The organism is Nonomuraea sp. NPDC049309 (assembly GCF_043196965.1).
Taxonomy (GTDB): Bacteria; Actinomycetota; Actinomycetes; order Streptosporangiales; family Streptosporangiaceae; genus Nonomuraea; species Nonomuraea fastidiosa.
Genome location: NZ_JBICSH010000001.1, coordinates 674,131 through 786,905 on the forward strand (window position 1 = coordinate 674,131; position 112,775 = coordinate 786,905).

Here is a 112,775-nt window from a genome sequence, read left to right on the forward strand (position 1 = left end):
ATATGGTCTGCTGTTGTGGCAGATGATTACCTTGTGCGGATCGGCCGGCTGATCCGGGACGCTCGCCAGCATCGCGGTTGGACGCAGCTGCAGCTGGCCGATGCGCTGGCGACGAGCCAGAGCGCGGTGAACCGGATCGAGCGTGGAAATCAGAACATCAGTCTTGAGATGATCGCCCGGATCGGTGAGGCGCTCGACAGCGAGATCGTCTCGCTCGGCTATGCCGGGCCGATGCATCTGCGGGTGGTGGGCGGCCGCCGGTTGTCGGGCAGCATCGACGTCAAGACGTCGAAGAACGCGTGCGTGGCGCTGCTGTGCGCGTCGCTGCTCAACTCCGGCCGGACGATCCTGCGGAAGGTGGCGCGGATCGAGGAGGTGTACCGCATCCTGGAGGTGCTGGCCTCGATCGGGGTGCGGGCGCGCTGGATCAACGAGGGCAGCGACCTGGAGATCGTGCCGCCGTCCCGGCTGGAGCTGGAGTCGATGGACACCGAGGCGGCGCGCCGCACCCGCAGCGTGATCATGTTCCTGGGTCCGCTGATGCATCGCACGGATCAGTTCCAGATCCCGTACGCCGGCGGCTGTGACCTGGGCACCCGTACGGTGCAGCCGCACATGTCGGCGCTGAAGCACTTCGGGCTGGACATCACCGCCACCGGGGGGTTCTACCACGCCAGGGTGGATCGCGGCGTGTCGCCGTCGCGGCCGATCGTGCTGACCGAGCGGGGCGACACGGTGACGGAGAACGCGCTGCTGGCCGCGGCCCGCCATGACGGGGTGACGGTGATCCGCAACGCCTCCTCCAACTACATGGTCCAGGATCTGTGCTTCTTCCTGGAGCAGCTGGGCGTGCGGGTGGAGGGCATCGGCACCACGACGCTGACGGTGCACGGCGTGCCCGACATCGAGCGGGACGTCGACTACTCGCCGTCGGAGGATCCGGTGGAGGCGATGAGCCTGCTGGCGGCGGCGGTGGTGACATCGTCGGAGCTGACGATCTGCCGGGTGCCGGTGGAGTTCCTGGAGATCGAGCTGGCGGTGCTGGAGGAGATGGGGCTGGATCACGACCGGGGCGGCGAGTACGCGGCCGCCAACGGCCGGACCCGGCTGGTGGATCTGACGGTGCGGCCGTCGAAGCTGGTCTCCCCCATCGACAAGATCCATCCGATGCCGTTCCCGGGGCTGAACATCGACAACGTGCCGTTCTTCGCGGCGATCGCGGCCTCGGCGCAGGGGCAGACGCTCATCCACGACTGGGTCTACGACAACCGGGCGATCTATCTGACGGAGCTGACCCGGCTGGGGGCGTCGGTGAAGCTGCTGGATCCGCACCGGGTGCTGGTGGAGGGTCCGACGCGCTGGCGCAGCGCGGAGATGATGTGCCCGCCTGCTTTGCGGCCGGCGGTGGTGGTGCTGCTGGCGATGATGGCGGCCGAGGGCACGTCGGTGCTGCGGAACGTGTATGTGATCAACCGGGGGTATGAGGATCTGGCCGAGCGGCTGAACGCGCTGGGCGCGCGGATCGAGACTTTCCGCGACATCTGACCCCTGTTCACGTCGGCGCCGGTTCCCTGTCGTGGGGGGGCCGGCGCTCGCTTGTGTCGCGGGGGTGCGGGTTTGTCGGTGGCGGCCGCTACCGTCGTTGCGTGGATCTTGCCCGATGCGCGTGATGGGAGGGGTGCCGGTGCGGCCTGCGGAGCTGGATCGGGTGACGGTGGCCGAGGCGGCGGACCGTTATGTGGAGCTGGTGCGCGCCAGGACGCTGACGGGGGCGCTGTCGCCGTCCACGGCCGAGGTCTATGCCCGTGACGTGGCCACGCTGGTGGAGCTGGCCGGTCCTGATGTGGTGCTGGACGATCTGACGGGTGAGGACGTCGATGCGATCCTGCTGGCCTTCGCGCGCCGCCCCGACGGGCGCAGGAGCGGCGACCGGCAGCGCCCGTCGGGGCAGTCGCCGTCGTCGCAGGCGCGTTTCCGCCGGTCGATCTCGGCGTTGTTCAAGCATGCGGCGCTGGCCGGGTGGGTGCAGATCAACCCGATGACGCGTTCCAGCGTGACGGCCAGGGAGCGGGGCGGGCTGCCGCCGCAGCGGCGGGCGCTGACCCGCGAGCAGGCGCAGGGCCTGATCAAGGCGGCGCGGGCGCTGACCGAGGCCGCGCCGGAGCGGGGCAGGCGGCGCGATCAGCGCACCGAGCTGCGGGACGCGGTGATCGTGCTGCTGCTGGCGACGGTGGGGCCGCGGGTGTCGGAGCTGGTGCGGGCGAACGTCGAGGACTTCTACACCAACGACGGGGTGCGCTATTGGCGGATCTTCGGCAAGGGCGGCCGCACGCGTGATGTGCCGCTGCCCGATGATGTGGCGGCGGTGCTGCAGGCGTATCTGGAGCGGGGCCGTCCCGCCGATGCCGAGGACGACAAGGCGTTGCTGCTGTCGTGGCGGGGGCGGCGGCTGGCGCGGGGTGATGTGCAGGCGGTGATCGACCGGGTGCAGGCGCGGGTGCCGGCCGATCAGCGGCGCTCGGTCACCCCGCACGGGCTGCGGCACACGACGGCGACGCATCTGCTGGCGGACGCGGTGGACATGGACGCGGTGCGGCGGGTGCTGGGGCACGGCGACCTGTCCACGCTGGGGCGTTACCGCGATGACCTGCCCGGGGAGCTGGAGGTGGCGATGCGTGCCCATCCCCTGCTGCGGGAGCGTTCGGGCTGATGCGGCGGGGCGTCAGGCGGGCTGGAGCTCGTCGAACAGGGCGATGGCCTGGGCGGGGTCGGGGCTGACCAGGCGCTGCAGCCCGGCCATCGTCATCGCGGCGAATCTCCGGGCCCGCTGCCACATCGTCTGCTCGAAGGCGCGGACGGCCTCGTCGAGGTGGTCGCCGGCGGCGGCGAGGGCTTCGGCGAGTTCGGCGCCTTCGAGCATGGCGAGGTTGGCGCCGACGCCGAGGGGCGGCATGAGGTGGGCGGCGTCGCCGATGAGGGTCAGGCCGGGCGTGTGGGTCCAGGTGTGGTCGGGGGGCAGCACGTACAGGGGGCGGTGGTGGAAGGCGGTGCCCTGGCGCGGCAGGTCGAGCAGGAAAGGCGCCCAGCCGTCGAACAGGGCCTCGAGGAAGGCCTGGACGGCGTGCGGGTCGTCGAGGTCGACGCCGGGATGTCCGGTGAGGCCGAGGTGGCGTTCGGGGTCGGTGTGCCAGTCGAGGGGTGCGCGGAACTGGGCGTAGACCTTGACGTGGCCGCCGCTGTTGCGCTGGGCGACCAGGGCGCGGTTGGGGCCGTAGACGGCCAGGGAGCCGTCGCCGATGAGGCTGGCCAGCTCGGGGTGGCGGGTGTCGATGTCGTCGATGCCGGTCTCCAGGCAGGTGATGCCGGTGTAGTGCGGGGTGGCCTTCGACAGGGCGGGGCGGATGCGGGACCAGGCGCCGTCGGCGCCGATGACGAGGTCGAAGGTGGCGGTGCGGCCGTCGGCGTAGCGGACCTCTACGCCGTCCGCGGTGGGCTCTGCCGCAGTGACGGTGGTGCCCCAGTGGACGTCGAGGGGGCCGAGGAGCAGGTCGCGGAGCCGGCCGCGGTCGATCTCGGGGTTGGCGCGTTCGCCGGGGCGGGGCCTCCAGTCGCGCAGGACGGTGCCGTCGGTGCCGAGGATGCGCATGGCCTGTCCTTCGGGGCGGGACAGGCGGGTGAACGCGGCGAGCAGGCCGGCCTTGGCGAGGGCGGCCTGGCCGAGGTTGTCGTGGAGGTCGAGGGTGCCGCCTTGGGGGCGGGCGTGGGGTGCGGTGTCGCGTTCGAGGACGGTGACGGGGTGGCCGTGGCGGTGCAGGACGCGGGCGAAGGTGAGGCCGGCGGGGCCGGCGCCCACCACGGCGATACGCTGTCTCATGCCGATACACCGTATCGAGCCGATACGGTGTATCGCAACTGTACGATGTCGGGCATGACTGTGTGGGACCGGCCAGAACCGCCCGCCCGCCCCGCGCCGCTGGACCGGGAGCGCATCGTCGCCGCCGCGATCGAGCTGGCCGACGAGGGCGGGCTGGAGGCGGTGTCGCTGCGCAAGGTGGCCGCCCGGCTCCAGGCCGGCCCCATGCGCCTGTACGGCTTCATCGCCACCAAGGAAGAGCTGTTCGACCTCATGGCCGACGAGGTCAAGGCCGAGCTGCTGCCCGCCGGCCCGGCGGACGGCTGGCGCGAGGCGCTGCGCGGGCACGCCCACCGCACCCGCGCGTGCGCACTGCGGCACCAGTGGCTCGCCGACCTGCTCGGCGGCCGCACCGCGCTGGGGCCGAACGCGTTGGCGGTGATGGAGGCGCTGCTGTCGGCGCTGGACGGCGCGGCCGACCTGGAGACCGTGGTACGGGCGGTGGAGGTGGTCAACGACTACTGCACCGGCGCGATCCGGCGGGAGGTCGCGCACCTGCGGGCCGAGCGCGCCACCGGCCTGTCCGAGCGCGACTGGCAGCACGCCCACGGCCCGTACCTCACCTCGATGCTGGCCACGGGCCGCTTCCCGGCGCTGTCGCGGTTCGTCGGCGAGGGGCCGGACGTCGATGCCGAGACGGCGTTCACCGCGGGCCTGGAGTGGGTGCTGGACGGCGTGGCCGCCCACCTGGACCCACCGGCCTGACCGTGCCGGCCTGACCGTGCCGGCCCGACCACGGCGACCTGGCCGTGGCGGCCGTCAGGCGGCGGGGCAATCGCCGATGCGAGCGCGGCGGCGCGGGTCTCGAAGGCCCGCCGCTGCCGGGTGACGTCGCTGCCGGTGAGCCGATCCCGGAGGTTCATCCGCGGCCTGCCCTGAGCATGCCGAGGCGTTCGGAGACGTAGTCCCATGTCGCCCGGAAGGCGGCGAGCCCGCGGCGGCCTGCGTCGTGGAGTGCGCGCCACCACCCCGCTTCCTGCTCCTCGGTGCCACCGGAGCAGGGACACGCCGGCGCCGACCGGCACCTTTTGGGGCGGGGTGTCAGGGTGCGGGAGCCGGGGTGGAGCGGGTGGCGAGCTGGTCGAGCGAGATGCCGAGCACGTCGGCCAGGGCCGCGATGGTGAAGAACGCGGGCGTGGCGATGCGGCCGGTCTCGATCTTGCGCAGGGTCTCGGCTGACATGCCCGCGGCGGCGGCGACCTCGACGATGCTGCGGTCGCCGCGCGCCTGGCGCAGCACATGACCGAGTTGCTCGCCGCGCAGCCGCTCTTCGGGGGTCAGCGGAGGTCGCACCATGACCTCCACTCTATACCCCCTGGGATACAAATACCGGTCCGGTGCCCGGGCGTGACGGCGCATGCGGGACGAATCGGCACCGTCACCGTTCCCCGGCATCTCGCCCATGGGGAAGGCGAGACGCCCGGCGGCCCTGAGGTGACGGAGACCTGGCCGAGACGGTCGGCCTGGGCGGTCGAACGGTTGCCGTCCACGGCGCCGCCGGCGTCCGCCGCGTGCCCGACAGGCGGCTCTCACAGCGGCACCCGCTGCCGGCCTGCACCGGATGGCAGGCGATCGGCACGAATCGGTCCACCGGCTGACAGGCGCTCGGCCCGGCGCGTCGCCCCTTGCTTCTCGTCGTCCGGCGTCAGAAGCGTTGGTGTGCCACTGCGGAACCGGCGCTGTGGCTGGAGGCGGCGGTCCGGGGCGCCGGGTAATAACCCGTGCTCGAAGATCGCGGCCGCCTGGTGACCGCGCTCGGCCCGGCCCGTGGCGTGGCCGGTGCGGGCGGCGGCGAGGTCCGGGCGGCGTGCGGGATCGCAGGCGCGGTGGGCGGGGGCCGGTGCGACGGCTCCCGCTCCCGGGCGGGCGGTCGCGCCTGGGCCGCCGGCGTGCGGCGATAAGGTCTGCGCCGCTCGCGCGGCGGCGCATCCGATCCGGCGCAGGATGACGGGCCGCGCGAGTGCGGGGCGCGGGCGTGCATGGACCTGTGCTCGGACCTGGGCTGTGGTGCGGCCTCCGCCCGGTCCGCGCATGTCGGCGCGTACCTGCCCGGCGGGGCGACGCAGGGCGGGGCGGCGCCGGGCGTCGGCCGCCTGCCGTGCGCGGCCTGGACGTCTGGGATCGGCCGTCCGCAAGGCGCGGCCCGGGCGCGTGGCGGCGGCCACGGGGCGTGTGCTCGGCATAGGGCGTAACTCCCGTCGTTCGGCGCCCGTCCGGCCCGGCTGCGGGCCTTGGGCGGGCGGGTACGGTCGCATGGCCGGCCCGGCGGTGCGGAATCCGGCCGGTGAGCGAAGCGGTGCTCGCCTGCGCCACACCGCCGGGGCGGGCCGCACGGCTCCGGAGTACGGCCCCGGTGAGGCGGGCCGCGTGCGGCCCGCCCGGCCTCTCCGGCCTCCGCCGGCGTGCGCCTTCGGGCCTTGGCGGCCTTTGCCGATGCGCGCCTCCGGCGTCGCGGCGGCGCGGCCGCTCCGGACGGCACCGGGCGTCGTCACGACGCCGGGCGCCCCCAGGACGGCGGGCACCTCCAAGGCGGCACCTGCCCTCAAAGCGGCACCTGCTCTCAAGGCGGTGGGTGCCCGCATGGCGGCGGGCGCGGCCGGCTGGGGGGATGTGGCTCGCATTGTAGGCATGTACGCGTATGGCCGGATCGGGGCGGGCGCGCGGCGGGTGGCGGCGGGCGCCTGGGGCGCGCCGCCGGGGCGTCGGCTGAAGGTGTGCGTCGTCGCCGCTGTCATGGTGCCTCGAAAAGTCGCAGGAGGGCGCCTGCTCGCCGTCGCCTTCAGGCTAAGTCCCGCCAGGTGGGCCGGGCGAGCGGGCGGCGGGCGCGCGGGAAGGATTTGACCATGTCATGGCGGCCGCGCGGCCCGTGCTTGACGCGGGGCCGCCGGGTGGTCAGCCGGGCTCCACGGGCATGTCGAACCAGACGACCTTGCCGCTGCGGGTACGGGCGCAGCCCCAGGCGCGCGACAGCCCGGCCACCAGGGCCAGGCCGCGCCCGCCTTCGTCTTCGATGCCGGCGGGCCGCAGCTGGGGCATGCCGCTGCCGCGGTCGCCGACCTCGCAACGCAGCAGCAGCCGTTCGCCGGAGCGGCGCAGGCGGATCTGCAGGCGTACGGGGCCGCGGCCGTGCCGCACGGCGTTGGTCACCAGTTCGTCGGCCAGCAGCTCGGCTTCGGCGCTGGGGCGCATGCCCCAGCCGGTGAGCGCGTTGCGCAGCAGGTGGCGTGCCTGCGGCACCGAGGCCGGCAGCGCCGGCAGCGTCCACACGGCCGACAGGGCGCCGCCCGCGCCGGCGGGGCCGTCGGGGCTCGGGCCGCCCCGCGTCCGCCGGCCGCCGCTGGTGGCCGCGCCGACCGGGGTCTGCGGGGCCACCAGGAACGCGGCCTGGGCCGGCGGGCGGGGCGGCCGATGATGAGTCATGATCACCGTCCCTCGCTTTTCCCTTCCCGCTTGTCGCGGGGGCGTTCCCCCACCTCCCTGAGCCTGCCCAAAAAGCGCCCATAAGCATCCATACGGGCATCTATTACCTGGTGGGGGTGCCGTCCTCCAGCGGCACCAGCACCTCGGTCACCAGCTCCCCCGGAGCCGTCACCGCCGGGTCCGACACATACACCTCCCGCACCGGCCCGCGCACCTCCTTCCCCCGCTCGGCGCACCAGGCCAGCAACCCGTGCACGGTCAGCGACATCTGCTCATACGCCCCCACATGGGTGGCGCAGGCGAACCGCCCGCCCGGCAGCACCACCGACCCGGCCCGCCCCTCCTCCACGGCCAGCCCGACCTCCACCTGCATCGCCTCGGCCACATCCAGCGGGAACAACCCGACCAGCCGCACCGGCCCGCCCGCCGCATGCCCGGCCAGCAGCCGCGCCACCGCCGCCGAGGTGGCCCGGCCCACGTCCTCCATGCCCGCCGCCGGCTCGCGCTCCAGCACCACGCGCAGCGGCTCCTCCTCCACCACGCGCACGGCGATCTCCGGCAGGCCCTCGGCCATCACCCGTTCCAAGACCCCGAGGGTCCGGCGCCGCCGCGCCAGCTCCTCCTCCAGCTGCCGGCGCACCCCCTCCAGCGCCTGCGCCGACCCGGCCAGCACCTGCCCGACCACCGCCAGCGGCACATCCAGCGACCGCAGCAGCCCGATCGACAGCGCCTGGCGCGCCTGCGAGGCCCGGTAGTAGCGGTAGCCGGTCTCCTGATCCACATACGCCGGCCGCAGCAGCCCCAGCTCGTCGTAGCGCCGCAGCTGCTTGACGCTCAACCGGCCCAGCCGGGCGAACCGCCCGATCGGCAGCAACTCCTCATCCACGCCCACCAGCATGGCCCGGTTCGACCACATCCGCTCCCAGGCGGCAAGGTGGAGGGCATGAGCTTCACCGTGGGCCAGGTCGCCCGGCTGGCCGGCGTCACCGTACGGACCCTGCACCACTACGACGAGATCGGCCTGCTGTCGCCCCGCGAGCGCACCCCCGCCGGATACCGCCGCTACAGCGACGACGACATCACCCGCCTGCAGCAGATCCTGCTGTATCGCGAGCTCGGCTTCCCGCTGGAGGAGATCGCCGCCATCCTCGACCGTCCCGGCGCCGACCACCTCGACCACCTGCGCCGCCAGCACGAGCTGCTCACCCGCAAGGCCGAGCGGCTCGGCCAGGTCATCGCCGCCGTCGAGCGCGCCATCAACGCCCGCGCCACCGGCATCTCCCTGACGGCCGAGGAACGCCTGGAGGTCTTCGGGTCGCTGCGGCCCGAAGACCACGACGCCGAGGTCGAGCGCCGCTGGGGCCACACGCCCCAGTACGCCGAGAGCCGGCGGCGCATCGCCTCCTACACCAAGCAGGACTGGCTGCTGCTGGGCAAGGAGGCCCAGGCCATCAACGACGAGCTGGCCGCCGCCTGCACCTCAGGCCTGCCCGCCGACTCGCCGCCGGTGACGGACATCGCCGAGCGGCACCGCGCGCACATCGACCGCTGGTTCTACCCCTGCGATCACCAGATGCACCGCTGCCTGGGCGACCTGTACGCCTGCGACCCCCGCTTCGTGGCCGTCTTCGACGCCCTCGCCCCCGGCCTTGCCGCCTACTTCCGGACCGCGATCCACGCGAACGCCCGCCGCCACCCCTGAACATGCCCTTGCGGGCATATAACCGGCTCGGTATATTCGCGGGCATGCCGTTCGACGTCGTCGCCGAACCCACCCGCCGGCGCATCCTCGACCTCCTGCTGCAGCGCCCCCACCAGGTCGGCGAGCTCACCCGCCTGCTCGGCCTCACCCAGCCCGCCACCAGCAAGCACCTGGCCGCCCTGCGCCGCGCCGGCCTGGTCACCGTCCGCAAGGACGCCCAGCGCCGCTGGTACGAGCTCGACCCCCGCCCCCTGGCCGAGATCGACGCCTGGATCACCCCCTACCGCCGCCGGTGGAACGACACCCTCGACCGCCTCGGACACCACCTGGACACCATGGAGGACGACACTCCGTGAACGAGAGGGTCACCCTGCACGCCGACGGCCGCACCACCTTGCGCCTGCAGCGCCGCCTGCCCCACCCGATCGAGAAGGTCTGGCGGGCCATCACCAGCCCCGAGCACATGGCGGCCCGGTTCCCCGCCGAGGCCGGCATCGACGGCGACCGCACCACCTACGGCTTCGGCGCCGACGGCCGCATCACCGAGAACGACCCGCCGCACGTCTTCGCCCACACCTGGGACACCGGCCTGCTGCGCTGGGAGCTCACCCCCGACGGCGAGGGCGGCACCCTGCCGACCTTCACCCACACCTTCACCGACCGCCACGGCGCCGCCGGCTTCGCCGCCGGCTGGCACACCTGCCTGGCCGCCCTGCTCGCCCACCTCGACGAACGCCCGTTCACCGGCACCGGCGACACCGCCCGCCTGCACGAGGACCACATGGCCGTCCTCGGCCTGCCCTCGGCCACCGTCACCGGCACCGGTGTGCGCGTCGAACGCCGGCTCACCCGCCCCGCCGCCGACGTCTGGCGGCTGCTCGGCGGCCCTGACGCCGTCGTCGGCGCGGCGCCGCCGGCCCCGTTCACCGGGCCCGCCGCACCCGCCGGCACCGTCAGCCGCGTCGAGGCCGGCACGCTGCTGGAGTACGACGCCGGCGGCACCACGGTGCGCTGGGAGCTCGGCCCGGGCACCGGGCACGGCGCGCGGCTGATCCTCACCCACGACGGGCAGACCGCCACCCTGGACGCCTGGCGCGTCCACGTGGAGGAGCTGGCCGCCTCCCTCCTCTAGCTGCGGTTCTTCTTTGTGGGTTCAGGGGACGGCGCATCGACCCGCGCCCTTTACAAAGTAGATTTCATGAAATTTCGGACACGTCGGATATCGCGGTGGGCGGGTCAGCCCACCGAACCGTCCCGCTCCGGCCCGTCCTCCACCGCCCACCGCACCCCGTACGCGCCCAGGAAACCCAGGAACGCCGCCGGCTCGAACGCCTGCGCGGGCGCCAGCACCCCCGCCCCCGGCGGCTCGGCCACCAGCCGGCGGGCGCTCTCCACCGCGATCACCGCCGTCAACCCGTAGGTGTCGCTCCCCTCGGCGATGCCGCGCACCCGGCGCCCGCCCGCACCGGCGGCCTCGGCCAGGTAGGTGAAACGCTGGGCGCGCCGCTCCCGCTCGGCCGGCCCCTCGGGCAGGCTCGCGATGACCTCGGGCGAAGGCGCCGACGACAGCCGCTCCCCCAGCCCGGCCTCGGCCAGCCCCTCCAGACGCCGCAACCGGACATGCCGGGGGATGGTGACCACCTCCGGCACCGCCGCACGCCGTCCCGGCAATAGCACCTCACCACGGCGGCCGGGCGTTCCCGCACGCCAATCGCCGCCGTCGTAGACCAGGCCGCCCGAGCGGACGTCGCCGATCGTGGCGGCCAGCGAGCGCAGCGACCCGCGCGAGACGCCGCCCGCGCCGACCAGGTGCACCGTGCGCATCTCCTCGACGCGACCCAGGCGGGCGGCCACCAGGCTCGCCAGCAGGTCCAGCGGGACGCACCCGTCGGTGGCGGCGGGCACCACGCTCACCCCGGCGCCGTGCGCCGGAGCGGTGAGGGTGTCGAAGAGGTCCTTGACGGCGAGCTGTTCGCCGGAGGTGTCGACGTAGTGGCAGCCGGCGTCGATCGCGGCCGCCGCGACGGCGCGCGCGGTGAAGGTGAAGGGGCCGGCGCAGTTGATGACGGCCTCGCCGCCGGCGAACGCGGCCGTCAGGGCCTCATGGTCGCCGGCCGGGGCCTGCCGCCGCTGCGCGCCGTGCAGGCCGCAGGCCGCCGCCCCCTTCGCCGAGCATCTCCCGGCGGCGCCGGCGGCCGGGTTCCACGTCGTGCTGCACGGCACGTGCCTGCTGACACCCTGCGAAGGCGAGCCGATCACGCTCGGGCCCGGGGACGTGGCGTTCCTGCCCCGCGGATCCGCCCACTCCCTGTCCCACGCCCCCCTGTCCCACGCCCCCCTGTCCCACGCCCCCCTGCCCGGCGGCCCCGCGACCGCATCACCAGCCGCGCCCGCCGAGGGGCCGGTGAGCGTGGACCTGCTGTGCGGCGCCTACCTGCTGGACGGCGCCTACCTGCTGGACGGCGCGGCCCGCCACCCGCTGCTGGACGACCTGCCCGACGTCGTCCACCTGCCCGCCCGCGTCGGGCGGCACGGCCCGCTGCGCGCCGCCGTCGACCTGCTCGGCGCCGAACTGGACACCCCGCCGCGCCCCGGCTCGGACGGCATCCTGCTCACCCTGCTGGACCTGCTGCTGCTCTACATGCTGCGCGCCTGGTTCGAACAGCAGCACACCACCGGCCACTCCCCCACCGGATGGGCCGCCGCCCTGCACGACCCCGCCGTGGCGGCCGCGCTGCGCGCCGTCCACGCCGACCCGGCCCACCCCTGGACGGTCGGAGAACTCGGCGCCCAGGCGGGGCTGTCCCGGGCCGCCTTCGCCCGCCGCTTCACCGCCCTGACCGGGCGGCCCCCGCTCGCGTATGTGACCTGGTGGCGGCTGACCACCGCCGCCCGGCTGCTGCGCAGCGGCGACGCCCCCGTCCACACCGTCGCCCGCCAGGTCGGCTACAGCTCCGCCTACACCTTCACCCACGCCTTCAAACGCCAGTACGGCACGCCGCCGGCCGCCTACCGCGCCCTGCACCGCACCGGCTGACCCTGCCCGCGGCACCGGTCACCACGGCACGGCCGCCGGTGGTGCCGCCGGTGCTTCCGCCCGCCCGGTCCGCCATGACCGGCGCGCGGCTCCGGCCGCCCCGGCGGCGCCGCGTTGCGCACACCGCACGCCTCAAGCGGTCAGACCCAAAGCGGCCGCGGTCACCGCGCGGGCGCGCTCCGGCCGCGTGAGCACGTCCACCGCATCACACACCTGATCGACACACCCGGCCACCGGCAGATCCCGCACGGCCGGATCCGAAATCCGCGCCATGAGCGCATCGGCGAACCGGTCACCGCCGATCACCCGGAACGGCCGGTCATGGAAGCGCCGCACCCGCTCATCGAGCCGCTCGGCCAGCGCGGTGCGGTTCTGCAAGGCGGCCAGCCGGCCGTAGGCGGCGGCCAGGCCGTCCTCGCGCCCCCGCCACGACCGCGCCGCCACCGCGGCGCCGAGCGATTCGCCCAGCTCCGCCGAGCCGGGCAGCCGGGCCAGCGCACTGCCCAGCCACTTGGCGTACGGCGGGTAGCGGCGGCGCAGCAGCAACGCCAGCCGCATCACCTCCCGCGCCAGCCGCGCCCCCACCACGGCCGAGCCCAGCTCGTCGCCCACCTCGCCGCACCGCCCGGGGAACGGCTCCTCCTGCGCGATACGCCGCCACTGACAAGCCAGCACATACCGCCACACATCCTCCGGATACCAGCGCAGCAGCCGCCGCACCGTCTCCAGGCCCGGCTCGCCCAGCCCGTCGTGGAACACCTCGCCCCCGGTCACCTCGGCCAGGCTCTGCCACGGCGAGGACAGCCAGTCCAGCAGCGACATCCCGCCCCGCGGATCGAACCCCAGCCGCTCCACCAGCCACGACCCCAGCTCCGTCACCCTCACCCCGGGCTGCACCCGCCCGTGGTAGCCGAACACGGTCGGATATCCCCGGAAACGCTCCGGCAGCCCACCGGCCACCCGCTGCTCGATCTCGGCCACGCGATCGGCCGCCACGAACACCAGCACCCGCGGCCCCCAGTCGTGATCGGCGGAGCGGGCGGTGTCGAACGCCAGCACCTCCGAGCCGGGCCCGATCAGCGCCGCCGCGTGCGGCACGCCGTCCACCAGCGGAGCCACGACCTCGCCGTAGAAGGAGCGCGACAATTCGATACCAGGTACGAAATCCGTCATCACGCCGTCAACTGTGCACCAGCGCCCGCCGAAACCTCACCCGGTTTTCCCCCCGGGACGCCGGAGCGGACGGCGGCGGGCGGCCCACCACGGCCGCGCCCGCCAGGCCCGATCAGGCCGTCACCTGGCAGGCCATGACCCGCATCCGCCGGTAGCCGAGACGCTCGTACACGGTGATCGCGGCCGGGTTGTCGTCGTCCACCATGAGCGCCGCACGCCCGTAGCAGGCCACCAGCTGCCGCGTCAGCCACCCGCACACCAGCCGGGCCAGCCCGCGCCCGCGATGGCGCGCCCGCGTCGCCACCCCGGCCAGCAGCCCCACGGTCGGCGCCGACCACGCATCGGCCGCCACCGCCGCCAGCTCGCCGTCCAGGCGGATGCCCGCCCAGCGCCGCACCCCCGCCGCGCCCGGCACCGCATACGAGTGAGGGGCGTCAGCGGCCAGCAGCGCCGCCACCTCCGCCTCCTCCCCGGCCAGCAGCCACCCCACCTGCGGCCCGCCGTCCACCACGGCCGGCGGCAGGCTCCCGGCGGCCCCCACCGGCAGGCTCATCCACGAAAACCGGCCCCGCTCGGCCAGCCCGTCCACACGGGCGGCCACGGCCGCCAGCAGCCGAGCCTCGCCCCAGGGCCGGTAGCCGGGACCCAGCTCGGCCAGGGCGTGCCGGACCAGCCGCACCGCCTCCGGCACCGGGCCGTGAACCGCCAACCGATCGCCGCGCGCGATACCGGGGCAGGCGGCCACCACCGCATCGCCCAGCGCCCACGCCCGCGCCGGGCCGCGCAAACCCTGGCCGGTCCACATCACCAGGTCGGCATCACCGCACGCCGAGCGCAGCTCCGCCTCCGTGCGCAACGGCCAGATCACAAAATCGCCCCTGGCCGGTAGGCGGCCGCCTCCGGGTGCTCGGCCACGATCGCCTCGATGGCCCGGGTGACGGCCCGCACCTGGTCGGCCGCCGCGCCCGTGAACGACACCCGGTCGGCCAGCAGGCCCTCCAGCTCCTCACGGCCCAAGGGGAAACGGTCGTCGCCGGCCAGCCGGTCCAGCAGCTCGTTGGCCGCGCCGCGCGAGCGCATCGCCAGCGCCGACGCGACCGCGTGCTCCTTGATCAGCTCATGGGCCTGCTCGCGGCCCACCCCGGCCCGCACCGCCGCCATGAGCATCTTCGTCGTGGCCAAGAACGGCAGGTAGCGGTCCAGCTCGGCGGAGATCACCGCGGGGAAGGCGCCGAACTCCTCCAGCACCGTCAGCATCGTCTCCACCAGCCCGTCGAAGGCGAAGAACGCATCCGGCAGCGCCACCCTGCGCACCACCGAACACGACACATCCCCCTCGTTCCACTGATCGCCGGACAGCTCGCCCACCATCGAGGCGTAGCCGCGCAACACCACCGCCAGGCCGTTGACGCGCTCACAGGAGCGGGTGTTCATCTTGTGCGGCATCGCCGAGGAGCCGACCTGCCCCTCCTTGAACCCCTCGGTGACCAGCTCGTGCCCGGCCATCAGCCGGATCGTCTTGGCCAGCGACGACGGCGCCGCCGCCAGCTGCACCAACGCGGTGACCACCTCGAAATCGAGCGAACGCGGATACACCTGCCCGACGCTGGTGAAACGATGCTCGAACCCCAGATGAGCGGCCACCCGCTCCTCCAGCACCGCCAGCTTGCCCCGGTCACCGCCCAGAAGGTCGAGCATGTCCTGCGCGGTGCCCACCGGCCCCTTGATGCCGCGCAGCGGATAACGGGCGATCAGCTCCTCCAGCCGCCGGTAGGCCACCAGCAGCTCATCGGCCGCCGTGGCGAACCGCTTGCCGAGCGTCGTGGCCTGCGCCGCCACGTTGTGCGAGCGGCCGGCGATCACCGTCGCCTCGTGCTCGTGCGCCAGCCGCGCCAGACGCGCCAGCAACGCCACCACCCGGTCGCGCACCAGCAGCAGACTGTCGCGCACCTGCAGCTGCTCGACGTTCTCCGTCAGATCGCGCGAGGTCATGCCCTTATGGACCTGCTCGTGCCCGGCCAGCGCGTTGAACTCCTCGATCCGCGCCTTCACATCGTGCCGCGTCACCCGCTCACGCGCCGCGATCGACTCCAGGTCGACCTGCTCGACCACCTTCTCATAATCGGCGATCGCACCCTCGGGCACCGCCACACCCAGCTCGGCCTGCGCCCGCAGCACCGCCAGCCACAACCGCCGCTCAGCGATGATCTTGTACTCGGGCGACCACAGGCGGGCCAGCTCCGCCGAGGCGTAGCGGCCGGCCAGGACATTCGGGATACGCGGCTTGGAAGTCACGTCGGACAAGTCTATTCACACCCCCGCCGCCCACCTCGCCACGGGCGTACACCAAGACTTGAACCGCCCGCCGGTTACCCGCACACCTGCCCGGACAGAGGATGCGCCGAGCGACACCCCAGCAGAACGGGAGCAGCCTCATGACCCGACCACGCCCGGACCGCGCCCTGCTGGCGGGCGCGACCATGACCTGCCTGCTCGCCACCGCCGGATGCGCCGCCGCGCCCCGCCACGCCAGCGCCCCCGCCGGACCCGTACCCGCCCCCACCACGGCCCCGGCCCCGCCCGCCGAGACGCTCACCATCCTGCTCCAGCAACAGCTGCCCAACGTCGAAGGCAAGACGTTCACCTCGGCCCTGATCACCTTCCCGCCCGGCGGCCGCGCCGGCCCCCACAAGCACGGCAACGCCTTCGTCTACGCCTTCGTCCTCAACGGAACCTTCCGCAGCCGCCTGGCCGGCGAAGACCCGCGCATCTACCGGCAGGGCGAGAACTGGACCGAACCGCCCGGCGCCCACCACCTGCTCACCGAGAACATCAGCCGCACCCAGCCGGCCCGCCTGCTGGTCGTCTTCGTCACCGACACCGGCGCCCCGCTCCCAACCGACGACCCACCCGGCTGACCCGCCCCGGCCCGACCGCCCCGGCACCGGCCAGGCCACCCAGGCCCGCACGGCCGATCATCACCGCGCAACACAAGGCGTGCCCGGCGGGAGACCACCCGCCGGGCACGCCCGTCCACCAGCGCCTCAGGCCGGGGAACCGGCCAGATCCTTCACCTTCGGCTCACCCGCAGCCCGCGCGCCCTTGCCGCGATCCCGCGACACCACCACATACAACGTCGGCACCAGCACCAGCGTCAGCAGCGTCGACGACACCAGCCCACCGATCACCACGATCGCCAGCGGCTGCGAGATGAACCCGCCCGACCCCGTCACGCCCAGCGCCATCGGCGTCAACGCGCAGATCGTCGCCACCGCGGTCATCAGGATCGGACGCAACCGCCGCCGGCCGCCCTCGATCACCGCCTCCACGACGCCCATCCCCTGCTCCCGATACTGGTTGATCAGGTCGATCAGCACGATCGCGTTCGTCACCACGATGCCGACCAGCATCAGCATCCCGATCAACGCCGGCACGCCCAGCGCCGTGTCCGTCGCCACCAGCAACCCGATCGCACCCGTCGCCGCGAACGGAATCGACACCAGCAAGATCACCGGCTGCACGAAACTCCGGAACGTCGCCACCATGATCATGAACACGATCGCGATCGCCGCCAGAATCGCCAGCCCCAGATCCGCGAACGCATCCGCCTGATCCGCCGACACACCACCGATCTCGTACGACGCCCCGGCACCCAGATCAAGACCGTCCAGCTTCTCGGTCAGCTCCTGCGTCACCGCACCCAGGTTCCCCGCATCGGCCGCACGCGCCGACACCGTCGCAGAACGCTCACCATCGATCCGCGTCACCTGCGTCGGCCCGTCCACCTGACGCACCGACGCCACCGACGCCAGCTTCACCAGCCCCGAAGCCGCCGGCAACCGCAGATCCTTGATCGCCTGAATGTCGTCCGGCGCCTCGGCCCCCCGCAGCACCAGATCGCTCGACCGGCCGTCCAGCGTGATCTGCCCCAGCGGCGCACCACGGAACGCCTGCGCCACCGCCTGCCCCACCGCGGCCTCCGACAACCCGCGCGCGGCCGCCTTCTCCCGGTCCACCACGACCTCGACCCGCGGCGCGCTCGACTCCAGGTTCGACGACACATCCCGCAGACCCGGCACCTCGCCCATCGCCGACGTCACCTTCTCGGCCGCCGCGCGCAACGTCCCGGCATCCGACGCCCGCACGATCACCTCGATCGTGTCCACCGCGAACCCGCCGCCACCGGCCGCCCCGCCGACCGTCACCTCGCCCACACCCGACAAGGCGTCGATCTTCTCGCGCAGCTCGTTCTCCACCGCCGTGGCATCGGCGTCCTCGGCCAGCGTCACCGAGAACGACGCCCGGTCCGCGCCGCCGCCCAGACCGCCGGCCATCGCGCTGCCGCCGCCGACGTTCACCTGGTAGGTCTCCACACCCGCCTGACCGGCCAGCACCTCCTCGACCTTCCTGGCCGCCTTGTCGGTCGTCGCCAGATCCGTGCCCACCGGCATCCGCTGCGACAACGACAACGTGTTCTGCCCGGAGGAGTCCAGGAAGTTCGTCCGCAACGACCCCGCGATGCCCATCGTCGCCACGAACACCGCCACCCCGATGAGGATCGTCACCAGCTTGAACCGCGTCGCGAACCGCAGCACCGGCAGATACGCCCGCTGCAACGGCGAACGCAGCTCCTTGGCCTCGGCCTCCTCACGCCGCCTGCGCGCCTCCTCCGGCGACAGATCCGGCGCCTTCAAAAACCAGTACGCCAGCACCGGCACCACCGTCAGCGACACCACCAGCGACGCCAGCAACGCCACCGTCACCGTGATCGCAAACGGGCTGAACAGCTCGCCCACCATGCCGCCCACCAGCGCGATCGGCGCGAACACCGCCACCGTCGTCAGCGTCGATGCCGTCACCGCCCCCGCCACCTCGCGCACCGCGGTCAAGATGGCCTGCATCTTGGCCTCGCCGTAGCCCAGATGCCGCTTGATGTTCTCCAGCACCACGATCGAGTCGTCCACCACGCGGCCCACCGCGATCGTCAGCGCGCCCAGCGTCAGCAGGTTCAGCGAGTAATCACCCGCCCACAGCACCAGCAGCGCGATCACCACCGACAGCGGGATCGACACCGCCGTCACCAGCGTCGAGCGCACCGACAGCAGGAACACCAAGATCACCAAAACGGCGAACACCAGGCCCAGCAGACCCTCGGTCGTCAGGCTCTCGATCGACTGCTCCACATACGGCGCCTGGTCGAACACCACCGACACCGCCGTGTCCGACGAATCCCCCAGCGCCCGCGTCAGCTCCGGCAGCTTCTCCCGGATGCCCTCCGAGATCGCCACCGCGTTCCCGTCCGGCACCATCGTCACCGACAGGCCCAGGCTCGTCTTACCGTCCGTCCTGGTGATCGTCGTCGCCTCGGCCAGCCCCCGCTTGATCACCGCCACATCGCCCAGCTTCACCGGCTTCAGCGGCCTCGGCCGCGCCGCCTGCTGCTGCGCCTGCACAGACTGCGCGGACTGCGGGGACTGCGCCTGACCCGGACGGCCCTGAGCCGGCGACTGCTGCTGAGGCTGAGCCTGCTGCGGCTGCGGCTGGGACGGCGTCAGATACAGGTTCTTCAGCTTGGCCAGCGAATCGACCCGCGAACCCACCTGCACCGTCAGCGCCTTGCCGTCCGACGTCAGCGTGCCCGCCGGAATCGGCGTCCCGTTCGCCTTCAGCACCTCGGGGATCTGCGCCGCCGACACCCCCGCCAGCGCCATCTTCCCCGCATCCGGCTCGATCGTCACGACCTCGTCACGAGTGCCGGTCACCGACACCTCGCGCACGCCCTCCACGCTCTGCAGCTCCGGCACCGCGATCCGCCGCAGCTTGTCGGCCATCGCCCGCTCGTCACCGCCGTCGCCGACCGCCAGCACCATCACCGGAATGTCATCGGTGCTACCGGCCACCACCTGCGGCTCCACACCGTCCGGCAACGGCACCCGGTTGATCGCCTGCTGCATCTTGTTCAACGCCGCATCGATGTCCGTGCCGTACTCGAAGGCCACCTGGATCTGCGCCAGGCCCTCCTTCGACGTCGACGTCATCTGCTCCATCCCGGCCAGACCCTGGAAGGAGTCCTCGATCGGCGCCGTCACCTGATCCTCGACGATCTCCGGCGACGCCCCGGGATAGGACGCCACCACGAACGCCCCGGGAAACGACAACGACGGCAACAACTGCTGCTTCAGCTGCGGGATCGTGAACACGCCGAAGGCGCTGAGCACGACCGCCACCAAAATCACAAGAGTGCGGTTGACCAGACTCAACCGGGCGAATGCGGTCACAGAGCTCCCCCTCTAAGAGTTCGCCCAAGACTAACACTTCGCCTAGAACGAATATTTAGCCTCATCAAGCTTTCCTGATAACCTTCTCAGGAAGCGAGAGGTGAGCGTGAACAACGAACGCGAAGAGCTGATCAACCGGATCAACGACACCCAACGGGCCCTGGCACGGCTGTTCGCCCAGCACTACCGAAGCCCCCTCTTCACCTCCAACCTCACCCTCCGCCAGCTCAAAGTCATCATGCTCCTGTCCATCAACGGCTCCGCATCAGGACAGGACCTCGCCCACGACCTCGGCGTCGGACTCGGCACCGTCACCGGCATCGTCGACCGCCTCATCGCCCACGGCCTCGTCAGCCGCCACGAAGACCCCCACGACCGCCGCGTACGCCGCGTCGAACTCACCCCCGCAGGCACCCGCCTCATCGAAGACATCAACAACGCCGGCGTCGAAGAGTTCCGCCGCATCATGGACCACCTCGACACCGAGACCCTCCGCACCCTCGACGAGGTCACCCGCACCGTCCACAAAGTCGCCGACGACCTCGCCCGCCAAGACCGCGCACACGAAGCCCCCGCCCGCCGCTGAGCACACGGCACCCCTCACCCCCAACCCCGCCCGCGTACCGGCACAGACCGCGGCGTGAACACCGACGTGAAGCCGGCGAAGCCTTCGCAGCCCTGTTCGGCGCCTACGCCCGCCACGTCTCCGCACCCCGCGTCGCCACCGGCCCCGTCGCACCCTGCCAGGTCACCGGCAGCGGTCCCGAGCCGCGCCACGCACGCCAACGGCGGCCGACCGGAGGCCTGGCCGTGGGTGCCGGTTTCTCTGGAAGGAAAGGCAAGGGGCGATCACCGACCCGGCGCCTTTACATTGTAGATTCACAGCATCCACGGCGCAGGCCGTCTAGGCCAGGCGGGACAGGACGGCCGGCAGCCTGTCCTCGTACACGACCGTCAGCCGCCGCGTCGCCCGGGTCACCGCCACGTACAGGTCCTGGCCGCCCATCGGCGACTGCTCCAGGATCCCCGCGGGATCGACCACCACGACCGCGTCGAACTCCAGCCCCTTGGCCTGGCCCACCGTCAGCACCGCCACCGGCGCCTCCAGCCCGCTGCCGGGGAACAGCGCCGAGATCCGCTTGTGCCGCGCGTTGGGCGTCAGCACGCCCAGCCGGCCCTCCCCGATGGCCGCCAGCTCCTCCTCGACCACGCGCGGCAGCTCCTCCACCGGCAGCTTCAGCGCGCGCGGCTCGGCCTCGCCCTCGCGCACCGACTCCGGCGGCCGCTCATCGGGCGCGAACGAGCGCAGCACGTCGGCCGCCACCCGCATGATCTCCACCGGCGTCCGGTAGTTGACCTCCAGCCGCTGCACCCGCCAGCGGCCCTCCAGGTAAGGGTCGAGCACGTCGCCCCAGGACCGCGCGCCCGCCGCCGACCCCGTCTGCGCCAGATCGCCCACGATGGTCAGCGACTTGGCGGGAACCCGCCGCATCACCATCCGCCAGGCCATCGGCGACAGCTCCTGCGCCTCGTCGACGATCACATGACCGTAGGCCCAGGTACGGTCCGACGCCGCCCGGTCGGCCGTCGTCACCTCGATGCCGTCGTCGGCATGCCGCTCGGCCAGCACGTCGGCCCGCTCCAAAATGCCCTGCTCGGCCACGCCGGTGACCTGCAGCACCTCGGCCGCGTACCGCTCCTGCCCGGCCTGCTCCTCGCGCTCGCGCCGGGCCGCGACCCGCTGCGCTGAGTCGTCCTCGCCCAGCAGCTCGGCCGCCTCGCCCAGCAGCTCGGCCGCCTCGTCCAGCAGCGGCACATCGCCCACCGTCCACTTCGCCTCGAGCGGGCGCACCAGCTCGCGCCACGACAGCCCGGCCGGCGCCGCCGCCTCCAGCTCCTCCGGCGAGGACAGCAGCTCGGACACGAAACGCTGCGGCGTCAGCTCCGGCCACAGCTCCTCCACCGCCGCGCGCACCTGCGGCTCGCCCCACAGCCGCCGCGAGGCCAGCTCGATGTCGAGGTCATCCAGGTCGCCCTCCAGGTCCAGCGGCTCGCTCAGCTCCGGCTCGTCGGGGATGTCCAGCTCCTCGATGTGCAGCGACTCCTCAAGCGCCCGCGCCTCGGCCCTGGCCAGCTCCTTCAGCAGCTCGGTGACGTACAGCTTGCGCGCCATGTTGTGCGGCAGCCGCACCGCGCGGGCCCGGTCGCGTAGCCGCACGCAGGTCTCGTGCGGCACGCGCAGCATCAGCCCGTCCAGCTCGATCACCAGATCGCCGTCCGGCACCCGCTGGCGCCGCCGCAGCGCCTCGGCCAGCAGCTCGGCCATCCGCAGGTCGCCCTTGACCACCGCCTGCGCGGGCTTGTCGGGCCTGGACGTCCGCACGCCGGGGAACATCTCCCCGACCGTGGTCATCACGACCTGTGTCTCGCCCAGCGCGGGCAGCACCTGGCTGATGTAGCGCAGGAACATCGGGTTGGGGCCCACCACCAGCACGCCCCGCCGCTCCAGCGTGTCGCGGTGGGTGTAGAGCAGGTACGCCGCCCGGTGCAGCGCCGCGACCGTCTTGCCGGTGCCGGGGCCGCCCTGGACCACCAGCGCCCCCTGCAGATCGGACCTGATCACCCGGTCCTGCTCGGCCTGGATGGTGGCCACCACGTCGCTCATCCGCCCGGTGCGGCCCCGGCGCAGCGCGGCCAGCAGCGCCGCCTCGCCCACCAGCGTGCGGCGGTCGCCCTCGCTCATGCCCTCCAGATCGAACACCTCGTCGTCGATGCCGACCACCACGCGGTCCTTCAGGTGCAGGTGCCGGCGGCGCACCAGGCCGCCGGGATCGGTGGCGGTGGCCAGGTAGAACGGCCGCGCGGCCGGCGCCCGCCAGTCGATGAGCACCGACTCGTTCTGCTCGTCGCGCAGCCCGATCCTGCCGATGTAGGTGGTGTCGCCGCCGGCGTCGTCGATGCGGCCGAAGCACAGGCCGCGCTCGACCGCCTCCAGCTGCGCCAGCCGCCGCGCCTGCTCGGCGGCCAGCACCTCGCGCTCCACCCGCGCCTGGCGGGTGCCCACCGAGCCGCCCCTGGCGTACACCTCGCGCAGCGCCTCGCGGGCCCGCTCCCTGGCGGCGTCGAGCCTGCCGTAGAGCCACGAGACGGTGCGCTGCTCGGTCTCAAGGGCCTCGGCCAGACCATCTTGACGATTCGTCATTCCGTGATATACTCCCTCTGGAGACTTGTGGAGCTCGACTTTTGCGATGGGCATGCGAGCTTAGTTCCGCGCACGCCTGCGCGCAATCACCCTCCCCGCCTTTCCCCCGCACCGCGAGTGCTAGCTTGACCGTCCATGGCGGACTATCTGCGGCAGCTGTTCTCCCTCACCGGCCGGCGCGCCCTGATCACCGGCGGAAGCTCCGGCATCGGGTACGCCATGGCCGAGGCCATCGGCCGTGCGGGCGCCGAGGTCGTCATCGTCGCCCGCACGCCGAGCGCACTCGACGAGGCCGTCGCCCGCATGCGCGAGCACGGCGTCACCGCCTCCGCGATTCCCGCCGACCTCGGCGTGCGCGAAGACGTCGAACGCGTCATCGCCACCGCCGGCGACGACATCGACATCCTCGTCAACGACGCCGGCAACAACATCCGCAAGCCCATGGCCGAGCTCACCCAGGACGACTACGACCGCACCCTCGCCGTCAACTTCACCGCCCCCTACCTGCTCGGCCAGCACTACGGCCCGAAAATGGCCGCCCGCGGCTGGGGCCGCATCATCAACATAGGCTCCCAGCAGTCCATCAGCGCCTTCGGCGACAGCGGCATCTACGGCGCCTCCAAGGCCGCACTCGCCGGCCTCACCCGCTCCCAGGCCGAGGCATGGTCGGCGCAGGGCGTGTGCGTCAACACGATCATCCCCGGCTTCGTGCTCACCCCGCTCACCGCCGCGGTCCAGGCCGTCCCCGGCCGCACCGAAGCCCTCGCCGCCCGCCACATGGTCGGACGCAACGGCCTGCCCGAGGACTTCGCCGGCGCGGCGGTCTTCCTCGCCAGTGAGGCGTGCTCGTTCATCACCGGGCAGATGCTCTTCGTGGACGGCGGCTTCTCCGTCCACTGACCCGGCCCGCCGCCTTTACGTTGTAGATCACGGAGCGACGGCGCGGGCGACCGTCTCGCGCAGCAGCGCGCGGCGGCGCTCATGCACCTCCTCCGGCTCCCCGGCCCAGGCCGCGTGGTAGCTGCTCACCGGTGACCAGGCGAAGGCCAGCGAGATCACCAGCGCCATCAGCGCCGCGGGATCCCCCTGGCGCAGCCGCCCGGCCGCCTGCGCCGCCTCGATCGCCTTGATCTTCGGCTCGTCGTCGGGGGCGTCGTCCATCAGGCGGCCCGCCGGATGGCGCTCCAGGCGCAGCCAGGCCAGCAGCCGGGCCAGCTCGGGATGGCGCAGGTTCTCGTCGTAGATGCTGACCGCCCACCCCGGCAGGTCGTCGGCGTCCAGCGGGACCGCGTTGCGCAACCGGTCGGACAGATCGGCGATCACCGCGTCGAACAGGCCGTCCTTGCTGCCGAAATAGCCATAGAGCTGGGCCTTGTTCGTCCTGGCCGCCGCGATGATGCGGTCGATCCTGGCCCCGGCGATGCCGCGCTCGGCGAACTCCGCCGCGGCCGCGTCGAGGATGCGCCTGCGCGTCGCGGCACCGCGCGCGGTGGTGGGCAGTTCAGGCATGTAGACCACCTTAGCAAACAGACTAGTTGGTTTGCTTTTCTCCGGAGACGCGCTACGCTCCCCAAACAAACCGAATAGTCTGTTTGGAGGCATACGTGCGTACCACCACCGCATGGCGCAGCACCGGCGACGGCTCCGTGACCCTCGAGCGGGTCACCATCGAACGGCGCGACCTGCGCGACCACGACATCGCGCTGCGCGTCGACTACTGCGGCGTCTGCCACAGCGACCTGCACCGCATCCAGGGCATGCTCAAGGAGGGCGCGATCGTCCCCGGCCACGAGTTCACCGGCACGGTCACCGCCGTCGGCCCCGCCGTCACCCGCTTCGCCCCCGGCGACCGCGTCGCGGTCGGCACCATCGTCGACTCCTGCGGCACGTGCGCGATGTGCGAGATCGGCCAGGAGAACTACTGCCTGGAAGGCCCCACCAGCACCTACGGCGCCAAGGACCGCGTGGACGGCACCAAGAACCAGGGCGGCTACAGCCGCGAGTTCGTGGTCACCGAGAAGTTCGCCTACCACCTGCCCGACGGCCTCGACGCGGCCGGCGCCGCCCCGCTGCTGTGCGCCGGCATCACCACCTGGGAGCCGCTGCGCGCCGCCGGCGTCGGCAAGGGCACCAAGGTCGCCGTCGCCGGGCTCGGCGGCCTCGGCCACCTCGGCGTCAAGCTGGCCGTCGCCCTCGGCGCCGAGGTCACCGTGCTCAGCCGCACCCCCGGCAAGGCCGACGACGCCCGCGCGCTCGGCGCGGCCGACCTGCTGGTCACCACCGACGAGGCGCAGCTCGCGGCCGCCCGCTACCGCTTCGACGTCGTCCTCGACACCGTCCCGGTCGCGCACGACCTGGCCCCGTTCATCGACCTGGTGGCCCTGGACGGCACCCTGTCCATCCTCGGCTACCCCTTCCCGGCCACGGTGCCGATCATGGAGCTGATGCGCGGCCGCAGGAAGCTCACCGGCTCCGGCACCGGCGGCACCCGGCGGACCGCCGAACTGCTGGAGTTCGCCGCCCGGCACCAGGTGACCGCCGACATCGAGGTGCTGCCGTCCAGCCGCGTCGAGGAGGCGCTGAACCGGCTGGAGAAGAACGACGTGCGCTACCGCTTCGTCCTCGACCTGTCCGACCTCGACCGGCCCGCCGCCTGACCCCCGTCACCAGCGCGCCGCCGTGCCCGGCGTGACCAGGATGCCGGGCACGGCGGCGACCGCCCGGGTCAGGGGAGCAGGACCTGAGCCAGGGTGTGCTCGCCGATGGCCGCCATGGCGGGGTTGTCGGCCGAGTGGGCGGCCAGCGCCGTGCCCATCACCAGCGCCCAGCCGCGGGCCCGCTCCCACGTCACCTCGTCGGCGTCCACCTGCGCGCGGAAGACCTCCCGCGCCTCCGCGCCGAACACCAGCCACGCCGCGGCCAGATCGGTGGCCGGATCGCCGCTGGTGAGATCGCCGAAGTCCAGCACCGCCGCCAGCCCGCCACCGCGCGCCAGCAGGTTCGCCGGGTGCGGATCGCCGTGCAGCCACAGCGCCGGGCCCTGCCACGGCGGCAGCGCCACCAGCTTCTCCCACAGGGCCAGCAGCTCCTCCGAACGAGGGATCGACGGCAGGCGGCCGCGCACCGCCGCATCACGGGCGGCCAGCGGCACGCCGCGCACCGGATTGCGGGGCGCCTCCGGCGGCGCGGGGCGATGCAGGCCGTTCATGAACGCGGCCAGCGGAGCCGCCAGACCGGCGCGCTCGGCCGGCGCCATGGCGGCGACCGTACGGCCGTCGAACCAGGGCGCGATCGTCCACGGCCACGGATAGCCCTCACCCGGCATGCCCGCCCGCACCGGCACGGGCAGCGCCACCTCGACGTATCCGGCCAGGACCGGCAGCCAGCGCTGCTCGTTGACGAGGAGGTCGACCGCCACCTTTCGGCGCGGCAACCGCACCGAAAGCTCAGAGCCCAGGCGGTAGATCACGTTGTCCCAGCCGCTGGCGACCAGGGTGAGCGGGCCGTCGAGATCCGGATGCTGGGCGCGGACCAGACGCCCGACGAGATCGGCGTCGATGTCGACCTCGGCCTCGGGGGTGTTCATCCCGACACCCTAGCGCCCGGCCCGGCACCCCGGCCTCGCGGGCGGCCGCCTGCTGCCGTCCGCGCTCGACCGGAGCCTCATCGTCCGGCCGGGCGCGGACGGAGTCCTGTCGCCCGGCTGAGCACGGTCCAGACGCGGGGCGCCTTCGCTGAGGAGATCATCTGCGGCGGAACTCGCGATCCCCCTTCTCCGCGTGCCAGGCCCTGATGACCAGCTCGTCGCCCTCGACGCGGGTCCACACCACCTCGCTCAGCTCGACCCTGAACAGGTGGAAGCCGTCGCCGGGCCGCCCGGCCGCCGCCCGCTCCTCGGGATCGGTGACCTCGACGGCCCGGCCGGACAGCTTCACATCGCCCTCCCACGCGGCCGCATCGTCGTGGAACGCCGACGTCACGTGGATCGCCATCCGCGGATCCCGCCGCAGGTCCAGCGCCTTGACCGCGCCGGCCATCGAGCCCAGCCACAGCTCGCCGTTCCTGCGGTCGACCTCGGTGCCGCTCACCCGCGGCGAGCCGTCCTTGCGCAAGGTGGCGAGGACCTTGTGCTTGTACGCGTCCATCAGCCGCTGAACGGCCTCCGCCAGCTCGGGCGCCTGACGCTGGAACTCCTGCCATGAAGCCATGGCCACCATGATGACCTCCGCCACCGACACGATCGCCTATCGTTAGTAAACGAATATACGTTTATAAATTGAGGAGTCGCACCATGGATCGCGCGTTCACCGCGGCCGCGTTCGCCGGCGTCAGCCTCGACGGGTTCATCGCCCGCGACGACGGCGACCTCCACTGGCTCACCAGCAGGGGCGAAGCCGCCGGCGACTACGGCTATGACGCGTTCATCGAGGGCATCGACACCGTCGTCATGGGACGCGGCACGTACGAGCCGGCCCGTGCCTTCGACCCCTGGCCGCACGAGGGCCGGCACGTCGCCGTGCTCAGCACCACCCTCCCCCTCGACGCCGACCCGCGCATCAGCGTGCACCGCGACCTCGGCGACCTGCTGCGCGCGCTGCACGAGCGGGGCGCCAAGAGCGTCTACGTGGACGGCGGGCAGGTCATCCGCGCGTTCCTGCGGGCCGGGCTGCTCGACGAACTCACGATCACCACGGTGCCGGTGCTGATCGGCACCGGGGTGCCGCTGTTCGGGCCGCTCGGGCGGGACGTGCCACTGCGGCACGTGACGACCAAGGTCCTCGGGGCGGGGGTGGTGCAGTCCACGTACGCCGTCGAACCGGTCACCTGACGTCCCGCCCGCCCCGGCTACCGTGGGATGCCGAGCCGATCGAGGAGGGACCATGCCGCATACCTGGTTGACCGAGCGGTTCGGGCTGGCGGTGCCGCTGGTGGGCGCGCCCATGGCGGGCGTCAGCGACGGGCGGCTGGCGGCGGCGGTGTCGGCCGCGGGGGCGCTCGGCATGTTCGGGGTGCCGCCGTCGGCGAGCGCGTCGTGGATCGAGGAGCAGGCGGGGGTCGCCGCCGCGACCGGCAGGCCGTACGGCATCGGACTGCTGGCCTGGGCGCTCGGCGACCACCCCGGGCACCTGGAGGCGGTCCTGCGGGTGCGGCCGGCCCTGGTGTCGGTCAGCTTCGGCGACTACGCCCCGTACGTCGAGCCGCTGCGCGCGGCCGGGATCACCGTGGCCGTCCAGGCGGGCACCACCGAGGAGGCCGTGCAGGCCGAGCAGGCCGGCGTGGACGTGGTGGTGGCCAGGGGCGGCGAGGGCGGCGGGCACGGCCGCGACGAGGTCGCCACGCTGCCGCTGCTGCAGGGCGTGCTCGAGGCCGTCCGCACCCCGGTGCTCGCCGCAGGGGGCATCGCCACCGCGCGCGGGCTGGCCGCCGTGCTGGCCGCGGGCGCGGAGGGCGGCTGGGCGGGCACCGCGTTCCTCGCCTGCACCGAGACGACGCTCTCCCCCGAGGGACGCGAGCGGCTGCTCGCCACCGGGGAGACCGGCACCGCGTACGGGCGGGTGTTCGACGTCGCGCAGGGGCTGGCGTGGCCGCCCGAGTACGGCGGCCGGGCGCTGCGCAACGCCTTCTACGACCGGTGGAAGGGCCGCGAGGACGAGCTGGCCCGCGACGCGGGGGCACGGGACGAGCTGCGGGCGGCGCAGGCCGGGCGCGACTACGACACCGCCTACGTGTACGCGGGGCAGGCGGTGGGCACCGTACGGCGCGAGCGCCCGGCGGCCGACGTGGTCGCGGACTTCGCCGCCGTGGACGAGCTGCTGGGCCGCTTCACCGGCAGCCGCTGACCCCTTCACCGGCCCGGCCACCGTGCCGTCGGCTGCAGGACGACGCGACCGTGATGACCGTGGAGTGGAAGCCGTCCAGGAACCGCTACCGGCTGGTGCCGTGACACCGGGCCCGGCGCGGCGGCCTGACCGGCGCTCGAAGGGCCGCGCCGGCCTGCGCACCGGACACCGCGTGGCCGGGGCGGCCCGCTGACCGGTCGGCCGTTGGGGTGCGCCGGGCACGCCGCCGGTGTTACATGCTTGCGATGATCGACGATCCGCTGGACCGCCTTCGCGAGGCCGCCCGCCGTACCCGCGAGACCCACCGCACGAGCACCGGCCTGAGCCACGAGGACGCCGACGACGACATCGGCACGATCGGCACCGACGGGGCGCTCGGCTTCGACCCGTTCCCGCTGCTCCGGGCCCTGGACGCGCACGGGGTGAGGGCGGTGGTGATCGGGCAGGTCGCGGGCATCATGCACGGCTCGGCGGAGCTGACCGGCGACCTCGACCTGCTCTGGGACGGCTCACCGGCGGACGCCCCCGCCCTGGCCGCCGCCTTCGCCTCGGCCGGCGCGCATCTGGGCGGCGGGCTGCCGCTGGAGCCGGAGTCGTTCCTGCGGCCGAAGGTGGCCTTCACCGGGCCCGGGGCGGGCGGCGACTGCTGCACGCCGGCGCTGCCGTGGGGCGAGCTGTACGTGCCGGGCGTCCTCGACCGCGCGCTCACCGCGACCGGGCCGGACGGCCTCACCGTGCACTATGCCCGCCTCGACGACCTCATCGCGATGCGCCGCGCCCTGGGCCGCCCCAAGGACCTGCGCCGCGCGGCCGAGCTGGAACACCTGCGCTCGGGCGGGGCCGCCCGCTGACTCCGGAGCGGGCGCCGGTGGCCTGAGGCAGCGTCACCATGAGCGTCCCGATCTCCCCACCGGACGCCCGGACATCGGCAAAGCGGGTCCGGCTCGCGGGCCGGCGGTCTACGATCGGCGAATGGCCGCACCCGAGCTCATCCGCATCGCCACCCGCTCGTCACCCATGGCGCTCGCCCAGGTCGAGCGCGTACGCGCAGAGCTGGCCGCGCTGCATCCCGGCATCCGCACCGAGGTGGTACCGGTGACGACGTCCGGCGACAGGTGGCAGGGCGCGCTGTCGGAGCTGGGCGGCAAGGGCGCGTTCACCAAGGAGGTGGACGAGGCGCTGCTGACCGGCCGCGCCGACCTCGCGGTCCACTGCATGAAGGACATCCCGGCCGACCGGCCGCTGCCGGCCGGCACAGTGTTCGCCGCCCACCTCAAGCGCGACGACCTGCGCGACGCGCTCGTCCACCCCGGCGGCCGCACGCTGGACGAGCTGCCCGACGGCACCCGCATCGGCACCTCCTCCGTACGCCGGGTCGCCCAGCTCGCCGCCTCACACCCGCACCTGCGCTGCGTGCCCATCCGCGGCAACGCCAACAGCCGCCTGGCCAAGCTCGACGCGGGCGAGGTCGACGCGCTGCTGCTCGCCGTCTCCGGCCTGCACCGCATCGGGCTGAGCGGCCGCATCAGCGAGATCCTGTCGCTGGAGACGATGTGCCCGCCGATCGGCGCCGGCGTGCTCGCCCTGCAGTGCCGCGAAGACGACACCGCGACCATCGACGCCGTCGCCGGCCTCGGCCACCCGCCCACCTGGCGGGAGATCACCGCCGAACGCATGCTGCTCCACGTCCTGCAGGGCCACTGCAACAGCCCCATCGCCGGGTACGCCCGCGCCGAGCGCGACGGCCGGCTGTCGCTGCGCGCGCGGGTGTTCTCCCCCGACGGCAAGACGGTCCTCGACGCCCACGAGTGGGCCGGCCCCCTCGACCCGGCCACTCTCGGCACCTCGGTCGCCGTCGCCCTGCTGCGTCAAGGCGCCCGCGAGGTCATCGACGCGATCCCCCACTGACCGGTCCCGCGCCGATCGCGGGAACGGCGATCGGCCCGGCCGCAGCCGCCTCACCCGCTCAACCGCCTCACCCGCCGCGCAGCCGCGGGGCTCGGGGCCGGACGCCCGGAAGCCGAGCGGCTCCACCACCATGTCGCCGACGCCCGTCCTGCCGTCGTCAGGGCTCTTTCCGGGCCTCATCACCGTGAGGACGTCGCACGGCGGCGGGCCGATCCTCCCGCTGTGTCCCGCCGCCGATCTGGTCCAGGAACGCCTTGGCGGCCGGGGACGGCGGGTCGTGCCAGATGAGGTGCTCCACGCGGGTGGGGGCGTCGCGCAGGCGGATGACGCGCAGGTCGGGGAAGCGGGAGGCGTACGCGGCCGGCAGCATGCCCACACCGAGCCCCTGGCGTACCAGATCGACCATCAAGTCGGCGGACGACACCTCGAACGGCACCTCGCGCCGCACCCCGGCCGCCGCGAACGCCTCGTCCGACTGCGCCCGCCCGGCCGCACCCGCGCGGAAGTCGATGAACGGCTCGTCCGCCAGGCTCCGCAGATCCGTCTCCCGCTCCGTACGGGGATGATCGGGGGCGACCACGGCGACCAGGTCGCCGCCGCCCAGCCGGCGGCTGGAGACCCCCTTCGGCTCGGCGCGGGACGGCAGGCCGAGGAACGCGACGTCCACGGCGCCCTGCCGGACCCGCGCGATGAGCGGGTCGCTGCCCGCCGAGGTGAGCGTGATGTGGACGCGCGGATGGCGGCGGCGGAACTCGCGCAGCGCCACCGGCAGGTCGAGCGCGGTCACCGTGGGGATGGCGCCGACCGCCAGCCGGCCGCGGATCTCGCCGCCCGCCGCCGCCACCTCGGCCCGCGCGCGGTCGGCCGCCTCCAGGCATGCGCGGGCGGCGGGAAGGAACGCCTCACCGGCCGCCGTCAGCCGGACCCTGCGGCTGGTCCGCTCGAACAGCCGGGCGCCCAGCTCCCGTTCGAGCGCGGCGATCTGGTGGCTGAGCGCCGACTGCACGACGCGGCAGCGCTCGGCCGCACGGGTGAAGTTCATGGTCTCGGCGACCGCGACGACGTACCTCAACTGCTGCAGTTCCACCCAACCATCATGAACCACGATCGATCATCATGAAAAGTATGTGTTGGACTCATTGATCGGTGTTCCGTCACGCTGGAACGCATGACTGTGAAGCAAGTGAGTCCTGCCGTCCGGCAGAATCAGCCATCCATGCTCAGGCCATGGCTCGGCGTCACGGCGATCACCGCCAGCCTGTTCGTCTTCCTCACCACCGAGCTCATGCCGGTCGGCCTGCTCACCCCCATCAGCGCCGGCCTCGGCATCTCCGTGGGCACCGCCGGGCTGATGGTGACGTTGATGGGGGTTTCCGCAGGGTTGGGCGTGCCGTTCATCGTGGCGTGGACCAGGCGGGTCAACCGGCGGGCGCTGCTGGCCGCGCTGCTCGTGGTGCTGACGCTGGGGAACGTGATCACGTCCGTGTCGCCGAACTTCCCGCTGGTGCTGACCACGCGGCTGGTGATGGGGTTCGCCAGCGGCACGTTCTGGGGGATCGGCGTGGCCATGGCGATGCGGCTGGTGCCCGAACGGCACGCGAGCCGGGCCGCCGCCGTGGTGATGTCGGGCATCTCCATCGGCGCGGTGGCCGGCATCCCCTTGGGCACCACGCTGGAGAGCCTGACGGACTGGCGGACAACGTTCCTCATCTGGGGCGGGCTCAGCGCGCTGGTGCTCGTCGCGGTCGCCGTCCTCATCCCGTCGCTGCCGTCGGACAACGCCGTCTCGGCGCGCGAGGTGTTCCGCCTTCCGCTGCGGAACGGGCCGCTGCGGCTGGTGCTGACGGCCGTCGTGCTGTTCGTGCTCGGGCACTTCGGCGCGTACACCTTCGTCCGGCCCTACCTGGAAGAGCACGCCGCCGCCACGCCGCTGTTCGTGACGATCCTGCTCATGGCGTACGGCGTCGGCGGCGCGGCCGGCAACCTCGTCGCCGGGCCCATCGTGGCGCGGAACGCGCGGCGCGGCTTCATCGGCGGGTCGATCGGGCTCGTGACGTCCCTGGTGTTGCTGCTCACCCTCGGGCAGACGCAGGCGGGCGCCGTGGTCACGCTGATCCTGTGGGGCGTCACCTTCGGCATCGTGCAGCTCAGCCAGGTCACGATGACGCAGGCGGCCGCTCCTGAGACGTTCGAGGCCGCGATGTCCCTGAACACGATGGCGTACAACACCTCCATCGCGCTGGGGGCGCTCGCCGGCGGGCTCTTCGCCGACCGGCTCGGGGTGACCAGCGTCGTCTGGTTCGGCATCGCGCTGACCGCGGCCGCCCTGCTCCTCGTCCTCGCCTCCCGCCCGAAGACACGATCCTGAACGGTCCCCGTCCGGTGCCGGATCCCGGTCTCCTGGCCGCGGATCCGCCGTCACGCCGCCCGACCTGCGCGCCCCGGGCTCACCGAGCACGGCCGCATCGGCGGCTACGTCCATCCGCGCCGGGGTCGCGCGCGGCGGAGGCGGCGCAGGAGAGCCGGCCGTGAGAGCACCGCGAGCGGCCGGGGTCCGGATCAGGGCCGCGCGCGGCGGAGGCGGCGCAAGAGACGGTCGTACGGGACCGCGTGGCCGACGTGGCCCCGATATCCCCGGGTGGTCGTGGCCTTGCACAGGGCGTTGAGCAGGGCTTCCTCGACCGCGTCCATGACGGCGGCGAAGACCGGGGTGAGCGCCTCGTCGGGCAGGAGCGGAAGCCGGGGCGGCGCGGTGCTGAAGGCGATCGCGTAGTCGCCGCTGCCGTGCGAATACGAGGCTCCCACCCGCCCCATCGCGAAGATCGCCCGGCGGGCCAGGCGGCCCAGCCGGCGGGCATCGAGCGGGGCGTCGGTGGCGACCACGATCATGCAGGAGTTTCCCGGCGGCTCGGCGCCGTCAGCCCCGGCGACCAGCTCGGCGGCCGGCATCGGAACGCCCTGGACGGTCAGTACGCCGCCGAAGTTCGCCTGGACGAGCGCTCCCGCCGTGACCGGAACGCCCTCGACCTCCAGCCGCCGGGACGAGGTGCCGATGCCGGCCTTGAAGCCGAGCGCGGTGGTGCCGGTGCCCGCGCCCACGCAGCCCTCGCCGGGCAGGCCGCCGCTCGCGCCGTCGAGTGCGTCGAGCACGTGCCGCTCGGTGATGGGCCGCCGCCTGATGTCGGACAGGTGGCCGTCGTTGGTCTCCCCGACCACGCAATTGAACGACAGGCCGTCCGGGCGGAGCCGCATCACGTACGACAGCAGCGCGTCCGCCGCCCGGTAGACCGACAGCGTGCCGGTCAGCACGATGGGCGACTCCAGGACGCCCAGCTCGTCGATCTGGGTGGAGCCGACGAGCTTGCCGTAGCCGTTGCCGACGTGCACGGCCGCGGGTAGCCGCCAGGTGCTGAACAGCTGCTCGGGCACGATCGCGGTGACCCCGGTGTGGAGGTCCGCGCCGTCGTCGATCGTGGTGTGGCCGACCAGGACGCCTTCGACGTCGGTGATCGCGTTGAGCGGCCCCGTGGGCAGCCCGCCGACGACGATGCCCAGCTCCCGCGCCCGCACCCGCTCGTCCGGACCCGCAGCCGCTGCTGCGGAGGGTCCCGCAGCGGGATCCCAGGAGGGGGAAGGAGCCGAGGGCGGAGCGGCGCCCCCATGCGCGGGCGAACCCGAACCCACCGACCCGCCCGGAGCCGAACTCACGGGCGGCCCCGAGCCTGCGGACACGCCCCAAGCCGAGCTCACGGGCGGCCCCGAGCCTGCGGACACGCCCCAAGCCGAGCTCACGGGCGAGCCCGAGCCTGCGGACACGCCTCGAGCCGAAGTCGCGGGTGGGCTCGGGGGAACGACCGTAACCCGATGCTCAGGCGCGGCCAGATGCTCGCCCGGAGACGCGACCGCAGCCGAGCGCTCAGGCGTGGCCGGATCCCCGCCCGGGGGCACGACCGCCGCCGGGCGCTCGGGTGCGGCCGGGGGCACGATGGTCGCCGGGGGCTCGGGCGCGGCCGGGTGCTCGGGCGTGCCGGGGTGGTCGTCGTCGGGTTGTGTCACGTCGAGCAGTATCGCCGCCTCGCGCCGCCCCGGCTGCACCGGGTGCTCACGCTGATCCCGGCCGGCCGTCACCCCACCCGCCAACTGCCCGCCCGAGACAGCGGTGACGAAGAGGGGCGAGGCCGCCCGGCGTCAGCGAGAGCTCCCGAGCGAAACGCGGCCACACCGCAGCCGCACGTCACCGGCGCGCTGCCTGGTCAAAGCCCTGCGCGCCCGGTCGTGCCGGTCTGCGCGACGGGACAAGGCGCGGCAGGACGAGGCCGGCCTGTGTGCCGGTTGCGTCGATCGGCGTGACCCGCAGAGCCGACCCGCCCCCGGATCCACCCGCCCCATGGAGCCGACCTGCCCCATGGAGCCGGCCTTGCCCCACGGAGCCGACCTGCTCTGCGGCGCGCCAGAGGCAGCCCGGACGCGGAATCGCCGACCGGTCGGGGTCAGGCTGTTCGCCGGGTCAGGCGCGGCGGAGCAGCCGGTTCGCCGGGGCCGGCCGGTGATGCCGGGTCCGCAGATCGGGCGGCGTCAGGCGGCGCAGCGAGGGGCAGACGGTCCGCCGTGCCGGGCAGGGCGAGGTAGCCGGTTCGTCAAGGTCACGCGGGTCGCCGCGTCAGGCACGGCAGGACAGCCGGTTCGTCAAGGTCACGCGGGTCGCTGTGTCAGGCACGGCAGGGTAGGCGGTTCGTCAGGGTCAGGCGGTGATGCCGGGTCATGCGATCGGGCGACGTCAGGCGACGAGGATCAGGCGGCCCGGCGGAGGGCAGGCGACCCGCCCGGGCAGCCCGTTCGCCGGAATCAGCCGCCGATGCCGGGCCAAGCGGTGGGGCGGCAACAGGCGGTGGGGATCAGGCGGTTCGCCGGGGCAGCCCATTCGCCCAGATCAGCCGGTGATGCCGGGTCAGGCAGTGGGGGTCAGGTGGTGGGGCGGGTGGCTTTGCCGTCGAGCCACAGGGTGTCCGACTCGTCGCGGTGCGAGCCCGTGCTCCCCACGTGTTTGGCGTCGATCTTCGGCCCCTTCTTGATCACGTGGACGAGCGCCATCGCGTGGCCCCGGCCAAGCCCGTAGTCCTCCTTCAGCCAGTCGACGATGACACCCGCCTTCACGGACGGGTCGTCGTAGCCCCGCTCCTTGGCGAGCGCGATGAACTGCCGCGGCGTCAGGCCGGTCTTGTCCTCGATGTTGTCGAGGTACGCCTGGAACGACATGTCTTCCTCCACTGTCGAGCGGGACGATCGTGGCTCACTCTGCCAGACGCCACCGACAAAATCGCGGCCCCCGACTTCACACGACCCGAGGCCCGTGAAACCCGGCCCCAGGCCCGTGAAACCCGGCCGAGGGCGGCGTGAAACCCGGGCCCCCGACAGTGACGGACATGAGCATCACGAATCTGGACGATTCCCCAGGCGTGGCCGTCCGTGCGGAAGGGCTGGTGAAGGCGTTCGGCACACACCGCGCGGTGGACGGCATCGACCTCGACATTCGCACCGGCGAGATCTTCGGCGTGCTCGGCCCGAACGGCGCGGGCAAGACCACCACGCTGCGGATGCTGGCGACGCTGCTGGCGATCGACGAGGGCCGCGCCGAGATCTTCGGCGTGGACGTGGCCCGCGAGCCGCACGTCATCCGCCAGCTCGTCGGCGTCACCGGCCAGTACGCCTCCGTCGACGAGAACCTGACCGCCCGGGAGAACCTCTGGCTGTTCGCCCGCCTCCAGGGCATCGCGAGCCCGCGCGCCCGCGGCATCGGCGACGATCTGCTGGGCCGGTTCGGCCTGGAGGAGGCCGCGGACAAGCCGATCGCGCAGTTCTCCGGCGGCATGCGGCGCCGTCTCGACCTGGCGGCGAGCCTCATCACCAGGCCGCCGCTGATCTTCCTGGACGAGCCGACCACGGGGCTGGACCCGCGTACCCGCGGCCAGATGTGGGACACCATCCGCGAGCTGGTGGCCGACGGCTGCACGGTGCTGCTGACCACCCAGTACCTGGACGAGGCCGACCAGCTCTCCGACCGCATCGCGGTGATCGACCGCGGGCGCAAGGTCGCCGAGGGCACCCCCGACGAGCTGAAGACCGCCGTCGGCGATTCCACGCTGCAGGTGCACCTGGCCGACCCCGCCGACGTGCAGGACGCGGTCCAGGTGGTGCGGCGGGTGCTGGGCTGCGATCCGGTGCTCAGCCCGGAGCAGGCCCGGCTGAACGTCGCGCTGGAGCAGGCCGACATGGCGGCGGAGGTGCTGATCGCGCTGCGCACGGCCGGGCTGTCGATCGCGTCGGTGAGCGTGGCCAAGCCCAGCCTGGACGAGGTGTTCCTCGTGCTCACCGGCCACGGGACGGACGCCGGCACGACGAAGGAGGACGACCGATGACCAGCACCACGATCACTCCCGCGCGCGAGCGGATCGACGTCGCCGCCCGCGTGGCCGCCACCCGGCGGCGCGTCACCGTCGCGGAGACGGTGGGCCAGACGATGACGATGGCCTGGCGGGCGCTGAAGAAGATGCGCCGCAATCCTGAGCAGTTCTTCGACGTGGCGGTGCAGCCGATCCTGTTCACCGCGATGTTCGCCTACATCTTCGGCGGCGCGATCGCGGGCGACGTGCAGAGCTACCTGCCGCTGATGATTCCCGGCATCCTCGCCCAGACCGTGCTGACGACCTGCATGGCCACCGGTACGCAGCTGCGCGAGGACATGGAGAAGGGCGTCTTCGACCGGTTCAAGGCGTTGCCGATGGCCAGGATCGCGCCGCTGGCCGGTCCCATGGTGGCCGACCTGCTGCGGTACGCGATCGCGGCCGTGCTGACGTTCTCCATGGGTCTGCTCATGGGCTATCGGCCGGGCGGCGGCGCGGGCGGCGTGCTCGGCGCGATCGTGCTGTCGATTTTCACGGGCTGGTCGCTGGCGTGGATCTTCACGTGGGTCGGCACGATCGCGCGGAGCGCCCAGGCGGTGCAGGGCATCTCCATGATGATCCTGTTTCCGCTGACGTTCCTGTCGAACGCGTTCGTCCCCGTCGAGACGCTGCCCGACTGGCTGGCCGCGTTCGTGAAGATCAACCCGGTGTCACATCTGGTCACGGCGGCCCGCGACCTGGCCAACAGCGCCGCGGTCTCCGGGGAGGTGGCCTGGACGGTGCTCGCCGGCCTGGCCGTCATCGCGGTCTTCGCGCCCCTGTCGGTCCGCAGCTACAAGCGGCACCTGTGAGCCCGCCGCCTGCCGGACGAGGTGGCGCGCCTCGTCCAGCAGGTCGGGCCCGGTGCGGGTGCCGTACTCGGCTCGTATCGCGGCGAGCGTCCCCGGCGCGATGCGCTCCGCGTCCGGCTCGATGCGCTCCATGGACATGCTGGGCAGCAGGGCGACGTACGAGAACCGCTCGGCCAGCACCAGCATCCTGATCGCGGTCTCGGCGGGCATGGCCGACCGCAGCAGCCCCCAGACGCCCAGCGCGAACAGCATCGACCCGCAGATCGGGTAGTCGCGTATGGGGTTGTCGCCGAGGAGCAGGTCGTGGCCGAGCACGTCGGCGAACAGCCGCTCGCCGTAGCGGACGCCGTCCCCGCGCGCGTGGCGGGCGTGCGCGGTCAGGGCCACCGCCTCGGCCACCACCGTCCACGGGGCGACCTCGGTGGGTCCCATGCCGGTCAGCTGCAAGTCGCGCGCGCTGCGCACGGCCTGCCGGTACTCGGCGAGCGCGGCATCGATCTCGCCCCTGGCCAGGGCGATCTCGGCGGAGCACAGCGCCACGGTCGCCACGCCGCCCATCACCGGCTCGTTGTCGTTGATGTAGGCGATCGCGGCCAGCTCGGCCTCGGCGCGGCCGAGGTCGCCGTCCTCGATGGCGCAGGTCACCAGCACGGCCCGCAGCTGCGCCTCGTCGTCGGAGGCGCCGAGGCGCCGCAGCACCGGTACGGCGATCCTGGCGTGTTCGAGGGCCCGCTTGCGGTCGCCGAGCTGCAGGACGAGCTGGGCCAGCATGGCGTGCATGATCGCGCTCTGCCACTGCCCCTCGTCACCCTCCTCCAGCAGCGCCAGGGTGCGCTCGGCGGCCGCGATGGCCCCGGCGTGGTCGCCGGCGTTCTCCAGGACGTGGGCGAGCTGCCGGGCCGCCTCGATCGCCACGTCGCGGTCGGGGCTTCGCGCCATCTCCGACAGCCGGGCCAGCATGCCGGGGGCGTCGAGCCCGTGCCAGGCGTCCAGCACCTGGCACATCGCCAGGATCCTGCGCGGGGTCCGCTCGCTGACCGGCAGCGAGAGGAGCAGGTCGGGCAGCCCGCGCGCGTGCCGGTCGGTGAGGATCATGACGTTCTGGAGCGTGATCAGCATCGCCAACCTGGTCTCCTCGACCAGGTCGGGCGGCGGCCTCCAGCCCGTGAACGCCTCGGTGATCGCGTCGCGGTGCACGAGGATGCGCTGGTGGTCGCCGCGTATCGACCACATGCCGCCGAGCCCCGGCAGCAGCCGCACCAGCGTGGGCAGGTCGGGTTCGGCGAGCGCCTGCCGCAGCAGGTCGGCGAGGTTGCCCTCCTCGGCGCGCAGCGCGTCGGTCGCCTCGAACTCCTCCGGCCCGAAGAAGCGCGCGGCATGGAAGAGCGAGTAGGAGGCCGCCCACTCCCGCTGCGCCCGCTTCGCGGGCTCCTCCTCGCCCGCCTCCGCAAGGCGCATCCGCCCGAACTCCCTGACGGTCTCCAGCATGCGGTAGCGCAGGCCGTACGCGGTCTCGCGGACGCTCAGCATCGACTGCTCGGTGAGGGCGTCGACGGCGGGCAGGGCGTCGGGGCCGAGCACGGCCTCGGCGGCGGCGAGCGTGAAACCGTCGCCGAACAGCGACATCCAGCGCAGCGCCCGGCGTTCGGGCTCGTCCAGCAGGTTCCACGACCAGTCGATGACGGCGTGCAGGGTGCGGTGGCGGTCGGGGGCGCTACGGTTGCCGCCGCGCAGCAGCGCGAACCGGTCGGCGAGCCGGCGTGCGATCTCCGCCACCGACATCACCCGCACCTTGGCGGCGGCCAGCTCGATGGCCAGCGGCAGCCCGTCGAGGCGGGCCACGACCCGCTCGACGGTCTCGTCGTCCAGCCGCACGTCCGGCCGTGCGGCGACGGCGCGCTGGCGGAACAGCTCGATCGCGTCCGGCATGGACAGCTCGCCGAGCTGGTAGACGCGCTCGGCGGGGATCGACAGCGGCGCGCGCGAGGTGACGAGCACGCGCAGGTCGCGGGTGGTCACGGTGAGGAACGCCACCAGGTCGGCGACGGCCTCGATGACGTGCTCGCAGTTGTCGAGGATGAGCAGCGCGGGCGTCTGGGAGAGCTGCTGGGCGATCCTGGCCCGCACGTTGGAGCGCTGCTCGGGGGTCAGGATGCGCCGCCCGCTGACCGAGTCGCGCACGCCGAGCGCCGAGCCGATCTCGCCGACCACGCCCTCCGGTGAGGAGACGCCGACCAGCTCGACGAAGTGGGCGACGGGCTGCGGGGCGTTCCTGCCGACGGCGTGCGCCAGCCGGGTCTTGCCCAGCCCGCCGGGGCCGACGATGGAGACGACGCGGTGGGTGTGCAGCAGCGCGTGCACGGCGCGGATGTCGCCGTCGCGGCCGAGCAGGGTGGAGCCGTCGTACTGGATGCCCTGGCGGATCGGGCGGTCGGCGGCGAGCAGCTCGGCGTGGACGCGGGCCAGCTCGGGGCCGGGGCCGGTGCCGAGGCGGGCGGCCAGGGCGGCGCGGTGGCGCTCGTAGCGTTCGAGTGCGGCGGGCGCGCCGCGTACGGCGGCCTCGCTGCGCAGCAGGCAGGCGAGCAGCTCCTCGTCGTGCGGCCGGTCGGCGGCGGCCTGTTCGAGCAGGGGCAGGGCGGTGGCGTGGGCGCCGTCGCGCGAGTGGGCGATGGCCGCCACCCTGCGGGCCTCGGCGGCCCGGGCCGCGGCGGTCGCGCGCAGCTCGGCGAGCGCGCCGGAGGCGCCTTCGGCGTCGTCGAGCGTGGCGGTGATCGCCAGCGCCCGGCCCGCGTGGCGGTGGGCGAGCGCGGTGTCGCCCGCGGCGAGCGCGTCGCGGGCCCGCTCGGCGAGCTCGCCGAGCAGCAGCACGTCCACCTCGGATGCGGGCAGCCCGAGCCGGTAGCCGCGGGGCGTCCTGACCACGACGTCGGGGGCGGTCGCCGCCCTGGTGCGGGAGACGACCACCTGGAGCGCCTTGGTGGGGTTGGCCGGCGGCTCCTCCGGCCACAGCTCCTCGACCAGCCGTTCGTCGCCGGCCCCCGCCCGGCCGTGCAGGGCGAGCACGGCGAGCAGCGTGTGGGCGCGGTCGCCGGACACGGGGGCGCCGTGCCAGCGCACGCCGTCGAGGAGGACCAGTGCGGGGGACATACCGACAGCTTAGGGGGACGGGCGCGCTGGGGCCGATCACCGCGCGGCGCCCCCGCGCCGGGGCCGATCACCGCGCGGCGCCCCCGCAGTGGAGCCGATCACCGCGCGGCGCCTCTGTGGCGGGTCACCAGGTGCTGCTCTCCACGGTGACGGCGGGGACCAGATCCTCGCGCAGCGCCTCCAGGAACGCGACGATCTCGGCGGCGACCGAGCGATGCTGCAGGTCGTTGAGCACGTCGTGGTGGGCTCCGCGCACGCTGACCAGCCGCGCCCTCGGCAGCGTCTTGGCCGCCCGCGCGAGCGCGTCGGGGTCCGCGAGCGGGTCGGCCTGCCCGACGAGCAGCAGGTGGGGGATGCCGGTGTCGTCGGCGTAGGCGGCGTCCAGCAGGTCCTGCGGCAGGGCGGCGGCCAGCGCGCCGCGCCGCACGGACGCGTCGCCGGTCAGCACGCCGCGATGGGTGGGGCAGTGTGTACGGACGTCCAGCTCGTCCTCCCACGCGCCGCCGGCCCGCGCCCCGGCCCCTGGCAGGCCCGCGAGCACGACCGCGTCCGGCCACCATGCCGGGGTCCCTGTGGAGGTGACGAGGAGCGCGGACAGGGCGGCGGCGCCCAGGTCGGACCCGGCCAGCACCAGCGGGCGGGGCGGCCCTTCCGGCTGCCCGGCCGCGACGCCCTCGACGGCCCCGGCCAACCGGGCGGCCAGGTCGTCCAGGACGGTGGCCACGGTGGGACCGGTGGCGGGCGGGTCGATGACCCGCACCCGGTAGGCGTCGTAGGCGAGCCGCGAGCCGAGGCGGGCGTAGGTGGCGCGGGTCTCGCCGCGGCCGGGCACGACGATGACCGTGCCCCTGGTGCGCAGCCCTTCGGGGGCGTGGTGGTCGCCACTGTGGTCGCCACTGTGCGTCATGTTCATGCTCCAGACGTTCGGGAGAGGTCGGCGAGGGCGCGCACCTGCTCGCGCAGCGCGCGGCGGGCGGCGGGGTCGGGCGGACGCTCGTCCGTGATCGACGGCACGGACGTGACGAGCAGCCGCGTGTAGGGGTGGCGAGGGGCGAGAAGGATCTCCTCGGTGGTGCCGGTCTCCACCACCTGCCCGTGGTAGAGCACGACGACGCGGTCGGCGACGCCGCCGAGCGAGCCGAGATCGTGCGTGATCAGCAGGACGCCGAGGCCGCGGGTCTCGCGCAGCCGCAGCAGCAGCTCGAGGATGGTGATGCGGGTCGAGGCGTCGAGGGCGCTGACCGGCTCGTCGCAGATCAGCAGGCGGGGATCGACCGCGATGGCGCGCCCGATCGCGACCCGCTGCCGCTGCCCGCCCGACAGCTCACCGGGGTACCGGGGCAGCAGGTCGAGCGGGAGCGAGACGTGCCGCGCCACCTCCTCGGCGGCGGCGCGCAGCTCGGCACGGCTCCGCCCGCCGCGCACGGCCAGGCCCTCGACCAGGGTGTCGGCGACGGTGCGGTCGGGGTCGAGGCTGCGCAGCGGGTCCTGGAAGACGTACTGGACGGCGCCGCCGCGGCGGAAGGCGCGCAGCTCGCGGCCGCGCAGCCCGCTCACCTCGCGGCCGTCGATCGCGATGCGGCCCGCGCTCGGCGGCACCAGGCCGAGCACGGCCCTGGCGAGGGTGGTCTTGCCCGAGCCGGTCTCGCCGATCAGCCCGACGATCTCGCCGGGCGCCACGGTGAGGCCGGCGCCGTGCAGGATCTCGGTGCGGGCGCGGCCGCGTCCGAGCGAGACGCGCAGGTCGCGTACGTCGAGCAGCGCGGTCATCGGGACCTCCTTCGCGGTTCGCGCACCCGGTCGATGCCGAAGCGCTCGTGGGCGTCGACGAGCTGCCGCGTGTAGGGGTGGCGCGGGGCGCGCAGCACCCGCCGGGTCGGGCCGGACTCGACCACGGCGCCGTCGCGGAAGACGTGGACGGTGTCGCAGGTCTGCGCGATGACGGCCAGGTCGTGGGAGACGACGACGAGGGTGAGCCCCCGGTCGCGGCGCAGCTCCGACAGCAGCTCCAGCACCTCGGCCTGCACGGTCACGTCGAGCGCGGTGGTGGCCTCGTCGGCGATGAGCAGCTCGGGATCGGCGCTGATGGCCATGGCGATCAGCACGCGCTGGAGCATGCCGCCGGACAGCTCGAAGGGGTACTGGGTGCAGACGTGCTCGGGACGGCGCAGCCCCATGGCGTGCAGCAGCTCGACGGCGCGTTCGCGGGCGGCGCGGCGGCCGAGCCCGACCTTGACGCGCAGCACCTCGGCGAGCTGCCTGCCGACGGTGATCGACGGGTTGAGGTAGGAGGCGGGGTCCTGGAAGACGGCGGCGATGCCGGTGCCGCGCAGCCGGGCCCGCTCGGCGCCGGGCAGCGCGGTCAGCTCGGTGCCGTCGAAGGCGATCTCCCCGCCGGTGACCTGGACGCCGGCGGGCAGCAGGCCGAGCACGGCGCGGCAGGTCAGGGTCTTGCCGCTGCCGGACTCGCCGACCAGCCCGGCGGCCGAGCCGCGCGGCACGTCGAGGTTCACGCCGTGCACGACCTCGGTGCCGTCGGCGACGGCGACCCGCAGGCCGCGCACCGACAGCAGCGGCTCGCCACCCGCCCCGCCGCCGACCGATGGGCGGACGGCGGTCGCGAAGTCAGGTGAGGCGGACACGGCGTGCTCCTCTCATGAGAGTCCTGGCCCGGCCGCGGTCGCCGCCTGCGTCCCTGATGGCGTCGGCGAGCAGGTTGAGCGCGCCGACGGTCACCATGATGAACAGCGAGGGGAACAGCGGCCCGTACGGCCGCTGCGCCAGGTAGCCGAGGTCGCTGGCGACGATGCCGCCCCAGGTGGGCTCAGGCGGGGCGACGCCGATGCCGAGGAAGGTCAGCGACGAGACGATCAGCAGGGCGGATGCGGTGGCGTTCGCGGTGGTCACGACGAGCGTCGGCACGATCTTCGGCCACACGTGGGTGCGCAGCACCCGCCAGGTGGAGGCGCCGAAGAGCTGGGCGGCGGTGACGTACTGGGCGCCGGCGTGGGTGAGCGCGGCGGCTCTGGTGATGCGGTAGAACGACGGCGCGAGCAGGATGCCGACGGCGACCATCGCCTGGTGGACGGCGTTGCCGAGCAGCGCGGCGACCGCGATGGCGAAGATCAGGAAGGGCAGCGCGATGAGCCCGTCCATGATGCGCAGTGTGATCCACTCGTACGCGCGGCCGAAGTAGACCGAGGTGATGCCGGGCACGACGCCGATGACGAGGCCGATGGCGACGGCCTCGAAGGCGGTGAACACCGAGGCGGGCGCGCCCGCCAGCATCCGGCTGAGCACGTCGCGGCCGAGGTAGTCGGTGCCGAACCAGTGCTGCGCGCTGGGCGGGTGCAGGATGTCGGCGCTGTTCTTCAGTGCGTCGTACGGCGCGAGGAACGGCCCGGTCACGGCGAGGACGAGCACGGCCGCGAGCACGATCGCCGCGACGGCGCCCGCGCGGGTGCGCAGGGCGTCGGTGATGGCCTTCATATCTCCCTCCTGGCGGCCGGCCGCAGCTTGACCAGCAGGACGTTGACGATCGCGGACGAGACGAGCACGACGGCGATGGTGACGAGCAGCGTCCCCTGGACGACGGGCACGTCGCCGCTCAGCGCGGCGTTCTTGGTCAGCTCGCCGATGCCGGGCAGGGCGAACACGGTCTCGGTGATGACGGCCCCGCCGATGAGGCGGGGGACGTGCATGCCGAGCACGGCGACCGCGGGCCCGGCGCCGTTGCGCAGCGCGTGGACGAGCACGACCCGGCGGGCGGACAGCCCGCGCATGCGGGCGCCGGTGATGTAGTTCTCGTGCAGGGTGCCGGCCAGGCCGGTGCGCAGCTGGCGGGCGACGTCGGCGGCGGTGTCCAGGCTGAGCGCCAGGCTGGGCAGCAGCAGGAAGCCCGCCCAGGTGGCGAGGCCGGCGGACGGGGGTGCCCAGCCGCCCGCCGGCAGCACCGGCACGATCAGCGCGAACACCGTGATGAGCGCGACCGCGGCGACGAAGCCGGGGACGGTCGCCAGCACCGAGGTGACGACGGTGACCGTGCGGTCCAGCAGGCCGCCCTGGCGCACGGCGGCGAGCGTGCCGAAGACGCCGCCGAGCAGGACGGCGATGAGCAGCGCGCCCGCGGCCACCGACAGGCTGACGGGCAGCCGCTCGGCGATGCTCTGCGCCACCGGGATCTTGGTGAACCAGGAGGCGCCGAGGTCGCCGTGCAGGGCGTCCCACAGCCAGGTCACGTAGCGCGGCAGCAGCGGCCGGTCGAGCCCGAACGCCTCGCGCATGCGCTGCACGTCGGCGGGGGTGGCCGAGTCGCCGAGCACGACCGAGGCGGGGTCCTGCTCGGTGAGCCCGCCCAGCATGAACGTGATGAACGTGGAGACGAGCATGACGGGCACCGCGATGAACAGCCCCCTGCCCAGGGCGGCGGCCGCCCTGATCAGCAGCGCGGCCGGCCCCGGCCGGGAGGCCGCCGGGGCCGGGCTCGGAGGGGCCGCGCGGTCGCGCAGGTCGGCAGCGGTCACGTGGTCACCCGGACGCCTTCGAAGCGCTGGATGTCCACCCAGTTGCGCAGGCCCTGCACCTTGGGGTGGTGCGCGGTGAAGCGGGTCACCGTGAACAGGAAGACGTTGGGCATGTTCGTCACCGCGATCTCGGTGGCCTTCTGGATGGCGGGCGGGTATGCGGGGTCGTCGAGCGGGTATCCGCCGGCCTTGGCGACGGCGGCGGGCAGCTCCTTGGGCGTGGTCTTGCCGAGGTTCATCAGGCCTTCGGGGCCGAACAGCACCTGCAGCGCCTGCACGGGCGACTGGCGGGCGTTGAACTGGTCGAGCACGAACGGGTGCCTGCGGGTGATGTAGTTGTTGACGCCCGGCGTCATGACGACGAGTCTGGTCCGGATGCCGGCGGCGTTGAGCTGCTGCTGGATCAGCTCGCCCACGGGGTCGTCGGCGCTGTGCAGCGCGAGCTGGACGTCCACGCCGTTCGGGTAGCCCGCCTCGGCGAGCAGCCGTCTGGCCTTGGCCACGTCGTGCGGGTAGAGGTTCTCCAGCTTGGGGTTGTAGGCGACGTAGCCCTTGGGGAACGGCTGCCAGGCCGGTTCACCGTAGCCGAAGTTGGCGGTCTCGACGAGTGCCCGCCGGTCGATCGCGGTGTTGATGGCCTCGATGACCTTGGGGTTGTCGAACGGCTTGACCGTGTTGTTCACGTCGAGGACGCGGACCGGCAGCACGTCGGTGGTCAGCACGGGGAAGCCCGCGGCCTTGACGCCGGCGACCTGGGCGGCGGTGAGGTCGGCGATGTCGTACTGCCCCGACTGCAGGCCGGCGACCGCGACCGACGGGTCGGGGGCCGGTTTGAGCACGAAGTTGGCGATGTGGATCTGGTCGGCGTTCCAGAAGTCCGGGTTCTTCACCAGCGTCGCCTGCGAGCCGGGCACGTAGCTGGTGAGGATGAACGGCCCGGCGCCGACGGGCCGGGTGGCCAGCTTGGCCGGGTCCTTGGCCGCCGCGGGGCTGACGACCTGCCCGGTCTTGCCCGCCAGCAGCAGCGGGATCTGGTAGTCCACCTGGTTGAGGTGGAGAGTCACGTCGGTCTCGCTGTCGGCGGTGATGCGTTCGATGGTGGCGAGCTGCGGGGCGATCGTGGAGTCCTTGGCGGTCTTGCCGCGCTCCAGGCTGGCTTTGACGGCGGCGGCGTCCAGCTTGGTGCCGTCGGAGAAGGTCAGGCCGGGGCGCAGGTGGAAGGTGACCGAGCGGCCGTCGTCGGCGTACGTCCACGACCGTGCGAGTCCCGGTCTGGCCTCGCCGTTCTCGTCCACCTCGGTGATCCCCTCGTAGACGAGGGTGAGAGCGTGGACGTCGTTGCCGACGGCGGAGGTGACCGGGTCCCAGGTGGACGGCAGGGACCAGCCCCAGGTGAGGGTGTCGCCGGGTCGTGCGCCGGCGTCCTGGCGTATCGACGCCTGGGAGACGCAGCCGGTGAGCAGCAGCGCCACCGCGGCGGCGATGCCGGCGACCTTGAGTGCGGGGTTGCGCACGGAGCTCACCCTCGCCCCGCGGGAGCGAGCCGCCGCTCGCGGGCGGCGGCCCCGGCGCGCAGCAGCGGCACCAGTTCCTCGCCCCAGTCGCGCACGTCCTGCAGCGGGTCGAAGCCGCGGATGAGGAACGTGCGGATGCCGAGGTCGTAGTACTTCAGCAGGGCGTCGGCGACCTGCTGCGGGGTGCCGACCAGGGCGGTGGAGTTGCCGCCGCCGTCGGTGAGCCGGGTGACGCCGAACCAGAGCCGCTCGTCGTGGATCAGCTTCTCGTTGGCCTCGTCCTTCAGGCGCTTGGCGCCGACGGCGGTGTTCTCGCCGCGGCCGATGCGCCAGCCCGCGGCGCCGCCGTCCCTGCTCGCGAGGTTCTCCTCGAAGGCGCGGCGGATGGCCTCGGCCTTCTCCCAGGCGGCGTCCTCGGTGTCGGCGACGATCGGGCGTACGGACAGGGAGAAGCCGATGTCGCGGCCGTGGCGGGCGGCTTCGGCGCGGATGAGCTCGATGCGCTCGCGGGTCTGGGCCAGGGGCTCGCCCCACAGGGCGTAGACGTCGGCCCAGCGCCCGCCGACGCGGATGGCGTCGTCGGACTGGCCGCCGAAGAAGATCGGCACCTCGCCGTGCGGTTTGACGGAGCTGAAGGCGCCCTCGAAGCGGTAGAACTCGCCCTCGTAGTCGAAGGGCTCGCCGGAGGTGAGCGTGCGCCGCAGCACCTCGATGAACTCGGCGGTGCGGCGGTAGCGGGCCTCCTTGCCGTGGAAGTCGCCGTCGCGCCGCTGGTCGGTGTCGCTGCCGCCGGTGATGTGGTGGATCGCGACGCGGCCGGCGCCGGTGAGGTTGTCGAGGGTGGCGAGCTTGCGCGCGGTCAGCGTGGGCTGGATGAAGCCGGGCCGCTGGGCGATGAGCACGCCGAGGCGTTCGGTGTTGTAGAGCACGTGGGCGGCGGCGGCGAAGCCCTCGGGCGAGCTGGCGCTGTGGGCGATGAGCACGCGGTCGAAGCCGGACTGCTCGTGGGCTCGGGCGAAGTCGGTGAGGTAGCCGGGGTCGACGACCGGGCCCCGCCATCCGGCGCTTTCGGAGCCGTAGGTGGTCGAGACCATCCCCAAGATCTGGATCGACAAGTGTCTGCCTTTCGACGTTTCGGTGCCGCCGCGCCCTGCGGGCGCGCGAGGGCGCGCCGGGGCCGGCGCGTGAGCGGCATGGAGGTGCGGCGCGACGGTGCGGCCGAGGGGTGTGGGGCGCCGTCGTCGGCGCCGCCGGGCGACGTCTGGTCCCAGCCTGCGGTGCCGCAGGCCCGGCTGTCCAACGACGGTTCGTGATCGCGGTTCATCACGTCACGTGATAATTACCCTTACATCAGGTAGGAATAATGGGTATGCTGGCGTGCATGAACCGCACGCTGGACATCGCTCCGTTGCGCAGCTTCGTCGCCGTCGCCGACGCCGGTGGCTTCCAGCGCGCCGCCGACGCCCTCCACCTGAGCCAGGGGGCGGTGAGCCAGCACGTCCGCCGGCTGGAGTCGGCGATCGGGCGGCCGCTGGTGGAGCGGCGCGGGCGCGGATCCCGGTTCACCGCCGACGGCGAGAAGCTGCTCAACCTGGCGCGCGGCATCCTCGCACTGCACGACGAGGGGCTGCGCAGCTTCGGCGAGGAGCCGCACGGCACGCTCGTCATCGGCTCGACCGAGCACGCCGCCGCCCAGCTCCTGCCGCACCTGGCCACCGCGCTCGACGGGGCCGCGCCCCGCTACGGCGTGAAGTTCCGCATCGACCGCGGCACCAAGCTGCGCGAGAGCTTCGCCGCGGGCCGCATCGACCTGGCCCTGCTCATCGGCCCCGCCGACGACCCGCACGCCACTCCGGTCGGCGACCTGGCCCTGACCTGGTACTCCGCGCCCGGCTGGAGGCCGCCCCGGCGGGGCGAGCCGCTGCCGGTCGTCGCGTTCGACCATCCCTGCGCGCTGCGCGACCGCGCGCTGACCACGCTGGCGCACCACGCGGTGCCCGTCGCGATCGCCGCCGAGGCCAACCAGCTCGCCGGCGTGCAGGCCGCCGTGAGCGCGGGCGCGGGCGTGGCGCTGCTGGCGACGCTCGGGCAGACCCCCGACGGCCTGGTGCCCCGCGACGACCTGCCGCGGCCCAAGCCGCTGCCGCTCGCGCTGTGGACCCGCAGGGGCGTCAAGCCCGCGGTGTCCGAACGCCTCGCCCAGACGCTGCGCCGCCTCCTGACCACCCCGGTTCTCACCGAGGTGCCCCCGCACGACCTCGTCCTCGCCAAAGGAGCCTGATGCCCGACCGTGACCTCGTCCGCACGCCCAGCGGTGTGCTCGTGCCCGCCGGGATCGACCCGTTCCATCGCACCCTGCACCACGTGGCCCCGAGCGGGCTGCTCGGCCAGACCACGCAGACCTCCGGCATGACCCGCCTGGAGGCGATCAGCGGCAAGACGGTCGGCTCGGCCAACCTGTGGATGGGCCAGACGCACGTCGCCGCGTCCACGGCGTCGGGCAACCACCACCACGGGGCGTCCGAGACCGCCATCTACGTCGTCTCCGGCCATCCCGTCTTCGTCTTCCTCGACGTGGAGGGCGACCGGCCGGTGGAGCGCCGCGTCGAGACCGGTCCCGGCGACTACATCTTCGTGCCGCCGTACGTACCGCACCGGGAGGAGAACCCCGACCCGGAGACCGAGGCCGTCGTCGTCATCGCGCGGACGACCCAGGAGGCGATCGTGGTGAACCTCGATGGGCTCGACTGGTCCGAAGTCGAGATCCGCTGACCCCGCGCCCATGCACGCCGAGCAGGTGCGGGAGCTGCTGCTGCGCCGCAGCGAGGTCGTCATCGCCGACGTACGCGAAGAGGCCGTCCACGCGCGGGGCCACCCGCTGTGGGCGGCCAGTTTCCCGCTCTCCCGCCTGGAGCTGGACGCCTGGCGGCGCATCCCCCGCCACGACACCCCGATCGCCGTCTACGGCGACGCGGACTCCCCCGCCTCCCGGGCGGCCGGCGTGCTGCGGCGGCTCGGCTACACCCGCGTGCACGAGCTGGAGGGCGGTCTCGACGGCTGGATCGCCTCAGGCGGTGAGATCTTCCAGGACGTGAACGTGCCGAGCAAGGCGTTCGGCGAGCTGGTCGCGTCGGTCGCCGGCACCCCTTCGCTGCCTCCGCAGCGGGTGCGGGAGCTGATCGAGGCGGGCACGCCGCCGGTCATCGTGGACGCGCGCACGTTCGGCGAGTACGCCACCATGAGCATCCCGACCGCCACCAGCGTGCCCGGCGCGGAGCTGGTGCTGCGCATCCGCGAGCTGGCGCCCGACCCCGCCACCCCCATCGTGGTGAACTGCGCCGGCCGCACCCGCAGCATCATCGGCGCGCAGTCCCTCATCAACGCCGGCCTGCCCAACCCGGTCGCGGCGCTGCGCAACGGCACCATCGGCTGGACGCTCGCCGGGCAGCGCCTCGACCACGGCGCCGCCAGGACGGCACCGCCCGTCGTGACACCGGAGCACCACGCCCGGGCCGTGGCCGGGGCCCGCGCCGTCGCCGAGCGGGCCGGGGTCGCCTTCATCGGCGCCTGCGACCTGCCCGGCCTGCGCGAGCCCGGGCGCACCACGTACGTCTTCGACGTCCGCTCCGCCGCCGAGTACGCCTCCGGGCACCTCGACGGGGCCCGCCACGCGCCCGGCGGGCAGCTCGTGCAGGAGACCGACCACTACGCGCCGGTGCGCGGCGCGCGCATCGTGGTCGTGGACGACGACGGGGTCCGCGCCGCGATGACCGGGTCGTGGCTCGCCCAGATGGGCTGGGAGACGTACGCGATCAGCCCTGCCGCGCCTGAGGAGCTGGTGTGGAAGGGCGACGAGCCGCCCCTGCATCCCGAGCCGCCCCGGGTGGACACCGTGGACGCGGCGACCCTGCGCACCCGGCTGGACGCGGCGGCGGTCATCGACGTGGGACCGAGCCGCGAGTACGCCGCCGGGCACGTCCCCGGCGCCTGGTACGCCGCCAGGGCGCTGCTGCCGGCCGCGCTCGGGGTGATCGGGGCCGCCGAGCGGTACGTGGTCACCTCGCCGACCGGCGTGCTGGCCCGCTTCGCCGCGGCCGACCTGCGCCGCCTCACCTCCGCCCCGGTCTTCGCGCTCAGCGGCGGCACCGCGGCGTGGGAGGGCCTGGAGACCGATGCCGTGCGGTACGCGGTCGCGCCCAAGGACCGGTACCGGCGGCCGTACGAGGGCACGGACAACCCGCGGGAGGCCATGGAGGCGTACCTGGAGTGGGAGTACGGCCTGGTGAAGCAGCTCGAACGCGACGGAACCCACAACTTCCGGGTGTTACGCCCTATCCCCTGATACGCATCTCTTTGCCCCGATATAACCTACCTTTTTGATAGGCAATATTGCGGGAGAGAGGACGCCGCCGTGCCGCTGCCCACGCGCCCCCTGCGCAAGCTGGGTTTCCTGACCATCGGGCTGTTCGACGGGAACGACCCGCGCCCCGGACACGAGTCCACCCTGCGCATCATCGAGCTGGGCGAGCGGCTCGGCTTCGACAGCGCCTGGGTGCGCCACCGCCACCTGCAGTACGGCATCTCCTCCCCCATCGCCGTCCTGGCCGCCGCCACCCAGCGCACCACCCGCATCGAGCTCGGCACCGCCGTCATCCCCCTCGGCTGGGAGAACCCGCTGCGCCTGGCCGAGGACCTCGCCACCGTGGACATCCTGTCCGGCGGCCGGCTCAACCCCGGCGTCAGCGTCGGCCCGCCCATGCACTACGACCAGGTCAAGCACGCCCTCTACCCGGACACCGCCGACGCCGAGGACTTCAGCTACGAGCGGGTGCGGCGGCTGCTGAGCCACGTACGCGGCGAACCGGCCACCTCCTTCAGCGGCACCGAGGGCTTCGAGGTCTTCTCCGACCGCGTGCAGCCCCACTCCCCCGGCCTGATCTCCCGCATGTGGTACGGCGGCGCCGGCCTCCGCTCGGCCCGCTGGGCCGGCGAGCAGGGCATGAACTTCCTCACCAGCAGCGTCGTCAAGGCCGAGGAGTCGGAGGACTTCGCGCAGATCCAGCTCTCCCACATCCGGGAGTTCCGCGCCCGCCACCCGCACGGCGACAAGGCCCGCGTCTCCCAGGGCCTCGTCGTCATCCCCACCGACTCGGCCACCCCGGAGCAGAAGGCCAAGTACGCCGAGTACGCGGCCAAGCGCCTGCCCCGCACCACCGCGCCGCAGGGGCCCGCCCGCATGCTGTTCTCCCCCGACTACGTCGGCGAGTCCGCCGAGATCGCCGAGCGGCTGTACGCGCACGCGGCGTTCCGGGAGATCGCCGAGGTGGCGTTCGCGCTGCCGTTCACCTTCGAGCACGAGGACTACGTCCAGATCCTCACCGACATCGCCACGAAACTCGGCCCCGCCCTCGGCTGGCACCCCGCCAACTGACCCACCATCCCGGCCCGCCGGACCGCGGCGAACGGCGCGGACAGGCTCCGCCGGGGTGATGCCGGGCCCGGGGGCGATCACGGTCCGTCCCGGCCGGACCGCTCACCGCCGCGAACCGCGGCCGCGCCCTGTCCGGGCGCGGGCTGGAGGCTGGAGGTCATGCACGATCGCCGACGCGCGGGCTCCGGCGCCGGGAAGCACCGCCACCAGGGGTGGCGGATGGTCGCGGCGCTGGCCGTCACGCAGACCATCGGCTACGGGGTGCTCTACTACGCCTTCTCCGTCTTTCTCGGCCCCATGACCCGTGACCTGCGGGCGAGCGGGACGCAGGTCGCCGGTGCGCTCACGCTCGCCGTGCTGACCACCGCGCTGTGCGCCCCGGCCGTGGGGAGGTGGCTGGACGCGCGGGGCGGGCGGGGGTTGATGACGGCCGGTTCCGTGCTGGGGACGGCCGCCGTGCTGGGGTGGTCGCAGGTGCACGACCTGTTCCAGCTCTACGCCGTCTTCCTGGGTGTCGGGGTGGCGTCGGCCATGGTGCTGTACGAGCCGGCGTTCGCCGTCATCGTCACCTGGTTCGACGGTCCCGCGCAGGGGCGCGGGCGGGCGAACGCGCTGCTCGCGGTGACCATCGTGGCCGGGTTCGCGTCGGCGGTGTTCCTGCCGCTGTCGGGCCTGCTCGTCGAGCGGTACGGCTGGCGCCAGGCACTGGTGATCCTCGGCGCCGGGTACGGCGCGGCCGCGATTCCGCTGCACGCGCTCGTCCTGCGCAGGCCCGGACACCACGCCGCGCAGGCCGCCGCCACGGCCCGGGGCGATGTGCTGCGGGAGGCCGTGCGGGCGCGGCCGTTCCGGCTGCTGGCGACGGCCTTCACCGCGCACAGCGGCGCGGTCGCCACGTTCGCGGTGCTGCTGGTCACCTACCTGGTGCACGCCGGTCACTCCCCCGTCGTGGCCTCCACCGTGGCCGGGCTGCTCGGCGTGCTGTCGGTCACCGGCCGCGTGGTCACCACGGCTCTGCGGCGCCGCCGGTCCGCCGCCTCGGTCGCCGCGGCCGTGTTCGCCGTGCAGGGTGCAGGGGCGCTGCTGCTGCCCGTGGTGGCGGCGCACGCGGCGGGGGCGATCGCGTGCGTGCTGCTGTTCGGGATCGGGTTCGGGGTCGGCACGATCACGCTGCCGCACCTGCTCGCCGAGCGGTACGGCACCGCCGCCTACGCCGGCCTGTCGGGACGGATCGCGCTGTTCGCGGTCGCCGGCAAGGCGCTCGCGCCGCTCGCCGCCGTCGCCCTGGCCCAGGCGGCCGGGTACGGCCGGGTCATGGGGGCGGTGGCCGCCGCGTGCGGGGCCGCGGCCCTCGCCCTGCTGGCCTACCACCGTCATCGGCTGCCCTGACCTGGGCGCCCCTGCCCCGACTTCTCCGGCTTCGGCTGCTCCGGCCCCGGCGACCCGGCTGCGCCGCTGTCGTCCTAGGCGCTTGCGTCCTCGGTGCTCCCGTCCCTTCGTCCTTGGCACCCCCGTCCCTGACGGGTCCCCTCTCGCAGCCTCCGTCCCCCCTGATCGCCGTCCGGCCTGCGCCGCATCGGCTCCTGGCGCGAGGGGCGGCTCGACGTCTCCCTCCCTCCTCACCTTCGCCACGTCCTGGGGGCCGCGACCTCCCGATTTTCCCTTCAATACGATAATCATTATCATTCTCGGCCATGTCGTACTTGATACGTGGTGCCGCATGATCGAGCCCACTCCCGGAACACCCCTCCCCCGGCCGCGCGCCAGGACCGCCGCCACCCTCATGGGGCTGGCCGTGCTGCTCGTCGCGGCGGGCACGGCGGCGGTCTCGCTCGGCCCCGTCCCGATCGCGCCCGGCGACGTCGCCGGGATCCTGGCCGCCCACCTCGGGCTGCCGGCGGACGGGGTGACGGCGCAGGACGTCCTCGTGGTCGAGCAGCTGCGGCTGCCGAGAGTCCTCGTGGCGGTGCTGGCCGGCGCGGCGCTGGGCGTGGCGGGCGCGGTGATGCAGGCGTTGTTCGGCAACCCGCTGGCCGAGCCCGGCGTGACCGGCGTGTCGTCGGGCGCGGCCGTGGGCGCGGTGCTGGCGATCGTCTCGGGCGCGGCGGGCACGCTCGCGCTCCCCGCCGCCGCGTTCGCCGGGGCGCTGGTCATGGTGGCCGTGATCTACGCGATCGGCGCGTCAGGCCGCGACCGGGGCATGGCCACCGTGCTGCTGGCGGGGATCGCGCTCAACGCGCTGCTCGGCGCGGTCGTGTCCGTCCTGGTGGCCAACGCGCCGGACGAGCAGTCGCTGCGCGGCATCGTCTTCTGGTTGCAGGGCGACCTCGATGCCCGTACGTGGGAGCACGTCCGGCTGGTCGCGGTCCCGGTCCTCGCGGGCGTGGCGGCGACGCTCGCGTTCTCCCGCGATCTGAACGTGCTGCTGCTCGGCGACGACGCCGCGCGCACCGGCGGCGTGGACGTGACCCGCACCCGGCACGTCCTGCTGGTCCTGGCGTCCCTGCTGGCGGGGGCGGCGGTGTCGGTCAGCGGCGTGATCGGGTTCGTCGGCCTGGTGGCGCCGCACGTCGTCCGGCTGGCCGCGGGTCCCGACCACCGGCTGCTGCTCCCGGCGAGCGCGCTGCTGGGGGCGGCGTTCCTGGTGCTCGCGGACACGGCGGCGCGGATGTCGCCGGTGCAGGTGGCGCTGCAGACCGGCGTGGTGACCGCGTTCGCGGGCGCGCCGGTGTTCCTGCTGCTGGTGCTCTGGTCCCGCAGGAGCGCCCGGTGATCGCCGCCGACGGCCTGTGCGTGGAGCTGGACGGGAACGCGGTGCTCCACGACGTCGAGCTGGCCGTGCCGCCGGGGCGGATCGTGGGCCTCGTCGGCCCCAACGGTGCGGGCAAGTCCACGCTGCTGCGCACGATCGCCGGGCTGCACCGCCCGAGCCGGGGCAGGGTGCTGCTCGCGGGCCGGCCGGTGCACGGCCGCAGGCCCAGGGAGCTGGCCCGCGATGTGGCCTACCTGCCCCAGGACATCACACTGCCGTTCCCGTTCACCGCCTACCAGGTGACGCTCATGGGACGGCACCCGCACCTCGGCCGCTTCGCCCGGGAGAGCGCCGCCGACCACCGCACCGCGCAGCGCGCCATGGCCGCCACCGGCACCGCGCATCTGGCCGGGCGGAGCGTGGCCAGGCTCTCGGGCGGCGAGCGTCAGCTCGTGCTGCTGGCCAAGGCGCTCGCCCAGGACGCCCCCGTGCTGCTGGCCGACGAGCCGGTCTCCGCCCTCGACCTGCGCCACCAGCTCGAGGTCCTGCGGCTGCTGCGCGGCTGCGCCGGCGCCGGGCGCACGGTGCTCGTCGTGCTGCACGACCTCAACCTCGCCGCCCGCTACTGCACCGAGCTGGCGCTGCTGTCCGGCGGCCGGGTGATCGCCGCAGGGCCGCCCGCGGCCGTGCTCACCCCCGATCACCTGGCCACCGCCTACGGCGTCAGCGCCGTGGTCCGCCCCGACGACGTCATCGGCTCGCTCACCGTCACCGCCTTGGAGAACCCGTGAACCCCGCTTCGATCCGCCTCGCCGCCGCCGTGCTCGGCCTCGGCCTGCTCGCTTCCTGCGCGTCCCAGGTGCCCGCCGCCCCCGAGACGCGGCCCGCGGGCACCGCGCCCGAGACGCGGCCCGCGGACGCCGCCTTCCCGCGCTCCGTCCAGGTGCCCGGCGACCCCGCGCAGAAGATCACGATCCCCGCCCGCCCCCAGCGCATCGCCGCGCTCTCCCCCGACGCGGCCGAAGCCGCCATGGAGCTGGCCGGCCCCGACCGGCTCATCGCCGTCCCCGCCTCCAGCGCCGGCGCCTCGCTGTCCAGCCACGCCGCGCAGATGGCGAAGGTCCCCACCAAGCTGCCGCCCGGCAACGATCCCGACCCCGAACAGATCATCTCCCTCGCCCCTGACCTCATCCTCGTCACCACCAGGCACGGCGGCGAGCGTGACGCCCAGGCCGCGCTCGCCGAGGCGGGCATCCCGATGATCGCCATCGGCAACGGCTGGCGCACCCTGGAGGAGGTGAAGCAGAACCTCACCCTGCTCGGCAGCGCGCTCGGCGCCGAGTCCAAGGCCGCCGAGCTGACCGCCGAGATCGACCGGCGCGCCCGGGACGTGGCCGCGCGGCTCGGCGAGCCCGAGCGGCGGCCCGCCGTGGCCATCCTGTCCAACCAGGCGGGCAGGCCGTTCATCAACGCCGCCGACGTGCTCGCATCCGATCTCGTGAAGCGGGCCGGCGGGGACCTTGTGGCGGATAAGATCGGTTTGCGCGCGACCGCGCCGGTCACCGCCGAGCAGCTCATCGCCGCCGCCCCCGACGCCATCCTGCTGATCGACGTCACCGGCAAGGGCCGGGAGTCGTTCGCCGGCGTCCTGGACGACCCGGCCGTGGCGGAGCTGCCCGCCGTGCGCGACGGCCGTGTCACGCTCTTGCCGGCGCGGATCTCGTACGGCACCGGCGGCGTGCGCGTCGCCGACGGGCTGGAGGAGATCGCCCGCTGGCTGCACCCCGAGGAGATGCGATGAGCCCCACGTCACCATCCCGGCTCGACCTGCCGGTACGGCCCCACGTCCTGGCCTCCCTGGCCTGCGGCTGGCTGGTCGCGATCGGCCTGTGCGTGTGCTACCTCGGCATCGGCCGGCTCATCGACGACGTCATGGCCGGAGGCGAGCGGCCGTGGGCGGCGCTCGCGACGATGGCGGCCGGCATCGTGCTCGCCGCCGCCGGGGCCGTCGGCCAGGGCGTCGCGCGCGGTCGCGGCGAGGGCGCGGCGGAGGTCAGCGCGCGGGCGAGGATCCACCGCTTCGTCCTGTCAGGCGGGGCGCGGCGGGAGGGCCGCGCGGGCGGCGGCCCGGTGACGGGCTCGCTCGCCTCGCTGGCCACCGAGAGCGCCGCCAAGCTCGCCGCCTGGCGCGGCGGGTTCCTCGGCCCGCTGGTCGCGTCGGTCACCACTCCCCTGGTCGTGGTGGTGGTCGTCGCGCTCGTCATCGACGTCACATCGGCGCTGGTGCTGCTGGCGGTCGTGGTGGCGGTGCCGGTGGTGGTCGGCGGGTTCCAGCGGCTCTTCCGCGCGTCCTCCGCCGCGTACCAGACGCAGTCGAGGCGGCTGGCCGCGCAGTTCCTGGAGTCCATCCAGGGGCTGCGGCTGCTCACCCTGCTGGGCGCGGCGCGGCGCCGGTCCGAGCTGCTGGCCGAGGAGAGCGAGCGGCAGCGCCGCGCCACCATGCGGCTGCTGGCCGGCAACCAGCTCGTGCTGCTCATCACGGACGTGGTGTTCTACGGCGGGCTGATCGGCACCGGCACCGCGCTCGCCCTGTCGCGGTACGCCTCGGGCTCGATCTCCGCGGGCACGGCCGTGGCGCTGGTGCTGATCTCGTTGCTGCTGACCGAGCCGATCAGCGTCGTCGGCCAGTTCTTCTACATCGCCATGACGGGCCGGGCCGCGGGCCGCCAGATCCTCGCCGCCCTCGCCGGCGAGACCCCGGACGGCGCCGGCCCGGCGGCGGGCCCAGCGGCGGGCCCAGTGGCGGGCGCAGCGGCGGGCCCGGCGGCGGGCCCGGTGGCGGCCGCGCCCGCCGCCCGCCCCCGGGATGGTGACGCGGTCGAGCTGGTCGCGGTCACCGCGGGCCACGGCGACGGGCCCGACGTCGTCTCGGATGTGACGTTCAGCGTGCGCCGGGGCGAGATGGTGGCGCTCGTGGGCCCGTCGGGCGCGGGCAAGTCCACGCTGCTGTCGGTGATCGCCGGAGAGCTGGCGCCCCGCGGCGGCACCGTGCGCGTCGCCGACTCCGAGGGCGGCGGGCCGGGCCTGGCGCTGGTCCCCCAGCACAGCTGGCTGTTCAGCGGCACGATCGCGAGCAACCTGCGGCTCGCCGACCCTGCGGCGAGCGAAGAACGGATGTGGCAGGCGCTGCGGGACGCCCGGCTGGCCGCCGAGGTGGAGGCGATGCCGGGCGGTCTCGAGGCGCGCGTCGGCGATGAGGGCCTGACCCTGTCCGGCGGGCAGGCGCAGCGGCTGGCACTGGCCCGCGCGCTGCTCCTCGACGCCGCCGTGCTGCTGCTCGACGAGCCGACCAGCCACGTGGACGCGCGTTCCGAGCAGCTCATCATCGACTCGCTGCGCCGCCTGCGCGGCACCCGTACGATCATCGTCGCCACGCACTCGCCCGCGCTCAGCGGCGTCGCCGACCGCGTCATCGAGGTCGAGGCCGAGAAGGCGGTGGCGCGATGATCGCCCGGCTGGCCGCGTTCGCCCGGCCCTTCGCGATCCCGCTCGCGCTCTCCACGGCACTGCGCGTGGTGCAGCTGACCTGCGGCATCGCGGTCCTCGCCGTCGCCGTCGGCGCGGTGGTGAAGATCGAGGAGATCAGCGTCGCGGGTACGGCGGTGCTGATCGCCGTGCTCGCCCTCGCCAAGGGCGCCGCGCACTACGGCGAGCAGTACCTCGGGCACTGGGTGGCGTTCACGGTGCTCGCGAGGCTGCGCGTGACGTTCTTCGACGCGCTGACCCGGCTCTCGCGCGGCGTGCTGCACCAGCACCGCTCCGGCGACCTCACCGCGCGCGCCACCGCCGACGTCAACAGCGTCGAGGTCTTCTACGCCCACACGATCGCGCCCGCGATCGCCGCCGCCGTCGTCTCCATCGGCTCGGCCGCCTGCCTGGCCGTCGCCGCCGATCCGGCGCTCGGGGTGATCCTGCTGACCGGTGCGGCGCTGTCCGGCCTGGTGGTGCCGCTGCTCGGCCGGCGCGCGTCCGAACGGGCGGCCAGGCGCCGCCAGCACACCCGCGGGCAGATCGCCGCGCACGTCACCGACAGCATCGGCGGGCTGCGTGAGCTGACGCTGCTGCGGGCGCTCGGCCAGTGGCAGGACCGGCTCGACGCGCTCGACGCCCGCGCCACCGCCGACACCAGGACGCTGGCCGTCCGCACCGCCTCCCGGAGCGCCGCGAACACCGCCGTGCTCGCGGCGACCGTGTGCGCGATCGCGCTGGCCGGGGCGTACCTGTGGCAGAACGGCCGGATCACCATGCTCGCGTGGTGGGTGTCGGTCGCCGTGGCCCTCGCGCTGGGGCCCGCGCTGACGGCGGTCGAGGCGTTCGCCTCGGAGTTCGGCACCACGCTGGCCGCCGCCAGGAGGCTGTTCGCCATCATCGACGCCCCGGCCGAGTCCGGCGGGGACGAGTCGGCGCCGGGTACGGCGGCGGGCGCCGGTGCCGCGGCCGGTTCCGGTGCCGGGCAGGACGGAGCGGGGACGACGACCGGGCTCAGTGCGGTGCCCGGCGCGAGGCCGGCCGCCGGACCGGGTACGCGGCCCCGTACGGGTGTCGCCGTGTCCCTGCGCGGCGTCCGGTTCGCCTACCCCGGCGCGCCCGACGGCGTGCCGCCGGTGCTGGACGGCATCGACCTCGACCTGCCGCCCGGATCGGCCACCGCCGTGCTCGGCCCGACCGGCAGCGGCAAGTCGTCGCTCGGCTACCTGCTGGCGGCGGTGCTCACGCCTGCGGAGGGCACGATCACGCTCGACGGCACCGACCTGCGCGACATCCCCGACGACGAGTTGCGCCGCCGGGTGGCGCTGGCCGACCAGCGGCCGTTCGTCTTCTCCGGCACGGTGGCCGACAACGTCCGCATCGCGCGCCCCGAGGCCTCCGACGCCGACCTGTGGCACGTGCTGGAGGTGGTGGCGCTGGCCGACACCGTACGCGGGCTGCCCCAGCAGCTCGGCACCCCGCTGAGCGAGCGCGGCAGGAACCTGTCGGGCGGGGAGCTGCAGCGCCTCTCCCTCGCTCAGGCGCTGCTGCGCCGCCCCGCCCTGCTGATCTGCGACGAGGTCACCAGCCAGCTCGACGCCGCCACCGAGGCCCGGCTGCTGCGGCGGCTGCGCACCGAGCTGGCCGGCTGCACCACCGTGTGGATCACGCACCGGCGGGCGACGCTGGACCTCGTGGACCGGGTCGTCGTGCTCGACGGCGGCCGGATCACCACGCAGGACCTCCCCGCGTGAGGCTCGAAGACACGCCGTTCAGCGGCGCGGGCCGCCCCTCCTCCTGACGACCGGGAGCAGTGCGCCGGTGACGGCCCGGTAGTCCGCGTAGCCGGGGAGCCGCTGCTCCAGCAGCCGCTCCTCGGCGGCGATGCGCCGCCCGTACGCCCAGCCCAGAAGGGCGGCCACGGCCACGAGGGCGAGGGCGCTGGCCGAGGTGAGCGCGAACCCCGCCCAGATGAGCAGCGAGCCCGCGTAGCCGGGGTGGCGCACCAGCCGGTACGGCCCGCTCCGCACGAGCCGGTGCCCGTCGCCCTCGGTGCGCAGGGTCCGGGAGTAGAAGCGGCCCAGCGTCCGCATCGACCATCCGCGCAGCGCCAGTCCCGCCCCTTCGATCACCAGGCCGGCGGGGGCGACGGCCAGGGGCAGCGTTCCGGCCGGCAGGAGGCGGAGCAGCGGCGGCAGGCAGGCGGCGACGGCGAAGGCCAGGCCGATCGTGAGGGAGGTGCCGCGGTCGTCGGGCGAGGTGTCCATGCTCGCGGCAGGACCGTCGTGGCGGGCCAGCGCCTCCAGCAGCAGGAGCCCGGCGAGGCCGGCGTATCCGGCCAGGAGCCACCACGTCCCCGCGCTCACGTGCCCTCCTCTGCTCGCGTGCGCAGCTCGCGCAGCCACGCCTGTTCCGACTCGCCGCGGCGGATCATCTCGCGGGTGACCAGAGACCCCCATCGGTCGCCGCGCGCCCCTTCGTCCAGGGAGCGCAGGTGCGCCATCCTGGCCTCGACGGCCTTGTCCCGGGCGTCGAGCACGGCCAGCCGCTCCCCTGGCGTCAGCAGGTCGAAGTGGGCGACGCGGCACAGGAACTCCGCCTCGTCCGCCGCGCTCTCGGGCGGCAGCTCGGCCAGCAGGTCGTGCAGCAGGTCGCGCCCCGTCTCGGTGATCTCGTACACGTGGCGCGGCGGGCGCTTCTCCTGGGCCTGCGCGGTCTTGATCACCGCGCCGGCCTCCTCCATGCGGCGCAGCGCCGGGTAGAGGGAGTTGTTGTGCAGGACGTAACCGGTGCCGGCCTCCACCTGCTTGCGCAGCTCGTAGCCGTGGGCCGGTCCTCGGGCGAGCTGCCGCAGGATCAACACGTCGATGTACGACACATCGTCCAGTGTGACATAGGTAAAGCTGGACGAACAGGTCAGGGGCCGGTGAGGCCCTCGCGGAAGGCGATGGCGGTGGCCTCCGTGCGCGTCGACGCGCCCAGCTTCGTCAGGATGTGGGAGACGTGCACGCCCGCCGTGCTCGGCGAGATGTGCAGGCGGGCGGCGATCTGCCGGTTGGACAGGCCCTCGGCGATCAGCCTGAGCACGTCGCGCTCGCGCTCGGTCAGCCCTTCCCGAGCCGGGCGGGGCCGGCCGAGCAGGGCGATCTCCCGGGCCAGCGGCTTCGCGCCCAGGTCGTCGGCCAGCCTGGCCGCCTCGCGCAGCCGGGCCGTCGCGCCCTCGCGGTCGCCCGCCGCCAGCGCGACCCGCGCGCCGTGGTAGAGGCAGAGCGCCAGCTCGTACGGCTGCCGCAGCTCGCGCCACGCCTCGGCCGCCCGGTCGTAGCCGCCGTCCTCCAGCAGCGCGTGGAGCGTGACCTGCCAGGCCCGGTCGAGCCGCCCGTCCACGCCGAGCCGGGCGTCGGCGGCGGCGAGCTCGTCCTGGCGCGCGGCGACCCGCCGCCGCAGCGCCTCGCCCGTGCCGTGGGCGAGCCTGGCCCGCTGCACCAGCGCCCCCGCCACCAGCACGGGGCGGGCGTCGCTGCTGTAGACGCGGGTGAGGTCGGGGTCGGCGAGCGCCCGCTCCACCAGCAGGTCGGCCCGCTCGAAGGCGCCCTGGGCGGCGGCGACCAGGCAGAGGAGCCCGTGCCTGGCGTACGGGCTGCCGGAGCCCGCGTGCTCGACGGCGGATGCGGCCTCGGCCGCGGCGGCGAGGTCGCCGCGCAGCAGCGCGAGACGGCCGGAGTGGATGAGCAGGGACTGTCGCGACAGCGGCGGCGGATCCTCCTGGAGGCTGTCGCGCAGCAGCTCGGCCGCCTCGTCCCACTGTCCCGCCCAGATCAGGCCGCGCCCCGCGTAGTGGGCGAGCTCGGCGCCCCGGCTGCGGCCGAGGCCGTAGCGGCGGGCGTGGCGCAGGCCCTCGCGGGCGGCGGCGACGGCGCGCCGGTGGTCGCCCGCCACGGTGTGCAGCATCGCCTCGTACATCGGGACCGTCATGAGCAGGTCGTGGCCGTCGAGCCGGGCGGCCAGCGTGCGCGCCTCCTCCAGCATGCCGGGGTCGCGCCGCATGAAGCCCACGCCGAGCAGCCCGCGCACCGTGACCAGGGGGTCGCCGGTGCGGCGGCCGATCCGCAGCGCCTCCTCGAACGGCCCGCGCGCCCTGTCCACCTCCGGCAGCAGCCCCATGGCCAGCACGCCGAGCAGCCGTCCCCGCTGCAGCCCGTCCCCTGCGGGCAGCAGCTCCAGGGCGCGCTCCCAGTCGGCGACGCCGGTCATGCTGAGGCGGTGCCGCAGCCTGCCCCGGTGCTCCAGCAGCAGGGCGGCCCGCTCCGGCTCGCGGTGCTCGTCCACCTCGGCCAGCCCTTCGGCGGCGAGGTCCACGCCGCGCGCGTACTCGCCGCTGAGCATGCACGCCTCGGCGGCCTCGGTGAGCACGGCGACCCTGTCCACACCGAGGTCCGCGTCGACGTCCACGTCCGGGTCCCACAGGTCGAGCACCTGGCCGAGGAGGCGGGCCTGCTCCTCGTAGGCGTACGTGCGGCGCGCCTGCCCGGCCGCCCGGTACGCGGCCGTCAACGCCGACCTCCGGTCCCCGGCGGCTTGGGCGTGGGCGGCCAGCTCGGCGTGGGCATCGGAGCCGCGCAGGGCCTCGGCGTAGCGGGCGTGCAGGCGGGCCCGCTCGCCCGGCAGCAGGTCCTCGTACACCACGTCCCGGATCAGCGCGTGGCGGAAGTCGTAGCCGTCGCCCGACGTGACGAGCAGGCTGGCGTCGATCAGCTCGCGCAGCAGCGCGTCCAGCCCGGCGCCGTCCTGCCCGGCCACCCGTGCGAGCAGCCGGTGGCCGACCCTGCCGCCCGCCACGGAGGCGATGCGCAGCAGCTCGCGGGCCGGTTCCGGGAGCGCGCGCGGGCCGGACAGCAGCAGGCTGCGCAGGCTGTCGGGGGTGCGCTCGCCGGCGCGGGCCAGGGCCTCGACGAACAGCGGGTTGCCGTCGCTGCGCTCGTGCACCCGGCGTACGACGGCGGCGTCCGGCTCGGTGCCGAGGATCGCGGCGAGCTGGCGGGCCACGTCCTGCCGGTCGAGGCGGTGCAGGCGGAGCGTGGTGGTGCGCGGGCGGCGCGACAGCTCCGACAGCAGCGGCCCGAGCCGCCCGTCGCCGGTCTCGGGGGGCCGGTAGGTGATGGCGAGCAGCACGCCGGGCTGGGTGAGGTTCCTGGCGAGGAAGCCGAGCAGCTCGCGGGTGGCGGCGTCGGCCCAGTGGAGGTCCTCGACGGCGATGACCAGCGGGCGGTGCGCGGCGACGCGCTCGATCAGCGTCAGCGCCTCCTCGAACAGCCGGTGCCTGCCGCCCTCGGCCTCGCCCGCGTCGCCCAGCTCGGGGAACCAGCGGGCGAGCTGGCGGTACGGGCCGGGCAGCGCCCCCTCGACCCGGATCAGCCTGCGCAGCACGGTGACGAACGGCGCGTACGGCAGGCTGTCGCTGCCCAGCTCCGTGCACGCGCCCTCGGCCACCATCGCCCGGTCGCGCACCGAGGCGGCGAACTCGGCGAGCAGCCGCGACTTGCCGATGCCGGCCTCCCCGGCCACCAGCGCCACCGCGGGCCCCTGCTCGACGGCCGTGTCCAGGGCCGCGGCCAGCTCCGACAGCTCCTCCGCCCGGCCGACGAACACCGGGCTGACCACGCGCTCCGCCATCACCGCGCCAGCATATAAATACCGAGAAGACCCGATGCGCCGCGGATGTTTATCCGGCCAGGCTCGAAGCATGACGACCACCTATCCGCTGCGCACGATAGAAGCGGACGAGATCGACGCGTGGGCGCGCATGGTCACCACCACCTACGGTCAGGACTGGCGGCGCGAGGGCGGCCTGCGCAACGCGGCCCGCTCCCTCGACCCGGCACGCACGCTCGCCGCCTGTGAAGGCCCCGACATCGTCGGCGGGGTGTCCATCTACGGGCGCGTCATGACGGTCCCCGGCTGGACGGCGCCGGTGCCGGTGCCGGTCGCCGGCATCACGCTCGTCGCGGTCCTGCCCACTCACCGCCGGCGCGGGATCCTCACCGCGATGATGCGCAGGCAGCTCACCGATCTGTACGAGTCGGGCGGCGAGCCGTTCGCCGCGCTCAACGCCGCCGAGGCCACGATCTACGGCCGCTTCGGCTACGGCCTGGCCAGCCAGGTCGCGCTGATCAGGGGCGACAAGAGGTTCATGGGCCTGCGGCCCGGCACCGACGTCGGCGACGGCACGATCCGCCTGCTGGGCCGCGAGGAGGCCAGGCCGCTGCTGGAAAAGGTCTACGACACCGCGCGCATGAGCGGGGTCGGGTGGGTCGACCGTACCGACCGGTTCTGGGAGGCCCGGCTGGCCGAGGACGAGCGGGCCCGCGACGGCGGCACGGCGCTGCGCTTCGCCGTGCACGCCGAGCGGGACGGCGAGGTCACCGGCTACGCCCTCTACCGCTCCAAGCCGCCCGCGGTGCGGGTCGTCGAGGTCGCGGCGACGACCAGGCAGGCGTACGCCGCCTTGTGGCGCTTCCTCATCGACCTGGACACGCACAGCGAGCTCCACTACGACGGGGCCGTGGACGAGCCGCTGATCCACCTGATGGCCGATCCGCGCGCGGCCCGCGCCACCGTCATGGACAACCTGTGGGTGCGGCTGGCGGACGTGCCGCGGGCGCTGGCGGCGCGCAGGTACGCCGCGCCGCTGGACGTGGTGCTGGAGGTCCAGGACGCGTTCTGCCCGTGGAACGCGGGCCGCTACCGCCTGATGGCCGGCGGCGAGTCGGTGTCGTGCGAGCGTACGCGGGCCCGGCCCGACCTGCGGCTGACCTCCGCCGAGCTGGGCGCGGCCTACCTGGGCGGCACCACCCTGTCGTCGCTGGCCGCGGCGGGCCGCGTCGAGGAGCTGCGCCCCGGCGCGCTGGCCGCCGCCTCGCTCGCCTTCCGCGGCGAGCGCGCCCCCTTCCACCCTTCCGGCTGGGCCTTCCCGGCTTTCTGATCCTGCACCGACGGAAACGGAGCTCCATGCAGCACGCATCCACCGTCTCTGCGCCTGCCGACGGGCGCGCGGGCATCACCGCGGACCTGGTACGCCGGCTGATCGCCGCCCAGTTCCCCCAGTGGGCGGGCCTGCCGGTCGTCCCGGTGCCGGTGGACGGCCACGACAACCGTACGTACCGGCTGGGCGAGGACATGACGGTACGCCTGCCGACCGCCGCCGGTTACGCGCCCGCCGTGCGGAAGGAGAGCCTCTGGCTGCCGCAGCTGGCGCCGCACCTGCCCGTCGCGGTGCCGCCGATCCTGGCCACCGGCGAGCCCGGCGAGGGCTACCCGTATCCGTGGTCGGTGCGCGGCTGGCTGGCGGGCGAGACCGCGCATCCGTCGCGCATCGGCGACATGACGGCGTTCGCCGTGCAGGTGGCCGAGTTCCTGCTGGCGCTGCGGCGCTGCGACTCCACCGGCGGCCCGGTGGCGGGCGAGCACAGCTTCTACCGGGGCGCCTCGCCGCGCCACTACGACGAGGAGACCCGCCGCTGCCTGGCCGCGCTGGAGGGCCACATCGATACGGATCTGGCCGCCGAGGTGTGGGCGGCGGCACTGGCGGCGACCTGGACCGGGCGGCCGGTGTGGTTCCACGGCGACATCGCCGCGGGGAACCTGCTGGTCGCCGGCGGCGGGCTGGCGGCCGTGATCGACTTCGGCACCTCCGGGGTCGGCGACCCGGCCTGCGACCTGGTGATCGCCTGGACGATGTTCGAGGGCGCGTCCAGGGAGGCGTTCCGGGCGGCCGTGGGCGGCGACCCCGGCATGTGGGCGCGGGCGCGCGGCTGGGCGCTGTGGAAGGCCATGCTGGTGCTCTGCTCGGCCCTGGACACCGACCCGGTCATGGCCGCCGAACAGCGGCGCGTCATCGCGCACGTCCTGTCCGACCATCTCGCGACCGCATGACGGGGGAGACACACCTTATGCGCAGGAATCGGCTCGGCCGCACCACGGTCGCCGTCACCGAGCTCGGGTTCGGCGGCGGCCCGCTGGGCGGCCTGTTCGAACCGCTGGACGACGCCACCGCCGCCGGCGCGCTGAAGGCGGCCTGGGAGGCGGGCATCCGCTACTACGACACCGCGCCCCACTACGGCATCGGGCACTCCGAGCGCCGCATCGGCGAGCTGCTGCGTGACAGGCCGCGGGCGGAGTTCACGCTCTCGACGAAGGTCGGGCGGCTGCTGGTGCCGCAGGACCCGCAAGGCCGGATGGACGAGGGGTTCGCCGTGCCGGCCACGCACCGGCGCGTCTGGGACTTCTCCCGCGACGGCGTCCTGCGCAGCGTCGAGGACTCGCTGGCCCGCATGGGCGTCGACCGGATCGACGTGCTGTTCCTCCACGACGCCGAGCAGCACTTCGAGGCCGCGCTGCGCGACGGCTACCCGGCGCTGGCCGAGCTGCGCGCGCAGGGCGTGGTCGGCGCGATCGGGGCCGGCATGTACGACTCCGCCAAGCTCACCCGCCTGGTCCGCGAGACCGGCCCCGACGTGGTCATGCTGTCCGGCCGCTACACCCTGCTCAACCACAACGCGCTCGACGATCTCATGCCCGCCTGCGCCGAGCGCGGCGTGTCGGTGCTGGCCGCGTCCGTCTTCAACTCGGGCCTGCTGGCCACGGAACGGCCCGGGGAGGGAGCCCGCTACGACTACGCGCCCGCCGCCCCGCACGTGCTGGAGCGGGTGCACCGCATCGCCGACGTCTGCGCGGCACACGGCGTGACGCTCCCCCAGGCCGCGATGGCCTTCCCGCTGCTGCACCCGGCCGTCGCGGGGATCGTGGCCGGCATGCGCTCGGCCGAAGAGGTGCGGCGCAACGTCGCCGCGTTCTCGGCCCCCGTGCCCGCGGCCTTGTGGTTCGATCTGCGCGAAGCGGGCCTGCTGGACGAACGCGCCCCTCTCGGGCAGGCGTGATGAGGTATCTTCCCGGGCTCGCCGGGGCCGGCGGGCGTCGTCGCGGGGGCCCGCACCGCCGCCGACCTCGCGCTGCAGATCCCGGCCGGGGGTCTGGGTCGATCGCTGGTGCCGGAGTCGATGCTGGGCCGGATGGACGCGGTGCTGAGCCGTCCGGGGCACCGCTCAGCGAGGCGGGGCGGCCGGGGGACGCTCGCCGAGCCACTGCTCGGCGCCCCAGGCGTGGAACCGCTCCACCTCGGCGAACCCGAGCCTGGCCGCAAGGCGCATCGACGCGGCGTTGGCGGTCTGGGTGGTGAGCACCACCGGCTCGCCGGGCAGCTCGCGGCCGAGCCAGCCGAGCGCCGCCGCGCACGCCTCGGTGGCGTACCCGCGGCCCCAGGCCCGGGGCAGGAACAGGTAGCCGAGCTCGGCCTTGCCGACGGCGGCCGGGCGGCCGTGCTCGCCGGCGCGCTTGAACTCCACCAGCCCGATCATCTGCCCGCCGAGATCGACGGCGAAGGTGCCCGGCCGCCCCGGCACCTGCGGCAGCTCGCGTTCGAGCCGATCACGGTCGCCGGGGCCGCCCAGGTAGGCGTGCACCTCCGGCGAGGACAGCAGCTCGACGAAGGCCGCGCGATCGCGGGCCTGCGGCGCCCTGAGCAGGAGGCGCTCGGTCCTGATGGGGTCGGGCGGCCAGGCGACGGAGCCGATCTCAGACATGACGGGCAACCTATCGCACGCTCAGGTGGGGCCGATCTCGTCGGCGAGCCGGTTGTTGTGCTCGATCTGCGCCATGTGGGTCTCGGCCCACTCGCGGAGCGCGGCGAGCGGGCCTTCGAGCGACAGGCCGAGATCGGTGAGCCGGTAGTGGACGGCGGGCGGCACGGCCGGCTCGACGCGACGCTCGGCCAGCCCGTCGCGCACCAGGCTCTGCAGGGTGACCGAGAGCATCTTCTGTGAGATGCCGGGAATGCGGCGCCGCAGCTCCGCGAACCGCAGCTCGTCCGGCGCCGCCTCGGCCAGCACCTTGACCGCCATCGAGGTCCACTTGGCGCCGACGCGCCGTCTCCTCCCGGAACCGCCTGACCCGCGCCGGATCCATGGTCAGGAGCGCGAAGACGCCGGTGCCGTAGGTCAGCGCCTGATCGGCGACACCCGGGCACGCGCCCGGCTCCTTGTTATCGGCGCGAGGCCCGTCCGAGGCGAGGCCGCGCCGGTGATCGCCCGGCGCGGGCAGCGCGGCTCGCGCCTTCTCGTCGCTCCGGCTCGGCGTCCGGCCGCAACCGGGCGAGGAGCGTCCGCATCAGCTGAGCGGGACGTCGAGGCGGTGGCGGGTGGGCCCGGAGGTCTCCTTGCGCTCGCCGAGGAGGGTCATGAGCTGGTCCATGGCGACCTGCCCCAGTTTCTCGCCGTCCACGTCGATCGAGGGCACGTCGTCCAGGCCGAGGCTGTCGACGACCATGCGCTCGGAGCTGACCACGACGTCGTCGACGCCGCGCCGCATGAGCGCGAACATGAGCCCGAGCCCGATCGAGGTGGCGTAGGGGACGACGGCGGTGGCGCGGGCGGCCACCACGTCGTCGGCCGCCGCCACCCCCGAGGCGAACGTCGAGGGATAGGGCCCGAGCATGGTCAGCGTCACCCCGCCCTCCTCGGCGGCGGCGCGGATGGCGGCCTGGCGCTGGCGGTCCTGCCAGGATCCCGCGGGCCCGCCGACGTAGACGATGCGCTCGTGCCCCCTCTCCGCGAACCAGCCGACCAGCCTGCCGAACGCGGTGGCGGTGTCGGCGACGGTGGAGGGCATGCCGTCGATCTCGCGGTCGATGAGCACCGTAGGCTTGTACGCCGCCGCCGCGCGGACGATCTCGTCGGACCCGCGTGGCGCGGTGAGCAGGAAGCCGTCCACCTGGTGGGCGAGCTGCTCGACGGCGGCGAGCTGGGAGGTGTGCTCCAGCGAGTGCACCGCGACGGTGAGCTGCATGCCCGACTCGGCCGCGCGCGCCTGGGCGCCGCCGATGATCGGGGTGAAGAAGGTGTTGTCGAGCGTGGGCACCACGATGGCGACCACGCCGGTCCTGCCTCGCGCGAGCTGGGTGGCCGCCCGGTTGGGCACGAACCCCAGCTGTTCGGCCGCCGCGCGCACGCGGGCGACGGTCTCCGGGGCGGCCAGGTCGGGCCGGCCCAGAGCGCGGGAGGCCGTCGCCTTCGATACCCCCGCCAGTACGGCGACGTCCGCCAGTGTCGGCAATGATCCTCCTTGAGCTGTTAACACGGATTTAACGCAGTGGTTTGTGCGCGAGGCGGCTCGTCCTCTATGGTCAGGCTCATGCAACCGGTTCCGTAACCGGTTCCAGTGACAGCGTACGCCACCGAGAAAGGACGCCGACATCTCTCGCACATCGGCCCTTCTACTGGTGCCAGGGCTCGTCCTTCTCCTCGCCGGTTTTCTCGTCCCCTCGGTCGCGATGCTCTTCGCGCCGCCGGACGTCTCGACCAGTGAGATCTTCGCGCGCCTGGGCGAGATGCTCAAGGACCCCTACGACCTCGAGGTGATCGGGCGCACGGTCGGGCTGGCCCTGGTGGTCACGGTGATCTGCGTCTTCCTCGGGTTCCCCATCGCCTACTGGCTGGCCCGCTCGCGCTCCCGCTGGAGCGGCGTGCTGCTGGCGGTGGCGATCTTCCCGCTGATGCTGAGCAACGTGGTGCGGACGTTCGGCTGGCTGGTGATCCTCGGCTCCAAGGGCGCGCTCGGGCAGCTGCTCGTCTCGCTCGGCCTGGTGGAGACGGCGCCGCAGCTCCTCTACACCAAGGTCGCGATCGTCCTCGGCCTCACCCAGCTCTTCCTGCCGCTGGCGATCATCTCGTGCTACTCGGCCGTCGCCCAGGTCGATCCCGGACTCGACGACGCCTCGCGCGGGCTCGGCGCGAGCCGCATCCGCACGCTGTGGAACATCGTCATCCCGCTGACCATGCCGGGCATCGTGGTGGCCGCCACGCTGGTCTTCGCCGGGTCCGTCACCGCCTACACCACGCCGTACCTGCTCGGCGGGTCCAGCCAGCGGATGCTGTCGACGCAGCTGTTCACGTACGCGAGCACCACCGTCGACTGGGCGTCGGCCTCGGCGACGGCGCTCATCATGACCGTGCTGGTCTTCCTGGTCTCGGGGCTGTCGTCGCTGATGGGACGCAAGGGGGCCACCTCGTGAAGCGGCCCATCACGGCGGCGCTGGCGGTCGTCGGCTACGTCATCATGATCGTGCCGATCATCTTCGTGGTGTCCACCGCGTTCACCTCGGGCAGCGTGCTGCGCTTCCCGCCGGACGGGTTCTCGCTGCGCTGGTTCGGCGAGGCGCTCGGCTACGAGCCGTTCATGGAGGCCGCACTGTCCAGCCTCCAGCTCGCCGTGCTCGCCACGCTGCTCGCGCTGCTGGTCGGCGTGCCGGTCACGCTCGCCGTCCACCGGGGCAGGCTGCCCGGCAAGGGACTCGTCGAGGGGCTGTTCCTGTCGCCGCTCATCGTGCCCGAGCTCGTCGTCGGGCTCGCGCTCTACCAGCAGCTCATGGTGGGGCTGGGCCTGGACAACTTCAGCACCCTGCTCGCCGGGCACACGGCGCTCATGCTGCCGTACGCGGTGCGCGTCACCGGCGCGTCGCTGGCGCTGGCCGACCCCGCGCTGGAGGAGGCCGCCAGGGGGCTCGGTGCCTCGCCGCTGCGCGCGTTCTTCGGCGTCACGCTGCCCATGCTGCGCCCGGGGATCTTCTCGGCCGGGCTGCTCAGCCTGGTCACGTCCTTCAACAACGTGCCGCTGTCGCTGCTGCTGCAGGGGCGCGACTTCCGCACGCTGCCGGTGACGATGCTCGACTACGTCCAGCAGTCCTACGACCCGATGGTGGCCGCCGCCTCCACCCTCATCCTGGCCGCCACCGTCGTCATCGCGATGGTCGCCGAGCGCACCGTCGGGTTCGCCAAGATCTTCGGAGGGATCGACCCATGACCGCCGCCGCCGAGCTGATCGCCGTCACCAAGACGTTCGGCGCCTTCACCGCCGTGGACGCGATCGACCTGGCCGTGCCGGCCGGGAAGCTCACGACGCTGCTCGGCCCCAGCGGCTGCGGCAAGACCACCACCCTGCGGATGATCGCCGGCTACGCCGAGCCGACCTCGGGGACGATCCGCATCGGCGGCGTGGACAGCACCCGCACCCCGCCGGAGAAGCGCAACCTCGGCATGGTCTTCCAGTCGTACGCGCTGTTCCCGCACATGACGGTGGCCGACAACGTCGGGTACGGGCTCAAGCTGCGCAAGGTGCCGGCCGCCGAGCGGCGGGCGCGCGTCATGGAGGTCCTGGACCTGGTCGGGCTCGCGCACCTGGCGGACCGCAAGCCGAAGAAGCTCTCCGGCGGCCAGCAGCAGCGGGTGGCGCTCGCCCGCGCGATCGCGATCAGGCCCAAGCTGCTGCTCCTCGACGAGCCGCTGTCGAACCTCGACGCCCGCCTGCGGGTGCAGATGCGCGCCGAGATCCGGCGCATCCAGGCCGAGACCGGGCTGACCGTCATCCTCGTCACCCACGACCAGGACGAGGCGCTGGAGATGTCCGACCACATGGTCATCATGAACGAGGGCAGGATCGTCCAGCAGGGCTCGCCCCAGGAGATCTTCCCCCGTCCCGCCGACCGCTTCGTCGCCGAGTTCCTCGGCTACGAGAACTTCCTCACCGCCGCCGACGGCACCCTCATGACCATCAGGCCCGAGCACCTGCGCATCGCCGAGAAGGGCCAGGGCCTGGAGGCCACGGTGGCCGACGTCGCCTTCCGCGGCGTCGATCTGCTGGTCTCGCTCGACGTGGTGGACCCGTCGGGCGCGACCGTCAGGCTGCTCGCCGACGTACGCGGCGGCGACGCCCCGGCTCCCGGATCGAGCGTCTCGGTGATCACGCCGGACGACCGGCTGGTCCCACTTCCCCGCTGAAAGAAGGAACACCCATGCCCACGCGCCGTGCCGTACTGGCCGTTGCCCTGTCGCTGCTCGCCGCGGCCGGATGCTCAGGTTCGAGCTCCGGCGGCGAGCAGGCCGAGCAGAACACCCTCGTGGTCAGCACCTTTCCCTTCGGGGTGAAGGAGTTCGAGCAGGCGGTCGTCGACCCGTTCACGAAGAAGACCGGGATCAAGGTGGAGCTGGACACCGGCTCCAACGCCGACCGGCTGTCGAAGCTCAAGCTCGCCAAGGGCAGGCCCGAGGCGGACGTGGTGCTGATCTCCGACTACTTCGCCGCGCTCGGGCAGAAGGACGGCCTGTTCGAGAAGGTCGACGTGCCCGCCATGAAGGAGCTGGCGCCGTTCGCGACCGAGGGCGCCTACGACGGGCCCGCCTACACCCACCAGCTCAACGGGATCATCTACAACACCGAGAAGCTGTCGAAGGAGCAGGCGGCCGACTGGAAGCTCTTCGGTGACGCGGCCTACGCCAAGAAGGTCGCGCTGCCCGACATCTCCGTGACGGCCGGGCAGCTCATGATCTCCGGGGTGGGCGAGGCGTACGGCAACGGCCCGTACGACATCGACACCTCGCTGCGCACGCTGGCCGGCTGGGCGCCGAACGTGCTGCAGTTCTACAGCTCCACCACCGAGGTCACCAACCTGCTGTCGCAGGGCGAGATCGTCGCCGCCGACGCGCTCAGCGGGTTCGCCACCCAGCTCGTCACCTCCGGCGAGCCGATCGCCTGGACCGCCCCCGCCAAGGGCCGCTACATGGCCACCAACCGGGCCATGATCCCCAAGGGCGCGCGCAACCAGGAGGGCGCGAAGAAGTTCATCGACTACCTGCTGTCGGCGGAGGCGCAGAGCGCCACGGCGAAGATCGTCGGTGACCTGCCGGTGAACCCGAAGGCCGACATCCCGCCCGAGATCGCCAAGGTGACGGGCGAGGCGGCCAAGGACCCGGTCGCCGCCGGGTACAAGACGCTCGACCCGGCCCAGCTCGTGGACACCCGCGACGAGTGGGTCAAGCGCTTCACCCGCGAGGTGGCCGGCAAGTGAACCTCGCAGCGCTGCCCAAGGTCGATCTGCACTGCCACCTGATCGGCACCGTGCGCGCCTCCACCTTCGCCGAGCTGGCGCGCCGGGAGAAACTCGACCTGCCGGACACGCCCGAACGCATCTACGCCCAGGTCAACTCACTGCCGCCGGACCCCAAGCTCTACCTGGACACCCGCATCCCGGTGCCGCAGGGCAGGAGCGCCGACGAGCCCGAGGTGTCGTACTCGCTGTTCCAGGTGTCGTCGTGGGTCCTGCAGACACTGCGCGAGGCCGACGACCTCACCAGGATCACCTACGAGGCGTTCGAGGCCGCCCACCGCACCAGCAACACCCTGCACCTGGAGCTGTCGTTCGACGCGCTCACCGAGCAGCAGCAGAAGCTGGGCTACGCGACCGTCGTCGAGGCCTACGCCGAGGGCATCAGGATGGCCGAGCGCGACTTCGGCATGACCGGCCGGCTGATCGCGGCGGTGGACCGGAGCAGGAGCGGCGAGGAGGCCCTCGAGTGGGTGCGCACCGTGGTGGAGCACCCGCACGAGTACGTCGCCGGGATCGGCCTGGACAACCTGGAGACGGCGGGGCCGCCCGAGCGCTTCGCGGCGGCGTTCCGGCTGGCCGGCGAGGCGGGGCTGCGCCGCACCGCGCACTCCTCCGAGCACGCGCCCGTCGCGGTCAACACGGTCACCTGCCTGGACGTGCTCGGCTGCGACCGGATCGACCACGGCTACTTCGTCCTGGAGGACGACGAGGTGGTGGCGCGGGTCAGGGACGAGCAGGTGCCGTTCACCGTCATCTCCACCACGTCGCGGCGGTCGTGGCGGCCGTGGCGGCGGGCCTCGATCGCGGCGATGATCGAGGCCGGGCTGAACGTCATCCCCGCATCCGACGACCCGGGCATGTTCCCGACGTCGCTGGCCGAGGAGTACCGCATCCTGTCCGAGGACCTCGGCGTGCCGGACGAGCGGCTGCGGGCGATGGCGCTGGCCGGGGTGGAGGCCTGCTGGCTGCCCGAGCCCGAGAAGGCGGCGCTGCGCCGCCGCTTCGAAGCCGAGCTCGCCGCCGCCGGGTAAGGCCCCGGACGCGCCGCCCGCCCGGGCGGAACCCGGGCGGGCGGCGCGGCTCACGCACCGGACCCGCCCGCATCTGGCCCCGCGCCGATCGGTGAACCGGCCGGCACGGCCGCTGCGTACCTCGTCGTGATGACCGAGGAGGCGCGGACGTGAAGGTACGGGCGGCGATGGTGTCGGCGGCGCTGTGCGCGGGAGCCCTGGCGTCACCCGCACCCGCCATGGCCGACCCGTCGCCGGCCCAGGCCAGGGCCCGGCTGGTCAAGCTCAACGAGAAGGCGGATCAGCTCGTCGAGCGCTACAACCGGGCGACCGAGGCGTACCGGAAGGCCCGCGAGCGCTACCGGGCGCTCGACGCCGAGGCGGCCAGGGACGGCGCGCGGGCCGAGGAGCTGCGCGCGCAGCTCGCCGAGCTGGCGGCGCGCGACTACCGGCTCGGCTCGCCGCTCGGCTGGCAGCGCTTCATGGGCAAGGGCGACCCGGAGTCCGTACTCGGCGGCATGGCCGCTCTGGAGGCGCTCGCCCGCGACCGCGCCGCCCGGCTGCGCGCGTTCGAGGCCGCCACCGCGCGGCTGCGGGAGAAGCGCGACCGGGCCAGGGACGTGCTGGCCGAGGCGGAGAAGGCGCGCGACGCCGTGCGCCGGGAGCAGGCCGAGGTGGACAAGCTCGTCGATCAGCAGACCGCGCTGCTGGGCGGCTCGGCGCGTACAAGAAGGGGAATCCGCAGAGCACCGGCCGCCCGTACACCGGTCCGGCGTCGGGCAGCGCGCGGCGGGCGCTGGAGTTCGCGTTCGCGCAGATCGGCAAGCCCTACCGGTACGGCGGCACCGGGCCGGGCTCGTGGGACTGCTCGGGCCTGGTGCAGGCGGCCTGGCGGGCGGCCGGGGTGAACCTGCCGCGCACCACGTACACGCAGTGGGCCTGGGGCGCCTCCCGGCGGGTCCCGCTGGCCGCGGTGCAGCCCGGTGACCTGCTGTTCAGCAAAGGACTCGGGCACATGGGCATGTACGTCGGCGACGGCAAGATGATCCACGCCCCGCAGACCGGCGACGTCGTCAAGGTCGTCACGCTCGACGCGTACTGGCGTAACCGCCTCGTCGGCGCCGTACGCCCCTGACCTCGCGCGCTGTGAATTCCGCGAATCTTCCGGTCGCGCTCGGGTACGGCATGCTAATGATTCGTAAGCGCCCGCCACGACGGCGAGGCTCGCGGACGCCCGTCCCCCGCGGTGTCCGCGCACCGCGACGACGCGGTCTCTCCCCCGATCCACCGAAGGGTGTGAGCATCATCGAGACGCACGACGGAGGTCCTCGATGCCTTTCCTGACCCGGCTCGCCGACGTCGCCCGGCGCACCGGCCACCCGGTGACCGAGGTGCCCGGCTGGCGTGAGCGCGGTCACGGCCCCCAGCCGGAGGTGCAAGGCATCGTCTGCCATCACACGGCGGGGCCCGCGGGCGGCGGCGACTATCCCTCGCTCGCCGTCGTCCGCGACGGCCGGCCCGGTCTCGACGGGCCGCTGTCGCACTTCGGGCTCGGCCGTTCCGGCCACATCTACGTGATCGCGGCAGGCCGGTGCTGGCACAACGCGCCCTCCACGTCGGACTTCCACACCAACTCCCGCTCGCTGGGCATCGAGGCCGAGAACGACGGCTCGCAGCCCTGGCCCGCCGAGCAGCTGGACGCCTACCGGAAGCTGTGCGCGGAGCTGTGCCGCGAGTTCGGGCTGCCCGCCTCGCGGGTCAAGGCGCACCGCGAGGTCAACACCTCCAAGCCCGACCCGCACTCGATCGACATGGACGACTTCAGGGCGGCCGTCGCCGCCCTCATCGACGGCAGCCCCGCTCCCGGAGGCGGCGGGGCGGGGCCGTCCTGGACGGAGGACATCGTGAAGCAGCTGCCGCTGATCCGGCGCGGCGACGACAACGTCGACGTCAAGACCGTCAGGGGGTGCCTGTTCGCGCGCGGGCACGTCCCGCGCGCCGCCTACGCCGAGGTCGCCGACGGGCTCGAGGGCTGGCTGAACACCACCGTCTACGACGACCAGCTGGTGGAGCTGGTCCGGGAGTTCCAGCGGGCGGAGGGCCTGGACGCCGACGGCGCGGTGGGGCCGCAGACCTGGCCGCCGCTGCTGCGCATCTGACCGGGCGCCCTCCCCCGCCCCGCACGCGTCCGGCACCCGCCGCGGTGCCCGGTGCTCAGTGGCCGAGCAGCGTGGCGACCATGACGCGGCTGCCGTCACGGCCCTGCCGGGCCTCCCAGGCGAGCACCGGCCGCCCCTCGCCGTCCAGCGTCAGCGCCACGCGGTCGCCCGTGCCCTCCAGCCTGGTCACGGCGATCGTGGCGCAGCGCACGCCGGCGCATGAGGCCAGCGCGATCCGGTCGCGCTCCACGTCCCGGTAGGCGAGCACGGCCCGGCCCGGCCGGTCCAGCACCAGCACGGGCGGGCCGCCGGTGGCCTCCGACAGCCGCGCGGTGCTCCCGTCCGCGCAGTCGGGCGTGCGGCAGTCGAGCAGCGTGAGGGCGCCGTCCGTGCCCGCCTGGTAGGCGATCACCGGCCGCCCGTCCTCGCGCATCGCGAGCACGAGCCCTGACCCGGCCGGGCTCCGCAGGACGTCCCGTTCCCCGGCCGCCGAGCCGGGCACGGGCGTGCGCACCGTGGCCCGCGCGCAGGCCGCATCCTGGCAGGAGACCACGTGCACCGCGCCCGTGGTGGCGTCGAGCTGCGCGGCGACCGGCCGGCCGTCGGGGGCGACGCCGAGCGCGAACCCCTCCTCCTTGTGCAGGTACGACGGCAGCTGCAGCACCGCCGCCTGCCGGGTGACCGGCGTGGAGCAGGCCGGGCCGGCGCAGAAGCTGAACGCCACCGTCTGCTCACCCGGCCGGGCCGCGTCCGGCTCGCCGGCGTGCGCCAGCACCAGCCCGCCGCCGGGACGGGCGGCCACCGCGAGCGCGAGCTCGTGCGGCACCGACGGCAGCCGCCCGGTGCTGCGTTCCGGCGCGGTGCAGCTCCTCGCGTCGCACAGCAGCAGCTCGACCCGGGCGGTGCCGCCGGTGCCGCCGCCGGCCCAGGCCGCCATGAGCAGCCGGCCGTCGGGCATGGGGGCCGTGGTCAGGCTTCCCCAGCGGCCGGAGCCTTGCGGGCCCGCGTACACCGTGACGGTGTCGGTGCAGGCGGTGTCGGTGCAGGCCACCAGCGCCGGCGGGGCGGACCCCTTGTCCAGGAGGAGCAGCAGGCGGCCGTCGCCGGTGCGGTGGGCCACGAGCGGTCGCGCGCCGCTCTCTGCGGGGGCGGTGACGGGCCGCTGGTGGAGCCGGGGCCGGTCGAGCAGGTTCGCGGTCGCGGTCATCGTGTACAGGACGGCGGGCAGCAGGGCGGCGGCGAGCAGCCGGCGCAGCCACGGCTGCGCGGACGGTCCTGCGTCCGTACGGGAGGAGAGCTCCCGCAGGACGACGGTCTCCGGGAAGACCGCCGGGTCCTGCGGCCCGGCGTGCCGCCAGGCCAGGCGTTGCAGGTAGGCGCGGGTCACGACGCTCGCCTGGAACGGCGCCACGGTCACGGCGGCCGCGGCGGCGAGCGTGATCGCCGGCGGCGCGGGGACGGCGTCCAGGGCACGGACCGCGCCCCAGGCGGCCAGGCCCGGCACGAGCACCGCCCCGGTGAGCAGCGCGATCAGGTCCGGCCAGGTGCCCTCGGCGGCCAGCGCGTACGCCCGGCCGACCGCCTGGAGCGGCGTGCGCCGTTCCAGGATCAGCACCGGGACGGCGAGCACGAGCGGCGTGGCGGCCAGCGCAAGCCCGGCCAGCACGAACCAGGTGAGCGGGCTCCAGCGGACGGCCGCCTGCACGCCCGCCCCGGCCCCTGCCACCGCCGCCGCGCCGGCCAGCGTGATCACGGTGACCGCGAGCAGCCCGCGCCGGCGGCGCACCGCCGCTCCGAGCGCCGCCGCCGGTTCGATGTGCCGTCCCGTCTGGCGGGCGGCGGCCAGGAGCGTGGTGGCGCCCGACACCACCGCGTACGCCGCCACCGCCGCGACCCCGACGACCGCCGTCCAGACGGTCCGCCACGGCCCGGGATCCTCGGCGAACACCAGCTCGCCGTTGACCACCGCCAGCGACCCCGCCATCGGCAGGGCGGCCAGCGCGGCGAACCACGCCAGCGGCGCGAACACCACCAGGCTGGGCACCGCCAGCCGTCCCACGTCGACCCCTGCCGCGCGGGAAGCGGGCCACAGCACCCCGCCCCGCCGCAATCGCGTCACAAGTCGCACACTGTCCACGCCGCGACTGTCGCAGGCGGCACCGCCCGTGTCGGGCGAGTCACCGTAATCGGTCTGGATGAGTCTGGATGGGGGCAGAACTCGTTGCGCAGCGGCACCTTCTCGGCGGGCACCGCCAGGCGCAGGCCGGGCAGGCGGGTGATCAGCTCGCGCAGCCCGATCCTCGACGGCGATCTCGGTGATGCGCGACTCCAGGGCCCGCATGCGCCGCGCGGTGAACTGGCCGGTCAGCAGCCGGCGCAGGCGGGTGTGCGCGTACGGGCCTCGTCGAAGCCCGTGACCAGCCACGCCTGAGCGACGTGCACGAATCGCGCGGGAGCGCGGATGGCCCGTGGCCGGCACGGCCAGGCATGATCACGTCTTCGTGGCTGCCGAAGTCCCTGACGTGATCGCCGAGCCGGCCGCGGGCGATGCCGTCGCGCCGGTGCGGTGCAACGAGCCGGGCGGGCCGACGTTCCGGCCCGACGGCCTCCGTCAGGTCGCGGCCGCCCCGGCGGCTTCGGCGGGCTCGATCGGGAAGTTGTCGCGGAAGACGTTGTCCGGGTCGTAGCGGCGCTTGAGCTCCCGCAGCCGCCGCAGGTGACCCTCAGGGTAGGCCTCGTGCAGGCGCTCCGGGCGCTGGTCGGTCTCGAAGTTGATGTACAGGCCGGAGAAGTGCTCGATCATGGGGTCCCACTGCTCGGCCAGGCCGTGCTCGCTCTGGCCGAACGCGACCAGCTGGAAGTTGGCCGAGCGGCCCGCGTACGCGGTGGCGTCCGGCGGCACGTCGGCCGAGGCGCCGCCCATGCCCCGGATCTGGAAGAAGTACGTCTGACCGCTGCGCACCAGCTTCTCGGCCGCCGCCGCCAGCTCGGGCGTCAGGTGGTCGGCCAGCCCCGACCTGGCCACCGGCTCGCCCTGCCCCATCTGGGGGCCGTGCGGTCCCGCCATGATCGCGTAGTACGGCATCACCTGGATGCTGTAGTCCAGCAGCGGCGCCACGCCCGCGATGGGCTGCAGCCTGGAGACGATCGTGTCGGAGTCGGCCGAGTCCACCACGGCCGAGATCTGCCCGATGACCGGCTGTCCGGGCTGGGGCCGTCCGATGAGCAGGGTGCTGGTGACGTCGCGCGGCGCGGCCTCCACGGCGGCGCCCCAGCGTTCCAGCAGGCCCTTGGTGTCGCTGGCGTCCACGATGAACTGGGCGAACCCGACGTCGCCCACCTCGTCCACCTCGAACTCGAACGACGTCACGATGCCGAAGTTGGCGCCCGCGCCGCGCACGGCCCAGAACAGGTCGGCGTTCTCGTTCTCGTCGGCCCGCACCCGGCTGCCGTCGGCCAGCACCATCTCCACCGCCCGCAGGTGGTCGATGGTCAGGCCGTGCTCGCGGACGAACCAGCCGATGCCGCCGGCCGTCGCCAGACCGCCCACACCGACGCTGCCGTAGTCGCCGGAGCTGAGCGCCCAGCCGTGCGGGGCGAGCTCGGCGGCCACGTCGCCCCAGCGCGCGCCGGGCCCGATGCGGACGCGGCGGGTCTCCTTGTCGAGCACCTCGATGGTGTTCATGCGGGAGACGTCGATGACGATGCCGCCGCGGTTGGTCGAGCGGCCGCTGATGCCGTGGCCGCCGCTGCGGATCGACAGCTTCACCGGCTGCGTGCGGGCGTACCGCACCGCGTCGCTCACCTCCTCCGGCGTGCCGGGCCGCAGGACCAGGCCGGGGGCTCCGCCGCGCATGTACGTCGAGCGCACGCGGGCGTAGCCGGTGTCGCCGGGCTCGACGGCCTCGGCGGCCAGGGAGGCGGGGATGGCGTCGTAGTCGATGCCGGGGTGGCGCTTGCTGCGGACGAACGAGCTCTTCACCTGGGGGACCTGGTCCTTGCCCGCCGCGGCGCGCAGGGCGGGGGCGATGTCGCCGGCGAAGCGCCTGACCTCGCCGGGGTCGCCGGTGGCCAGCAGGATCGTGCCGACGCCCGCCTCCTCGATGAGCGGCAGGAGGTCGGAGGCCTGGGGCACGCCGGTGACCTGGACCACGCGGCGGATCTCGCGCGGGTCGCGCCCCGCCTCCTTGGCGGCCTCGTCGATGACGGCGTTCGCCTTCGTGAGCGCGGCCGGCAGATCGCGGAGCGACCGCCCACGTGCGTCGTCCGGGCCGGAGGCGAGGAGCCAGGCGTCGGCCTTGCGTGCGGCCAGGCGCAGCACCTCGGGGTCGGTGCCGCCCGCGATCCACAGCGGGATGTCGTGCGCGGGGGCGGGACCGCGTTCCGTGCCCGGCACCCGGTAGTGCTCGCCGTCGTGGCTCAGGGGCGAGCGCTCGGACGCCGACCAGATGCCGCGGATGATGTCGGCGGCCTCGCCGGTCGCCGGGCCCGCCGCGAGGGCCAGCTCGACGCGGCCGCCGGTGAGCAGGTCGAGGCTTGCCGCGGCGCGCCCGATCACCGTGGGGACGGTGCCGTACGCGGCGGCGGGAAGCACCGGCTCAGGGGCGGAGGCGGAGGCCCCGCCGGACCCGGCGGCCGGAGCGGGCGCGACGGCCGGCCGCGTGAGCGCGGCCAGCGTGACGCGGTCGGTGCGCCCGGCCACCCAGCTCAGCACCGTCCACGGGTCCAGGCCGGAGGGCCGGTCCTGGTCGTCCGGTGTCGCGGACCGGTCACGGTCGTCGGACGTGGCGGGGCGGTCGTGGACGGCGATCAGGTCGTATCCCAGCTCCTCACCGAGCCGGGCGAGTTCGGCGGCGCTGTCCCGGTCGGTGCCGGTGAGCAGCAGGCCGAGGCGGAGGGAGTGGCCGTACCGAGTGTTCACTTCGCACGCTCCCTCGACACGAGCTCGCGGACGGCGGGCGCGACCTGTTCGCCGAACGTCCTGATGGTGGCGGGGTCGTCGTTGGCCATCAGGATGTAGGTGGAGAAGCCGAACTGGAGCGTGAGGGTGGCCAGCTGCTCGGCCCACTGCTCGGGCGGTCCGGACAGCAGCCGGTCACTGGGGGTGGCGGTGAACCGGCCGCCGATGTTGAGCAGCCGCCGGACGTCCGTGGGCTTGCGCCCGGCCGCGATGGCGGCCTCGTCGATGGTGGCGTTCGACTCCTTGATCTGCTCCAGGCTCTGCATGTTCATCAGGGAGGGCAGCCATCCGTCGGCCTTGGTGCCGACGAGCCGGAGCATCTTCGGCTTGTACGCCCCCAGCCAGATGCCGATGTCGTGCGCCGGGGCGGGCCCGCGCTTGACTCCGTCGACCTTGTAGTACGTGCCGTCCACGCGGAACCGGGCCCGGTTGCCGGCGTCCCAGATGCCGCGGATGATGTCGATGGCCTCGCTCAACGCGTCCACGGCCTGGCCGGGGCTGAGCCGGCGGCCGCCCATGGCCTCGATCGCGTCCCAGAACCCGCCGGCGCCCATCCCCAGCTCGAACCGGCCACCGCTGAGCAGGTCCAGGCTCGCCGCGGCCTTGCCGAGCACGGCGGGCGGGCGCAGCGGCAGGTTGACCACGTTGCCGGACAGGTGCACGCGTTCGGTCACGGCGGCGACGTACGACAGCAGCGTCCACGTGTCGAGGAACGCCGACTGGTAGGGGTGGTCCTGGAAGGTGACCAGGTCGAGCCCGGCGGCCTCGGACTCCTGCGCGAGGGCGACGACCTCCTTCGGTGAGGCGTTCAAGGGAGTGATGAAGGTGCCGAACTTGAGGTCGTGGCCGTAGTCAGCCATGGTGCCCTCCTCCAAGATATGTTGTCAGTTAGACGATCTCAGCGCCAGACGAGTGGCACAACCACCGTTTGCGCGAGGACATTCCCCGCTTCCGGCACCAATTTGAGAAGGGCACGAAACGCCTGGTCAGCGGCCGTCCGACAGCATCTCGTCGGCCACCTGGCACGGATCCTTGGCCGGTTCGATGTCGCTCACGGCACAGGCCACCCGCTGCACCATGTCCTTGAACGCGGCCCGCTCCTCCGGCGACAGCGCGCCGAGCAGGTGGTCCTCGGCCTCGCTGACCCGGCGTTCGAGCTCCTTATAGACGCGCTCGCCCTTGTCGGTGGCCACGATGCGGCGCTGGCGCCGGTCGTTCGGGTTGAGCCGGCGTTCCACCAGCCCCGCCTCGACCAGGTCGTCCACGAGGTAGGTCAGCACGGTGCGGTCGATGCCGAGGTAGGAGGCCAGCGCGAGCTGAGTCGGATGCCGGCCGCTCACGACGGCGGCGAGCGTCTGATAACCACGCTGGCCATGGGGCAGGTCGCCGATCACCGTGACGACCGTGCTCTGGTAAGCGCGGAGCAGGACGCCGAGCGTCCAGCCGAAGGTGTGGTTCGCCACGGGTTCGTCAGTCATACCCGGATACTATCGGCCGCCGACTTTCGGTGGCGTAGATGTTCTGCCGGGCAACATGTCGCCGTGGAACACCGCCACGCCTTCGCTTCGCAAAACCCTGAAGCGTGAAATCTGCACTCTTCACCCCCGTTAACGTGACATCTCATGACGTACGGCCCCCACCACCCGCAGCCCTACCCGCCTCAGCCGCCCTATCCCCCGCAGGGCCCCGCTGCGCAGCCGGGCGCCCCCGCACAGGTGTGGCCGGCCGCACCACCGGGGTCCTCCGCACAGCCCTGGCCCGCCGCACCACCGGAGGCCTCCGCACAGCCCTGGCCCGCCACACCGCCGGGGGGCCATGCGGCACCGCCAGGGCCTGCCGCAGCGCCGGCTCCCGTGGTCATCGACGTGGGCGGCGACGCGAAGGTCAAGGCGATGATCGGCGGCGCGGTGGCGGGCGGGATCGGGCTCCTCGCCATCATCTCGGCGCTGACGGGGCAGACCACGGGCGGCTCGGGAACGGCGGTCGCCGTCGGCATCGTGGGGGCCGTCTTCCTGCTCATCGGCCTGCTGCCGGTCTTCACCTGGAAGAAGCTCACCCGGCCGCGCCGGCTCGTCTTCGACGCGACCGGCGTGCACTGGGACGATCCGCAAGGACGGCCGTGGGCGGCGGCCTGGCAGGAGCTGGCGGGCGTGGGCATCTCCCGCACGCAGCAGCGCCGCGTCAGGCTCGCCGACTACCTGTTCCGCAAGACGATGGTCCGGCTCGACCTGTTTCCGGCCGACTCCGGCTTCCGGCAGCGGCATCCGGAGATGGACCACCTGTGGGAGTTCCACACGGTCAAGAACGGCTACCGGCTGCCGCTCGGCTCGAACCCCAAGTACATCCCGGTCATCGAGCAGGCGATGCGGCAGTACCGCCCGGCCGCGTACTGGGGCATCAAGGACGAGGGATTCATGGTGGGCCTGGTCTGACCGTGTTGTAATGGTTGTGTGCATCTGAACCCTTACGGGGAGGACGCCGTGAAGCTCGCCGCGTCCCTCGCCAACGAGCGGCCCGGCACCCCCGCCGAGCTCGCCGACCGCTGCCGCGCCTTCGGCCTCGAGCTGGAGTCGCCGGTCACGGCGGAGGACGTGGAGCGGGTACACGCCGTGCTCGACGCATGGGAGCAGGTCGTGGACGCACCCGGCGAGCGGCGGCGCGCCGAGCTGGTCAACGGCATGCTGGCCGGATCCGCGGCCCACCCGCGCCTGACCGACCACGCCGGCAGCGGCTGGCACCTGCACTACCGCGACGACGACCAGCCGCCCGGCGCCGTACTGGCCGCGCTGATCTCCGTCGGCACCGCGCTGCACCTGGTCGGGCGGGGCATGCACCGGCTGCGGCGCTGCGCCGTCGCCGACTGCGCCACGATCTTCGCCGACACCTCGCGTACCGGACGGCAGCGCTACTGCTCGCAGCGCTGCGCCAACCGCGACGCCGTGCGCCGCCATCGCGCCGCCCGCGCGAGAGGCTGAAGACGACATCCACGGACAGGAACGCCCGAAAGGCCCGCTCACACAAGCCACCCGACCGGCCATCGACCGCGCGCGCCGCACCGGCCCGCCCAGCCGAGGTCCGCGCGCCGCACCAGCCCGCCAACACCATCCACTCGGCCGGTCATCGGCCGCGCGCGCCGCACCGGCCCGAGCCCGCCCGCGACCCACCAGGCGAACCGCCTGCCGAGGCGGCACCCGATGCCGGAAACGAGGACACTCGCCAGCGGCCGTGAACCATCAGTCGCCCGGTCACACCGGGCCACGCCCGCTGCCGCGCACCGGCCGATCGCCTGCCGGGACGTGCTGCCGTACCGGCCACGAGCAGCGGCGACCGCGCGGGCCCGCGCGAACGCGACAGCGGCCCACCCCGGGCGGCTGATCCTCATCGGACGTTAAGGTTCGCCCCTTACCCTGAGCGCTCGTGCTGATGCAGGAGGACGTGGAGACGGCGGCGCCCGAGCCGCGGCCCAGGCGGGTGTGGCGCAGGCGGCTGACGACCGGCCTGGCGGTGCTGTTCGCGACCGGCACGGCGGTGCGGCTCGGCGGGCTGGAGACGGGCGTCCTCCTGGTGCCGATGGCGGCGTTCACGCCGTACTTCGCGGTGATGGCGCTGGTCGTGCTGGGCGTCGCGGTCGCGCTCAGAAGCCGGGTCGCGGTGGCGATCATGGTGGTGGTCTGCGCCTGTCTCGCCTGGTGCGTGTTGCCGCGCGCGTTCGGCGACGACGCCGCCCCGGCGGGCGGGCGCCCGTTGCGGGTGCTGACCATCAACCTCAACGGCGGGCGGGGCGACGCGGCCGTGGTCACCGAACTCGTACGCCGCCTCAACGTGGACGTCCTCAGCCTCCAGGAGCTCACCTGGTCGTCCATGGTCCGCCTCAACGCGGCCGGCCTCAACGACCTGCTTCCGTATCACGTCAGCGTGCCCGACGTACGCGGCCCCCAGGGCAGCGGCATCTACTCCCGCCACCCGCTGCGCGAACGCAAGGGCCTGTTCCAGCCGGTCGGGCACCACATGCCGGTCGCGGAGGTATCGCTGCCCGGCGGCTCGCCCGTCGAAGTGGTCGTGGTGCACCCGGTGGCGCCCGTGCCGCGTACGGTCCCCGAATGGCACGCCGGCGTCGCCTCGCTGCCGCCCGCCCCCACGTCGGGGCCGCCCCGGATCCTGGCCGGCGACTTCAACGCCACCCTCGACCACGCCGTCTTCCGCGACCTCCTCGCCACCGGCTACACCGACGCCGCCGGCTCCACCGGCAACGGCCTGGTCCCGACCTGGCCCCACGGCCGGTCCCTGCCGCCGCTGGTCGCCATCGACCACGTACTGACCGACTCGCGCGCCGGGGCGGTCGCCACCCGGATCTTCGACATCCCAGGCTCCGACCACCGCGCCCTCTTCGCCGACCTCCGCGTCCGCCCCTGACCCGAGCACTTTTCACCGGCCCCCGCACACGCCCTGGCCCGAACACTCTCCGCCGATCCCGCGCACGCCTGACCCGAGCGCTCCATCGGTTTCGCGCACACACCTGACCCGAGCCAGCCCGCCAACCCCGCGCACGCCCTGACCCGTGCGTGCCCGCCGTCCCTTCGCGTATACACCCGCACCCGCAGCCGCAGCCGCGCACACGCCTGCGCGGTTCCACCCCACCCATGTGGTGATCGCCCGGTGATCGCACTCGTGGCGCTGTGTGCGCCCGCGCCCGCGTGCTCACGACCTCTGTCCGCATCCCGTGTCCGTACGCCTGCCGCACCCGCGCCCACGCCTGTAGCCCGGACCCACATCTGAAGCCCGGACTCCACGCCTGAAGCCCTGGCCTGCACCGGTGACCCGCGCCCATCCGCAGGCGCGTTCACGAGGCTTCGCGGTAGCCCGTCCCCCGGCGCCTGTGCTTACGGCCCGGCTCGCGTCTCCCCCGCAACCACGCTCGCACCTGCGGCGCTCCCGCCCCGCACGCACCCCACCTCCGTGGTCGCCCGGTGCCGCCCATGGTCACCCGCCCCCGCCCCGCCTGCGCTCACCGCCACGTCCCCGCTCCCCGCCCCGCCTGCGCTCACCGCCACATCCCCGCTCCCTGCTTCACTTCGCTTGTGGTCACCGCCGTGCCCCAGCGCCTCGTCCCACCCCTGTTCGCTGCGCAGGCCGCTCATGCCGGGGCCGTGCCCACGCGCCGCTCCGCGCGCCCACGTCCGTACCTGCGGACCCCCGCTCCCCCGGCGCGCGCCTGGCCCTGCCTGCGTCCGTGGACGTTCGCGGAGAGGCGAAATCAGCGCTCCTCCGCGCGGAACAAAAGCCGCACATTTCCTCCCTCCACCACAAATTCCTTCGACCCATTAATGGCACAATGTCGGCTTTTCTTGCAGCCTGACGTAAATAAAAGATCGCCTCGTCAATTTGTTTGAGCAGGATCGGGAATCTAGGGTCTACGTGTCGGCCGGCGCCTTTGTACCAAGCCGGGGGTGGGCGGGAATTGCCGGTTCTTTTTCGCAGAATGCGCGCGCGGACGCTTGCCGCCTGCGTGGTGCTCGGGTGGGTCGTCATCACGCTGGCGGCCGTTCTCGCGAGCGGCCCGCTGGGGGACGTCCGCGTCACGAGCGGCACGTCCATGCTCGCCAGGGGCGTCGAGTCGGCGCGCGTGCTCGACCTGGTGGCCGAGCAGTCCGGACGCACGGTGCCCACCCTGGTCGTCTACGAGCGCCCGGGCCCGCTGCGGCCGGACGATCTCGCTGCGGTGCGGCGCGACCTGCGGGAGTTCGCCCGTGTGCCCGACGTCGTGGGCACCTCGTCGGCGCCGCTGCCCAGCGCCGACCGGCGCGCGCTGCAGGTGACGGTGCTGCTGTCGGGCAAGCCCGGCGTCATGATCTCCCCGCTGGTCGAGCAGGTGCGCCGCATCGCGGCCGAGGCCAACCCGCCGGGGCTGGCCAGCCACGTCGCGGGCGCGGGTGGGGTGGCGGCCGACTACTCCGGCGCGTTCCTGCGGGTGGACGGCACGCTGCTGGCGCTGAGCATGGCCGTCGTGCTGCTGGTCCTGCTGGCCGTCTATCGCAGCCCGGTGCTGTGGCTGATCCCCATGCTGTCCGTGCTGGTCGCCTATCTCTGCTCGGCGGCGGCGATCTACGCGCTGGCCCGGTCCGGGCTGATCACGCTGCGGGCGGCCACGCCCGAGGTGTTCACGGTGCTGGTGTTCGGGGTGGCGACCGACTACGCGCTGCTGCTGATCGCCCGCTTCCGCGAGCGGCTGCGGGTCACCGCCGGCGAGACGGCGGCGCTGAAGGAGGCGATGGCGGGCGGCGTCCATACGGTCGTCGCCTCGGCGCTGACGGTGGCGGGCGGAGTCGGCTGCCTGGTGGCCGCCGACACCAACGCCCTGCGCTCGATCGGCGCGGCCGCCGCCATCGGCGTGCTCATCACGATGGCGGTCATGGTCACCCTGCTGCCCGCCCTCATGCTGCTCGGCGGCCGCCGCGCCTTCTGGCCGTCCGTGCCTCACCCAGGCTTCGGCGGCCCGGACGGTCCGGTCGCGCTCGGCGAGCCGCCAGGTGCCACACGAGGTCTCAGCCTCGCGCGTTTCCGCAGGCGGGGCGCGAGCGTGCATCCTCGCCGCGCGTGGCCGAGCACAGGCATGGCACCTGACCGGGTCCGGCCGGGGACGTGCGCGGGGCCTGGGCGGACGTGGGCGCGGGTGGCGGGGTTCGTGGGGCGGCGGGCCGCCGTGGCGTGGGCGGGATCGCTGGCCCTGCTTGCGGTGATGTGTCTGGGGCTGACCACCCTGGACGCGTCCGGCATCCCGCCGTCGGCGATGTTCACCACCCGCACGAGCTCGGTGGAGGGCGACCAGGCGCTGCGGCGGCACTATCCGGCCAGCGCGCCCGTCGTGGTGCTGGCCAGGCAAGGCTCGGCCGCCGCCGTCGCACGGGCCGTCCGTGGAGCAGAGGGAGTGGTGTCGGTACGCAAGGGGCCCGCCGCGCCCTGGCGGGTCTACGACGTGGTGCTGGCCGCCGAGCCGAACACGCCGTACGCCGAGCGCCTGGTGGAGGGTCTGCGGGCTGCCGTACGCGCGGCGGCCGGGGACGCGGCGCTGGTCGGCGGGGTCACCGGCGAGCTGCTCGACGCCAAGAACGCCGCACTCGCCGACGCCCGCCTCGTCGTGCCGCTGATCCTGCTGGTCGTCGGCCTGATCCTGGTCGTGCTGCTGCGCTCGCTGGTGGCGCCGCTGCTGCTGATGGGCACGGTGGTGCTGTCGTTCGCGGCCACGCTGGGGGTGTGCTCGGCGCTGTTCACGCAGGTGCTGGACCATCCCGTGATGGACGTGTCGTTCGCTCTGTACGCTTTCGTGTTCCTGGTCGCGTTCGGCGTCGACTACAACATCTTCCTGATGGCCCGCGTACGCGAGGAGACCGCGCGCCTCGGTACCCGCCAGGCGACCCTGCACGCGCTGCGCGCGACCGGCGGGGTGATCACGGCGGCCGGGGTCGTGCTGGCCGCGGCCTTCTCCGTGCTGACCGTGCTGCCGCTGGTGCCGGTGGTCCAGCTCGGGCTGCTGGTGGCGGTCGGGGTCGTGATCGACACCGTGCTCGTCCGCTCGTTCCTGGTGCCGGCGCTGGCCTGCCACCTGGGCCCGCACTTCTGGTGGCCGGCCCGCGAACCTCACCCGGCGCCCGTCCTCCGCCCGGCTCACGAGCCCGCCTACGCCGCCTCCGCGAGGTGACCCGGCCTCGCCCACCGCCCCTGTCCCACCTGCGTGTTCACACTGCGGCCGGAAGGAGCGCACATCCACGCTGCGCCAGGAAGGGATGCACGTCCACACTGCGGCCGGAAGGAGTGCACGTTCACGCTGCGGCCGGGGCGGGTGCAGCGGCCGTGGACGCGCCGCGCGGCCGGGCGCCGTCTCCCCGGACCTTCGCGCCCTCTACCAGGTGGGCGGCAGGCAGGCGGACGCCTTCTACCGGGACCGGTGGAGCCATGACAAGGTGGTCCGCTCCAGGCACGGCCGGAGCGGGTCCACAGGGGCGGGATTCGGCGCGCGACCTACGCGGTGCAGTGCTCGCGGCCTCGGCGCGAGGCCGGGTGTCATCCGAAGCGGGGCTGGTCTCTCAGGCGTCTTGGGAGTCAGGGTTTTCTGCTTGCGGAGCGTCCCGACCCGGCGCCTTTACATTGTAGATCTCTGGGCAGGGCGTCCGGCTAGCAGCCAGAGGAAGGCGGCCGCCCCGAAGCCCTCCGCCGCTGACACGCGCGCTGGCATGCCGAGCAGCCGGAACAGGGCCGGCCCGTTCCCGGACCCAACAGGACCTCACGCCGAAGCCCAGAGCGGGGCCGTCGAGGGGGTGGCTCGCTAGCGGCGGCCGTACTTCTTGTGCACCGCCTGCTTGCTCACCCCGATCGCGTCGGCGATCTGCGACCAGGCCAGCCCCGCCACCCTGGCGCGCCGCACCTGGACCGCCTCCAGCCGCTCGATCTCGCGCCGCAGCGCGCTCGTGGCGTGCAGCGCCAGCAGCGGATCGTCGTCCTGTGCCTGCCTCATGAGGTCCGCCAGGTCGTTCGTCATGCACTAAAGGTAATCCAGCAGCAGTGCGTTGATCTCATCGGGACGTTCGAGCGCCGGCAGATGCCCGGCCCACTCCAGCTCGAGCAGCCGCGCCTGGGGAAGTTCGGCGGCGAGGCGGCGGGCGCTCTGGCGGAAGTACGGCAGATCGTGCCCGCCGGACACCACCAGGGCGGCCACGTCGATCTCGGCCGGGGCGATCTCGTTCTCGACCTGCTCGGGCTCGGGGTCGGCGGCGAGCTGCGCCTCGAACGCGTGCCGCTGCATCGCCACCAGCCTGTCCCACGCCGCCTGGTCCGCGCCGGGCCCGAGGAGGATGCGGGCGTTCAGCTCCGCGGCGCCCTGCACGTCGCCCTGCTCCAGCAGGCGTCCTTCCTCTTCCCAGTACGCCCGCAGGTCGGGCGTCGGCTCCAGCGTGCCCAGCGGGTTGAGCAGCACCAGCCGCCCCGCGAGCCCGGCGGCGGCCAGCTCCAGGGCGACCCGGCCGCCGCCCGACGACCCCACCAGCGCCGCCCTGCTGACGCCGAGCGCGGCCAGCACCTTGGCGACGTCACCCGCGTCGCTGTACGGCTCCCCCGCCTCGTACGGGCTGCGGCCGTAGCCGCGGAAGTCTACTTTGATCACCCGGAACCGGTCCGCCAGCACCTCCCACTGGGCGTCCCACATGCCGGAGTCGGCCGCGGTCGCGTGCAGCAGCACCACCGGCTCGCCCGCGCCGCGCTCGTCGTACCAGATCGTCACCGTGCCTCCACCGCCATCCGCACACCGAGTCCGATCAGCACCAGGCCGGAGATCTGTTCGAGCCGCCGCTTGACGGCCGGGCGGCCCAGCCACTGCTTCGCCAGGTTGACGGCCCAGATGAGCAGCACGTACCAGGCGATGTCCACCAGCGTCCACACCACGGCCAGCGTGGCGAGGGTGAGCGGCACGTCCTGCCCGGCCGGGACGAACTGCGGCAGGAACGACATCGCGAACACGGCCGCCTTCGGGTTCGCCAGGCACGTGCCGAGGCCCGCCAGGTAGGCCCCGCGATGGCTCGTCACCGCCTCCCCTTCGGGGGCGGTGAGAGGAGCCGGTTTTCTCGCCTGCCACAGCGCCTGCGCGCCCATGACCACCAGCACGGCCGCGCCCGTCACGCGCATCACGTCGTAGGCCAGCTGCGAGGCCACGACCAGGGCGGACAGCCCGAACGCCGCCGCCAGGCCCCACAGCAGGATCCCGGTCTCGTTGCCCAGCGTGGCGGCCAGGCCGGAGCCGCGGCCGGCGCGGAGGGTCTGGCGCATGATGATCGCCGTGCTCACTCCGGGCGCCATGGCCACCAGGACGCACGCGCCCACGAAAGCGAGAAGGTACATGCCGGGGATGTTGGCAGATGGCGGGCACGGGTGTCGCCTGGTTTTCCGCCCGGCCCGCCGACCCACCGACCGGGCACCACGCCGAGAGCCGGTCCACCGACCGGGCACCACGCCGAGAGCCGGTCCACCGACCGGGCACCACGCCGAGAGCCGGTCCACCGACCGGGCACCAGGCCGAGAGCCGGTCCGCCGACCTGCTGGCCGGGCGCCAGGCCCGGAGCAGGTCGGCCGATCCGGCAGCAGCCGGGACGCCGGTCCAGGAGCCGAAGGCGGAAGTCGGGGTCAGGCTCTCCGATCCGGCGGCCCGGGTCATCGGGCCCGGTGCCTCCGAGGCGGAGGGCCGCTCATGGTGGGGCGGGGTCAGCAGTACAGCTTGGCCAGGTCGGCGGCCGCCTCGGCCATCATCGCGCGCAGCTCCGGCGGGCCGATGACCTCGACGTCGGTGCCCATGCGCAGCAGCTGCCAGCGCGCGTACGTGAGCGACTCGACCGGCAAGGTGAGCGTGACCCAGCCTTCCGGGTCGGGCGGGTCGGCGGCGGCCAGCGCGGCGGCGACCACGTCCGCGCCCATCGTGTACGCCAGCAGGTCGCCCCGCCCGGGAGCGAGCCTGATGACCGCCTCCGCGGTGTACAACCGCGCGCGGAACTCCTTGGCGTACTCCGCCCAGAAGGTGGCCAGATCGAAGTCCTCCGGCCGGGTGAAGTGTCCCGGCAGCGTCTCCAGTGTGAGGATGCGCGCCACCCGGTACGTGCGCGGCGAGGCGCCGGGCGGGGCGGCCACGAGGTACCAGGAGCCGCCCTTGAGCACCAGCCCGTACGGGTGGATCACCCGGTCCACCACCTGCTTGCCCCACCGCCGGTAGGTCATATGGAGCGGCCGCTGGCCCCACACGGCCTCGGCCACCTCGGTCAGGTGCGGCACGTCGTCGGCGGAGCGGTACCAGCTGGGCACGTCCAGCAGGAACCGCTCGCGCATGCGGGCGGCCTGGGTGCGCGGCTCGGGCGGCAGCGCGGCCAGCAGTTTCAGCTCGGCGTTGGCGACGACCTCGGTCAGGCCGAGCTCGGCGGCGGGTCCCGGCAGCCCGGCGAGGAAGAGCGAGGACGCCTCCTCGGCGGTCAGGCCGTTGAGCCTGGTGCGGTAGCCGTCGAGCAGCTGATATCCGCCGGCGGGTCCGCGGTCGGCGTAGACCGGCACGCCGGCCGCCGACAGGGCCTCGATGTCGCGGTAGACGGTGCGTACGGACACCTCCAGCTCGGCCGCGATCTCGGGCGCGGTCATGCGCCCCCGCGTCTGCAGGAGCAGCAGCAGAGACAGCAGGCGGCTGGCGCGCATGCCGGCCATTCTATTTCCGGCGGCTCACCCCTGATCTGGACGAAAAGGCGGGCTTTCCGCGGCCGGACGGGCCGGGGATCAGCCGAACTGCTGCCACCCCAGCCTGAACACCATCGCCACGACCACGCACAACAGCACGATCCGCACGAACGCCGCTCCCCGCTTGAGCGCCATCCGCGCCCCCACCTGGGCCCCGCCGATGTTGCAGACCGCCATGAAAAGGCCGAGCAGCCACTGCACGTGCCCCTCGACCGCGAACACGGCCAGCGCGCCGACGTTCGTGCCGATGTTGATGATCTTCGCGGAGGCGGACGCGGAGACGAAGTCGAGCCCGAGGATCGTGGTGAAGGCGATGATGAGGAACGTCCCGGTCCCCGGCCCCATGATCCCGTCGTAGAAGGCGATGCCGAGGCCCGCCGTCGCGACGGCCGCCGCCACCCGGGCCCTGGTGCGCAGGCGCGGCTCGGGCAGCGCCCCCATGCTCGGCCGCAGCGTCACGAACGCGGCCACGGCGAGCAGCACCACCATCACGGCGGGCCGCAGCACGTCGGCGGAGATGGACGCGGCCGCCCACGCGCCGAGTCCGGCGCTCACCACGGCCATGGCCGCGCCCGGGATCGCGACCTCGCGGTCGAGCTTGCTGGAGCGCGCGTACGCGACGGCGGCGGAGGTGGTGCCGAACACCGACGACAGCTTGTTGGTGGCCATCGCCTCGACCGTCGGCATGCCGGTCATGAGAATGGCGGGAAGCTGCAGCAGCCCGCCGCCTCCGACGACGGCGTCGACCCATCCGGCTGCGGCCGCCGCGGTCAGCAACACCAGGACCTGCTCCAGCGGCACGCGCCATTCCCCCGATTCCCCAAGAAACGCCAAGAGTGTACAAGCCGGGCTTGCGGCACTTCGCCACCGCCTCCCCGGCGAGCACTTCTGACGGCCCTCGTCTGGAGCGGAACGCGAAGCGGGGCCGCGGCAGGACCCCGTTCCCGGCGCGTTTCAGATGGTGAGGCGGCCGGCGCTCGCCTGACCCGGGTCCCTCCCCCGGCCGGTCTCAGTGGCCGGCTCGCGCCGTGACGCGCACGCCGGTCGCGACGACGGCCAGGCAGACGAGCGCCGCGCAGGCCACCGCGGCCAGCATCACCGGGTACGTCAGCCACGCCGACAATCCGGCCAGCAGGGCAGGCAGCAGGAATCCCGCGTACGCGAGCATGTAGTAGATCCCCGTGAGGCCGGCCAGGTCGTCCGCGCCCGCCATGCGCTGGATCTCCAGCAGCCCGGACACGACCGCGATCCCGTACCCGGCACCCAGCACGGCGGCGGCAGCGGCGGCCAGCCACGGCGACAGCACCACCGCGCCCGCCACGCACAGCGCCGCCCCGGCGAGCATCACGACCATGGCCGCCACGGGTGCGCGCCCGCCGCGCAGCCTCTTGGCCGCCGGCTGGACGGCCACGCCCATGCCGAGCATCAGCACGGTCAGGCCGGTGGCGTACGCCAGGCCCCACTCCCCCACGCGGGTGTCCACGAGCTGCGGCATGACCGCGTACGCGAGCCCGGCCGCCCCGAACACCCACGGCGCCATCGGCAGCACCACCAGCCGGAACCGCCGCCGCGCCGGGGCGGGCACCCGCAGGTCGTCGAGCAGCGAGGCGAGCACTCCCCTGCCGTCCGGGTGCGGGCCCGGCGTGCGGGTCTCGGGCACGCGCAGCAGCAGCACGGGGACGGCCGCGGTGAGCAGCAGGTGCACGACGTACGGGCTGACCATGGGCCACGGGCCCCACTGGGCCAGCGCGCCCGCCACCCCGGCCCCCAGCGCGAACCCGGCCGTCTGGCAGAGCGAGGCGCGCCGGGCGGGCAGCGCGGCGTCCTCACCGGAGGCCAGCTCCTTGACCCAGCTGCTGCCGACCGCCATCGCGATGCCGACCGCGACGCCGGTGATCAGGCGGCCCGCGTAGATCGCCCACGGGCTCTGGCCGCTGAAGCACAGCACCAGGCTGGCCAGCGCGGACGCGGCGGTCCCCGCCACCATGACGGGACGCCGGCCGCGCCGGTCGGAGACGGGACCGGCCAGGAGCAGGCCGGGGACGAGGCCGACGACGTACGCGCCGAGGAAGGCGTCCACGTCGAGCATCGAGTAGCCGCCGAGGCGGCGGTACATGAGCAGCAGCGGCGTGAACTGGTTGCCGCCCCACCCGCACAGGAGCATCGCCACCGCGACGACCCTCCAGGACGGCCTGCGGGGTGCGGACGGTCTCGCCGTCGCGGCGGCCTGCCGTGTTTCGAGCATGGCGATACGCACTTTCGGTGTCGGTCGGGTACGAACGTGAGCGCCCCGGCCGAGCCGGCTCAGCCGAGGAGGCGGAGGTCAGTGAAGGTCGCCGTGCGTGGCCGTCAGGTGGGCGTGGAGCGCCCGCCCGAAAGCCGTGGCATCGCCGGCCCGCAGGTGATCGAGAAGCGTCTCGTGCTCGCCGGTGAGCAGTGGCAGCCGTTCGGGACGCAGCCGCAGCGCCGAGATGCTCATGCGGCGCTGCCGGTCGCCGAGGGTGGCGTAGAAGCGGGCGGCCAGGCGGTTGCCCGACGCCTCGACGATGGACCGGTGGAACGCCTCGTCCGCCTCGGCGTACCTGCCGACGTCGCCCGCCGCCGCCAGCTCCCGCTGACGGGCCAGCAGGTCGCGCATGCGCTGGTCGTGCTCGCCGGGCAGGCCGGTGCGGGCGATGCGCTCGGCGGCGGAACGTTCCAGCGCGAGCCGCAGCTCCAGCACGTCGGCCGCCTCCCCGGGCGGCACCGGCACGACGACCGCGCCGCGCTTCGGGTGCAGCGCCAGCAGCTCCTCCGACTCGAGGCGCAGGAACGCCTCGCGCACCGGAGTCCTGCTCACCTGGACGCGCTCGGCGATCTCGCCCTCGCTGATGAGGGTGCCGCCGGGCAGCTCGCCGGAGAGGATGAGCTCCTTGGTGACGGCGTACGCGGTCTGAGCAGCGGACGGACGCTTGGCGTTCTCGGGCATGCCGTCAGGATATCAGGCATGAATACAAGCTTGTATCTATGTTGTGTCCATGATGTTGCGGTCCATGGGATGGCGTGCGGCCGGGCCATTGCGGCCATGATCCGGCCGCAATCCCTGCGAGAGTGGGCCTGACGCGCCACCCATCTCGCACCTCGAAGGATGCTCATGGTCGTTCTCAGCACGCGGGCGCTCAACCGCGCCACGCTGGCCCGGCAGTCGCTGCTCGAACGCTCCGCCGTCCCGGCTCTGGACGCGGTCGCGCACCTGTGCGGGTTGCAGGCGCAGGAGCCGCAGGAGCCGTACGCGGGGTTGTGGTCACGCCTTGCGGCGTTCGACCCCGCGGAGCTGTCGGGCCTGCTGACCGGACGGCACGTCGTACGGATGCCTCTCATGCGCAGGACCGTGCACCTCGTGACCGCCCGCGACGCGCTCGCCTGGCGGGCCCGCCATGACGCGATGCTGCGGCAGAAGGTGCTCGCCGTGTACCGGCGCGAGCTGGACGGCATCGACCTGGAGGAGCTGCGGGCCGAGATCGAGGCGATCATGGGCGACGGCGTGCCCCGGTCGATGGGCGAGATGGGCAGGATGCTGGCGCAGCGCCGGCCGGGCGCGGACGCGCGGGCGCTGGGCGAGCTGGCGATTGCCGCGCTGGTCCCGGCGGTGCAGCTGCCGCCGCGCGGGGTGTGGCGGGCGAGGGCAGGGGCGCGCTACGCCACGCTGGAGTCCTGGCTCGGCCGCAAGGCCGAACCCCTGCCCGCCGACGGCTCCGATCCCGCGGGCCGTGAGCTCGTACGCCGCTATCTCGCCGCCTACGGACCCGCCGCCACCGCCGACCTGCGGGCCTGGGCCGGCCTGGCGGGGCTGCCCGCCGCGGTGGCGGCCGTGCGGGACGAGCTGGTCACGTTCCGGGACGAGCGGGGCCGGGTGCTGCTCGACCTGCCGGACGCGCCGCGCCCCGACCCTGACACGCCCGCCCCCGTACGCTTCCTGCCGGCCTTCGACAACGCGATACTCGGCTACCACGACCGCACCCGGATCATCGACGACGAGCACCGGAGCCTGTCGGTGGCGGGGGCCCGCGTCGTCCTGGTGGACGGCCGGGTGTCGGCCACCTGGACCGTCGAGCCCGGCCCTTCCGGCGCGGTCGTCATCGCCCCGCTACGGGACCTCACCCGCGCCGAGCGGGGCGAGCTGGTCGAGGAGGGGCGGGCGCTGGCGGCGTTCCTGTCGGACGGCGAGACCTCCGAGGCGCGCATCGCGTGACCACGTCATGTGCCGCGTCCGGCACCCGGCATCCGCCGGTGTCCCGGCGTGCGGCGCCGCGCCTCCCGTCGTGCGAGGTCCCGCCCCGGCCCGACGGCACGCACCATGGGCGCACAATAGGCAGAGCATCCACCCGGCCGGGCTGAGCACGTCCTGACCGCCCCGCTACCATCTCGGATGGACATGGACGAAACGGGGCGGAAGGCGCGGGTGACGGGATGACGTCCCTGCACGTCTTCGACATGGACGGCACGCTGCTCACCGGCTCCTCGGCCAGCCTGCAGATCGCCCGGCGGCTCGGCACGTACGACGAACTCGTGGCACTGGAGGCCCGCTTCGCGGCCGGCGAGATCGACACGCGGGGCTTCGCCGCCGCCATCCACGAGCTGTGGCGCGAGCTGACGGAGACGGCCGTGGCGGAGGCGTTCGCGGCCGGCCCGTGGCTGCACGGCATCGAGCAGGTCTGCCGCGACATCCGCGAGCGCGGCGAGCACTGCGCGGTCATCACCATGTCGCCGGACTTCTTCGCCCGGCACCTGCTCGACCTGGGCTTCGACGAGGTGGTGGCGTCGCGGTTCCCGGCGCCGCCGTTCGCCGAACCGCTGGATCCCGAGGCCATCCTCACCCCGGCCGACAAGGTCGGGATCGCCGAGCGGCTGCGGCGGCGGTACGGGCTGCCGCACGAGCGGCTGGTCGCGTACGGGGACTCGATGTCGGACGCGCCGCTGTTCCGGCGGCTGTCCAACACGGTCGCGGTCAACGCCGACCACCACCTCGCCGACCTGGCCGCCCTCAGCTACCGGGGCGGCGACCTGACGGAGGCGTACGCGCTGGGCCGGTCCCTGCTCGACTGACCGCGCCGGCGGTGGCACCCGCCCGGGGCCCTTGACACGCTGCGCCGCCCGGACAGAAGCTCACTATCAGAACATCGTTCTAGAAGTGCGGGAGCCGGCCGTGGGCGAGCTGGACGGACGGGTCGCGATCGTGACCGGAGCCAGCAGAGGCATCGGCGCCGCGATCGCCGAGGCCTTCGGCGCGGCGGGCGCGCGGATCGCGGCCACCGCCAGAACGCTGGAGGACGGCACCAACCGGCTGCCGGGCACGCTGCGCGACACCGTCAGCCGCATCCGCGACGCGGGCGGCACCGCGGAGGCGTTCGCCGCCGACCTGTCGGTCCCCGGCGACAGGACCCGCCTGGTGTCGCAGGTCCTCGACCGCTACGGGCAGGTGGACATCCTCGTCAACAACGCCGCCGTCACCTACTTCACGCCCGTCGCCGACTTCAGCCCGCGCCGCATGGCCCTCATGTTCGAGGTCCAGGTGAACGCGCCGACGCACCTCGCCCAGCTCGTCATCCCCGGCATGCGGGAACGCGGCCAGGGCTGGATACTCAACATCTCGTCGGTGGCCGCCCGCCACCCGTCCGTCCCGCCGGACCGCCTCGCCGGCCTGGGCGCCACCGTGTACGGCATGTGCAAGGCCGCACTGGAACGCCTCACCACGGGCCTCGCCGCCGAGCTCTACGCCGACAACATCGCCGTCAACTCCCTCGCCCCCACCCAGGTCGTCCCCACGCCCGGCACCCTCTTCCACGGCCTGACCACCGAGAACGACCCGAACGCCGAACCCCCGGAGGTCATGGCCGCCGCCGCGCTCGCGCTCTGCCGCGAGCCGGCCGGCAAGGTGACCGGCCGCATCGCATGCTCCCAGGATCCCCTCCCCTGAGCCGGGCGCCACGGATGCCTGGCGCCGCGGATAGCGCCCCCGATCACGCGCGCCCGTGATCCGTGAGGAGTCGCGGCAGCACCGGCGCACCACTGCCGCGACTAGGCCTCGCTTGCGTCCGCCTTTTTCCGGCCACTTTCCGTTTTGCGCTTGCGTGCCTGCAGCGGATCCTCTGCGAGCTGCTTGAACGTAGCGAGCACGCCAGGCCGTGGTGGTTTTTTTTCGCTGGCTTCAAGAGCCTTTCGACCAGCCAGACGCGCTCCCCCCTTCGTCTCCTCCGTGACGAACTCGGCGATCTGCGCATGCAGATGCATTTGGAACTTACCGGATTCGATGATCTTGACGAGGAGTCTCCCCAGCTCCTCCGCCTCCTGGCTTGACGCCGGTTTCTGCTCAGGCCGGTTGATCTGAGCAACGTCCGCCGATAGCCGATCGAGCCTCTGCTCCACCGCGGCTCTCATCATGTCCAGCCGCTCAGCGACTTCCTTCGAGGTGCGCCCCGTCTCCGTGAGCGCTTCCTCGACCATTCGTAGGGCTTCCTCGATTCGCCTTCTCCCCCCGAACACCCTGCATGTCCGCTTCTGCGGCTCGTCTGAACTTGCTGCGTGCGCGCTCATGCATCCCTCGCCTGGATGTATGCATGGTCCGACACCAGGAAGGTATGAATCCGGAGATTGATCGACCAGGCACACTTCAGTGACAGCCAGGGATCTTCCACTCACTTTCCGGTGAAGTCCATCCAGGTCACAGCGCACAAGTGGTTACAGCACCCCCTTACATCCCTCTTGCCGAGATATCACGTTCCATGATCTGGACTGCGCATTCACTGATGCGCGGGAGATCAACGCCGCACACGGCACATCTCCAGTATCTCCAGCACCGGCAGATCCTTGGATTTCAGCGATAACAGCCGGGCCGAACCGAGCGGCTCCAATGTGTCGGGGCCGCCTGCTTATATGGCACTCGCACTTCCCGACAAAGGACTGAAGGAGGAGAGCCATGGCGGATCGGTATTATCGGCGCGGCCATTGGGTGAATAAACCGCGCCGCAAATCCAAGAAGAAGGCCGGGTGGCTGATGGCGGCCGTTGCGGCCGTGGTGGCCTGGTTCGCGGTGCAGGGGGTCAAGGCCGCGCCGCCAGAGCCGGTTCAACCCGCACCCCCAGCGCCGGCCGCTCCCGCCGGCGACGCACCGGCCGGGGTCACGGCTCCGTGAGCGGCAAGACATGGGCCTGGCTGCGCTCACGCGTTCGTCCGCGGCGGCCCGCCACGCCGGGTGAATGGGCGGCGGCGGCAGCGGCTGCCGTGTTCACCCTTCTTCTCCTGATCGAGGCCCTGAGGGCTCTGGTGGAGCTGGTGCTCGCCCACTGGTACCTGACCGCGCCGGCGATTCTGGCTCCTGCGGTCGTCGTGGCCGTGTGGTGGCGCCGGAAGACGGCCATACGGCGTCGCCGCGCGGAACGCCTCGCTCATCTGCGGCTCGACCTGACCACGGACATCGACAGGATGGACGCCACGGCCTTCGAGTACGCCGTCCGCGATCTCATGATCCGCGACGGATTCGACGCCGAACGCGTGGGCGGAGCAGGCGACCGGGCGGCGGACGTGATCGGCCACGGCGCTGACGGCCGGGTGATCGTGGTGCAGTGCAAGCACACGGTCACCCGGGCGAAGGTGGGCGCCCGGGTCATCTATCAGGTCAACGGCACCGCCGAACACGCTCACGGCGCCGATGACGCCATCGTCGTCACCAACGGCGGCTTCACCAGCGACGCCATCCGTTATGCCGCGCAGGTGGGCATCTACCTGATCGACCGAAGCGCCCTGCGCGCGTGGGCCCAGGAGGGCGTGGCGCTTCATGAGCTGCTCAAGATGCCGACCGGCCAGGGCCGATGGCGCAGAGGACGCGGGCGGCTCCGCCGGCATCGGCGCCGGGTCGCGGGCGGGGGCGGGACCGCGCGCTCGAAGGTCACGCATGATGCGGGCCGCTCGCGGCCGATGAACGAGCACTGGCCGGCCGTCTGAGCCGCCGGAGCGCTGCATCAGCACAGCGAGCCGTCAGGGCACCCCACCCGCACAGCGGACCGGCGGAGCACTCCATCCGCGCAACGGGCCGCCAGAGCGCTTCATCAGCACAGCCGGGGCATCGGTGCGCTTCATCCGGGCAGCGAGCCGAGGTTCCGGCCGCCTTCTACCTGGATGTGCAGGCGTGATGTACCGTCCCCCGCCGACGCCTTTACAATGTAGATCACATCCCTGTCATCGCCGCCCGCCACGGTGGCGAACAGCCGCCCGGACGGCGATTTCCGGCACTCTGCGCGTGAGCGCCTCCGCTTCGAGGTGGAGGCGCGCGACGCGGACGATGGCTCGCGACCGGAACCGGAATACCCGCTCTGCGCAGGATCGGTGCCTTCCCGGGCGCCGGCGTGCCGGTGGCCGGGGCGCCGTTTCGTCTCTCGCGCCGCGAAGGGCGGCGCCGCTCTGTCCCGAGGCCCGGCCGGGGAGGTGGATCGGGGGTGTCCGCTCGGCAGGAACGGTGCGGGTGGAAGGTGGCGCGTCTTCGGCTCCGGGGCCGCCCTTCGCGTCCCCCGCACCCGCCGTGCGCGCTCAGGCCGGTTCCGCGACGCGGCGTCCCGTTGCGAGGACCACGATGCCGCCGATGACGGCCAGGGCGATCAGGGCGATACCGAAGGTGGTCGCGCCGTTCGCCAGGCCGATGGCGTCGCTGAGGTAGCCGGTGGCGACGGGGAGGGTGCCGGCCGGAAGGTAGCCGCCGACGTTGAACGCCGCGTTGGCCTCGGCCAGCCGTTCGGGCGGGACGCTGGCGTTCAGCAGGGACAGCCCGCCGAGCTGGCCCAGACCCTGACCGGCTCCGGCCAGCAGCGCGGCGGCGAGCAGCGCCGGGACGTTCGAGGTGTGCACGGCGGCGATCAGGGCGGCCATGCTCGCGACGATGGCCGTGGCCCCGGTGATGAGGATGGCGCGGCGGCCCAGCCGCTGCACGACGAACTGGACTCCGGTCGCGGCCAGGAACATCGCGCAGGCGATGGCTCCGGCGACGACGCGGCTGGTGGTGTTCAGCAGGCCCGACAGCAGCGAGGGGCCGAGCGACAGCACGAACGAGGTGGCGGTGATGCCGGGAGCGAACACGGCGAGGCCGAGGGCGAGCCGCAGGCCGTTGCCTTGAGGCACGCGCGGCAGCCGCACCCAGGAGCCGCCGGCGGGGGTGCCGGCGGAGCGGTGGAGGGGCATGCGAGCGATGGCGACGGCGGCGGTCACCAGCAGGGCCGCCTCGACGGCGAAGACGGTGACGGTCGGCGCGGGCAGGGTCTCCGACAGGATGCCGGCGAGCAGCGGGCCGAGCCCGGCGCCGAAGACCATGGCGCAGGAGGCGAGCAGCGCGCCGAGCCGGGCGCGGGCCTTCCCTGCGACGTCGCTGACCGCCGCCATCCCGGCCGAGACCACGGCGCCGACGGCGATGCCGGTGAACAGGCGGGCGACGATCAGCGCGGCCACGTTCTGCGCCGTCGCGAAGATCGCGCATGCGGCGAGCGCGAGACCGAGCGCGGGCAGCAGCACGCGCTTGCGGCCCAGCCGGTCGGCGGCCACGCCGGAGACGAGCAGCGAGCCGAGCAGGCCGACGATGTAGAACGCGAAGATCACGGTGAGCGTGCCCTTGGAGAAGCCGATGTCCCGCTGCCAGAGCGCGTAGAGCGGCGTCGCGGCGTTCGACAGCACGAAGACGGCGGTGACCGGCCAGGCGGCCAGCCACACCCACCAGGTGGGGGCGGTCCGCGGGCCGGCGGCGGGCGGGCGGAGCGCGGGGTCGGTCTGGGGTTCGGGCACGACTCCTCCTGTACGAGTTTCGTCGAACTAGTACGAATGAAGTCGAACAGTAGCATGCAGTACGATTCATCTCGTACTGGGAATGTCGTGGGAGGAGCCGACAGTGGCCGCCATCGTGGAGTTGCCGGAACCCTCCGGTCTGCCCGAGCCGCTGCCCGAGCCCGCAGCCGAGGACCTGCGCCTGGAGACGGTGCTGGCCGCGCTGAGCGATCCGTTGCGGCTGCGCATCGTGAACAAGCTCTTGCTGGAACGGGAGAGCTTCGACCACGCGTGCGGCTGGTTCGGCATCGACCGGCCGAAGTCCTCGCTCACCCATCACTTCAAGGCCCTGCGCGAGGCCGGCATCATCAGGCAGCGCCAGTACGGCCTCGAGCGCCGCAGCCACGTCCGCGTGGACGATCTGAACGCCCGCTTCCCCGGCCTGCTCGATCTCGTCGCGTCCTGGACCGTGCCCGAGCCCGAGTCGCGTCAGGCGTCCTGACCCCGCTCATCTCCAGACGCCTGGGAAGGCGCCCGTCGCCTGCAGTACCGTAGCCTGCGGCCGGATTGCGCCGGTGGCCTGATCGCCCCGCCGACGCAGCCTCTCCGGCCCTCGAGGGCCGGCGGCGCCCACCCGGCCTGAGCTTGGTCCGCGGGGCCGGGCGGGCGCCGCCCTTCCGGACCCGGCCGCAGGCCCACCCGCCCTTCCGGGCTCGGTCGCGAGCCCACCAGTCCTTCCGGGCTCGGTCGCGAGCCCACCCGTCCTTCCGGGGCCGGCCGCGGGCCCAGCCGTCCTTCCGGGGCCGGCCGCGGGCCCAGCCGCCCTTCCAAAGCCATGGCCTGGGTGCGTCACGCAGGACAGGCTCAGGCTCTCGTGTCCTCCGGTGTGAGCCCCACGCCGGCCAGCACGGAGGCGACCACGTCGGCCACCGGCCGGCCGTCGGTGCCGATCCGCAGGTCCCCCGCACCGGCCTGGTCGAGGGCGGCCGCCTCGGTGTCCGCGCGGGTGGCGGCGGCGCGCAAGGCGGGTTCGTCCAGTCCCTTCAGCTCGTCGCCGGGAATGGCGGGTCCTTCGCCCCGGCCGCGGGCCGTGACGCGTTCGAGCAGGGTGTCCGGGGAGGCGTGCAGGCGGATCACGGTGGGGGTCACGCCGGGGAGCAGGCGGGTGCGGTGGCGGACGGTCTCGCCGGTGTCCGCCTCGCCGCAGACGATGAGGTACGTCGCTCCGGCCGCGCGATAGCCCGCCCACAGCGCCGCGAGGTTGCGCGCCTTGAGATCGCACAGGTCGCCGGAGGCGGGCCGCAGCATCGCGATCTGCTTCATGTCGACGTACGCCGCCCGCGCGCCGGTCCCCACGACGTGCCGGAACACCTCGTACGCGACCGTGGACTTGCCCACCGCCGTCGCCCCCGTGAACCAGAGCAGCGGCACCGGGCCGCCGCCCGCCGTAGGGCCGGGCTGAGACCGTCCCGGCCGCGCAACGGAGGCGACCCGTCGCGGCCACCCCGCGCGCTCCATGATCAGGCGGGCCGTCTCCCGCACCGTCAGCCCGCCCGTGTCCACGGACAGGTCCGCGTACGCCGTGCGCTCCTGCGCCTCGGCCTCCGCCACCGCCCGCTCCACCAGGTCCGGCATCCGGCCTCGCCCGAGGTAGCGCCGCCGCAGCTCCGCCCCAGAGACCCGCAACCGGCACACGGTGAAGGCGGCGCCGGGCAGCCGTGCGGTGTACTCGCGCACCTCGTCCGGGGTGTCGACGAATCCGGCGAGCACCAGGCACTGCGCGCCCTCCTCCAGGAACCCCTCCCCCAGCGCGGCCAGGTTGCGGGCGCGCAGCGGGTGGGGGTTCTCCTCGGGTGCGGGGTAGAGGAGGCCGATCTGGTCGGCGTCCACGAACGCCGCCTTGACGCCCTCCCTGCCGAGCCGCCTGCAGATCTCGAACCCGGCCGATGACTTCCCGACGCCCGACGGGCCCGACAGCCACAGCAGCGGCAGACGATCAGCGTTCATCCGCGCGATGCTAACCGGCGGCCCGTCGCGGGCTCGAACCCTTTTCCACGAGCGTGAACCGCGCGCGGACAGGCGTGCGTACCTCCGGTCGGAGCCGCCTGAACGGAGGAACACCACCATGACGCTCACCCCGCAACCGCCACCACTCGCCCGCGCGCGCAAGCGGGTGACGGGCCTGCTGGCCGTCCCGGCGGGTGCGATCGTGCTGGGCGCGTGCCTGGCGTCCTGCGGGAACCCGCACGCCCAGGCGGCCGGCGGAGCGGCGCACCACCCCCAGATGCGGCATCAGGGGCACGCCTCGATGACGGGCGGCGCAGGTGCGCGGCCGCAGCCCTCCCCCACCACCGCGAAGCTGCCCAGGGTGAGCATGGAGAAGCTCAAGGCCGCCGCCGGCTGCCCGGAGGCGCGCCTGCAGGTGGACGCCGACGAGCTCAAGCAGGCGGCCTGCCGGACCGAGCGCGGCTGGTACACGATCGTCACGTTCACCGAGGACGAGGGTAAGCGGGCCTGGCTCGATCACGCCCAGCCGTACGGCGGGACGTACCTGGTGGGCGACCGCTGGACGGTGGTGTCCACGCCGGAGCTGCTGGACGGGCTGCGCAGGCAGGTCGGCGGGCAGATCGAGACCGGGGCCCGGCACCACTGAGGCGATTCCTACCGGAGACCTCGTACGGGCCGGACCGGCGTGACCGCCCGCCGCACGGGACCCGCCGCGAGCAGCACCAGCAGGGCGGCGCCCAGCAGCCACAACTCACGCAGCCCCCACCCGCCCAGGAACGCCTCGAACCAGCCGGGGCCGAACAGGGGCAGCGAGCCGGAGCAGACATCCTCGCCCCGGTAGCGGGCCGAGAGCGGCCCGATGAGCGCGAGCAGCGTCAGCGCCCATGCGGCGCGCGGCGCCGTCGCCGGTGAGCGCCGGCCTGCGAGGGCGAACAGCACGATGAGCACCGGAACGGCCCACGTCGTCGCGGCCCCGGCGAGCGCGGCGAGCTCGTCGCGCACCAGCAGGATCGGCGAGCCGTCGATCTCGCCGGGGTCGCAACGCACCGTAGCCTCGATGAAGGCCCCCGGATATCCCGCGAGGTGGTCGTCCGGAGTCTCCGGCGGCAGCGGCCACTCGAGCCGGGTCTTCCAGGCGTCATACGTGGGGTACGCAGCAGCGGCCAGCGCCGCCGGCCAGGCTGACGGGACGGAGGGTGACATGTAGGGAACTCCTTTCCGGCGCACCCTACAGGTGATCGTCAAGGCTCGTACGCGGTGCTGTGTAACGCTCAGCCAACAACCGGGCGTCGGCCTGTGGACGTCCCGGGTAACGGCGCGGTTCGATGGGGATCATGATGCGCACAAGGTCGTCCATGGCCGTCGCCGTAGCCGTCGTGCTCGCCGCGCTCACCGCGTGCTCCTCGGAATCCCCGGCCGCCGTCCCCGCCGGAGGCCAGGCCGGCGGCTCCGGCTCGGCGGTCTCGCCCGCCGCGGACACGGCGTCCCCCGTGGGTGCGGCGGCCCTTGCGGACGCGGCGGCGCCCACGCCTGCTTTGACCGGGCCGTGCGCTGACGGAACGTGCGAGATCGAGGTCACCGCGGGTGACGTGGTCACCGTGCCGGAGCGGTACGGCCTCGGTCCGATCGACGTGAAGGCGATCCGCCAGGAGTCGGTCGAGATGGTCGCGCCGGTGACGGGGATGGGTTTCAGCATCGCGAACTGCGACGGCGGCGGCACGGTCGTCTCGGGAGGAGGCGGCGGCGTCCTGATGGACTGCGCCAAGGGCGTCACCGCGACCATCAACGACGCCATGAGCCTGGAGGTACTCAAGATCGACGGGGACACGGCCGTCGTCCGCATCGAGCCTGCCGGATGACCCGGGGGCAGGGCGTCCTCGGCAGGTTCAGGGGCGCCGCCACCGCGTGGCGAAGGCGCGGGCGGGGTTCTCGGTGAAGACGGCGGTCGCGAGGCCGGATCCCAGCTCACGCTCGATCCGCGGGCGCAGGCCGCTGAGCAGGAACGGCATGCCGGGGCCGTCGGCGGCCGACCGGGCGGCCGGGGTGACCGTGTCGGCTCCGAGCAGAAGCTGGTGAGCGTGGCCGGCGTCGGCGAGGGCCGCGAGGCGGCTCAGCAGGCGCCAGTCGGTGCCGTGGTGCGCGCGGGACGGGCCGTCGAACGCCAGGAAGGCTCCGGCCGCGGCGGCCTGCCGGTGGATCCCGTCGTCCGGGAAGCGGTTGAGGTGGCCGAGTATGACGCGGTGCGGTGCGACCCCGTGCGTACCGCACAGCAGGTCGAGCACGTCCAGCGCGGCGGTTCCCGCCTCCAGGTGGACGCCGATGGGCGCGCCGGTGGCGTGGTGCGCCTCGGCGGCGGCGGCCATGACGTGCCGGGCGTGGTCGTCGAGGCGGTGGAAGGCGCCCGCGACCTTGATCATGCCTGCCTTCACGGGGGCGCCGGTCAGCTCGCGGACGAACAGGCCGGCCAGGGCTCCGTAGTGGCGTTCCAGCCCGTCCGGAGCGTAGTGCTTGGCCTGGTGCATGCCCGTGGCGGCGATGATGTGGACGCCGGATCGCCTGGACAGGCCGGGCAGGCGGTCGAGGCAAGGTCCCATCCCCCACGGCGTCCACTGCGCCACGGCGCGGCCGCCGAGGGCGGCGAAGGCGCGCAGCTCGGCGAGCGCGGCCTCGGTGTCGTCCAGCTCCTGGCCGGGCAGCGCCGGTGAGCGGAGGAACAGGTGATCGTGGGCGTCGCAGGCGCCCAGTTCCTCGGGCGGGATGTCACCGAGCACGGTCCGGATCGTCGCCCCCGCCGTCCGGTTCGCCTCCCCCGCGCCCCTCGCCCCGCCGGCCCCGGCTGCCGGGCCGGCGCCGCTCGCCGCTCCCACTCCGCCAGCCGTCCCCGCTCCGCTCGCCGCGCTCGTTTCGCGGTCCGCCGCCGGATCGAGCTCTGCTCTCGGCTCCCTGCCGGTCTCCACGCCCACACCCTTCTCGTAACGCCTCATACGTTACCAGCATCGTAACGGCTTCAGCGTTACGATGTGCTTCGTGGTCAGAGAGGACAAGCTCGCCTTCCGCTTCGACTGCGGCGCCACGTGGCTGAACCTGCTCGCCACCCGGGGACGCACGTTCAGCCGATCCCCCGTGGAGCGGCTGGCGACGCCCGAACGCTTCGCCGAGTGGCTGGCGCGCTGCGAGCTCTCCCCCGTTCAGCCGCCCGGGGAGGACGACCTCCGCCAGGCGTGGACGCTGCGCGAGACCCTGCGCGCGCTCGCGCTGGCCACGGTGGACGAGCACCCGCCGCCGGCCCGCGCCGTCGCGGATCTGGCCGCGTTCCTGACCCGATACGACGACCCGATCCGTCTCGGCGCGGACGGCCGGCTGCGCCGCGAACCCCCGGCGACCGCCGTGCACGCGCTGGCCAGGGTCGCCCGCCAGGCCGTCGATCACCTGACCGGCTCCGACCGGCTGGCGCTCAAGGTCTGCCAGGAGGACGACTGCCGGGGCGTGTTCATCGACCCGCCGGGGCGGCGGCGCTGGTGCCCGTCCCCGTCGTGCGCCAGCCGCGGCAGGGTACGCGCGCACCGCGCCCGCCGCAGCGCTTCCGGCTCGCACGAGGATCAGCCGCCGGCCCCGTGACGGCGGCATCGGCGACCAGGCACGTGGCACGGCGGAGCTCTCGGCAGGACGGGCGGCGGGAGCCCGCCGTTTGCGGCACCATGGGACAGTGGATCTTGTTCAGGATGGTGATCTGCGGCAGATCGGGCCGTACCGGCTGATCAAGGAACTGGGCAGCGGCGGGATGGGCCGCGTCTATCTGGGCAGATCGCGGGGAGGTCGCGCGGTCGCGGTCAAGGTGGTGCACCGCGAGCTCGCCGGGGATCCGGAGTTCCGGCGCCGCTTCGCGGCCGAGGTCGCCGCCGCCAGGCAGGTGGGCGGCTTCTACACCGCCCAGGTGGTGGACGCCGACACCAGCGCCGACCCGCCGTGGCTGGCCACCGCGTACATCCCGGGCCCCTCCCTTGCCGAGGCCGTCGGAACGCACGGGCCGCTGCCGCCGGCCGCCGTTCGCTTGCTGGGCGCGGGCCTGGCCGAAGGGCTGTCCGCGATCCACGCCTGCGGGCTGGTGCATCGGGACCTCACCCACCGCAACGTGATCCTCGCCGACGACGGGCCCCGCGTCATCGACTTCGGCATCGCCAAGGCGCTCGACACCGTCCACCTGTCCACGTCCGTCATCGGCACCCCCGGGTTCATGTCCCCCGAGCAGGCCACGGGCGGCAGGGTCGGTCCCGAGAGCGACGTCTTCTCGCTCGGCTGCGTCCTCGCCTACGCCGCCAGGGGCACCGGGCCGTTCGGCGGCGGGCGTCCCGACCTCGTCGTCTATCGGGTCGTGCACCAGGAGCCGGACCTGGCCGGGGTGCCCGGCGACCTCGTGCCCCTGCTGCGCTCCTGCCTGGCCAAGAACCCGGCCGAGCGGCCGGCTCTGGACGACGTACTCGATCGTCTCGCGCCGCACGTGGACGGCTTCGCCACCGCCGCCTGGCTGCCGCCGGACGTGACCGCGATGATCGCCGAACGCGGCGCCGTGATGCGCGACGCGCCCGGCACGCCCGCCGCCGCACCGGCCCTCGCACCTGGAGCACCCGGCCTCGCACCGCCCCTCCAACCCGGAACGCCCGGCCTCGCACCGCCCCTCCAACCCGGAACGCCCGGCCTCGCACCGCCCCTCCACCCCGGAACGCCCGCTGCCGGACAGCCCCTCGCGCCGGACGCACCCGCCGCAGGACGGCCCCTCATGCCGGACGCGCCGGGCGCCGGGCAGTCGCCCGAGGTCGGTGCGCCCCACGTGGGGCCGCCGGCGGCGGGGGCGGAGCCGGGCCGCGGCCCTCAGCAGGCGCCCGCGCCCCGGCGCGGCGGGATGGGCACCGCGCATGTGGCGATCATCCTGGCGCTGCTGTGCCTGCCGGGCCTGGTGGTGTGGGCCATCAAGTACGTCCAGTTCGTCCTCCTTGATGAGGATCCGCTCGAGGCGTGGGGCGGCCTGGTGGTCAGCGTGGCGGCTGCCGGGCTCCTCGCCAGGGGCGCGCTGCTGCTGTCCCAGCGGAGCAGGGCGGGGCGCTGGATGATCGTCGGCGCCGGGAGCGCGACGGCGCTGCTGAATCTGAGCAGCGTCGTGAGGCACTTCCCGCATCACGAGCTCGAGCTGCTGGATTTCGCCAGCTTCGGCACGGTGCTCATCGTCATCGTCGCCCCGCTGGCCGCCGTGGTGGGGGCCGCCGCCGCCCTCCTGGCCGCGCTCCCGTCGACCGGACGCTGGTGCCGCTCCGGCTGATCAGCCGTTGACGGCGCGCGGGCGGCCGCGCACCGCGGCACCGATTCCAGCGGCACCGGTGGTCAGGAGACCAGCTTGGCCACCATCTTGACCAGGGTGTCGCGGGCGTTCTCGATGTCATCGCCCATGATCATCTGGGCGAGCGGCGGGGTGGCGTACCACCATCCGGCCAGCGCGATCACCGCGTAGAGCAGCTCGCGGGGCGCGAACTCCGACGGGATGGCGCCCTCCTTCTGCGCAGCGGCCAGCGCGGCGAGCTTGTCGGCGTAGCGCTTGGCCCGTTCCTCCCTGGCGGCGATGGGGTCGCCGCCGCGGTGCAGGCCCTCCCAGTACAGCAGCCTGATGAACTGCGGGTGCTCGCGGTGGTAGTCGAAGACGCGGCCCGCGTACTCCGGCAGGTCGGCGGCGAGCGGCCCCTCCAGCGGGACGGCTTCGGCCAGCCGCTCCAGGCTCCAGCTCAGCACGGCGCCGAACAGCTGCTCCTTGTTGCCGAAGTACTGGTAGATGCGCTCCTTATTGACGCCGGCGGTGGCGGCGATGCGGTCGAGCCTGGCGGCCTCGGGGCCGTACTCGGCGAACTCGTCGATCGCGGCGTCCAGCAGCAGCTGCCGCGTGCGGGCCGTGTTCCATGCCATGCCGGCCAGCATAGCCAAAAATCCAACTCGACAGTTGGAGCTTTCCATGCCTAAACTCCAACTGACGAGTTGGATTTGAGCCGTCGAAGGGAAGACCTATGCCTGCCGCTCCGTCCGTGCACCGTCGCGCGCTGATCACCTGGTTCGCCGTCTACGCGATGCTCATGCTGGTCCAGGCACTGCTCGGGCCGGTGATCTCGCCGCTGCCGGTGGCGCTGCGCACGCTGGTGGTGACCGCGATCGTGGTGCCCGCGGTGGTGTACCTGCTGGTGCCCGGCCTGCTCCGCGTCCAGGCCCGCTTCCACCGGGCCGAACGCAAGGGGCGGCGATGAGGACGCCGCATGACGCCCCCACCGCCGCCCGCGCCTCACCGTGGCTCCCGGGACGGCCCCTCACACGCCCACCGGCGCGCGGTTCAGCGCCGGGCGTACCTCACCGGCTCCCGGATCAGCGCCGGACGCGCCTCGCCGTCCCGGCGTCAGCCCGCGGCGTACGCCCGGATGACCGTCCGGGTCACGCCGTTGCCGTCGGCGCCGGTGACCGTCGCGCGGAGGGAGGAGAACGCGGCTTCGGCGGGGTTCGCCAGCGAGGCGGCCCCGCCGGAGTCCGTCCGCCTGACGGGCACGGCGCTTCAGCTGGCGCCGTCGCCGGCGGACATCTCCGGCCGGACGTCCTTCACCTCCGCCTTCACCACGCCGGGACTGCGCTCGACCCACACGGGCAGCCCGGGTGGTGCCGCCCGGTTCGACGTGGCGGTGCAGCGTGGCGGCGCGCCGGTCGAACAGCGCCGCGAAGCATTCGGGCGTGCGCAGCGAGACTTCGATGACCGAGGAGTCGTCGCGGGGCGCCGCCGTTCCCGCCCGTCCGGCCGGGGAGGGCCGGTAGACGCTCGGGAGCGGACGGTCCGTCACGACGGGCTCCCGTTCTGCGATGGTTCTCGCGATCGTCTTCATCCGCAGGGCGCCGGAGGGTTCCCGGGGATCTCCGTGAGGGCGGGCCGCACGAAAACGTACGGATGACGCATCACAGTCTCAAATATCCTATATATCCTACAGCTATAGTGGGTTTATGACGCTACCTTCGGTCGCCATCGTCGGGGGCGGCGCGAGCGGCGCCCTGACCGCGATCCACCTGCTGCGGCTCGCCCGTGCCACCGCCACGCCGCTGGCGGTCACCCTGATCGACCAGGGCGGCCGGCACGCGCTCGGCCAGGCCTACTCGACCACCGATCCGCACCACCTGCTCAACACCCGGGTCGAGCGCATGAGCGCCTTCGACGACGACCCGGACCACCTGCGCGACTGGGCGCGCACCACGGGCGTCCACGCGTACGACTACCTGCCGCGCGCCGTCTACGGCCGCTACCTGCGCGAGGTGCTGGCCGACGCGGAGGACCCGCCCGAGCGCCCGCTCCACCGCGTCACGGCCACGGCCGCCTCGCTCGACGCCGGCCACGCGGTACGCCTGGCCGATGGCGGCCGGGTCGAGGCCGATGCGGTCGTCCTCGCACTGGGCAACCGCCGCCCCGCCCCGCTGCCCGGCGTGGCCGCGCATCCCCGCCACATCCCCGACCCCTGGGCGCCCGGCGCGCTGGCCGCGATCGACGACGGCGCGCCCGTGCTGGTGGTCGGCACCGGCCTGACGATGGTGGACGTGGCGCTCACCGTGACCAGGGCGCACCCCGGCACCGTCGTGTACGCGCTGTCCCGGCATGCCCTGCTCCCCCGCGCGCACCCGATCCGCCCGGCCCTGCCGGTCCCCGTCGCCGTCCCCGGCGGGCCGCTGCGGGTGGCGGACCTGCTCGCCGCCGTCCGCCGGGCCATCAGGGCGAACGGCGGGGACTGGCAGGGCGTGATGGAGGGGCTGCGGCCGCACGTCCAGGATCTGTGGCGGCGGCTCGCCCCTGACGAGCGGTGGCTGTTCCTGCGGCGGGTGGCGCGCTATTGGGAGGTCCACCGGCACCGCATACCGCCCGCGTCCGCATCCGCCCTCGACGAGCTGCGTGCCGCCGGGCGGCTGCGGCTGCTGCGCGGCAGCCTGGT

The 112,775-nt window shown here is 73.7% G+C and carries 102 protein-coding genes and 1 pseudogene (1 of these 103 running past the window's edge); 55 read left to right on the plus strand and 48 right to left on the minus strand.

Features of this window, described 5'->3' with window-relative positions:
* Window positions 1–33: 33 nt before the first annotated feature.
* A complete protein-coding gene (locus tag ACGFIM_RS03230; RefSeq protein WP_364051380.1) occupies window positions 34–1,545 on the plus strand; it encodes a UDP-N-acetylglucosamine 1-carboxyvinyltransferase in 1,512 nt (503 codons plus the stop codon).
* Between the two features lie 115 nt (window positions 1,546–1,660).
* A complete protein-coding gene (locus tag ACGFIM_RS03235) occupies window positions 1,661–2,710 on the plus strand; it encodes a tyrosine-type recombinase/integrase (RefSeq protein ID WP_393193777.1) in 1,050 nt (349 codons plus the stop codon).
* Between the two features lie 12 nt (window positions 2,711–2,722).
* On the opposite strand, the gene ACGFIM_RS03240 is transcribed toward ACGFIM_RS03235, so the two are convergent.
* Window positions 2,723–3,874, minus strand: coding sequence for an FAD-dependent oxidoreductase (locus tag ACGFIM_RS03240; RefSeq protein ID WP_393193780.1), 1,152 nt, complete (start codon window positions 3,872–3,874; stop codon window positions 2,723–2,725).
* Between the two features lie 54 nt (window positions 3,875–3,928).
* On the opposite strand from ACGFIM_RS03240, the gene ACGFIM_RS03245 reads away from it, so the two are divergent.
* Window positions 3,929–4,618 (plus strand): TetR/AcrR family transcriptional regulator, encoded by a 690-nt coding sequence (locus ACGFIM_RS03245; protein WP_393193783.1) that lies wholly within the window; start codon window positions 3,929–3,931, stop codon window positions 4,616–4,618.
* 336 nt (window positions 4,619–4,954) lie between these two features.
* On the opposite strand, the gene ACGFIM_RS03250 is transcribed toward ACGFIM_RS03245, so the two are convergent.
* The 3 genes from ACGFIM_RS03250 to ACGFIM_RS03260 form a co-directional block, all read right to left on the minus strand.
* Window positions 4,955–5,209, minus strand: coding sequence for a helix-turn-helix domain-containing protein (locus tag ACGFIM_RS03250; protein ID WP_393193786.1), 255 nt, complete (start codon window positions 5,207–5,209; stop codon window positions 4,955–4,957).
* A gap of 1,596 nt (window positions 5,210–6,805) precedes the next feature.
* The gene (locus ACGFIM_RS03255; RefSeq protein WP_393193789.1) at window positions 6,806–7,333 is read right to left on the minus strand and encodes an ATP-binding protein; all 528 of its coding nucleotides are present in this window, start codon (window positions 7,331–7,333) and stop codon (window positions 6,806–6,808) included.
* A 103-nt stretch (window positions 7,334–7,436) separates the two neighbouring features.
* Window positions 7,437–8,219 carry a MerR family transcriptional regulator gene (locus ACGFIM_RS03260; protein ID WP_393193792.1) on the minus strand — a complete coding sequence of 261 codons (783 nt, stop codon included), beginning with the start codon at window positions 8,217–8,219 and terminating at the stop codon, window positions 7,437–7,439.
* A gap of 57 nt (window positions 8,220–8,276) precedes the next feature.
* On the opposite strand from ACGFIM_RS03260, the gene ACGFIM_RS03265 reads away from it, so the two are divergent.
* Genes ACGFIM_RS03265 through ACGFIM_RS03275 form a run of 3 tightly spaced genes read left to right on the plus strand, consistent with a single transcriptional unit; the run spans window position 8,277 to window position 10,167 of the window.
* A complete protein-coding gene (locus ACGFIM_RS03265) occupies window positions 8,277–9,035 on the plus strand; it encodes a MerR family transcriptional regulator (protein WP_393193794.1) in 759 nt (252 codons plus the stop codon).
* A 44-nt stretch (window positions 9,036–9,079) separates the two neighbouring features.
* Window positions 9,080–9,391: an ArsR/SmtB family transcription factor gene (locus ACGFIM_RS03270; protein ID WP_393193797.1), complete on the plus strand. Its 312-nt coding sequence runs from the start codon at window positions 9,080–9,082 to the stop codon at window positions 9,389–9,391.
* Complete coding sequence (locus ACGFIM_RS03275) at window positions 9,388–10,167, plus strand: SRPBCC domain-containing protein (protein ID WP_393193800.1); 780 nt, start codon at window positions 9,388–9,390, stop codon at window positions 10,165–10,167. The genes ACGFIM_RS03270 and ACGFIM_RS03275 overlap by 4 nt, the downstream gene beginning before the upstream one ends.
* A gap of 104 nt (window positions 10,168–10,271) precedes the next feature.
* On the opposite strand, the gene ACGFIM_RS03280 is transcribed toward ACGFIM_RS03275, so the two are convergent.
* A complete protein-coding gene (locus ACGFIM_RS03280; RefSeq protein WP_393199602.1) occupies window positions 10,272–11,180 on the minus strand; it encodes a saccharopine dehydrogenase NADP-binding domain-containing protein in 909 nt (302 codons plus the stop codon).
* On the opposite strand from ACGFIM_RS03280, the gene ACGFIM_RS03285 reads away from it, so the two are divergent.
* Entirely contained in the window at window positions 11,098–12,072 is a 975-nt protein-coding gene (locus ACGFIM_RS03285; protein ID WP_393193803.1) for an AraC family transcriptional regulator, read from the plus strand. The two genes, ACGFIM_RS03280 and ACGFIM_RS03285, sit on opposite strands and share 83 nt — an antisense overlap.
* Before the next feature lie 132 nt (window positions 12,073–12,204).
* Here the strand turns inward: ACGFIM_RS03285 and ACGFIM_RS03290 are convergent, their stop codons facing one another.
* The 3 genes from ACGFIM_RS03290 to purB form a co-directional block, all read right to left on the minus strand.
* Window positions 12,205–13,245: a DUF4037 domain-containing protein gene (locus tag ACGFIM_RS03290; RefSeq protein ID WP_393193805.1), complete on the minus strand. Its 1,041-nt coding sequence runs from the start codon at window positions 13,243–13,245 to the stop codon at window positions 12,205–12,207.
* A 112-nt stretch (window positions 13,246–13,357) separates the two neighbouring features.
* Window positions 13,358–14,113, minus strand: coding sequence for a GNAT family N-acetyltransferase (locus tag ACGFIM_RS03295; protein ID WP_393193808.1), 756 nt, complete (start codon window positions 14,111–14,113; stop codon window positions 13,358–13,360).
* On the minus strand, window positions 14,110–15,540 hold the full coding sequence (gene purB, locus ACGFIM_RS03300) for an adenylosuccinate lyase (RefSeq protein WP_393193811.1): 1,431 nt from the start codon (window positions 15,538–15,540) through the stop codon (window positions 14,110–14,112). Before purB ends, ACGFIM_RS03295 begins: the two co-directional genes overlap by 4 nt.
* 140 nt (window positions 15,541–15,680) lie before the next feature.
* Here purB and ACGFIM_RS03305 point away from each other — a divergent pair, with 140 nt between their 5' ends.
* Window positions 15,681–16,163, plus strand: a complete 483-nt coding sequence (locus ACGFIM_RS03305; RefSeq protein WP_393193814.1) for a cupin domain-containing protein — start codon at window positions 15,681–15,683, stop codon at window positions 16,161–16,163.
* A gap of 126 nt (window positions 16,164–16,289) precedes the next feature.
* On the opposite strand, the gene ACGFIM_RS03310 is transcribed toward ACGFIM_RS03305, so the two are convergent.
* Window positions 16,290–19,523 (minus strand): efflux RND transporter permease subunit, encoded by a 3,234-nt coding sequence (locus ACGFIM_RS03310; RefSeq protein ID WP_393193817.1) that lies wholly within the window; start codon window positions 19,521–19,523, stop codon window positions 16,290–16,292.
* A 100-nt stretch (window positions 19,524–19,623) separates the two neighbouring features.
* Here ACGFIM_RS03310 and ACGFIM_RS03315 point away from each other — a divergent pair, with 100 nt between their 5' ends.
* Window positions 19,624–20,109 carry a MarR family winged helix-turn-helix transcriptional regulator gene (locus tag ACGFIM_RS03315; protein ID WP_393193820.1) on the plus strand — a complete coding sequence of 162 codons (486 nt, stop codon included), beginning with the start codon at window positions 19,624–19,626 and terminating at the stop codon, window positions 20,107–20,109.
* Between the two features lie 318 nt (window positions 20,110–20,427).
* On the opposite strand, the gene ACGFIM_RS03320 is transcribed toward ACGFIM_RS03315, so the two are convergent.
* Window positions 20,428–22,725 carry a HelD family protein gene (locus ACGFIM_RS03320; RefSeq protein ID WP_393193823.1) on the minus strand — a complete coding sequence of 766 codons (2,298 nt, stop codon included), beginning with the start codon at window positions 22,723–22,725 and terminating at the stop codon, window positions 20,428–20,430.
* Window positions 22,726–22,860: 135 nt separating this feature from the next.
* Here ACGFIM_RS03320 and ACGFIM_RS03325 point away from each other — a divergent pair, with 135 nt between their 5' ends.
* On the plus strand, window positions 22,861–23,625 hold the full coding sequence (locus ACGFIM_RS03325; protein WP_393193826.1) for an SDR family NAD(P)-dependent oxidoreductase: 765 nt from the start codon (window positions 22,861–22,863) through the stop codon (window positions 23,623–23,625).
* A 27-nt stretch (window positions 23,626–23,652) separates the two neighbouring features.
* Here the strand turns inward: ACGFIM_RS03325 and ACGFIM_RS03330 are convergent, their stop codons facing one another.
* Window positions 23,653–24,234 (minus strand): TetR family transcriptional regulator, encoded by a 582-nt coding sequence (locus ACGFIM_RS03330; protein ID WP_393193829.1) that lies wholly within the window; start codon window positions 24,232–24,234, stop codon window positions 23,653–23,655.
* Between the two features lie 95 nt (window positions 24,235–24,329).
* Between ACGFIM_RS03330 and ACGFIM_RS03335 the strand changes: the two genes are divergently transcribed.
* Window positions 24,330–25,382 carry an NAD(P)-dependent alcohol dehydrogenase gene (locus ACGFIM_RS03335; RefSeq protein ID WP_393193832.1) on the plus strand — a complete coding sequence of 351 codons (1,053 nt, stop codon included), beginning with the start codon at window positions 24,330–24,332 and terminating at the stop codon, window positions 25,380–25,382.
* 68 nt (window positions 25,383–25,450) lie between these two features.
* On the opposite strand, the gene ACGFIM_RS03340 is transcribed toward ACGFIM_RS03335, so the two are convergent.
* Together ACGFIM_RS03340 and ACGFIM_RS03345 are read right to left on the minus strand one after the other, a co-directional pair.
* Entirely contained in the window at window positions 25,451–26,311 is an 861-nt protein-coding gene (locus ACGFIM_RS03340) for an aminoglycoside phosphotransferase family protein (protein WP_393193835.1), read from the minus strand.
* A gap of 157 nt (window positions 26,312–26,468) precedes the next feature.
* The gene (locus tag ACGFIM_RS03345; RefSeq protein WP_393193838.1) at window positions 26,469–26,933 is read right to left on the minus strand and encodes a pyridoxamine 5'-phosphate oxidase family protein; all 465 of its coding nucleotides are present in this window, start codon (window positions 26,931–26,933) and stop codon (window positions 26,469–26,471) included.
* An 83-nt stretch (window positions 26,934–27,016) separates the two neighbouring features.
* Between ACGFIM_RS03345 and ACGFIM_RS03350 the strand changes: the two genes are divergently transcribed.
* The 4 genes from ACGFIM_RS03350 (at window position 27,017) to hemC (ending at window position 30,473) form a co-directional block, all read left to right on the plus strand.
* Window positions 27,017–27,553, plus strand: coding sequence for a dihydrofolate reductase family protein (locus tag ACGFIM_RS03350; protein WP_393193841.1), 537 nt, complete (start codon window positions 27,017–27,019; stop codon window positions 27,551–27,553).
* Window positions 27,554–27,605: 52 nt separating this feature from the next.
* Entirely contained in the window at window positions 27,606–28,565 is a 960-nt protein-coding gene (locus ACGFIM_RS03355; protein ID WP_393193844.1) for an NAD(P)H-dependent flavin oxidoreductase, read from the plus strand.
* 245 nt (window positions 28,566–28,810) lie between these two features.
* Window positions 28,811–29,416: a hypothetical protein gene (locus tag ACGFIM_RS03360; protein WP_393193847.1), complete on the plus strand. Its 606-nt coding sequence runs from the start codon at window positions 28,811–28,813 to the stop codon at window positions 29,414–29,416.
* 121 nt (window positions 29,417–29,537) lie between these two features.
* Window positions 29,538–30,473, plus strand: a complete 936-nt coding sequence (gene hemC / locus ACGFIM_RS03365) for a hydroxymethylbilane synthase (protein ID WP_393193850.1) — start codon at window positions 29,538–29,540, stop codon at window positions 30,471–30,473.
* A 157-nt stretch (window positions 30,474–30,630) separates the two neighbouring features.
* Here hemC and ACGFIM_RS03370 read toward each other — a convergent pair whose 3' ends face one another.
* Window positions 30,631–31,560 carry a LysR family transcriptional regulator gene (locus ACGFIM_RS03370; RefSeq protein WP_393193853.1) on the minus strand — a complete coding sequence of 310 codons (930 nt, stop codon included), beginning with the start codon at window positions 31,558–31,560 and terminating at the stop codon, window positions 30,631–30,633.
* Window positions 31,561–31,689: 129 nt separating this feature from the next.
* On the opposite strand from ACGFIM_RS03370, the gene ACGFIM_RS03375 reads away from it, so the two are divergent.
* Window positions 31,690–32,841: an MFS transporter gene (locus tag ACGFIM_RS03375; protein WP_393193856.1), complete on the plus strand. Its 1,152-nt coding sequence runs from the start codon at window positions 31,690–31,692 to the stop codon at window positions 32,839–32,841.
* A 191-nt stretch (window positions 32,842–33,032) separates the two neighbouring features.
* On the opposite strand, the gene ACGFIM_RS03380 is transcribed toward ACGFIM_RS03375, so the two are convergent.
* Window positions 33,033–34,043, minus strand: coding sequence for a P1 family peptidase (locus tag ACGFIM_RS03380; RefSeq protein ID WP_393193859.1), 1,011 nt, complete (start codon window positions 34,041–34,043; stop codon window positions 33,033–33,035).
* A 1,392-nt stretch (window positions 34,044–35,435) separates the two neighbouring features.
* Entirely contained in the window at window positions 35,436–35,729 is a 294-nt protein-coding gene (locus tag ACGFIM_RS03385) for a DUF4287 domain-containing protein (RefSeq protein WP_393193862.1), read from the minus strand.
* A gap of 167 nt (window positions 35,730–35,896) precedes the next feature.
* Here ACGFIM_RS03385 and ACGFIM_RS03390 point away from each other — a divergent pair, with 167 nt between their 5' ends.
* Both ACGFIM_RS03390 and ACGFIM_RS03395 read left to right on the plus strand, forming a co-directional pair.
* Window positions 35,897–36,889, plus strand: a complete 993-nt coding sequence (locus ACGFIM_RS03390; protein ID WP_393193865.1) for an ATP-binding cassette domain-containing protein — start codon at window positions 35,897–35,899, stop codon at window positions 36,887–36,889.
* Entirely contained in the window at window positions 36,886–37,725 is an 840-nt protein-coding gene (locus ACGFIM_RS03395) for an ABC transporter permease (protein WP_393193868.1), read from the plus strand. The genes ACGFIM_RS03390 and ACGFIM_RS03395 overlap by 4 nt, the downstream gene beginning before the upstream one ends.
* Before the next feature lie 1,677 nt (window positions 37,726–39,402).
* On the opposite strand, the pseudogene ACGFIM_RS03400 reads toward ACGFIM_RS03395, so the two are convergent.
* The 8 genes and pseudogenes from ACGFIM_RS03400 to ACGFIM_RS03435 form a co-directional block, all read right to left on the minus strand.
* A pseudogene (locus ACGFIM_RS03400) lies at window positions 39,403–40,872 on the minus strand (ATP-binding protein); the annotation flags it as partial.
* A 124-nt stretch (window positions 40,873–40,996) separates the two neighbouring features.
* On the minus strand, window positions 40,997–41,785 hold the full coding sequence (locus tag ACGFIM_RS03405) for an alpha/beta hydrolase (RefSeq protein WP_393193871.1): 789 nt from the start codon (window positions 41,783–41,785) through the stop codon (window positions 40,997–40,999).
* A complete protein-coding gene (locus tag ACGFIM_RS03410) occupies window positions 41,782–42,642 on the minus strand; it encodes an ABC transporter ATP-binding protein (protein ID WP_393193874.1) in 861 nt (286 codons plus the stop codon). The genes ACGFIM_RS03405 and ACGFIM_RS03410 overlap by 4 nt, the downstream gene beginning before the upstream one ends.
* Window positions 42,639–43,514, minus strand: coding sequence for an ABC transporter ATP-binding protein (locus ACGFIM_RS03415; RefSeq protein WP_393193877.1), 876 nt, complete (start codon window positions 43,512–43,514; stop codon window positions 42,639–42,641). Before ACGFIM_RS03415 ends, ACGFIM_RS03410 begins: the two co-directional genes overlap by 4 nt.
* Window positions 43,498–44,361, minus strand: a complete 864-nt coding sequence (locus ACGFIM_RS03420; RefSeq protein ID WP_393193880.1) for an ABC transporter permease — start codon at window positions 44,359–44,361, stop codon at window positions 43,498–43,500. The genes ACGFIM_RS03415 and ACGFIM_RS03420 overlap by 17 nt, the downstream gene beginning before the upstream one ends.
* Window positions 44,358–45,395, minus strand: a complete 1,038-nt coding sequence (locus tag ACGFIM_RS03425; protein WP_393193883.1) for an ABC transporter permease — start codon at window positions 45,393–45,395, stop codon at window positions 44,358–44,360. The genes ACGFIM_RS03420 and ACGFIM_RS03425 overlap by 4 nt, the downstream gene beginning before the upstream one ends.
* Window positions 45,392–46,909: an ABC transporter substrate-binding protein gene (locus ACGFIM_RS03430; protein WP_393193887.1), complete on the minus strand. Its 1,518-nt coding sequence runs from the start codon at window positions 46,907–46,909 to the stop codon at window positions 45,392–45,394. The genes ACGFIM_RS03425 and ACGFIM_RS03430 overlap by 4 nt, the downstream gene beginning before the upstream one ends.
* Window positions 46,910–46,914: 5 nt before the next feature.
* A complete protein-coding gene (locus ACGFIM_RS03435) occupies window positions 46,915–48,024 on the minus strand; it encodes an LLM class flavin-dependent oxidoreductase (protein WP_393193890.1) in 1,110 nt (369 codons plus the stop codon).
* Window positions 48,025–48,290: 266 nt separating this feature from the next.
* On the opposite strand from ACGFIM_RS03435, the gene ACGFIM_RS03440 reads away from it, so the two are divergent.
* The 10 genes from ACGFIM_RS03440 (at window position 48,291) to ACGFIM_RS03485 (ending at window position 60,374) form a co-directional block, all read left to right on the plus strand.
* Complete coding sequence (locus ACGFIM_RS03440; protein ID WP_393193893.1) at window positions 48,291–49,190, plus strand: LysR family transcriptional regulator; 900 nt, start codon at window positions 48,291–48,293, stop codon at window positions 49,188–49,190.
* Window positions 49,190–49,681 (plus strand): cupin domain-containing protein, encoded by a 492-nt coding sequence (locus tag ACGFIM_RS03445; RefSeq protein ID WP_393193896.1) that lies wholly within the window; start codon window positions 49,190–49,192, stop codon window positions 49,679–49,681. The genes ACGFIM_RS03440 and ACGFIM_RS03445 overlap by 1 nt, the downstream gene beginning before the upstream one ends.
* A gap of 10 nt (window positions 49,682–49,691) precedes the next feature.
* Window positions 49,692–51,251, plus strand: coding sequence for a rhodanese-like domain-containing protein (locus ACGFIM_RS03450; RefSeq protein WP_393193899.1), 1,560 nt, complete (start codon window positions 49,692–49,694; stop codon window positions 51,249–51,251).
* A gap of 69 nt (window positions 51,252–51,320) precedes the next feature.
* On the plus strand, window positions 51,321–52,340 hold the full coding sequence (locus tag ACGFIM_RS03455; RefSeq protein ID WP_393193902.1) for an LLM class flavin-dependent oxidoreductase: 1,020 nt from the start codon (window positions 51,321–51,323) through the stop codon (window positions 52,338–52,340).
* A gap of 159 nt (window positions 52,341–52,499) precedes the next feature.
* A complete protein-coding gene (locus ACGFIM_RS03460) occupies window positions 52,500–53,729 on the plus strand; it encodes an MFS transporter (protein ID WP_393193905.1) in 1,230 nt (409 codons plus the stop codon).
* Between the two features lie 331 nt (window positions 53,730–54,060).
* Window positions 54,061–55,113, plus strand: coding sequence for a FecCD family ABC transporter permease (locus ACGFIM_RS03465; RefSeq protein ID WP_393193908.1), 1,053 nt, complete (start codon window positions 54,061–54,063; stop codon window positions 55,111–55,113).
* Complete coding sequence (locus tag ACGFIM_RS03470; RefSeq protein ID WP_393193911.1) at window positions 55,110–55,883, plus strand: ABC transporter ATP-binding protein; 774 nt, start codon at window positions 55,110–55,112, stop codon at window positions 55,881–55,883. The genes ACGFIM_RS03465 and ACGFIM_RS03470 overlap by 4 nt, the downstream gene beginning before the upstream one ends.
* Complete coding sequence (locus tag ACGFIM_RS03475) at window positions 55,880–56,893, plus strand: ABC transporter substrate-binding protein (RefSeq protein WP_393193914.1); 1,014 nt, start codon at window positions 55,880–55,882, stop codon at window positions 56,891–56,893. Before ACGFIM_RS03470 ends, ACGFIM_RS03475 begins: the two co-directional genes overlap by 4 nt.
* On the plus strand, window positions 56,890–58,599 hold the full coding sequence (locus tag ACGFIM_RS03480) for an ATP-binding cassette domain-containing protein (RefSeq protein ID WP_393193917.1): 1,710 nt from the start codon (window positions 56,890–56,892) through the stop codon (window positions 58,597–58,599). The genes ACGFIM_RS03475 and ACGFIM_RS03480 overlap by 4 nt, the downstream gene beginning before the upstream one ends.
* Window positions 58,596–60,374, plus strand: coding sequence for an ABC transporter ATP-binding protein (locus tag ACGFIM_RS03485; protein ID WP_393193920.1), 1,779 nt, complete (start codon window positions 58,596–58,598; stop codon window positions 60,372–60,374). The genes ACGFIM_RS03480 and ACGFIM_RS03485 overlap by 4 nt, the downstream gene beginning before the upstream one ends.
* Before the next feature lie 18 nt (window positions 60,375–60,392).
* Here ACGFIM_RS03485 and ACGFIM_RS03490 read toward each other — a convergent pair whose 3' ends face one another.
* From ACGFIM_RS03490 to ACGFIM_RS03500, 3 genes are read right to left on the minus strand one after another with little or no spacing between them, the layout of a single operon-like run.
* Entirely contained in the window at window positions 60,393–60,986 is a 594-nt protein-coding gene (locus ACGFIM_RS03490; RefSeq protein WP_393193923.1) for a methyltransferase family protein, read from the minus strand.
* On the minus strand, window positions 60,983–61,498 hold the full coding sequence (locus tag ACGFIM_RS03495) for a PadR family transcriptional regulator (RefSeq protein ID WP_393193926.1): 516 nt from the start codon (window positions 61,496–61,498) through the stop codon (window positions 60,983–60,985). Before ACGFIM_RS03495 ends, ACGFIM_RS03490 begins: the two co-directional genes overlap by 4 nt.
* Before the next feature lie 38 nt (window positions 61,499–61,536).
* Entirely contained in the window at window positions 61,537–64,293 is a 2,757-nt protein-coding gene (locus tag ACGFIM_RS03500; protein ID WP_393199605.1) for an ATP-binding protein, read from the minus strand.
* A 70-nt stretch (window positions 64,294–64,363) separates the two neighbouring features.
* Between ACGFIM_RS03500 and ACGFIM_RS03505 the strand changes: the two genes are divergently transcribed.
* From ACGFIM_RS03505 to ACGFIM_RS03515, 3 genes are read left to right on the plus strand one after another with little or no spacing between them, the layout of a single operon-like run.
* Entirely contained in the window at window positions 64,364–65,602 is a 1,239-nt protein-coding gene (locus ACGFIM_RS03505) for a GNAT family N-acetyltransferase (protein WP_393193929.1), read from the plus strand.
* A 26-nt stretch (window positions 65,603–65,628) separates the two neighbouring features.
* Window positions 65,629–66,552 (plus strand): aminoglycoside phosphotransferase family protein, encoded by a 924-nt coding sequence (locus tag ACGFIM_RS03510; protein WP_393193932.1) that lies wholly within the window; start codon window positions 65,629–65,631, stop codon window positions 66,550–66,552.
* A gap of 17 nt (window positions 66,553–66,569) precedes the next feature.
* On the plus strand, window positions 66,570–67,556 hold the full coding sequence (locus tag ACGFIM_RS03515; protein ID WP_393193935.1) for an aldo/keto reductase: 987 nt from the start codon (window positions 66,570–66,572) through the stop codon (window positions 67,554–67,556).
* A gap of 165 nt (window positions 67,557–67,721) precedes the next feature.
* On the opposite strand, the gene ACGFIM_RS03520 is transcribed toward ACGFIM_RS03515, so the two are convergent.
* The 3 genes from ACGFIM_RS03520 to ACGFIM_RS03530 form a co-directional block, all read right to left on the minus strand.
* Window positions 67,722–68,258 carry a GNAT family N-acetyltransferase gene (locus ACGFIM_RS03520; RefSeq protein ID WP_393193938.1) on the minus strand — a complete coding sequence of 179 codons (537 nt, stop codon included), beginning with the start codon at window positions 68,256–68,258 and terminating at the stop codon, window positions 67,722–67,724.
* Between the two features lie 21 nt (window positions 68,259–68,279).
* Window positions 68,280–68,636, minus strand: coding sequence for a winged helix-turn-helix transcriptional regulator (locus ACGFIM_RS03525; RefSeq protein WP_393199608.1), 357 nt, complete (start codon window positions 68,634–68,636; stop codon window positions 68,280–68,282).
* A gap of 205 nt (window positions 68,637–68,841) precedes the next feature.
* On the minus strand, window positions 68,842–69,786 hold the full coding sequence (locus tag ACGFIM_RS03530; protein ID WP_393193940.1) for a LacI family DNA-binding transcriptional regulator: 945 nt from the start codon (window positions 69,784–69,786) through the stop codon (window positions 68,842–68,844).
* A 166-nt stretch (window positions 69,787–69,952) separates the two neighbouring features.
* On the opposite strand from ACGFIM_RS03530, the gene ACGFIM_RS03535 reads away from it, so the two are divergent.
* From ACGFIM_RS03535 to ACGFIM_RS03570, 8 genes are all read left to right on the plus strand, one after another.
* Entirely contained in the window at window positions 69,953–70,744 is a 792-nt protein-coding gene (locus ACGFIM_RS03535) for an ABC transporter permease (protein WP_393193943.1), read from the plus strand.
* Entirely contained in the window at window positions 70,741–71,532 is a 792-nt protein-coding gene (locus ACGFIM_RS03540; protein ID WP_393193946.1) for an ABC transporter permease, read from the plus strand. The genes ACGFIM_RS03535 and ACGFIM_RS03540 overlap by 4 nt, the downstream gene beginning before the upstream one ends.
* The gene (locus ACGFIM_RS03545; protein WP_393193949.1) at window positions 71,529–72,506 is read left to right on the plus strand and encodes an ABC transporter ATP-binding protein; all 978 of its coding nucleotides are present in this window, start codon (window positions 71,529–71,531) and stop codon (window positions 72,504–72,506) included. Before ACGFIM_RS03540 ends, ACGFIM_RS03545 begins: the two co-directional genes overlap by 4 nt.
* Window positions 72,507–72,520: 14 nt before the next feature.
* On the plus strand, window positions 72,521–73,573 hold the full coding sequence (locus ACGFIM_RS03550) for an ABC transporter substrate-binding protein (RefSeq protein WP_393193952.1): 1,053 nt from the start codon (window positions 72,521–72,523) through the stop codon (window positions 73,571–73,573).
* Window positions 73,570–74,643, plus strand: a complete 1,074-nt coding sequence (locus ACGFIM_RS03555) for an adenosine deaminase (protein ID WP_393193955.1) — start codon at window positions 73,570–73,572, stop codon at window positions 74,641–74,643. Before ACGFIM_RS03550 ends, ACGFIM_RS03555 begins: the two co-directional genes overlap by 4 nt.
* 149 nt (window positions 74,644–74,792) lie before the next feature.
* Window positions 74,793–75,530 carry a coiled-coil domain-containing protein gene (locus ACGFIM_RS03560; protein WP_393193958.1) on the plus strand — a complete coding sequence of 246 codons (738 nt, stop codon included), beginning with the start codon at window positions 74,793–74,795 and terminating at the stop codon, window positions 75,528–75,530.
* Window positions 75,500–75,757, plus strand: a complete 258-nt coding sequence (locus ACGFIM_RS03565; RefSeq protein ID WP_393193961.1) for a C40 family peptidase — start codon at window positions 75,500–75,502, stop codon at window positions 75,755–75,757. Before ACGFIM_RS03560 ends, ACGFIM_RS03565 begins: the two co-directional genes overlap by 31 nt.
* A gap of 196 nt (window positions 75,758–75,953) precedes the next feature.
* Window positions 75,954–76,781: an N-acetylmuramoyl-L-alanine amidase gene (locus tag ACGFIM_RS03570; protein WP_393193964.1), complete on the plus strand. Its 828-nt coding sequence runs from the start codon at window positions 75,954–75,956 to the stop codon at window positions 76,779–76,781.
* A gap of 55 nt (window positions 76,782–76,836) precedes the next feature.
* On the opposite strand, the gene ACGFIM_RS03575 is transcribed toward ACGFIM_RS03570, so the two are convergent.
* The gene (locus ACGFIM_RS03575; protein WP_393193967.1) at window positions 76,837–78,900 is read right to left on the minus strand and encodes a hypothetical protein; all 2,064 of its coding nucleotides are present in this window, start codon (window positions 78,898–78,900) and stop codon (window positions 76,837–76,839) included.
* Window positions 78,901–79,002: 102 nt separating this feature from the next.
* Between ACGFIM_RS03575 and ACGFIM_RS03580 the strand changes: the two genes are divergently transcribed.
* Complete coding sequence (locus ACGFIM_RS03580) at window positions 79,003–79,212, plus strand: hypothetical protein (protein WP_393193970.1); 210 nt, start codon at window positions 79,003–79,005, stop codon at window positions 79,210–79,212.
* A gap of 180 nt (window positions 79,213–79,392) precedes the next feature.
* Here the strand turns inward: ACGFIM_RS03580 and ACGFIM_RS03585 are convergent, their stop codons facing one another.
* From ACGFIM_RS03585 to ACGFIM_RS03595, 3 genes are all read right to left on the minus strand, one after another.
* Entirely contained in the window at window positions 79,393–81,702 is a 2,310-nt protein-coding gene (locus tag ACGFIM_RS03585) for an LLM class flavin-dependent oxidoreductase (protein WP_393193973.1), read from the minus strand.
* Window positions 81,699–82,601 carry an LLM class flavin-dependent oxidoreductase gene (locus ACGFIM_RS03590; protein ID WP_393193976.1) on the minus strand — a complete coding sequence of 301 codons (903 nt, stop codon included), beginning with the start codon at window positions 82,599–82,601 and terminating at the stop codon, window positions 81,699–81,701. Before ACGFIM_RS03590 ends, ACGFIM_RS03585 begins: the two co-directional genes overlap by 4 nt.
* Before the next feature lie 126 nt (window positions 82,602–82,727).
* Window positions 82,728–83,219: a MarR family winged helix-turn-helix transcriptional regulator gene (locus tag ACGFIM_RS03595; RefSeq protein ID WP_393193979.1), complete on the minus strand. Its 492-nt coding sequence runs from the start codon at window positions 83,217–83,219 to the stop codon at window positions 82,728–82,730.
* 375 nt (window positions 83,220–83,594) lie between these two features.
* Here ACGFIM_RS03595 and ACGFIM_RS03600 point away from each other — a divergent pair, with 375 nt between their 5' ends.
* From ACGFIM_RS03600 to ACGFIM_RS03615, 4 genes are all read left to right on the plus strand, one after another.
* Window positions 83,595–84,173 carry a hypothetical protein gene (locus tag ACGFIM_RS03600; protein WP_393193982.1) on the plus strand — a complete coding sequence of 193 codons (579 nt, stop codon included), beginning with the start codon at window positions 83,595–83,597 and terminating at the stop codon, window positions 84,171–84,173.
* An 18-nt stretch (window positions 84,174–84,191) separates the two neighbouring features.
* On the plus strand, window positions 84,192–84,716 hold the full coding sequence (locus ACGFIM_RS03605) for a CGNR zinc finger domain-containing protein (RefSeq protein WP_393193985.1): 525 nt from the start codon (window positions 84,192–84,194) through the stop codon (window positions 84,714–84,716).
* A gap of 448 nt (window positions 84,717–85,164) precedes the next feature.
* Window positions 85,165–86,154, plus strand: a complete 990-nt coding sequence (locus ACGFIM_RS03610; protein ID WP_393199611.1) for an endonuclease/exonuclease/phosphatase family protein — start codon at window positions 85,165–85,167, stop codon at window positions 86,152–86,154.
* 1,066 nt (window positions 86,155–87,220) lie between these two features.
* Entirely contained in the window at window positions 87,221–89,437 is a 2,217-nt protein-coding gene (locus ACGFIM_RS03615) for an MMPL family transporter (protein ID WP_393193988.1), read from the plus strand.
* Window positions 89,438–90,061: 624 nt separating this feature from the next.
* Here the strand turns inward: ACGFIM_RS03615 and ACGFIM_RS03620 are convergent.
* The 7 genes from ACGFIM_RS03620 to ACGFIM_RS03650 form a co-directional block, all read right to left on the minus strand.
* A complete protein-coding gene (locus ACGFIM_RS03620; protein ID WP_364051644.1) occupies window positions 90,062–90,274 on the minus strand; it encodes a hypothetical protein in 213 nt (70 codons plus the stop codon).
* A 3-nt stretch (window positions 90,275–90,277) separates the two neighbouring features.
* On the minus strand, window positions 90,278–91,012 hold the full coding sequence (locus tag ACGFIM_RS03625) for an alpha/beta fold hydrolase (protein ID WP_393193991.1): 735 nt from the start codon (window positions 91,010–91,012) through the stop codon (window positions 90,278–90,280).
* Entirely contained in the window at window positions 91,009–91,626 is a 618-nt protein-coding gene (locus tag ACGFIM_RS03630; protein WP_393193994.1) for a LysE family translocator, read from the minus strand. Before ACGFIM_RS03630 ends, ACGFIM_RS03625 begins: the two co-directional genes overlap by 4 nt.
* 360 nt (window positions 91,627–91,986) lie before the next feature.
* Window positions 91,987–92,958: a helix-turn-helix transcriptional regulator gene (locus ACGFIM_RS03635; protein WP_393193997.1), complete on the minus strand. Its 972-nt coding sequence runs from the start codon at window positions 92,956–92,958 to the stop codon at window positions 91,987–91,989.
* 78 nt (window positions 92,959–93,036) lie between these two features.
* Window positions 93,037–93,798, minus strand: coding sequence for a TSUP family transporter (locus tag ACGFIM_RS03640; RefSeq protein ID WP_393194000.1), 762 nt, complete (start codon window positions 93,796–93,798; stop codon window positions 93,037–93,039).
* Window positions 93,799–94,006: 208 nt separating this feature from the next.
* The gene (locus tag ACGFIM_RS03645) at window positions 94,007–95,242 is read right to left on the minus strand and encodes an MFS transporter (RefSeq protein ID WP_393194003.1); all 1,236 of its coding nucleotides are present in this window, start codon (window positions 95,240–95,242) and stop codon (window positions 94,007–94,009) included.
* A gap of 78 nt (window positions 95,243–95,320) precedes the next feature.
* The gene (locus ACGFIM_RS03650) at window positions 95,321–95,965 is read right to left on the minus strand and encodes a GntR family transcriptional regulator (protein WP_393194006.1); all 645 of its coding nucleotides are present in this window, start codon (window positions 95,963–95,965) and stop codon (window positions 95,321–95,323) included.
* A 165-nt stretch (window positions 95,966–96,130) separates the two neighbouring features.
* Here ACGFIM_RS03650 and ACGFIM_RS03655 point away from each other — a divergent pair, with 165 nt between their 5' ends.
* The 3 genes from ACGFIM_RS03655 to ACGFIM_RS03665 all read left to right on the plus strand — a co-directional run bounded on the left by ACGFIM_RS03655 (window position 96,131) and on the right by ACGFIM_RS03665 (window position 98,953).
* Entirely contained in the window at window positions 96,131–97,228 is a 1,098-nt protein-coding gene (locus ACGFIM_RS03655) for a winged helix DNA-binding domain-containing protein (RefSeq protein ID WP_393194009.1), read from the plus strand.
* A 218-nt stretch (window positions 97,229–97,446) separates the two neighbouring features.
* Entirely contained in the window at window positions 97,447–98,082 is a 636-nt protein-coding gene (locus tag ACGFIM_RS03660; RefSeq protein WP_393194012.1) for an HAD family hydrolase, read from the plus strand.
* A gap of 85 nt (window positions 98,083–98,167) precedes the next feature.
* Entirely contained in the window at window positions 98,168–98,953 is a 786-nt protein-coding gene (locus ACGFIM_RS03665) for an SDR family NAD(P)-dependent oxidoreductase (RefSeq protein ID WP_393194015.1), read from the plus strand.
* A gap of 101 nt (window positions 98,954–99,054) precedes the next feature.
* Here the strand turns inward: ACGFIM_RS03665 and ACGFIM_RS03670 are convergent, their stop codons facing one another.
* Window positions 99,055–99,480, minus strand: coding sequence for a hypothetical protein (locus tag ACGFIM_RS03670; protein WP_393194018.1), 426 nt, complete (start codon window positions 99,478–99,480; stop codon window positions 99,055–99,057).
* A 543-nt stretch (window positions 99,481–100,023) separates the two neighbouring features.
* On the opposite strand from ACGFIM_RS03670, the gene ACGFIM_RS03675 reads away from it, so the two are divergent.
* A complete protein-coding gene (locus ACGFIM_RS03675; RefSeq protein WP_393194021.1) occupies window positions 100,024–100,977 on the plus strand; it encodes a restriction endonuclease in 954 nt (317 codons plus the stop codon).
* Window positions 100,978–101,559: 582 nt separating this feature from the next.
* Here ACGFIM_RS03675 and ACGFIM_RS03680 read toward each other — a convergent pair.
* Window positions 101,560–102,798 carry an MFS transporter gene (locus tag ACGFIM_RS03680; RefSeq protein ID WP_393194023.1) on the minus strand — a complete coding sequence of 413 codons (1,239 nt, stop codon included), beginning with the start codon at window positions 102,796–102,798 and terminating at the stop codon, window positions 101,560–101,562.
* Window positions 102,799–102,880: 82 nt separating this feature from the next.
* Between ACGFIM_RS03680 and ACGFIM_RS03685 the strand changes: the two genes are divergently transcribed.
* Complete coding sequence (locus ACGFIM_RS03685; protein ID WP_393194026.1) at window positions 102,881–103,279, plus strand: ArsR/SmtB family transcription factor; 399 nt, start codon at window positions 102,881–102,883, stop codon at window positions 103,277–103,279.
* Window positions 103,280–103,641: 362 nt separating this feature from the next.
* Here ACGFIM_RS03685 and ACGFIM_RS03690 read toward each other — a convergent pair whose 3' ends face one another.
* Window positions 103,642–104,784, minus strand: a complete 1,143-nt coding sequence (locus tag ACGFIM_RS03690; protein WP_393194028.1) for a hypothetical protein — start codon at window positions 104,782–104,784, stop codon at window positions 103,642–103,644.
* A 118-nt stretch (window positions 104,785–104,902) separates the two neighbouring features.
* Between ACGFIM_RS03690 and ACGFIM_RS03695 the strand changes: the two genes are divergently transcribed.
* A complete protein-coding gene (locus ACGFIM_RS03695) occupies window positions 104,903–105,430 on the plus strand; it encodes a hypothetical protein (RefSeq protein ID WP_393194030.1) in 528 nt (175 codons plus the stop codon).
* Window positions 105,431–105,438: 8 nt separating this feature from the next.
* Here the strand turns inward: ACGFIM_RS03695 and ACGFIM_RS03700 are convergent, their stop codons facing one another.
* Window positions 105,439–105,987: a hypothetical protein gene (locus ACGFIM_RS03700; RefSeq protein WP_393194032.1), complete on the minus strand. Its 549-nt coding sequence runs from the start codon at window positions 105,985–105,987 to the stop codon at window positions 105,439–105,441.
* A gap of 152 nt (window positions 105,988–106,139) precedes the next feature.
* Between ACGFIM_RS03700 and ACGFIM_RS03705 the strand changes: the two genes are divergently transcribed.
* A complete protein-coding gene (locus ACGFIM_RS03705) occupies window positions 106,140–106,643 on the plus strand; it encodes a hypothetical protein (RefSeq protein ID WP_393194034.1) in 504 nt (167 codons plus the stop codon).
* Window positions 106,644–106,670: 27 nt separating this feature from the next.
* Here ACGFIM_RS03705 and ACGFIM_RS03710 read toward each other — a convergent pair whose 3' ends face one another.
* Window positions 106,671–107,555, minus strand: coding sequence for a hypothetical protein (locus tag ACGFIM_RS03710; RefSeq protein WP_393194036.1), 885 nt, complete (start codon window positions 107,553–107,555; stop codon window positions 106,671–106,673).
* A gap of 256 nt (window positions 107,556–107,811) precedes the next feature.
* On the opposite strand from ACGFIM_RS03710, the gene ACGFIM_RS03715 reads away from it, so the two are divergent.
* A complete protein-coding gene (locus ACGFIM_RS03715) occupies window positions 107,812–108,402 on the plus strand; it encodes a CGNR zinc finger domain-containing protein (protein ID WP_393194039.1) in 591 nt (196 codons plus the stop codon).
* 88 nt (window positions 108,403–108,490) lie between these two features.
* Complete coding sequence (locus ACGFIM_RS03720; protein ID WP_393194042.1) at window positions 108,491–110,098, plus strand: protein kinase; 1,608 nt, start codon at window positions 108,491–108,493, stop codon at window positions 110,096–110,098.
* Between the two features lie 62 nt (window positions 110,099–110,160).
* Here the strand turns inward: ACGFIM_RS03720 and ACGFIM_RS03725 are convergent, their stop codons facing one another.
* Window positions 110,161–110,733, minus strand: a complete 573-nt coding sequence (locus tag ACGFIM_RS03725) for a TetR family transcriptional regulator (protein WP_393194045.1) — start codon at window positions 110,731–110,733, stop codon at window positions 110,161–110,163.
* 98 nt (window positions 110,734–110,831) lie between these two features.
* On the opposite strand from ACGFIM_RS03725, the gene ACGFIM_RS03730 reads away from it, so the two are divergent.
* A complete protein-coding gene (locus tag ACGFIM_RS03730) occupies window positions 110,832–111,065 on the plus strand; it encodes a hypothetical protein (protein WP_393194048.1) in 234 nt (77 codons plus the stop codon).
* Between the two features lie 146 nt (window positions 111,066–111,211).
* Here ACGFIM_RS03730 and ACGFIM_RS03735 read toward each other — a convergent pair whose 3' ends face one another.
* Window positions 111,212–111,358, minus strand: a complete 147-nt coding sequence (locus ACGFIM_RS03735) for a hypothetical protein (RefSeq protein WP_393194051.1) — start codon at window positions 111,356–111,358, stop codon at window positions 111,212–111,214.
* A gap of 443 nt (window positions 111,359–111,801) precedes the next feature.
* Here ACGFIM_RS03735 and ACGFIM_RS03740 point away from each other — a divergent pair, with 443 nt between their 5' ends.
* A protein-coding gene (locus tag ACGFIM_RS03740) for an FAD/NAD(P)-binding protein (RefSeq protein ID WP_393194054.1) crosses the window boundary here: on the plus strand, window positions 111,802–112,775 show its 5' portion. Its footprint extends 409 nt past the window's final position; the window shows 974 of its 1,383 coding nt (coding positions 1–974); the start codon lies at window positions 111,802–111,804; the stop codon falls past the right edge of the window.

Excerpts from the sequence above, each read along its gene's own strand:
- ACGFIM_RS03235 (WP_393193777.1), top strand. The coding sequence starts at position 1,661 with ATGCGCGTGATGGGAGGGGTGCCGGTGCGGCCTGCGGAGCTGGATCGG.
- ACGFIM_RS03240 (WP_393193780.1), bottom strand. The coding sequence starts at position 3,874 with ATGAGACAGCGTATCGCCGTGGTGGGCGCCGGCCCCGCCGGCCTCACC.
- ACGFIM_RS03245 (WP_393193783.1), top strand. The coding sequence starts at position 3,929 with ATGACTGTGTGGGACCGGCCAGAACCGCCCGCCCGCCCCGCGCCGCTG.
- ACGFIM_RS03250 (WP_393193786.1), bottom strand. The coding sequence starts at position 5,209 with ATGGTGCGACCTCCGCTGACCCCCGAAGAGCGGCTGCGCGGCGAGCAA.
- ACGFIM_RS03255 (WP_393193789.1), bottom strand. The coding sequence starts at position 7,333 with ATGACTCATCATCGGCCGCCCCGCCCGCCGGCCCAGGCCGCGTTCCTG.
- ACGFIM_RS03265 (WP_393193794.1), top strand. The coding sequence starts at position 8,277 with ATGAGCTTCACCGTGGGCCAGGTCGCCCGGCTGGCCGGCGTCACCGTA.
- ACGFIM_RS03270 (WP_393193797.1), top strand. The coding sequence starts at position 9,080 with ATGCCGTTCGACGTCGTCGCCGAACCCACCCGCCGGCGCATCCTCGAC.
- ACGFIM_RS03285 (WP_393193803.1), top strand. The coding sequence starts at position 11,098 with ATGACGGCCTCGCCGCCGGCGAACGCGGCCGTCAGGGCCTCATGGTCG.
- ACGFIM_RS03290 (WP_393193805.1), bottom strand. The coding sequence starts at position 13,245 with ATGACGGATTTCGTACCTGGTATCGAATTGTCGCGCTCCTTCTACGGC.
- ACGFIM_RS03305 (WP_393193814.1), top strand. The coding sequence starts at position 15,681 with ATGACCCGACCACGCCCGGACCGCGCCCTGCTGGCGGGCGCGACCATG.
- ACGFIM_RS03320 (WP_393193823.1), bottom strand. The coding sequence starts at position 22,725 with ATGACGAATCGTCAAGATGGTCTGGCCGAGGCCCTTGAGACCGAGCAG.
- ACGFIM_RS03325 (WP_393193826.1), top strand. The coding sequence starts at position 22,861 with ATGGCGGACTATCTGCGGCAGCTGTTCTCCCTCACCGGCCGGCGCGCC.
- ACGFIM_RS03330 (WP_393193829.1), bottom strand. The coding sequence starts at position 24,234 with ATGCCTGAACTGCCCACCACCGCGCGCGGTGCCGCGACGCGCAGGCGC.
- ACGFIM_RS03340 (WP_393193835.1), bottom strand. The coding sequence starts at position 26,311 with ATGAACACCCCCGAGGCCGAGGTCGACATCGACGCCGATCTCGTCGGG.
- ACGFIM_RS03345 (WP_393193838.1), bottom strand. The coding sequence starts at position 26,933 with ATGGCTTCATGGCAGGAGTTCCAGCGTCAGGCGCCCGAGCTGGCGGAG.
- ACGFIM_RS03350 (WP_393193841.1), top strand. The coding sequence starts at position 27,017 with ATGGATCGCGCGTTCACCGCGGCCGCGTTCGCCGGCGTCAGCCTCGAC.
- ACGFIM_RS03355 (WP_393193844.1), top strand. The coding sequence starts at position 27,606 with ATGCCGCATACCTGGTTGACCGAGCGGTTCGGGCTGGCGGTGCCGCTG.
- ACGFIM_RS03360 (WP_393193847.1), top strand. The coding sequence starts at position 28,811 with ATGATCGACGATCCGCTGGACCGCCTTCGCGAGGCCGCCCGCCGTACC.
- hemC (WP_393193850.1), top strand. The coding sequence starts at position 29,538 with ATGGCCGCACCCGAGCTCATCCGCATCGCCACCCGCTCGTCACCCATG.
- ACGFIM_RS03375 (WP_393193856.1), top strand. The coding sequence starts at position 31,690 with ATGCTCAGGCCATGGCTCGGCGTCACGGCGATCACCGCCAGCCTGTTC.
- ACGFIM_RS03385 (WP_393193862.1), bottom strand. The coding sequence starts at position 35,729 with ATGTCGTTCCAGGCGTACCTCGACAACATCGAGGACAAGACCGGCCTG.
- ACGFIM_RS03390 (WP_393193865.1), top strand. The coding sequence starts at position 35,897 with ATGAGCATCACGAATCTGGACGATTCCCCAGGCGTGGCCGTCCGTGCG.
- ACGFIM_RS03395 (WP_393193868.1), top strand. The coding sequence starts at position 36,886 with ATGACCAGCACCACGATCACTCCCGCGCGCGAGCGGATCGACGTCGCC.
- ACGFIM_RS03405 (WP_393193871.1), bottom strand. The coding sequence starts at position 41,785 with ATGAACATGACGCACAGTGGCGACCACAGTGGCGACCACCACGCCCCC.
- ACGFIM_RS03410 (WP_393193874.1), bottom strand. The coding sequence starts at position 42,642 with ATGACCGCGCTGCTCGACGTACGCGACCTGCGCGTCTCGCTCGGACGC.
- ACGFIM_RS03420 (WP_393193880.1), bottom strand. The coding sequence starts at position 44,361 with ATGAAGGCCATCACCGACGCCCTGCGCACCCGCGCGGGCGCCGTCGCG.
- ACGFIM_RS03440 (WP_393193893.1), top strand. The coding sequence starts at position 48,291 with ATGAACCGCACGCTGGACATCGCTCCGTTGCGCAGCTTCGTCGCCGTC.
- ACGFIM_RS03445 (WP_393193896.1), top strand. The coding sequence starts at position 49,190 with ATGCCCGACCGTGACCTCGTCCGCACGCCCAGCGGTGTGCTCGTGCCC.
- ACGFIM_RS03450 (WP_393193899.1), top strand. The coding sequence starts at position 49,692 with ATGCACGCCGAGCAGGTGCGGGAGCTGCTGCTGCGCCGCAGCGAGGTC.
- ACGFIM_RS03460 (WP_393193905.1), top strand. The coding sequence starts at position 52,500 with ATGCACGATCGCCGACGCGCGGGCTCCGGCGCCGGGAAGCACCGCCAC.
- ACGFIM_RS03465 (WP_393193908.1), top strand. The coding sequence starts at position 54,061 with ATGATCGAGCCCACTCCCGGAACACCCCTCCCCCGGCCGCGCGCCAGG.
- ACGFIM_RS03480 (WP_393193917.1), top strand. The coding sequence starts at position 56,890 with ATGAGCCCCACGTCACCATCCCGGCTCGACCTGCCGGTACGGCCCCAC.
- ACGFIM_RS03485 (WP_393193920.1), top strand. The coding sequence starts at position 58,596 with ATGATCGCCCGGCTGGCCGCGTTCGCCCGGCCCTTCGCGATCCCGCTC.
- ACGFIM_RS03500 (WP_393199605.1), bottom strand. The coding sequence starts at position 64,293 with ATGGCGGAGCGCGTGGTCAGCCCGGTGTTCGTCGGCCGGGCGGAGGAG.
- ACGFIM_RS03505 (WP_393193929.1), top strand. The coding sequence starts at position 64,364 with ATGACGACCACCTATCCGCTGCGCACGATAGAAGCGGACGAGATCGAC.
- ACGFIM_RS03510 (WP_393193932.1), top strand. The coding sequence starts at position 65,629 with ATGCAGCACGCATCCACCGTCTCTGCGCCTGCCGACGGGCGCGCGGGC.
- ACGFIM_RS03515 (WP_393193935.1), top strand. The coding sequence starts at position 66,570 with ATGCGCAGGAATCGGCTCGGCCGCACCACGGTCGCCGTCACCGAGCTC.
- ACGFIM_RS03520 (WP_393193938.1), bottom strand. The coding sequence starts at position 68,258 with ATGTCTGAGATCGGCTCCGTCGCCTGGCCGCCCGACCCCATCAGGACC.
- ACGFIM_RS03545 (WP_393193949.1), top strand. The coding sequence starts at position 71,529 with ATGACCGCCGCCGCCGAGCTGATCGCCGTCACCAAGACGTTCGGCGCC.
- ACGFIM_RS03550 (WP_393193952.1), top strand. The coding sequence starts at position 72,521 with ATGCCCACGCGCCGTGCCGTACTGGCCGTTGCCCTGTCGCTGCTCGCC.
- ACGFIM_RS03570 (WP_393193964.1), top strand. The coding sequence starts at position 75,954 with ATGCCTTTCCTGACCCGGCTCGCCGACGTCGCCCGGCGCACCGGCCAC.
- ACGFIM_RS03590 (WP_393193976.1), bottom strand. The coding sequence starts at position 82,601 with ATGGCTGACTACGGCCACGACCTCAAGTTCGGCACCTTCATCACTCCC.
- ACGFIM_RS03595 (WP_393193979.1), bottom strand. The coding sequence starts at position 83,219 with ATGACTGACGAACCCGTGGCGAACCACACCTTCGGCTGGACGCTCGGC.
- ACGFIM_RS03610 (WP_393199611.1), top strand. The coding sequence starts at position 85,165 with ATGCAGGAGGACGTGGAGACGGCGGCGCCCGAGCCGCGGCCCAGGCGG.
- ACGFIM_RS03615 (WP_393193988.1), top strand. The coding sequence starts at position 87,221 with ATGCGCGCGCGGACGCTTGCCGCCTGCGTGGTGCTCGGGTGGGTCGTC.
- ACGFIM_RS03620 (WP_364051644.1), bottom strand. The coding sequence starts at position 90,274 with ATGACGAACGACCTGGCGGACCTCATGAGGCAGGCACAGGACGACGAT.
- ACGFIM_RS03630 (WP_393193994.1), bottom strand. The coding sequence starts at position 91,626 with ATGTACCTTCTCGCTTTCGTGGGCGCGTGCGTCCTGGTGGCCATGGCG.
- ACGFIM_RS03635 (WP_393193997.1), bottom strand. The coding sequence starts at position 92,958 with ATGCGCGCCAGCCGCCTGCTGTCTCTGCTGCTGCTCCTGCAGACGCGG.
- ACGFIM_RS03645 (WP_393194003.1), bottom strand. The coding sequence starts at position 95,242 with ATGCTCGAAACACGGCAGGCCGCCGCGACGGCGAGACCGTCCGCACCC.
- ACGFIM_RS03650 (WP_393194006.1), bottom strand. The coding sequence starts at position 95,965 with ATGCCCGAGAACGCCAAGCGTCCGTCCGCTGCTCAGACCGCGTACGCC.
- ACGFIM_RS03655 (WP_393194009.1), top strand. The coding sequence starts at position 96,131 with ATGGTCGTTCTCAGCACGCGGGCGCTCAACCGCGCCACGCTGGCCCGG.
- ACGFIM_RS03660 (WP_393194012.1), top strand. The coding sequence starts at position 97,447 with ATGACGTCCCTGCACGTCTTCGACATGGACGGCACGCTGCTCACCGGC.
- ACGFIM_RS03670 (WP_393194018.1), bottom strand. The coding sequence starts at position 99,480 with ATGGTCGAGGAAGCGCTCACGGAGACGGGGCGCACCTCGAAGGAAGTC.
- ACGFIM_RS03685 (WP_393194026.1), top strand. The coding sequence starts at position 102,881 with ATGTCGTGGGAGGAGCCGACAGTGGCCGCCATCGTGGAGTTGCCGGAA.
- ACGFIM_RS03690 (WP_393194028.1), bottom strand. The coding sequence starts at position 104,784 with ATGAACGCTGATCGTCTGCCGCTGCTGTGGCTGTCGGGCCCGTCGGGC.
- ACGFIM_RS03695 (WP_393194030.1), top strand. The coding sequence starts at position 104,903 with ATGACGCTCACCCCGCAACCGCCACCACTCGCCCGCGCGCGCAAGCGG.
- ACGFIM_RS03700 (WP_393194032.1), bottom strand. The coding sequence starts at position 105,987 with ATGTCACCCTCCGTCCCGTCAGCCTGGCCGGCGGCGCTGGCCGCTGCT.
- ACGFIM_RS03705 (WP_393194034.1), top strand. The coding sequence starts at position 106,140 with ATGGCCGTCGCCGTAGCCGTCGTGCTCGCCGCGCTCACCGCGTGCTCC.
- ACGFIM_RS03725 (WP_393194045.1), bottom strand. The coding sequence starts at position 110,733 with ATGGCATGGAACACGGCCCGCACGCGGCAGCTGCTGCTGGACGCCGCG.
- ACGFIM_RS03730 (WP_393194048.1), top strand. The coding sequence starts at position 110,832 with ATGCCTGCCGCTCCGTCCGTGCACCGTCGCGCGCTGATCACCTGGTTC.